Raw genomic sequence first — 114,327 nt, forward strand, 5'->3', positions numbered from 1 at the left:
TGAATTTCTTCACTCCCTGCTGAGCCGCCTGCGTTGCCGCTTTGCCGTCTCAGTGGTGGCGCATTATAGGGAGTTATTCGGAGGTGACAAGGGTTTATTGCAAAAAAATGACTAAGCGCCTCTTTTTTAAACGAACGCGTTAAAAACAGACATATCTCGCCGATTTAACAGTCAAATTCGCCGCTTCATCGACACAAATCAGCGCCATCACCTCAAACACCAATGCTATTCTGTTAAACCAAACGCAATTTACTTTGTTGCAGGCTGACAATTATTCGAGAAGGACTTTCAATGATTCGCTCCGCGCGCAGTATGGCCGGCTTGCCCTGGATCGCCGCCATGGCGTTTTTCATGCAGGCACTCGATGCCACCATCCTTAATACCGCGCTTCCCGCTATTGCCGTCAGTCTCGAACGATCTCCTCTTGCCATGCAATCGACTGTCATCAGTTACACGCTTACGGTAGCGATGCTGATCCCGGTAAGTGGCTGGCTGGCCGATCGCTACGGCACACGCAAAGTTTTTATCATTGCCGTCTCTCTGTTTACGCTGGGTTCACTGGCTTGTGCCTTATCCGGCTCGTTGAGCATGTTGGTGATATCTCGCGTAGTACAGGGGATTGGCGGAGCGATGATGATGCCCGTCGCGCGTTTAGCACTTCTGCGCGCATATCCCCGCAGTGAACTGCTGCCCGTTTTAAACTTCGTCACCATGCCAGGTTTAGTGGGACCGATTCTTGGCCCGATGCTTGGCGGCCTGCTGGTAACTTACGCCAGCTGGCACTGGATATTCCTGATCAACATTCCCATCGGTATCGCGGGCATCTTTTATGCGCGCAAATATATGCCGGACTTTACGACGCCGAAACGCCGCTTTGATTTTTTAGGTTTCCTGCTGTTTGGCTTAGGCCTGGTGCTGATTTCTGTCGGCATTGAACTGTTTGGCGAGCGTGTTGTGCTGCCGTGGCAAGCGTTATTGGTGCTGTTTAGCGGCGTCGCGTTACTTCTTCTTTATATAGTGCATGCACGGCGCCATCCGGCACCGCTGATCAATTTACCGATGTTTAAAACCCGTACCTTTTCGGTCGGCATCATTGGCAACATTGCCTCGCGTCTGGGAACCGGCTGTATTCCGTTCCTGATGCCGTTGATGTTACAGGTAGGCTTTGGTTATCCCGCACTGATTGCCGGTTGTATGATGGGACCGACGGCGATTGGCGCGCTGCTGGCGAAATCGACGGTGACGCAGGTGCTACGCCGCTTCGGCTATCGTCATACGCTGGTTGGTATCACCATTATTATCGGCATGCTGATTGCCACCTTCTCACTGCAATCGCCGGGCGGCAGCGTAGTCATGTTGCTGGCGGCACTGTTGATTCTGGGGATGGCGATGTCGACGCAGTTCACCGCGATGAATACCATCACGCTAGCGGATTTAAATGATGAGAACGCCAGCGGCGGGAACAGTGTGCTGGCGGTAACGCAGCAGCTGTCGATCAGCTTTGGTGTGGCGGTGAGCGCCGCGGTACTGCGTTTCTATCAGGATGTCGAGGCGACAACCGTCGCGCAATTCCACGCCACCTTCCTGACAATGGGCGTCGTCACCGTGTTGTCAGCTTTCACCTTCATGATGTTACGTCCGGGCGATGGCCGAAATCTCATCGCCAACCGCGAGAAAAAGAAGAAAGCCGCTTAAACCGAACCGCGCTCCACCAGCTCCGGCGTCAGCACCAGCGTTTGCTGACTGGCGTCGGGATCGCTCATACGATGAATCAAGGTATCAATCGCCAGTTCGCCGAGCTCATCTTTCGGTTGATGGATGGTGCTAAGCGGCGGCGTCAGGTAACGCGCCAGCTCGATGTTGTCATAGCCCATCACCGCAATATCCTGCGGCACACGCAAGCCGGCCTGGAACAAAGCGTGATAGACGCCAACCGCCATAGCATCGTTACTGGTAAACACCGCTTCAGGCAACGCATCTAACGCCAGCAGCTGGTTCATCGCATTGAAACCGCCCTGAAACTCGAAATCGCCATCGACGACGTAGCCCGGCGGCACCGACAATCCGCTGTTGGCCATCGCTTTATGGAAACCTTCCAGACGCAAACGCGCCGGGGTTTTATCCTGCGGTCCCGCAATACAGGCAATACGCGTGTAGCCGCGATCGATCAGATGCTGAGTGGCCAGCTCGCCGCCCAGCAGCGCGTTATCCTGAATAATGTCACCGCGCCCTTCAAACGGCGCCCAGTCCATCATCACCATTGGCACCGACGGATAACGATTGAGGATCTCCGCCGACGGCAGATGGGTTTCGGTACACATCATCAGCAAACCATCGACACGCTTTTGCATCAACGTTTCGAGGCTGCGATTCATGCGTTCTTCATCGCCTTCGGTATTGCACAGAATCAGGCTATAGCCGCGTTCGTAGCAGCTATTCTCCACGCCACGCACCACTTCGGAATAGAACGGGTTACTGCTGGCGGTCAGCAGCATGCCAATGGTGCGCGTTTGCTTGAGCTTCAGGCTGCGCGCCAGCGCGGACGGCGCATAGTTGAGTTCGCGAATCGCCTGATCCACCTTTTCCCGCACCTGCTCGCTGACAAAGCGATTGTTATTGATGACGTGAGAAACGGTGGAGGTAGAGACGCCCGCCAGGCGAGCGACATCTTTCATGGTAGCCAAGCGCTTAGCCCTGTTGTTGCAGGAAGGCGTCGATCTCAGTGCGCCACGGCACTGAGGGTTGAGCGCCCGGACGCGTCACCGCAATCGCGGCGGCGGCATGGGCGAAACGCACGGCATCATGCATCGCTACGCCTTCCAGACGCGCGGTGATAAACGCACCGTTAAAGGTATCGCCCGCAGCGATGGTATCGATGGCCTGCACGCTGAAGCCCGGAATACGCACGCCGTTTCCTTGTTCACTCAGCCACACGCCGCGACGGCCTAACGTGATTAACACGGTAGCAATACCTTTGGCATGCAATGCCTGCGCGGCACGCGCTGCGTCTTCATCGCTCTTTACCGCGATACCGGTGAGAATTTCTGCCTCAGTTTCATTTGGCGTGATGATGTCAATCAATCCGAGCAGCTCATCAGAGAGTTGTGTGGCCGGCGCGGGATTGAGAATCACCTGGGTATGCTGCTCACGGGCAATTTTCGCCGCTGCCAGTACGCTTTCCAGTGGCGATTCCAGCTGCATCAGCAACGCATCTGCATCGGCAATGACCTGCCGATGATGCGCAACGCGGGCAGGGGTCAGGGCCGCATTGGCGCCGGAATAAATACCGATATTATTTTCGCCTTCGCCATTGACGAAGATCATCGCCACTCCGGTGGCTTCATCCGCGACGATTTCGACCGGCGCAGTATCAATGCGGTCTTGCTGCAGCTGCTGACGAATGCGTGCGCCAATGTCATCGGCACCGACACAGGCAATAAATGCAATGTCAGCCCCTGCACGGCCAGCGGCTACTGCCTGATTGGCCCCTTTGCCGCCAAAGGCAATTTGATACTGTTTACCGATCACCGTTTCGCCCGGACGCGGAAAGTGGGCGAGGTTAAGGATGTGATCGGCATTGATGCTGCCGAGAACGGCCAGTTTTGCGCTTGTGGTCATTGGGATTCATCCAGAAAGATGCGCCACCAGGACGGTGGCGCGTTGCCCTGCTTTTCTTTATTTATTATTTGGTCACCAGCTTCAGGTCAACCGGGTTCACCGACTGCACCTTCTCACCTTTCAATACTTTATCGGCAGTCTGCACGCCAATCACGCCAATCTTATCTGGCATCTGTGCCACAGTGGCGGTCAGCTTACCCGATTCTACCGCCTTCACACCGTCAGCGGTGCCATCGAAGCCCACCACCAGCACGTCAGTTTTCCCGGCAGTTTGCAGCGCACGCAGCGCGCCCAACGCCATTTCGTCGTTCTGAGCAAAAACAGCCTGTACATCCGGATGTCCCTGCAGCAGGTTCTGCATCACGTTCAAACCTTTGGTACGGTCAAAGTCAGCAGGCTGGCTCGCCAGAATATTGAATTTGTGCGCATCAGCCGCCTGTTTGAAGCCTTCGCCACGCTCGCGCGCTGCAGAAGTACCGGCAATACCCTGCAGTTCAATGATTTTCGCGCCTTCGCCCAGCTTTTTGGCGATGAAGTCACCGGCCATTTTGCCGCCGAAGCGGTTGTCAGAAGCAACGTGACTCACCACGGTACCTTGTGCAGCAACACGGTCCAGGGTGATCACCGGAATGTTCGCCTGGTTCGCCATCTTAACGGCGTTGCCCACTGCATCAGAATCGGTTGGGTTGATCAGCAGCAGCTTGGTGCCGCGTACGGTCAGATCCTGCACGTTCGCCAGCTCTTTCGCCGGGTTGTTCTGCGAATCCAGCACTACAAGGTTATAACCCAGTTGATCAGCTTCTTTCTGTGCGCCGTCTTTCAGTGACACAAAGAACGGATTATTCAGGGTTGAAACCACCAGAGCAATGGTGTCCTTAGCCATCGCGCCAGCACTGAGGGTGGCGCCAAGAATGACGGCCAATGCAGTTAACTTTTTCATTTTTAAATCCTGTGTGAAGGTCAGAGTTATTTACTGCTTTTGTTATCCACCAGCACCGCTAGCAGAATGACAACGGCTTTAACAATCATTTGGTAGTAAGACGATACGCCCATCAGATTCAGGCCGTTATTCAGGAAACCGAGGATTAACGCACCAATCAGCGTGCCCATAATGCGACCTTTACCGCCCGCCAGGCTGGTACCGCCCAGCACCACCGCAGCAATGGCATCCAGTTCATAACCGGTACCTGCCGTGGGTTGTGCAGAAGAAAGGCGCGCCACTTCGATGGTGCCCGCCAATGCCGCCAGCAGGCCGCACAGCGAATAGACGATGATTTTGACGCGGTTAACGCTGATACCGGATAAACGTGTAGCCGCTTCGTTACCGCCCAGCGCATAGATGTAACGTCCGAGGCGCGTGTGATGCAGCATGTACCACGCCAGTGCGAACACCACCGCCATCAGCCATACCGGTGTAGGAATGCCCAATGGACGGCCGATGCCGAACCAGCCGAACAGATCGGCGTTATCGTTAAAACCGGTGTTGATTGGGCTACCGTTGGTATAAACCATGGTGACACCGCGCAGTAGCAGCATCATTACCAGCGTAGCGATAAAAGCCTGCACCTTGCCGCGTGCGACAATCACGCCGGTAATAGCGCCAATTGCCGCGCCCAGCGCCAGCGAAGCCGCAACGGCTACCAGCGCATTCACTTCTAATCCGACGATTGACGCCGCGACGGCACCCGTCAGCGCCAGTAGCGATCCCACCGACAAATCAATGCCCGAGGTCAGAATCACCAGCGTCATCCCCACCGCCATAATGGCGTTGACCGATGTCTGCTGCAGGATATTGAACATGTTTGGCAGCGTGAAGAAATTCGGGCTCTGGCTGGCAACCACGGCGATCAGCACAATCAGCGCAATCAGGGATTTCTGCTCCAGCAGCCAGGCTTTGCTGAACCAACGACGGCTGGCGGGTAAGGTTTGGGTGCTCATACTACTAACTCCTCGCTGTGTTGCTTACCGACTGCCGCCGCCATCAGGGATTCCTGGGTAGCCTGCTCACGGGAAAATTCGCCACTCAGATGGCCTTCATGCATCACCACGATGCGATCGCTCATGCCCAGCACTTCCGGCATTTCTGACGACACCAAAATGATGCTCAGCCCTTCGGCTTTAAACTGGTTAATTAACTGATAGATCTCTTTTTTCGCCCCGACATCGACGCCGCGTGTCGGCTCATCAAGAATCAGCACATCGGGGCGCGTCATCAGACCGCGCGCAATCGCTACTTTTTGCTGATTACCACCAGACAGCAGGCCAATCGGCTGCTCCATTGAGGGGGTTTTGACGTTGAACAGGCGGATAAAATCGCCCACCGCCAGCTGCTCGTCACTGTGTCGGAGATTGCCCGCGCCGGTGCTGAAATAGCGCAGCGCGGTCAGCGACATGTTCTCTTTCACCGACATACCGAGCACCAGGCCATCGCGCTTGCGGTCTTCAGAGATATAAACGATGCCGTTTGCTAAGCCATCCTGCGGTGAGCGGGTCATAATCTCGCGGCCATTCAGCGTCACTTTGCCTTTGCTGCGCGGAAGAGCGCCATACAGCACTTTCATCAATTCGGTCCGGCCCGCACCCATCAGGCCGGACACGCCAAGGATTTCCCCTTTGCGCAGCGTAAAGCTGACATCATCGACGCCCGGCCCGCTCAGGTTTTCTACTTTTAAGCGGATCTCACCCGGCTGTTGATCGATGCGCGGATATTGATCTTCCAGCTTGCGGCCGACCATCATCTCGATCAGGCTCTCTTCACTCAGATCGCTGACCGCACGCTCGGCGATAAACTGCCCATCACGGAACACGGTGACGTCATCGCAAATCTCGAAGATCTCTTTCATGCGGTGCGAGATATAGACGATGCCGCAGCCCTGCGCTTTCAGTTCATTAATCACGCGGAACAACGACAGCGTTTCGGTATCGGTAAGCGCATCGGTCGGTTCATCCATAATGATGACTTTCGACTCGAAGCTGAGCACTTTGGCGATCTCGACCATCTGCTGATCGCCAATCGACAAATCGCCCACCAGCTTGTGGCTGCTGAAACGCAGATTGAGGCGCTTTAACAGCGCATCCGCCGCGGCGTACATCTTTTTCCATTCGATACGGCCAAAGCGGTTAACAAATTCACGGCCAAGGAAAATATTCTCGGCAACAGTCAGTTGTGGAATCAGGTTCAGTTCCTGATGGATGATGCCAATGCCCGCTTCCTGAGACGCTTTTGGGCCAGAGAACGCCACATCCTTACCTAGCCACTGCATGGAACCGGCGTCCATGCTGTAAATGCCGGTCAGCACTTTCATCATGGTGGATTTACCGGCACCGTTTTCACCCACCAGCGCCATGACGCGGCCAGGATAGACGGCAAGCGAGGCGCCATTCAGCGCTTTCACGCCAGGAAACGACTTTTCAATCCCTTTGAGTTGCAATAGCGGTTGCATAACGGCCTCAGAAGGTCACGCCAGCGCTCAGGATGACATTCGCATACGGAGAACACTCTCCGCTGCGAATGACCGCCTGACTACGCTGCGTTTGTTGTTTGAATTGTTCATGGCTGGTGTAACGGATGGTGATGACATTCCCCTGGTGCCGTTGCAAGGCTTCGAGCACGGCGAGCAGTGCGCTGTGGAGCTGCGGATTATGCTGCTTAATCTCCTCCGCCATCAGGGCGCTTTCGACCTGCATCTCCTGCGTGATAACGTCGACCACCTGTAAAAATTCGGGCGTACCCGGCGTTAACGCCAGATCGATGCGCTGTGGACCGGCCGGAATCGGCAAGCCTGCATCTGCAATCGTCAGCGTATCGGTGTGCCCCAGGCGGGCAATCACATGAGAGACTTCAGCGTTTAACAAGCGACCTTTTTTCATTTCTTCCACTCCACAGCGAAACGTTTCGCTGATCGGGAGTGTATAAAATGCGCGCGGCAACTCAATGACGGCATCACGGAAATGTGATCGCCATCGAAACGTTTCGCTTGTACCAGAGAGAATTTGAGTTTGGTGGGATTGCGGAGCCGCTTACACGGCCCCGGGGAGGAAATTATGGCAGTTTACGCACCTGTTTCACGTCCAGTTCGATGGAGTTGAAATCTTTATCCAGTTCACCGGTCAGTTCTACCTGATCCTTCGGTGAGATGGTTAAACCGTTCCAGCGCTTATGATCGATTTCGACCTTCATGGTGCCAGTGGCATCACGGAACTGATAATCCTCATCACCAATTTGCTTCTCTAGCGTACCGCGCACGGTAATCCAGCTATCGTCTTTCATCTCTTCGGCCTGTTTCACCGTAACAACACTGGTGTTATCAGCTTTGAAACCACCAGACTTAACCTGCGCCGTTGGTGCATTCGGATCAACAAAGCCACCTTGCTGGGCGGCAAGTACCGGCGTAGCGGCCAGCGCGATAACGGCTAATAGAGCTGCAGACTTTTTCATAAATGACCTCTTTTTCATCAATGTGTCGGATTACGGGAGCTATTTCACCACAAGGTTCTTAACAGGATCTTAAGAAAACGCATTGCGCGTACATTCATGAAAAATAGTCTATTTGCCGCGATTTTCGCTGTACAAGAGCGATTGTGCTTCGTATAACTCCGTTTAACAGAAGGAGACGTAATGCGCATTTTACTGATTGAAGATGACACGCTGATTGGTGACGGATTAAAAGTCGGGCTCACCAAACTCGGCTTCAGCGTGGACTGGTTTGTCTCCGGCGAAAGCGGGTTTCAGGCGTTAACAGCGGCCCCCTGGGATGCAGTGGTGCTGGATTTGTCGCTGCCCGAGCGCGACGGTCTGGATATCCTGCGCCAATGGCGCCAGCAAGGACACGATGTGCCAGTTCTGATCCTTACCGCGCGTGATGCGCTCGATCAGCGTGTGCAGGGATTGCAGCTCGGCGCCGACGATTACCTGTGCAAGCCGTTTGCGCTGACAGAAGTGGCGGCGCGCTTGCAGGCGCTGATCCGTCGTCGTCATGGGCAACTGCAGCCCGAACTCAAACACGGCAAGGTGGTGATGGCGCCCGGCAGCCACAGCGTAATGTGCGATGGCGAAGCCGTCAGCCTGAAGAGCCGTGAACTGGCGCTGCTGGAGCTGTTTCTGCGCAACCCAGGCCGCGTGCTGACGCGCAGTCAGCTGGAAGAAAAACTGTATAGCTGGGATGAGGATATCTCCAGCAATGCGGTGGAAGTGCACATTCATCATCTGCGTAAAAAACTCGGCAGCCAGTTTATTCGCACCGTGCATGGCGTGGGCTATACGCTGGGAGCGGCGGAATGAGTCTGTTTCTGCGCCTCGCCATCGGCTTTGTGCTGCTGATTCTGTTATGCGGCGGACTTGCCGGCCTCAGCGCATGGCATCAAACCCGCGATACGGTGAATGAGCTGTTTGATACCCAGCAGATGCTATTTGCTAAACGCCTGATAGCGCTCGATCCCACCTCGCTGCAGGACGTTACGCTGCCCAAAACCAAAGCGATATTGCGCCATCATCGTGGCGATCAGGATGATGATGCCCTGGCGTTTGCCATTTTCAGCGCCGAGGGACAACCGCTCTTAAACGATGGTGAAAACGGTCGCGATCTGCAGTTTGATCATCAGCGCGATGGCTTTGTCGATGGCCGCCTGCGCGGCGATAAAGACAGCTGGCGCTTAGTGTGGCTCACCTCTGCCGATAAACGTTATCGCGTGGTGGTTGGTCAGGAGTGGGAGTATCGCGAGGATATGACGCGCGATCTAGCGCTGAGTAGCTTGTTGCCATGGCTGATTGCCATGCCCTTTATGCTGCTGTTTTTGCTGGCGCTGGTGTGGTTTGAACTGCGTCCGTTGAAACGTCTGACGGTTTCACTGCATCAACGTGCGCCGGATGACGCCACGCCATTGCCGGAAGCCCGCTTGCCTAAAGAGGTAAAACCGCTGGTGGTGGCGCTCAACGGATTGTTTAGTCGCATGGCACATCTGGTGCAGCGCGAACGTCGCTTCACCTCCGATGCCGCCCATGAACTGCGTAGTCCGCTGGCGGCGCTGCGCGTACAGAGCGAAGTGATTCAGCTGGCCGATGATGATGAAGCGATGCGCAAACGCGCCATTCAGCAGTTGGATAGCGGTATTGTGCGCGCCACCCGGCTGGTGGATCAGCTGCTGACACTTTCACGCGTGGAAGCAGACGATCTGCGCAGCGAATTTCAACCGGTCGCGCTGGCGCCGCTGCTGCAAAATCTATTGGCGGAACATTTCCCACAGGCGGAACAGCAGCATACCGATTTAGCATTTACCAGCCATGCTGAACCGGTGATGAACGGTCATCCGCTGCTGCTGGGTTTGATGGTGCGCAACCTGCTGGATAACGCGCTGCGCTATTCACCGGCGGGAAGTACCATCGATGTGCAGCTCAATGCTCGCGCCATTACCGTTGATGATAACGGACCTGGCGTCAGCGAAGAGCAACTGGCAAGGCTAGGGGAACGCTTTTGGCGACCGCCAGGGCAGACACAAACCGGGAGCGGATTGGGGCTTTCCATCGTGAAGAATATTGCCCAGCTGCACGGCATTCGATTGCAGTTCAGCCAGCGCGCCAGCGGAGGATTGCGCGTCACCTTAAGCTGGTGACGCGCACAGCGTTAAATCTCGACTTGGGTTCCCAGTTCGATCACGCGATTGGGTGGGATTTCAAACTGATCCGGCGCGCGCAGCGCATTGCGTTGCAGCGCCAGGAACAACTTGCCACGCAGCCGCAGATACCACGGACGATCGCCGATAATCAGCGATTCATGCGACATGAAGAATGACGTCTCCATCATGCGGCAATTCAGCCCTTCAAGGCCGCAGCGATGGAAAATCTCCTCAACGTTCGGCGTTTCACGCCAGCCGTAGCTCGCTACCACGCGCCAGAACGTCGGCGACAGCTGCTCAATCGTCACACGACGTACGTTGTGCACGTAAGGTGCATCTTCAGTACGCAGCGTCAGTAGCACCACGCGCTCATGCAACACTTTGTTGTGTTTAAGGTTATGCAACATGGCAAACGGAATCACGTTAAGCGCACGCGACATATATACCGCGGTACCGGGTACGCGCACCGGCGGCGATTTCTCCAGCGAAGCAATCATCGCTTCCAGAGAGTTACCGTGCTCATGCATACGACGCAGCAGGCGGAAACGCTCGCTTTTCCAGGTGGTCATAATGATGAACATCATCAATGCCAGCGTTAGCGGCAGCCAACCGCCAGAGAATACTTTGATCAGGTTGGCGGAGAACAGCGACACATCGATACACAACATGGCGATCAGAATCAGCACCACCAGATAGCGGTTCCAGTGCCAGTTTTGAATCGCCACCGTAGAGCAAAGAATCGCGGTCAGCACCATGGTGCCCGTTACCGCAATGCCGTAAGCCGCGGCCAGATTGCTGGAGTGCTCGAAGCCGACAATCACAATCACCACCGAGAAGTAGAGCAGCCAGTTGATCACCGGGATATAAATCTGCCCTGACTCTTCCTCAGAGGTGTGCACAATACGCATCGGCGGCAAATAGCCAAGGCGCACGGCCTGACGCGTTAACGAGAACACACCGGAAATCACCGCCTGCGAGGCTATCACCGTGGCTAAGGTCGCCAGAATTAACATCGGGATCAGCATCCAGTCCGGCGCGAGCAGGAAGAACGGATTTTTAATCGCTTCCGGATGTTTGAGCAGCAGCGCACCCTGACCGAAGTAGTTGAGCACCAGCGATGGCAGCACCACGATGAACCAGGCGAGTCGAATCGGAAATTTGCCGAAGTGGCCCATGTCAGCATACAGCGCTTCTACGCCAGTAATCGCCAGCACCACCGCGCCCAGCGCGAAGAAAGAGACCGTTTTATATTCGATAAAGAAGTGCAGCGCCCAGTACGGATTCATCGCGTGCAGCACGTCGGGATTACTGATGATACTGCGCGCGCCTAATACCGCCAGAACCAGAAACCACAGCAGCATCACCGGTGCGAACAGTTTTCCGACAATGCCAGTACCGTGCTTCTGGATAACAAACAGCAGGGTCAAAACGGCGATCGCCAATGGCACGATATAGGCATCCAGACTTGGGGCTGCAATTTCCAGCCCCTCAATCGCCGAAAGCACCGAGACTGCTGGGGTAATCACCACTTCGCCATAGAAGAAGCTGCCGCCAATCAGGCCCATGATCACCAGTATCGCGGTGGCTCTGGCGCCGGTATGGCGGCCAGCCAGCGACATCAGCGTCAAAATCCCGCCTTCACCCGCGTTATCGGCGCGCATCACGTAGCTGATGTATTTAAGCGACACCACCAGAATCAGCAGCCAGAAGATCAGCGACAGGAAGCCAAAAACCGCTTCACGCTCAACGCCAAAACCAAACTGACCAGAGAGACATTCACGCAGTGTATAGAGCGGGCTGGTGCCGATATCGCCATACACCACGCCAATGGCCGCCAGTGTGACTGCCCCAAGGGACTGTTTCTTATCCGAGCTCATAAGTTGTCTTTTGTTGGAGCCGATGAGGCACTTGCCCACCGCTCAAGCCATCAAAAAGCGCACAGTATGCACATATTCCCAAAAAAACCTACTCTTACAAAGTGTCACCATCGCGTCGGTGACGCGGTTTTTCGCCGAAAATCGGGTAAAAAAAGCGTTGGAAGCGGCGAGTTATCTCGCATCAACCTTCTGAAACAAAAAAGCTGACGGCTATCAACGCAATCGCGCATGATAATCAGTAGAGTATTGCGCTCGCCAGACTATGACGGCACCAGGATCAAAAGGATAATGATGTGATTATGGCTCAACCCCATCTTTTGGCAGAAAGAATTTCTCGCCTGAGCAACGCGCTGGAAAAAGGGCTGTATGAACGCCATCACGCGATCCGCCTCTGTCTGCTGGCTGCGCTGAGCGGCGAAAGCGTGTTTTTGCTCGGGCCGCCCGGCATCGCTAAGAGCCTGATAGCCCGCCGCCTGAAATACGCCTTCCAACACGCCCGCGCTTTTGAATACCTGATGACCCGTTTTTCCACCCCCGAAGAGGTGTTTGGCCCGCTGTCGATTCAGGCGCTGAAAGATGAAGGGCGTTATCAACGTCTCACCAAAGGCTACCTGCCGGATGCCGAAATTGTTTTCCTCGACGAAATCTGGAAAGCCGGCCCGGCGATTCTGAATACCTTGCTCACCGCCATCAACGAACGCCGCTTCCGTAACGGCGACAGTGAAGAAAAAATCCCGATGCGTCTGCTGGTTACCGCCTCCAACGAACTGCCGGAAGCCGATAGCGGACTGGAAGCGCTGTACGATCGCATGTTGATTCGTCTGTGGCTGGATAACGTGCATGAAAAGCAGAATTTCCGCAGCATGCTCACCCACCAGCAGGACGAAAACGACAACCCAGTCGCAGAAGCGTTGCGCATCAGCGATGAAGAGTATGAGCAGTGGCAGAAAGGCATCAGTCAGGTCAGCCTGCCCGACCACGTTTTCGAACTGATTTATCAGCTGCGTCAGCAGTTAGAAACGCTGCCGGATGCGCCGTACATCTCCGATCGCCGCTGGAAGAAAGCCATTCATCTGTTGCAGGCCAGCGCGTTCTATAGCGGCCGCGTGACCATCGCCCCTATCGACTTAATTCTGCTGAAAGATTGCCTGTGGCATGACGTGGCTTCGATGAAGCTGCTGGATCGCGAAATCGATACGCTAATGTCGCAACATGCATGGCAGCAGCAGGCGCTGCTACACAAGCTGCAACAGATCAAAAGCCGTCGCATGGCGCTGCAACAGCAGCAAAGCGTGGCGCAAGCGCTGACGCTAGAGAAACACAGCGGCATGTTCAGCCGCAAACCGCATTATGAATTACCCGCAGCCATTACTGATGAGCAACTGACATTGATGCTGCAACAGCCGCTAATGCTGCACGATATGCAGGTGACGCATATCCTGATTGGTCGCGAAGCGCTGGAGCAGTGGCTGCTGAAAGGCGGCGAGATCCGCGGCAAGCTGAACGGTATTGGCTTTGGTCAGACGCTCGATCTGCTGGTGGATACACATCACTGTCTGACGCTGCGCGATGTCAGCCTGCAATCCACGCGACTGACGCTGCCGGGCGCCAGCAGCAGCAGCGAGATGCCGCAGGAGATCGTGGATGAATACGAAGCGCTCGAGACACAGCTGCGTGCGCAGCGCACGCTGTTTAGCCAGCATCAGCGCTGCCTGTTTATCAGTGACGATTGGCTAGCCCGCATTGAAACCAGCCTGCAGGATGTCGCGGAACAGCTGAAACAGGCGCGAAAATGATCTCACTGGAGACGCTGAGCACGCTGTTATCGATTGGCGAAACCGAGTTAATCGAAGAGCTGATTTTAGCGCTGCTCGCCTCGCCGCAACTGGCACTGTTCTTTGAGAAATTCCCGCGTTTGAAGCAAGCCATGATGCGCGATCTACCGCGCTGGCGCTCAGAGATCGCCGAGCAGATCAAAGTCACACCGGTGCCAGAAGCGCTGGCGCAGGAGTTTCAGCTGTTTCAACAGATGCAGCTGCTCAGCTCACACCATTTTACCCAACAGTTACCTCACATCATGACGCAGCTGAAAAGCCTGCCGTCGCCGTTCATCGAAGAAGCCAGCAAACTGCTGCTCAACGCCGAAAGCACCGAGCTCAGCAACGCACAACACACGTTGTTTCTGCAACGCTGGCGCCTCAGTCTGACGCTGCAAACGCTGACGCTGAATGAAACCATCCTGGAAGAACAACGCGAACGTTTAATGGCCGAGTTGCAGCAGCGCATGGCGATCAGCGGTCAACTGGCACCCATTCTCACCGATGATGATGAAGCCGCCGCCGGACGCCTGTGGGATTTGAGCAAAGCGCCGCTGCAGCACGGCGATTACGAACTGATTGTGCAGTACGGCGACTTCCTTGCTCAGCAGCCGGAGCTGATGAAGCTGGCACAGCAGCTGGGGCGCAGTAGCGAAGCCAAATCGGTACCTTCGCAGGATGCGCCGCTGGAGGCGTTTCACCAACTGGTGCGTGAACCGGATAACGTGCCGGAAGAGGTCAGCGGCATTCATCAGAGCGATGATGTGCTGCGGCTGTTGCCACCTGAGCTGGCGGCACTGAGCATCAGCGAGTTAGAGCTGGAGTTTTATCGGCGCTTAGTGGAAAAACGCTTGCTGACCTACCGTTTGCAGGGCGATGCGTGGCATGAAAAAGTCACCATGAGTCCGGTCAGCCACCAACAGCACGAAGAGCAGCCGCGCGGCCCGTTTATCGTCTGCGTGGATACCTCCGGTTCGATGGGCGGTTTCAACGAACGCTGTGCCAAAGCCTTTTGCCTGGCGCTGCTGAAAGTGGCACTGGCGGATAAGCGCCGCTGCTACATCATGCTGTTCGCCCATGAAGTCATCGGCTATGAACTCACTTCTGATAACGGTATTGAGCAGGCGATACGTTTCCTCAGCCAGCGTTTTCGCGGTGGCACCGATCTGGCGGCCTGTCTTGCGGCAGTCGTAAAACGGATGGAAGGCAGTGCGTGGCAGGAAGCGGATGCGGTGATCGTGTCAGATTTTATAGCCCAGCGTTTACCCGACGATATCGTCAACACCATTAAGCAGCGTCAGCGCCAATATCAACAGCGCTTCCATGCGGTAGCCATGTCGCTGCACGGTAAGCCCGGCATTCTTCGCATCTTTGATCACATCTGGCGCTTCGATACCGGGTTGAAAAGTCGCCTGTTGCGCCGCTGGCAGCGCTAAGTCATCTGGCAGAAATGCTAATTTGCTATAGTGATAAGTTCGCACACTAAGCAAATGGAGCACCTTGTGACCACCGCCCAACTTCCCGCACCGACCCGCACGCTGCGACTCTCCGGCAAAAATAGCGAACAAAAAAGAGCCGAACTGCTGACGTACTTCACCCAAACCTGGGAACTGTATGAAAGCCTGTTTGATTGCCTGGCCGACGAGCGCGCCTGGTTTAACAAAGCCATTTCGCTGCGCCATCCGCTGATCTTCTACTTTGGCCATACCGCCACCTTCTACATCAATAAACTCATGGCCGGCCGCTATCTCGACCAACGCGTTGACGATCGTATTGAAGCGATGATGGCGATCGGCGTGGATGAGATGAGCTGGGACGATCTCAACGATAGCCATTACGACTGGCCGACCATCAATGAAGTACGCGACTATCGCGGCAAAGTAAAAAGCCTGGTCAGCGAGTTCATTCGCACCATGCCGCTGGAGCTGCCCATCGATTGGCAAAGCCCAGCGTGGGTGGTTTTGATGGGGATCGAGCACGAACGTATTCATCTGGAAACCTCCAGCGTGCTGATGCGCCAGTTGCCAATTGAATGGGTAAAAGCGCAGCCGCACTGGCCAGTTTGCCCGCAGGCGCGTCACGATCGTCAATCTGTGCCAGCCAATTCGCTAATCGCTATGCCCGGTGGCCGTGTGCAGCAGGGTAAAACTGACGACACTTACGGTTGGGATAACGAATATGGTAGCCAGCAGACGGAACTGAAGCCGTTTAAGGCCAGCAAAATGCTGGTGAGCAATGCCGAGTTTTATCGCTTTATCGCGGCGGGTGGTTATAACGACCCGCGCTGGTGGGATGATGAAGGTTGGGGCTGGCGCGAATTTTCCGGCGCGCAGATGCCGACGTTTTGGGTTGGTAATGAAAAGCTGCCCGATCAGCTTAAACTGCGTTTGCTGGCTGAAGAAGTCGCGATGCCGTGGGATTGGCCTGCGGAGGTGAACCAGCTGGAAGCCGCCGCGTTCTGCCGCTGGCTGGCTGAAGAGACAGGTAAATCCGTTCAGTTGCCGTGCGAAGCTGAGTGGGCGCAGCTGCGTGAGCAGGTAAGCGGCGATCAGCCGGATTGGACGGAGGCGCCAGGCAATATCAATCTGGCATATTGGGCTTCATCCAGCCCGGTTGACCGTTTTGCGCAGGGGGAGTTTTACGACATCGTCGGTAATGTCTGGCAGTGGACCACCACGCCGACCAACGGTTTCGAAGGCTTTAAAGTGCACCCGCTGTATGACGATTTCTCCACGCCGACCTTTGATGGCAAACATGCGCTGATCAAAGGCGGCAGCTGGATTTCCACCGGCAATGAAGCACTCAAATCCGCACGCTACGCTTTCCGCCGTCACTTCTTCCAGCATGCCGGTTTCCGCTATGTGGTCTCATCTCATGAAGAAACCATGGCGCTCAATCCCTATGAAACGGACAGCATGGTGTCGCAGTATCTGGATTTCCAGTACGGACCGAACTACTACGATGTCCCCAATTACGCTGCTGCGCTGGTGGAAAAATTGCTGCCGCACTGCAGTGCGCGCGGTGAAGCGCTGGATATCGGCTGTGCCACCGGACGCGCCAGTTTTGAACTGGCGCGCTATTTCGATGCGGTCACCGGCATGGATTACTCGGCGCGCTTTATTGATGTGGCGCTGCAGCTGACCTCCGGTGAAGATTTCCGCTATGTGGTACCTGAAGAAGGCGAGCTGGTGGAGTATCGCCAGGTGCGACTGAAAGAGTTTGGCCTTGAGGCCGAGCAGGCGCAGCGCATTCAATTTATTCAGGGCGATGCCTGTAACCTGAAGCCGCAGCCGGAACGTTACGATCTGGTACTGGCTTCCAACCTGATTGACCGTTTGCGTCAGCCAAAGCGTTTCCTACAGGATATAACGCCGATGATCCGTTCCGGCGGTCTGCTGGTGCTGTCATCGCCCTATACCTGGCTGGAAGATTTCACCCCGAAGGAGAACTGGCTGGGCGGTATTCGCGAAAATGGCGAAGCGTTAACCACCTATCAGGCACTGCAGCGCGAACTGCGTGGCGCGTTTGAAGAAGTGGCACCGCCGCAGGATGTGCCGTTCGTCATACGCGAGACGGCACGCAAGTTTCAGCATACTCAGGCACAAGTGACCTTCTGGCGTAAGCGCTAAAAAGCATGCAGACAACGGGATACCCGTTGTCTGCACCTTGCCTGCACCGCTAATTTGCTGCACATTCTCCTTTATTCATAGAAGAAGAACTCAACGAGGATGGACAATGGCGGAACACCTTCAGCTGGATAACCTGGACCGCGGCATTCTGAATGCGCTGCTGCAAAATGCGCGCACCGCCTACGCCGAGCTCGCCAAACAGTTCAATGTGAGCCCGGGCACCATTCATGTTCGCGTGGAGAAGATGCGGCAGGCGGGCATTATTTTAGGCACGCGCGTGGAGATCGATCCCCGTCAACTCGGCTTCGATGTGTGCTGTTTTATCGGCATTATCCTGAAAAGCGCGCGTGACTATCCTGCGGCACTCAGCAAACTGGAAGCGCTGGATGAAGTTGTAGAAGCCTGGTATACCACCGGTCATTACAGCATCTTTATCAAAGTGATGTGCCGATCGATCGATGCCTTGCAACAGGTGTTGATCAACAAGATCCAGACTATTGATGAAATTCAGTCCACCGAAACCCTGATCTCACTGCAAAACCCGATCATGCGCACCATCAAGCCGTAATTCCTTCCTACTCTGTGCACAACCTTATCCCGGGCAGATCGCGCGTCTAGCGCGACTTGCCGCCTGATGCTTTCTACTATTAACCCTGTTTTCCACAGGTGGATCACCGCTTGATCACAGCGTACAATGCTCGCCTTTAGTGCGGGAGAGCATCATGGCCGATATTACGTTAATCAGTGGAAGTACCCTTGGCAGCGCCGAATATGTTGCTGAACATCTGGAAGAAAAACTGCAGGAAGCGGGCTTCTCAACCGAGGTGCTGCATGGCCCTGAGCTGGACGAGCTGCCACAGCAGGGTATCTGGCTGATCGTTACCTCTACGCACGGCGCTGGCGAACTGCCTGACAACTTGCTTCCTTTATATGAAGCATTGCAGGAGACGCAACCTGACCTTTCCGGCCTACGTTATGGCGCTGTGGGCATCGGCAACCATGAATACGATCTTTTCTGCGGCGCGATTAAGCTGCTAGAAGAGCAGTTGAACCAGTTGGGTGCCAAACGCATTGGCGATCGCCTTGAGATCGACGTTTTAGAGCATGAGATCCCGGAAGACGCGGCTGAAGTGTGGGTCGCCACATGGAAAACACAGATTTAAAACGATCTTAGCCGGCTGGGGATCGGGAAAAAGAGACGATCCCCAGTTTATTACGCTGTTTTTTCGCGTTTATCGTGCGATCACTTGTGGATAACATAGCCTGTTTCATGCGTATAACCAGTAGTTATCCAAAGAACAACCATTGATTCATTTTTAGCCTGTGCATAAGTCGCCATTTTGATCCCAGCTTATACGGATCAGGATCACCGATCATTCACAGCAAACGATCCTCTCTAATCACTTGTTTAATCTTTGCTTTTCGGGGTTATCAACAGCCTGGTGCGATCCTAATAGTAGATCTAACAGAGAGATCATATAAAAGATCTAAAGATCCTTTATTTAAAACCTCAGGATCCCGCGACTTTCGCAGCCGACATAATTTCAGTAGAATCCACCGCCCAGGGCAACAATCCCTGTCCGAACACTAACGAGGACCACTTCATGTTTTATCCAGATCCTTTTGACGTCATCGTAATCGGTGGTGGTCATGCGGGCACAGAGGCCGCGATGGCCGCCGCCCGAATGGGTCAGCAAACCCTGTTACTCACCCATAACATTGATACGCTTGGACAAATGTCCTGTAATCCGGCGATCGGTGGCATCGGGAAAGGACATCTGGTGAAGGAAGTGGATGCCTTAGGCGGTTTGATGGCCACGGCAATTGACCAGGCTGGCATTCAGTTTAGGATACTAAACGCCAGCAAAGGCCCAGCCGTTCGCGCTACTCGTGCTCAGGCTGACCGCGTGCTGTATCGCCAGGCGGTACGCACTGCGCTGGAGAACCAGCCCAACCTGATGATCTTCCAGCAGGCAGTTGACGATCTGATTGTGGAAAACGATCGCGTCGTCGGTGCTGTGACGCAGATGGGCTTGAAATTCCGCGCCAAAACCGTGGTACTAACCGTCGGGACGTTCCTTGATGGCAAAATCCATATTGGCCTGGATAACTACAGCGGTGGTCGAGCGGGCGATCCGCCATCAATTCCATTGGCGAAGCGTCTGCGTGCACTGCCGTTGCGTGTAAATCGCTTGAAAACCGGTACGCCACCGCGTATCGATGCTCGCTCGATTGATTTTTCAGTACTGACTCCGCAGCACGGTGATACTCCGATGCCGGTGTTCTCGTTCATGGGTAAGGCTTCACAGCATCCGCAACAGGTGCCGTGCTGGATCACCTACACCAACGAGCAGACGCATGACGTGATCCGTAACAACCTCGATCGTAGTCCGATGTACGCCGGGATCATCGAAGGGATTGGTCCACGTTACTGTCCTTCGATTGAAGATAAAGTTATGCGCTTTGCCGATCGTAACGCGCATCAGATCTTCCTGGAGCCGGAAGGCCTTACCAGCAACGAGATCTACCCGAATGGCATCTCCACCAGCCTGCCGTTTGACGTACAGATGCAGATCGTGCGTTCCATGAAAGGATTGGAAAACGCGAAGATCATCCGTCCGGGTTATGCCATTGAGTATGATTTCTTCGATCCTCGCGATCTGAAGCCGACGCTGGAAAGCAAATTTATCCACGGCCTGTTCTTTGCCGGTCAGATCAACGGCACCACCGGCTACGAAGAAGCGGCGGCGCAAGGTTTGCTGGCAGGGCTGAATGCAGCACGTTCCTCTGCAGACAAAGAGGGCTGGGCACCACGTCGCGATCAGGCCTATCTCGGTGTGTTGGTTGACGATCTCTGTACCTTAGGTACCAAAGAGCCATACCGCATGTTCACATCGCGCGCGGAATACCGCTTGATGCTGCGTGAAGATAACGCCGATCTGCGTCTGACTGAAGCGGGTCGTGAACTCGGCCTGGTTGATGATGATCGCTGGGCGCGCTACAACCAGAAACTGGAAGCGATTGAGCAAGAGCGTCAACGCCTGCGCGATCTGTGGGTGCATCCGAAATCGGATAACGTGGCTGAAGTCAACGCCGTGATCAGCGCCCCGCTGACTAAAGAAGCCAGCGGCGAAGATCTGCTGCGTCGTCCAGAGATGACTTACCCACTGCTGACGTCGCTCGCCAGCTACGGTCCGGCACTGCTTGATGAGCAAGCCGCTGAGCAGGTGGAGATTCAGGTGAAGTACGAAGGTTACATCGCGCGCCAGCAAGAAGAGATTGATCGCCAGCAGCGCAATGAAAATACCTTGTTGCCTGTGGAGCTCGATTATCGTCAGGTGAATGGCCTGTCGAATGAAGTGATCGCTAAGCTTAACGATCACAAACCCACCTCCATCGGCCAGGCTTCACGTATTTCGGGTATCACACCGGCGGCAATTTCAATTCTGCTGATTTACCTGAAGAAACAGGGCCTGCTGCGTAAAAGCGCCTGATAGACTTTGGGGCGAGGCAACTCGCCCCCGTTAATGGAATTCTCGTTGTGATCAACAAACTCTCCTCGCTGCTGAAAGCGGCAAACATTTCCCTTACCGATCAACAAAAACAGCAGTTGGTAGGCTATGTTGAATTGCTGCATAAGTGGAATAAAGCCTACAACCTGACTTCGGTGCGCGATCCACAGCAGATGCTGGTGCGTCATATTCTCGATAGCGTGGTGGTTGAGCCGCATCTGCAGGGCGAACGCTTTATTGATGTTGGCACAGGGCCGGGTCTGCCGGGTATTCCGCTGGCCATCGTGCGTCCTCAGTCGCATTTCACCTTGCTGGATAGCCTCGGCAAACGCGTGCGTTTTCTGCGCCAGGTACAGCATGAGTTAGGACTTACTAACGTCACGCCGGTGCAGAGCCGCGTTGAAGAGTTCCCATCTGAACCACCGTTTGACGGCGTTATCAGCCGTGCATTTGCTTCGCTGGAAGACATGTTGAACTGGTGTCATCATTTGCCGGGCCGCGAAGGCCGCTTTTATGCCTTAAAAGGTGTGCGTCCGGATGATGAGATTTCCGCGTTGCCTGCTGGCTTTGTGGTAGAAAAAATTCAGCCGTTACGGGTACCCGAATTAGATGGTGAACGTCATCTGGTGGTGATTTCCCGGCAATAGCCTTTAAAACGGTATGGATATAAGCCCGTTCATGCCGTTTGTCTTAGCGAATGTGCTGAATGAAAAAGCAGCGATTGAACACTTTAAGATAATGGGTTTTATTTAGCAGGGCAGGGTGAGCGAGTTAACATCCTCGCCGGAAATTATCCGAAAAGTTCTGTTACATTTAACGATTAATTCACATTTCATTATCACTTAGATCACTTTATTGCGTGTATTTACCTGGCCGAATAATCACTGTTGAAAATATAACTCTGCAATAAATTGGCGTGCGTAATATCAATTTTACGTTTTTATTGCAGCACATGATGTCAATAGAGTGTTTTTATCGGAAATCCTGATTCAACACGTAAGTAATAATTTTAACCAAATGATAAGTAAGTGTTTTAACCCGTTTTTGAATCGAATGATTCTTGTCATAAACAAATTTTCTTAGTTATTCCTTGTTTATTATGTGATCTAAAGCACGCTTTAAAAGCAAGTTGAATGGGCGATTTCAGACTTTCAGCGAAGCATTGTCGGAAGTCGATGTTTTGAAAAAGAGTCCTTCAGAAAGAAATTTAAATAATTGTTCACCTTTTCGCTACTTACCGATTGAAATCGCAGGTGGCGCCCGTATAATTTGCACGGCTTTTGCTGCTTGACTCAAATGAGTAAAGGCAGTCTTATACGACACGCGACATACCCCGTTCGGGGCAGGAGAGTTCAGCGTCATGTCAGTGTCTCTTTACAGTGTGAAATTAGCCCGGGCCGTGCTGATCATTCAGCTGGTGACCTTTGTCATCATCGGTGCGCTCTTTACCCTGAAAGAGGTCACCTGGGGCGCCTCCGCTATCGCCGGTGGAGTGGCAGCCTGGCTGCCGAACGTGTTGTTTATGTTTTTAGCCTGGCGCCTGCAGGATCAAACGCCTGCGAAAGGCCGTGTTGCCTGGAGCTTCGCCCTCGGGGAAGTGTTTAAGGTGTTTACAACGGTCATTTTTCTCGCGGTGGCGTTGGGTGTGTTTGGAGCGGTCTTCTGGCCACTCGCAATCACGTGGTTATCGGTGCTGGTGGTGCAGATCGTCGCTCCGGCTGTAATTAACAACAAAGGGTAAGAGGCATCATGGCTGCTGGAGAAATCTCTACTCCGCAAGAATACATAGGTCACCATCTGAATAATCTTCAGTTGGACCTGCGTACTTTCGAGTTGGTGAATCCGCACGACGCTCCTGCGACGTTCTGGGTATTAAATATCGATTCCATGTTTTTCTCTGTGGTGCTGGGACTTATTTTCCTGGTGTTGTTCCGCAAAGTGGCCAAAAGCGCTACCAGCGGTGTTCCAGGGAAATTACAAGCGGCTATCGAACTGGTTGTCGGCTTCGTTGATAACAACGTGCGCGACATGTACCACGGTAAAAGCAAACTTATCGCCCCGCTGGCTCTGACGATTTTCGTCTGGGTCTTCCTGATGAACTTCATGGATCTGCTGCCTATCGATTTGCTGCCGTTTATCGGCGAGCACTATTTAGGCCTGCCGGCGCTGCGCGTCGTGCCGTCTGCAGACGTGAACATCACGCTGTCTATGGCGCTGGGCGTATTTATTTTGATTCTGTTCTACAGCATCAAAATGAAAGGCATTGGCGGCTTCACCAAAGAGTTGACGCTGCAGCCTTTTAATCACCCGATCTTCATCCCCATTAACCTGATTCTTGAAGGTGTTAGCCTGCTGTCCAAGCCTGTTTCACTGGGTCTGCGACTGTTCGGTAACATGTATGCGGGTGAGCTGATCTTTATCCTGATTGCCGGCTTGCTGCCGTGGTGGTCGCAGTGGTTGTTGAATGTGCCTTGGGCCATTTTCCACATCCTGATCATTTCGCTGCAGGCTTTCATTTTCATGGTCCTCACGATCGTCTATCTGTCGATGGCATCTGAAGAACATTGATTTTTTATCTCAACACTTAAGCTTTTAACTGAAACAAACTGGAGACTGTCATGGAAAACCTGAATATGGATCTGCTGTACATGGCTGCCGCTGTGATGATGGGCCTGGCGGCAATCGGTGCTGCGATCGGTATCGGCATCCTCGGAGGTAAATTCCTGGAAGGCGCCGCGCGTCAACCGGATCTGATCCCTCTGCTGCGTACGCAGTTCTTTGTTGTAATGGGTCTGGTGGATGCTATCCCGATGATCGCTGTAGGTCTGGGTCTCTACGTGATGTTTGCTGTCGCTTAAACCTGGTAGCCTTGTTCACTCATGGCACCTGGTGTGATGAGGGACGGATTCTGCCGTTTATCTCTGATAGCGGCAGAGCAAGTTAACTTAATAAGAGGCATTGTGCTGTGAACATTAATGCAACAATCCTCGGCCAGGCCATCGCGTTCATTCTGTTTGTCGCGTTCTGCATGAAGTACGTATGGCCGCCGATTATGGCTGCCATCGAGAAGCGCCAGAAAGAAATTGCTGAAGGCCTTGCTTCTGCTGAGCGCGCGAAGAAAGATTTAGATCTCGCGCAGGCCAATGCGACCGACCAGCTGAAAAAAGCCAAAGAAGACGCTCAGGTCATTATCGAGCAGGCGAACAAACGCCGTGCCCAGATTCTGGACGAAGCCAAAACTGAAGCTGAGACTGAACGTAACCGCATCGTGGCACAGGCGCAGGCAGAAATTGATGCCGAGCGTTCGCGTGCCCGTGAAGAGCTGCGTAAGCAAGTCGCGTTGCTGGCATTAGCTGGCGCCGAGAAAATCATCGAACGTTCCGTGGATGAAGCTGCTAACAGCGACATCGTTGATAAACTGGTCGCTGAACTGTAAGGAGGGAGGGGCTGATGTCTGATCTTATTACTGTAGCTCGCCCCTACGCCAAAGCAGCTTTTGACTTTGCTGTTGAGCATCAAAGCATCGATCGCTGGCAATCAATGCTGGCGTTTGCCGCAGAAGTGGCTCGCAACGAACAGATCGCAGATCTTCTTTCCGGTGCGCTTGCACCGGAAGCGTTATCTGCTTCTTTCATTGCAGTTTGTGGCGATCAACTTGATGAAAACGCCCAGAACCTGATTAAGGTGATGGCCGAAAACGGACGTTTGACAGCGCTTCCAGCGGTACTGGCTCAGTACATTCAACTGCGTGACGCTCATGAAGCGACAGCGGAAGTTGATGTGATTTCTGCCAGCACGCTGAGTGACAGTCAGCTGACTAAAATCAGCGCCGCGATGGAAAAACGTCTGTCACGTAAAGTTAAGCTGAATTGCAAAATTGATAAGTCTGTAATGGCAGGTGTGGTTATCCGTGCGGGTGACCTGGTCATTGATGGCAGCGTACGCGGCCGTCTTGATCGTCTGGCAGACGTCTTGCAGTCTTAAGGGGACTGGAGCATATGCAACTGAATTCCACCGAAATCAGCGAACTGATCAAGCAGCGCATTGCTCAGTTCAATGTCGTGAGTGAAGCTCACAACGAAGGTACTATTGTTTCTGTAAGTGACGGTATCATCCGCGTACACGGCCTGGCCGATGTTATGCAGGGTGAGATGATTGCCCTGCCGGGCAACCGTTACGCTATCGCACTGAACCTCGAGCGTGACTCGGTTGGTGCAGTAGTGATGGGCCCGTATGCTGACCTCGCGGAAGGCATGAAAGTTAAATGTACGGGTCGTATTTTAGAAGTTCCAGTTGGCCGCGGCCTGCTGGGTCGTGTGGTGAACACCCTGGGTGCACCGATCGACGGTAAAGGCGCAATCGAAAACGACGGCTTCTCGCCTGTTGAAGTGATTGCACCGGGCGTTATCGACCGTCAGTCAGTAGACCAGCCTGTTCAGACCGGTTACAAATCTGTCGATGCGATGATTCCAATCGGCCGTGGCCAGCGTGAGCTGATCATCGGTGACCGTCAGACCGGTAAAACCGCAATGGCAATCGACGCCATCATCAACCAGCGTGATTCAGGCATCAAGTGTGTCTATGTTGCGATTGGCCAGAAAGCGTCAACCATTTCTAACGTCGTACGCAAACTGGAAGAGCACGGCGCGCTGGCTAACACCATCGTCGTTGTCGCTTCTGCTTCTGAATCTGCAGCACTGCAGTACCTGTCACCGTACGCTGGTTGTGCGATGGGTGAGTACTTCCGTGACCGCGGTGAAGATGCACTGATCGTATACGATGACCTGTCTAAGCAGGCTGTTGCTTACCGTCAGATTTCTCTGCTGCTGCGCCGTCCACCAGGTCGTGAAGCTTTCCCTGGCGACGTGTTCTATCTCCACTCTCGTCTGCTGGAGCGTGCATCACGCGTTAGCGCTGACTACGTTGAGCGCTTCACCAACGGTGAAGTGAAAGGCCAGACCGGTTCATTGACCGCACTGCCAATCATCGAAACTCAGGCGGGTGACGTTTCCGCGTTCGTTCCGACCAACGTAATCTCGATTACCGATGGTCAGATCTTCCTGGAATCGAACCTGTTTAACTCCGGTATTCGTCCAGCCGTTAACCCGGGTATCTCTGTATCCCGTGTTGGTGGTGCTGCACAGACCAAGATCATCAAGAAACTGTCCGGTGGTATCCGTACCGCGCTGGCACAGTATCGTGAACTGGCTGCGTTCTCTCAGTTCGCTTCCGATCTGGACGATGCAACACGTAAACAGCTGAGCCACGGTCAGAAAGTGACCGAGCTGCTGAAACAGAAACAGTATGCGCCGATGTCAGTCGCGCAGCAGGGTCTGGTGCTGTTTGCTGCTGAGCGCGGCTATCTGAACGATGTTGACCTGGCGAAAGTCGGCAGCTTCGAAGCCGCTCTGCTGGCGTTCGCGGATCGCGATCACGCTGAGCTGATGGCTGAAATCAACCAAGCGGGTAACTTCAATAACGAAATCGAAGAGAAGCTGAAAGGCCTCCTCGAAACGTTTAAAGCAACCCAGTCCTGGTAATGTCTGGCGGCTTGTCTGAAAAGGCAGGCCGCAAGGCTTTGAGGAGAAGCTAATGGCCGGCGCAAAAGAAATACGTAGTAAGATCGGAAGCGTAAAAAATACGCAGAAGATCACCAAAGCGATGGAAATGGTCGCCGCCTCCAAAATGCGTAAAACGCAGGAACGCATGGCGGCCAGCCGTCCGTATGCAGATACCATGCGCAAAGTGATTGGTCACCTTGCTCTGGGTAATCTGGAATACAAGCACCCTTACCTGGATGAGCGTGACGTTAAGCGCGTCGGCTACCTGGTCGTTTCGACTGACCGCGGGCTTTGTGGTGGTTTGAACATTAACCTGTTCAAAAAATTGCTGGCAGATATGAAGGGCTGGGCTGATAAAGGTGTGCAGAGCGATCTGGCCGTTATTGGTTCTAAAGGCAATTCATTCTTCGGCTCTGTAGGTGGCAACATCGTGGCACAAGTCACCGGTATGGGCGATAAGCCTGCACTGTCTGATTTGATCGGCCCGGTAAAAGTGATGTTGCAGGCCTATGATGAAGGTCGCATCGACAAGCTGTATATCGTTGCCAACAAGTTTAATAACACCATGTCTCAGACTCCGACCATTACCCAACTGCTGCCGTTACCGCCAGCGGAAGGTGAAGAAGAGATGAAGGCGAAGACCTGGGATTACCTGTACGAACCCGATCCGAAAGCGCTGCTGGATACCCTGCTGCGCCGTTATGTCGAATCGCAGGTTTATCAGGGTGTGGTGGAAAACCTGGCCAGTGAGCAGGCCGCACGTATGGTTGCGATGAAAGCTGCAACCGATAACGGCGGAAACCTGATCAAAGAGCTGCAGTTGGTTTACAACAAAGCTCGTCAGGCCAGCATCACCCAGGAACTTACCGAGATCGTCTCGGGAGCCTCCGCGGTTTAACCAGGCATATATCCTGTCGCGCGAGCGCGGCTGGGTATTTTCGTATTAGGTAGAGGATTCAAGATGGCAGCTGGAAAGATTGTCCAGATTATCGGCGCCGTAGTTGACGTCGAATTCCCTCAGGACGCGGTACCGCAGGTATACAGCGCTCTCGAGGTGAAAAATGGTGATGCTCGTCTGGTGCTGGAAGTTCAGCAGCAGCTGGGTGGTGGCGTGGTTCGTACCATTGCCATGGGTACTTCTGACGGCCTGAAGCGCGGTCTGGAAGTTACCGACCTGAAAAAACCTATCCAGGTTCCGGTTGGTAAAGCAACCCTCGGCCGTATCATGAACGTATTGGGTGAGCCAATCGACATGAAAGGCGACCTGCAGAATGACGATGGCAGCGCATTAGAGGTTTCCTCTATTCACCGCGCAGCACCTTCATATGAAGATCAGTCTAACTCGCAGGAACTGCTGGAAACCGGCATCAAGGTTATCGACCTGATGTGTCCGTTCGCTAAGGGCGGTAAAGTCGGTCTGTTCGGTGGTGCGGGTGTAGGTAAAACCGTAAACATGATGGAGCTGATCCGTAACATCGCGGCTGAGCACTCAGGTTATTCGGTCTTTGCTGGTGTGGGTGAGCGTACTCGTGAGGGTAACGACTTCTACCACGAAATGACTGACTCCAACGTTATTGATAAAGTAGCGCTGGTGTATGGCCAGATGAACGAGCCGCCGGGTAACCGTCTGCGCGTAGCACTGACCGGTTTGACCATGGCGGAAAAATTCCGTGATGAAGGCCGTGACGTTCTGCTGTTCATCGACAACATCTATCGTTACACCCTGGCCGGTACTGAAGTATCAGCACTGTTGGGTCGTATGCCATCTGCGGTAGGTTATCAGCCGACGCTGGCAGAAGAGATGGGTGTGTTGCAGGAGCGTATTACCTCCACCAAGACCGGTTCAATCACCTCTGTACAGGCCGTTTACGTTCCTGCGGATGACTTGACTGACCCGTCACCAGCAACCACCTTTGCTCACTTAGACTCAACCGTTACGCTGAGCCGTCAGATCGCCTCTCTGGGTATCTACCCAGCCGTTGACCCGCTGGATTCTACCAGCCGTCAGCTGGATCCACTGATCGTGGGTCAGGAGCACTATGACGTTGCGCGTGGCGTGCAGTCTCTGCTGCAGCGTTACCAGGAACTGAAAGACATCATCGCCATCCTCGGTATGGACGAGCTGTCTGAAGAAGACAAACTGTTGGTGGCACGTGCGCGTAAGATTCAGCGCTTCCTGTCTCAGCCGTTCTTCGTTGCTGAAGTCTTCACCGGTTCTCCAGGTAAATACGTTACCCTGAAAGACACCATCCGTGGCTTCAAAGGCATCATGGAAGGCGAATTCGACCACCTGCCAGAGCAGGCGTTCTACATGGTCGGCGCTATCGAAGAAGCCGTAGAAAAAGCGAAGAAACTGTAATTTCGGTTTCCCAGGAGGAATGGTATGGCTATGACTTATCATCTGGACGTGGTCAGCGCGGAGCAACAAATGTTCTCCGGTCTGGTTCAGCGCATCCAGGTGTCAGGTAGCGAAGGTGAGCTGGGTATTCGTCCTGGCCACGCCCCGCTGCTGACAGCCATCAAGCCTGGTATGATTCACATCGTGAAACAGCACGGCGAAGAGGAGTATATCTACCTCTCTGGCGGCGTGCTGGAAGTACAACCTGGCAGCACCACCGTTCTGGCTGACACCGCGATTCGCGGTGAAGACCTTGACGAAGCGCGCGCGCAGGAAGCGAAACGTAAAGCGGAAGAGCACATGAACAGCAGCCACGGCGACGTGGACTATGCTCAGGCTTCTGCGGAGCTGGCGAAAGCCATCGCGAAACTGCGTGTTATCGAGCTGACCAAAAAAGCGATGTAATCAGGCTTTATGCGTCACGAAATGCCAGCCCTTTGGGCTGGCATTTTTTTTTGCCTGGCGTTTGCTGCAGCGCGATGACACCCGCTAATTTCGACCTGAGAAAAATGTAGTAATCTCAGGGTTAAACCTTACACTTTCGAAAGTTGAAGAGAATCAGGATAGTTATGTCTACGAACGCGATGAGTGTGGTGATCCTGGCCGCTGGCAAAGGCACCCGAATGTATTCCGACCTGCCTAAAGTTCTGCACACCCTTGCAGGAAAACCGATGGTCCAGCACGTGATTGATGCCGCAACAGGTTTGGGCGCACAGCAGATCCATCTGGTTTATGGCCATGGCGGTGATTTACTGCAATCAACATTGGCGGAGAACGCACTTAATTGGGTGTTGCAGGCAGAACAGCTCGGCACCGGCCATGCGATGCAGCAGGCGGCCCCTTTCTTTGCTGATGACGAAGATATCCTGATGTTGTACGGCGATGTGCCACTGATCTCGCAGGCCAGCTTGCAACGTCTGCGTGACGCTAAACCGGCTGGTGGCATTGGTTTACTCACCGTCGTTTTGGATAACCCCACCGGTTACGGCCGCATCGTGCGTGAAAACGGCACGGTGACTGGCATTATCGAGCAGAAAGACGCGTCGGCCGAACAGCTAAAAATCCAGGAAATCAACACTGGCATCCTGATTGCCAACGGCGGCGATCTCAAGCGCTGGCTGACGCAGCTCAACAACAACAATGCGCAGGGCGAATTCTATATCACCGATATCATCGCCATGGCGCATCGTGAAGGCCGGGTGATCAATGCGGTGCACCCGGCGCGTATCAGTGAAACCGATGGGGTAAATAATCGCCTGCAGCTGGCAACACTTGAGCGCGTTTATCAAAGCGAGCAGGCAGAAAGGCTGCTGCTGGCGGGTGTGATGCTGCGCGATCCGGCACGTTTCGATCTGCGCGGCTCGCTGCAGCATGGACGTGATGTTGAGATCGATACCAACGTGATCATCGAAGGCGAGGTCACGCTTGGCAACCGCGTCAAAATTGGCGCAGGCTGCATCATCAAAAACAGCGTGATTGCGGACGACTGTGAAATCAGCCCCTATTCGGTACTCGAAGATGCCACCTTAGCCGCTGCCTGTACGGTTGGACCTTTCGCGCGTCTGCGTCCGGGCAGCGAGTTGGCTGAAGCAGCCCACGTCGGCAACTTCGTTGAAATGAAGAAAGCCACGCTGGGTAAAGGCTCCAAAGCCGGTCATCTCTCCTACCTTGGCGATGCGGAAATTGGCGCGGGCGTGAATATCGGCGCCGGCACCATTACCTGCAATTACGATGGCGCCAACAAATCCAAAACCATCATCGGCGACAACGTGTTTATCGGTTCAGATACACAGCTGGTGGCACCTGTCAGCGTGGCGAGCGGCGCGACTATTGCCGCCGGCACCACCATAATGAAAGATGTGACAGCCGCTGACCTTGTCTATAACCGTAAAGAGCAGAATCAGAAGTCTGGCTGGCAGCGCCCGGTAAAGAAAAAATAAATTTTAAGGGCCGACAATGATCGGCCCATTAGCAGTGCCATAACTATATCCCCTTCTCTACAAGGCTCGGGGAACCGGCAACGCCGGAAATCAGGTCGTATGACAACGCAATGGCCAAAAGCCATGAAGTCAGGAAATTACTATGTGTGGAATTGTTGGTGCAGTAGCGCAGCGTGACATCGCAGAAATTCTGCTGGAAGGTTTGCGTCGTCTTGAGTATCGCGGTTATGACTCTGCCGGTCTGGCAGTGGTTGATCGACAGGGGCACATGACGCGCCTGCGTCGTCTGGGCAAAGTGCAAAATCTGGCGGAAGCGGCAGAACAACAGCCGCTGATTGGTGGCACCGGCATCGCGCACACGCGCTGGGCGACCCACGGTGAGCCGTCAGAGGCCAATGCGCATCCGCATGTTTCTGAGCACATCATCATCGTGCACAACGGCATCATTGAGAACCATGAGCCGCTGCGCGCCCAGTTGCTTGAGCGCGGCTATCACTTTGCCTCAGAAACCGACACTGAAGTGGTGGCGCATCTGGTGCATTGGGAGCAGAAGCAGGGCGGCACGTTGCGTGAAGTGGTATTGCGCGTGATCCCGCAACTGCGTGGCGCTTATGGCATGGTGATCATGGACAGCCGCGATCCATCGCTGCTGGTGGCGGCGCGTTCCGGTAGCCCGCTGGTGATTGGCCGTGGCGTGGGTGAAAACTTTATCGCTTCCGATCAACTGGCCTTACTGCCGGTGACGCGCCGCTTCGTTTATCTGGAAGAGGGCGATATCGCGGAGATCACCCGCCGCGAAATCACTATCATCGATCGTGAAGGCAAGCCCGCTAAGCGTGCTGAAATCGAATCGACCGCACAGTACGATGCCGGTGATAAAGGCATCTATCGTCACTACATGCAGAAAGAGATTTACGAGCAGCCAAATGCGATTAAAAACACCTTAACCGGGCGTTTTAATCACGGTGAAGTCGATCTCAGCGAGCTGGGCGCGGATGCCGAGAAGCTGCTGAGCCAGGTCGAACACATTCAGATCATTGCCTGCGGCACCTCATACAACTCCGGCATGGTGTCGCGCTACTGGTTTGAATCGCTGGCCAACCTGCCTTGTGATGTGGAGATCGCCTCCGAATTCCGCTATCGCAAATCCGCGGTACGCAAAAATAGCCTGCTGATCACGCTGTCACAATCGGGCGAAACCGCCGATACGCTGGCCGCGCTGCGTCTGTCGAAAGAGCTGGGTTATCTCGGTTCGCTGGCGATCTGTAACGTAGCTGGTTCATCGCTGGTGCGTGAGTCAGATTTGGCGCTGATGACCAAAGCCGGTACCGAAATTGGCGTTGCTTCGACCAAAGCCTTCACCACGCAGCTGGCGGTGTTGCTGATGTTGGTGGCGAAACTCGGTCGTCTGCACGGCATGAAAGCCGAAACCGAGCACGAAATTGTGCATGCGCTGCAGGCATTGCCAAGCCGTATCGAGCAGATGCTGGCGCAGGATAAAGTGATTGAAAGCCTGGCGGAGGGTTTCTCGGATAAACATCACGCGCTGTTCCTTGGGCGTGGCGATCAGTATCCCATCGCCATGGAAGGTGCGCTGAAGCTAAAAGAGATCTCCTATATCCACGCCGAAGCCTATGCGGCAGGCGAGCTGAAGCATGGCCCGCTGGCGTTGATTGATGCGGATATGCCGGTAATCGTGGTGGCGCCAAACAACGAACTGCTGGAAAAGCTGAAATCCAACATTGAAGAGGTACGCGCGCGCGGCGGTTTGCTGTATGTGTTTGCCGATCAGGATGCCGGTTTCAGCGACAGCGAGGGCATGAAAATCATCTCACTGCCACACGTAGAAGAGGTGATTGCACCGATCTTCTACACCGTGCCGTTACAGCTGCTTTCCTATCACGTAGCGCTAATTAAAGGCACCGATGTAGACCAGCCGCGTAACCTGGCAAAATCGGTTACCGTAGAGTAATCAGTCATCAGAGTGGGCCCGCAACGGGCCCGCTTCATCTCCGCGTACTGTCATATAACTGTCACATTTCGTACATTTCACTGTCATCAAACTGTCCTATTTTCCCTCCAGCAGCAATCACTAACTCCTACTAAAAAGGCATTGAGCCTGATTTTTTTAAATCCCCTGGAGGGAACATGACACTGATGCGTAGCACCGTAGCCCGAATCCTCGCCGCCACCTTCGCAGTAAGCGCGGTCTCTGCTTTTGCAGCAACCGATCTGACGGGCGCAGGCGGGACATTCCCGGCACCGGTTTATGCCAAGTGGGCAGCCGAGTATCAGCAAGCCACCGGTAGCAAAATCAACTATCAGGGTATTGGTTCTTCAGGCGGCGTGAAGCAAATCATCGCGAAAACCGTCGATTTCGGTGCGTCAGATGCGCCAATGAAAGAAGAAGATCTGCAGAAAAATGGCCTGTTCCAGTTCCCTACCGTCATCGGTGGTGTGGTGCTGGCGGTTAACATCCCAGGTGTGAAATCAGGTGAATTGACTCTCGACGGTAAAACCGTGGGTGATATCTACCTCGGCACCATCAAAAAGTGGAACGACCCGGCGATCACTAAACTGAACCCAGGCGTGAAACTGCCAGATTCCAACATTAACGTGGTCCGCCGCGCTGACGGTTCCGGTACTTCATTCGTCTTCACCAGCTACCTGGCGAAAGTGAACGAAGAGTGGAACAGCAAAATTGGTAAAGGTAACACCGTTAACTGGCCAACCGGTCTGGGCGGCAAGGGTAACGACGGCGTAGCCGCTTTCGTACAGCGTCTGCCGGGTTCGATTGGCTACGTAGAGTACGCTTACGCCAAGCAGAACAACCTGACCTACACCAAACTGGTTGATGCCGACGGTAAAGCGGTAGCACCAAGCGAAGAGAGCTTTGCTAACGCGGCGAAAGGCGCAGACTGGAGCAAAACCTTTGCTCAGGATCTGACCTTCCAGAAAGGCAACGATGCATGGCCAATCACCTCAACCACCTTCATCCTGATTTATAAAGATCAGGCTAACGCTGAGAAAGGTAGCGAAGTGCTGAAGTTCTTCGACTGGGCTTACAAAGGTGGCAGCAAAACCGCAACCGACCTGGATTATGCAGCGCTGCCAGAAAGCGTCGCTAACCAGATTCGTGCAGCGTGGAAAGCCAACATTAAAGATAGCTCCGGTAAAGCGCTGTACCAGTAACCGATTTACCTGGCCAGCCGAGACGGTTGGCCAACCCCAATGGGCGGCATGCGTGCTGCCCTGACATCCTCCTGAGAACAGAGAATTCTATGGCTGCCACTAAGCCGACGTTCAAAGCCCCCGGTAAACAAGGCGACATGATTTTCGGCGCGCTGGTTAAGCTGTCCGCGCTTATCGTGTTGCTGTTGATGGGTGGCATTATCGTCTCCCTGATTTTCTCCTCCTGGCCTAGCATCCAAAAATTTGGTTTCTCCTTCCTGTGGAATAAAACCTGGGATGCGCCGAACGAACAATTTGGTGCGCTGGTACCGATTTACGGCACCCTCGTCACCTCGATTATTGCCCTGATCATTGCCGTGCCGGTGAGCTTCGGCATTGCGCTGTTCCTGACGGAACTGGCGCCGGGCTGGCTGCGTCGCCCGCTGGGCACCGCCATTGAGCTGCTGGCAGCGATCCCGAGCATTGTTTACGGCATGTGGGGCCTGTTTGTTTTTGCCCCGCTGTTCGCCGAATATTTCCAGACGCCGGTTGGCAATGTGATGTCGAATATCCCGATTGTCGGCACGCTGTTCTCTGGCCCGGCTTTTGGTATCGGTATCCTGGCGGCGGGCGTGATTCTCGCCATCATGATCATTCCGTACATCGCCTCGGTGATGCGTGACGTGTTTGAGCAGACGCCGGTAATGATGAAAGAGTCGGCTTACGGTATCGGCTGCACCACGTGGGAAGTGATCTGGCGCATCGTACTGCCGTTCACCAAAAACGGTGTGATCGGCGGCGTTATGCTCGGCCTGGGGCGCGCTTTGGGTGAAACCATGGCGGTAACCTTCATCATCGGCAACACCTACCAGCTCGACAGCCCATCGCTGTTTATGCCGGGCAACAGTATTACCTCCGCGCTGGCCAACGAATTTGCTGAAGCGGAATCCGGCGTGCACGTAGCGGCACTGATGGAGCTGGGTCTGATTCTGTTCGTGATTACCTTTATCGTGCTGGCGATCTCCAAACTGATGATCCTGCGACTGGCGAAGAGTGAAGGAGCCCGTTCATGACCGTTATTGAAGTGCAGGCTCGCGCTGAGCTGGAAGCATCGCGCCGCAAAATGCAGGCGTGGCGCAGTACCAAAAACAAAATTGCCCTGACGCTGTCGCTGCTGACCATGGCTTTCGGGCTGTTTTGGCTGGTGTGGATTCTGTTCACCACCGTAACGCGCGGTGTCGATGGTTTGAGCTGGTCGCTGTTTACCGAATCGACTCCGCCACCCAATACTGCCGGTGGTGGTTTGGCCAACGCCTTAGTCGGCAGTGGCTTACTGATTTTCTGGTCGACGATCATCGGAACGCCGCTCGGCATCATGGCCGGGATTTATCTGGCGGAATATGGCCGTAAACACTGGCTGGCAGAAGTGATTCGCTTCATCAACGATATCTTGCTGTCCGCACCCTCGATTGTGGTGGGTCTGTTCGTCTACACCATCGTGGTGGCGCAGATGCAGCACTTCTCCGGCTGGGCCGGCGTGGTGGCGCTGGCGCTGTTGCAGATACCGATTGTGATTCGTATCTCCGAGAACATGCTGCGTCTGGTGCCAGACAGCATGCGTGAAGCGGCTTATGCGCTGGGTACGCCGAAGTGGAAGATGATTTCAGCCATTACGCTGAAAGCCTCTGTTTCCGGCATCATCACCGGTGTGCTGTTGGCTGTAGCGCGTATCGCCGGTGAAACCGCTCCGCTGCTGTTCACTGCGCTGTCGAACCAGTTCTGGAGCACCGACATGATGCAGCCGATCGCGAACCTGCCGGTCACCATCTTTAAATTCGCCATGAGCCCGTTTGCCGAATGGCAAAGCCTGGCGTGGGCGGGTGTGCTGATTATTACAGTGTGCGTGCTGCTGCTGAACATTGCGGCGCGTGTGATTTTCGCCAAAGGCAAACACTAATTTCCCGGCGCGGCTTCGGCGGCGCTGCTTATGAGAGACGAGAATGAGTAACGTGACTTCATCAGCCGGTAAAATTCAGGTCCGTAATCTGAACTTCTATTACGGTAAGTTTCACGCGCTGAAAAACATCAACCTGGATATCACTAAAAACCAGGTCACCGCGTTTATCGGCCCATCAGGCTGCGGTAAATCCACGCTGCTGCGCACCTTCAACAAAATGTACTCGCTCTATCCCGAGCAGCGTGCAGAAGGTGACATCCTGCTGGATGGCGATAACATTCTGGCATCTAATCAGGATATCGCCCTGCTGCGCGCGCGTGTTGGCATGGTATTCCAGAAGCCGACGCCGTTCCCGATGTCGATTTACGACAACATCGCCTTCGGCGTACGTCTGTTTGAAAAGCTGTCGCGCGCCGATATGGACGAGCGCGTGCAGTGGGCGCTGACCAAAGCGGCGCTATGGAATGAAACCAAAGACAAGCTGCATCAGAGCGGTTACAGTCTTTCCGGCGGTCAGCAGCAGCGTTTGTGTATCGCTCGCGGTATCGCGATTCGTCCGGAAGTCCTGTTACTGGATGAGCCGTGTTCAGCGCTCGATCCCATCTCAACCGGCCGTATCGAAGAGCTGATCACCGAGCTGAAGCAGGATTACACCGTGGTAATCGTGACCCACAACATGCAGCAGGCCGCGCGTTGTTCTGATCACACCGCTTTTATGTATCTGGGCGAGCTGATTGAGTTTAGCGATACCGATACTTTGTTCACTAAGCCCGCACAGAAGCAGACCGAAGATTACATCACCGGTCGTTACGGCTGATTCAGGAGACGCACATGGATAATTTAAATCTGAACAAACACATCTCCGGTCAGTTTAATGCGGAGCTGGAGCACATTCGCACGCAAGTGATGATTATGGGCGGCATGGTTGAGAAGCAGCTGATGGATGCCATCACCGCGATGCATAACCAGGATGGCGAGCTGGCGCGTCACGTGATCGACGGCGACCAGAAGGTCAACATGATGGAAGTGGAGATTGATGAAGCCTGCGTGCGCATCATCGCCAAACGTCAGCCTACCGCCAGCGACTTGCGCCTGGTGATGGCGATCATCAAAACCATTTCAGAGCTGGAACGCATTGGCGATGTGGCGGAGAAAATCAGCCGCACCGCGCTGGAGAAATTCAGCCAGCAGCATCTGCCGCTGCTGGTAAGCCTCGAAGCGCTCGGTCATCACACCGTGCAGATGCTGCATGACGTGCTGGATGCGTTTGCGCGCATGGATCTCAACGAAGCCATCAAAATCTACCGTGAAGACAAGAAGGTAGATAAAGAGTATGAAGGCATCGTGCGTCAGCTGATGACCTATATGATGGAAGATCCGCGTACCATTCCCAGCGTGCTGACCGCGCTGTTCTGCGCGCGCGCCATCGAGCGTATCGGTGACCGCTGCCAGAACATCTGCGAAATTATTTTCTATTTCGTCAAAGGTCAGGATTTCCGTCATGTGGGCGGCGACAAGCTGGATGAACTGCTGTCGGGTGACGACGGTAGCAATAAACCCTCTTGATTATCGCTTCGGCGACCCGTTGCCACTGTGGCTAACGGGCCGCCTGCTTAAATTCTGCCTGTTCTCAACGATTCCCTCTCTTTATACTTGGCGCACTTTTTTCTGCAAGGTGCTGCCGCATGTCCTCCCCAACTCCTACAAAACAAGCCATAACGCCGGCGAAAGCCATGGTGGCTGCCATCAGCGGCTACGCGATGGACGGATTCGATCTGCTGATACTCGGCTTTATGCTGCCGGCGATCAGCGTCTCGCTGGCGCTCGACCCTTCTCAGGCGGGTTCCCTGGTGACCTGGACACTGATCGGTGCGGTGATCGGCGGCATTGTATTTGGTCATCTGAGCGATCGTTATGGCCGCATCCGTATTCTCACCATAACCATTTTGATGTTCTCGGTATTCACCGGTCTGTGCGCCGTGGCGCAGGGTTATTGGGACTTGCTGGCGTACCGTACGTTGGCAGGCGTGGGGTTGGGCGGCGAGTTCGGCATCGGCATGGCGCTGATTGCCGAAGCCTGGCCGAAAGAGAAGCGCAACCGCGCCTCGGCATGGGTTGGCATTGGCTGGCAGCTTGGTGTGCTGCTGGCGGCCTTTATCACGCCGCCGCTGCTGGGCGTGATTGGCTGGCGCGGCATGTTCCTCGTCGGGTTGCTGCCGGCGCTGGTCTCGTTTGTTATTCGTCGCAGCATGGGCGAGCCGGAAGGCTTTACCCGCCACGTTGAGAAAACGCCGCAGCTCTCTTTCGCTGCGCGTATTAAATTGCTGTTCGCCGATCGCGCGACCAGCAAAGCCAGTCTGGGGATATTCATCCTTTGCTCAGTGCAAAACTTTGGTTATTACGGGCTGATGATCTGGATGCCAAGCTATCTCTCCTCCAACTTCGGTTTCAGCCTGACCAAATCTGGCTTGTGGACCGCGGTGACGGTGGTGGGCATGACGTTCGGTATCTGGCTGTTTGGCGTACTGGCCGATCGCTTCGCGCGCTGGAAAATCTTCCTGCTGTACCAGTTCGGCGCGGTGGTGATGGTGGTGGTGTACGCACAGCTGCGCGATCCAACGGTGATGCTGTTTACTGGCGCGCTGATGGGGATGTTTGTGAACGGTATGATTGGCGGCTACGGCGCGCTGATTTCAGATACCTTCCCGCCGCAGGCACGTGCGACAGCACAAAACGTGTTGTTTAACCTTGGGCGTGGCGTGGGTGGTTTTGGTCCGCTGGTGATTGGTTTGCTGGCCACCAACATCTCTTTCACCGCCGCGATTACGCTGCTGGCGCTGATTTATCTGCTAGATATCGTTGCCACGCTGTTCCTGCTGCCGAAGAAGCAGAGCAACGAGGATTCGCTGGGGGCGATTGGCTGATTTGGATTGTGCTGGCTGTCCTTTCTTCGGTGCGTGCTGGCTGCCCCCCACCTCAGTCCTCCCCCACGAGTGGGGGAGGATGATGCTGCTATAGGGTAGTTGGGGAGTTGCATGTGGCAGCGTCTCCTTCCCCCACTCGTGGGGGAAGGCCGGGATGGGGGATAGCCAGCACCTATCCCACCAAATCCCAGCCGCGTGCGCGCCACAGATCCGGCAACTGCGCCATATCATCAAAGCGCGTCACCAGCGGATGATCTAACTCGGGATTGTGCGCATCGGCGCAGTAGTAAAACACCGGAATCCCGGCGGCGATTCCCGCACGTGCGCCCGCCTCTGAATCATCTACCAGAATGCATTGCTCAATCGGCACCTGCATCTGCTCGGCCGCGTGATACATCAGCTCCGGATCGGGCTTCCAGTGGTTAATGTCATAACCGCTGTACAATTTCCCCTCCAGATACGGCAGCATGCCGGTTAATCCCAGCGAATGTTGCATCTTCTTTACCGTGCCGTTCGAAACCACGCACATTGGCACTTTTACGCGCTCCACCAGCGCTTTGGCACCGTCAATCGGCTTTAAATCGAGATCGAACAGTCGCGCCACTTCGGCGCGATAGGCGGTTTCCACCTCTTCAAGCGGCAACTCAACCTGATGTTCTGCCGCCACGTCGCGGATGATGTCGTAGAGCTTCACCCCTTTATATTGCTCAAACATCTGCTGCAGCGAGAGCTCAATACCGTAGCGGGCAAAGGTGTTGACGTAAGATTGCGTACAGATTACTTCGCTGTCGACCAGCGTGCCGTCGCAATCAAAAAAAATACATTCAACCGACATCGCACATCATCCTTTTGTTAAACAATAAGCTGACACTCTAGCGTACTGAGCGCAGAAAGCGACCCTGAGCAACCGGTTGCGAATAATCAGTGTTTTGCCGCGCCAAACTCTATACGATACGCGGCGATAAATTTTTTCATCGGAATAGTGAAATGAATAATCAGGGTCTTTTGCAGCGCATCTTCAAACTGCAGGAACACGGCACCACCGTGCGTACAGAAGTGATCGCCGGGTGCACCACTTTCCTGACGATGGTCTACATCGTCTTTGTTAACCCGCAAATTCTTGGCGTGGCGGGCATGGATACCCAGGCTGTCTTTGTGACTACCTGCTTAATTGCCGCGTTCGGTAGCATCCTGATGGGGCTGGTGGCGAACCTGCCGGTGGCATTGGCGCCGGCGATGGGCCTCAATGCCTTCTTCGCCTTTGTGGTGGTCGGTGCAATGGGCTACTCGTGGCAGATTGGCATGGGTGCGATTTTCTGGGGCGCATTGGGTCTACTGATCCTCACGCTGCTGCGCGTGCGTTACTGGATGATTGCGAATATTCCGCTGAGCCTGCGCGTGGGCATCACCGCCGGTATTGGCCTGTTTATCGCCATGATGGGGCTTAAAAATGCCGGCATCATCGTGCCGAACGCCGATACTATCGTTGCCGTCGGCAATCTGACCTCACACAGCGTGCTGCTCGGTGCGCTTGGCTTCTTTATCATCGCTATTCTGGCTTCGCGTAACATTCATGCGGCGGTGCTGGTGTCGATTGTGGTGACCACCGCGCTAGGCCTGATAATTGGCGATGTGAAATTCAGCGGCGTGTTTGCGGCGCCGCCTGCTATCACCTCCGTAGTGGGCCAGGTCGATATCAAAGGCGCGTTCAACATTGGTATGGCCGGTGTGATCTTCTCCTTTATGTTGGTTAACCTGTTCGACTCATCCGGCACGTTGATTGGCGTGACGGATAAAGCCGGACTGACCGATGAGAAAGGCACTTTCCCGCGCATGAAGCAGGCGCTGTATGTCGATAGCTTTAGTTCCGTCACCGGTTCACTGATCGGCACCTCTTCAGTTACCGCTTATATTGAAAGTTCGTCCGGCGTGGCGATCGGCGGACGTACTGGCTTGATGGCGGTGATTACCGGGATTCTTTTCCTGCTGGTGATGTTCCTGTCACCGCTGGCCGCGATGGTGCCATCCTATGCGGCGGCGGGTGCGCTGATTTACGTTGGCGTGCTGATGACGGCATCGCTATCTCGCGTGCAGTGGGACGACCTCACCGAAGCGGTTCCGGCGTTTGTCACTGCCGCAATGATGCCTTTTAGCTTCTCGATCACCGAAGGCATCGCGCTGGGCTTTATCTCTTACTGCGTGATGAAGGTAGGTACCGGCCGCTGGCGTGAAATCAGCCCATGCGTGGTGGTGGTTGCTCTGCTGTTCGTGCTGAAAATCGTCTTTATCGACGCCCACTAAACCAATAAAGGCCGCGACTGCGGCCTTTAATACTATGGATGCCCCATCTCATGCGGTGTGACCAAGCTGGTCAGGCGCAAGGTGCGCGGCCCCATGTTGGGTTTGCTCATCTCGACATCGCGCAGCGATTGCCATTGCTGCGCGCCATCAATCTCCCACAGGCGTAAGCGTTCGGTGCCTGGCGACAGCGCACACGACCACACCAGTGTAGGTTCGGCATCACATACCGCCTGAATATCGGGAAACACGGTAGAGCGCAGTCGGCCAGCTGCGGGATGCAAACGCAGGGAATCAATGCCGCTATCAGATTCGCCGGTGAGCTTAAGAATGCTTTGGCGCAGCGTCCAGATTTGCGTCAGCGCTTCCATGAAATCCTGCTGCGCGTTGATCCAGGCTTTTTCGCCGGAGGAGAGATCCTGCGTCAGCATCTCCTGAGTTTGACGGCTGTGGGCGCGCACAATTTCCATATCCAGCCCAGCGCGTCCGCCTTCTTCCGCCAGCAGCACGCCAATGGTATTGCCGGCGTAGGAAATACTGAAATCCGGTAGCGTGGGATCAGCAAAACGGGGACGTCCGCTGCTGGTGGTGATCAGCTGCGGAAGTTCATGAATGCCATAGACGCGCAGCATTAACTGCGCCAGCAGTTCGCGCGCCGCTAAAAAGCGTCCGCGCCGCTTGTCAGCGAAGCGGTCGGCACTGTTGATCACATCCTGTGGAACCCGCATGTTCTCTGAAGAGAAGGGCGGATTACCTATCCAACGAACAAAATGACTAGCCATCTGTCGCTCCGTGAAAATGGTCGAATAATCATCAGTGCTATTGTAAGAATTTTCTCATGGGTTTGCATCCGGCTTAAGAGGGATACGACGATATTTCAGATAAGGACGAAGCCGAGCGACAATCCCATTTGGCAACTTTGCATAGAACGCTTTTGCAGATTCATCGCTGAACGGGTGCCGAACGGTCTGATGTGGTGTAGGATTTGGGCAGTAAAAAAGGCACATTGAAGTGCGCTAACCCATTTATTCATCTGCCAATCGTGCGCATCTTAGAAGCATGCACGTCGGAGTTTTCTATGTCAGTTACCGCTATTACTCGCCAGGAATCGATCTCTCTTGATGAGTTTCGTCACGGCATGCGTCGCTTAACGGCGGGCGTTTCTCTGGTTACCACCGAATTTCAGGGCGAAAAGCTGGGGCTGATTGCTACATCAGTCAGCTCGCTGGCTGCTGAGCCGCCAAGTCTGCTGGTGTGCGTCAATCGCAGTGCATCCAGTCATGATGCCTTTATCGAAGCCGGCCATTTTGCCGTTAACGTGCTGCGTGAACAGCATGATGACCTGTGTGCCCAGTTCAGCCAATCTTCTCGCCGGTCCGAGCGTTTTCAAAATGGCGCCTGGCAGACGCTGAATACCGGCTCGCCGATCCTGGCTGATGCGCTGGTGAGCTTTGATTGTCAGCTGGAGAAAGTGGTGGAGTGGAACACGCACAGCGTGCTGCTGGCACGGATTGTTGGCATCGCTCTGCCTGGTGAAGCGGCAGAGCCGATGATCTACTTCAATAGCGGTTTCCATTCACTGGGCTAACCGCGCAGGAATCGGCGTCATGGGCTAAGCCCGACGCCTTTTCTCACTCAGGCAAAGGTGCTGGCTTCATCAAAGCCAAGACGCGGCAGACGCGCGTGCAGTTTGCTGGCCTCGCCGTAGCCCAGATTAATCAGTAAATTCACCTGCCATTTGCTCTCACTGAAGAACGCGTCGTTCACTTTTGACGGATCGAAACCGGACATCGGGCCCGCATCCAATCCCAGCGAACGCGCTGCCAGAATCAAATATCCCGCCTGCAAGCTGCTGTTACGGAATGCTGTCTCTTTCGCCAGGTCTGGGCTGCTGGTGAACCAGCTGCGTGCATCGCCATGTGGAAACAGCTTTGGCAACGCTTCGTAGAATTCCGGATCCCACGCCACAATCACCGTTACCGGCGCCGCCATGGTTTTGTCGACATTGCCAGACGAGAGCGCAGGTTTCAGCTTCTCTTTGCCTTCCTGCGACGTCACAAATACAAAACGACCCGGCGAGCAGTTAGCAGAAGTTGGCCCCAGCGCCGTCAGGTTATAGAGCTGCTTCAGCACCTCCTGAGAAATTGGTTTGTCCTGCCAGTAACTGTGGGTGCGGGCTTCATTAAACAGCGCGTTCAGCGCCACGCTGTCGAGCGTTGTACTCATGTTTCTCTCCTGTTCGGGCGGCAATGTGCGCCCAATATTTAGCATGAATAGTGAATGTACCCGGCAGGACCGGTTAGCCGGGCAGTGATCGTTATACTGCAAAGCGCAAGGGGAGCCAAATAACAAAGACGCATGGAAGGTTCTGGGCGGGAGAATTGCAGGTAGCTCAGAAAGCTACCTGTTGAAAGCCAGGGAAGTCTTACTTACCAATACAGAAACTGGAGAAGATTCGTCCCAGCAGATCATCGGAGGTGAATTCACCGGTGATTTCGCTTAGCGCCTGTTGCGCTAAACGTAACTCTTCCGCCAGTAATTCGCCGGCCCACGCGCCTAACAGCTGATGTTTACCCTGTTCTAAGTGCGTTGCGGCTAACTCCAGCGCTTGCAGATGACGGCGACGGGCGAGGAAGCCGCCTTCCATGTTGCCAGCAAAGCCCATGCTCTGTTTCAGGTGATCGCGCAGTGCTTCCACACCTTCACCGGTTCGCGCCGAGAGACGAATCAGTGAGTGACCATTCACTTCAGTGAGACCCAGCACTTCGCCAGTCATATCCGCTTTGTTGCGTACCACGGTAATTGGCAGCGCATCCGGCAAGCGCGCGACAAAATCGGGCCAAATAGCGGCGGCTTCGGTCGCATCCGTTGTGGTGCCGTCGACCATAAACAGCACGCGGTCGGCCTGCTCGATCTCCTGCCAGGCGCGTTCGATACCAATTCGCTCCACTTCATCGCTGGCTTCGCGCAAACCGGCGGTATCGATGATGTGCAGCGGCATGCCGTCGATATGGATATGCTCACGCAGCACGTCGCGCGTGGTGCCAGCGATATCGGTGACAATCGCCGCTTCGCGCCCGGCTAAGGCATTCAGCAGGCTCGATTTACCGGCATTCGGACGACCGGCAATGACCACTTTCATCCCTTCGCGCAGCAGGCTGCCCTGACGCGCTTCGGCACGCACGCCGTTGAGATCGCCGATCACCACATTGAGCTGTGCTTCAATTTTGCCGTCGGAAAGGAAATCGATCTCTTCATCCGGGAAGTCGATGGCCGCTTCCACATAGATGCGCAGGTGAGTAAGTGCTTCCACAAGCGCGTTGATGCGCAGGGAAAATGCGCCCTGCAGCGAGTTTACTGCGGAACGGGCTGCTTGCTCTGAGCTGGCATCGATCAGATCGGCAATCGCTTCGGCCTGTGCCAAATCGAGTTTGTCGTTGAGGAAGGCACGTTCCGAGAATTCGCCCGGCTGAGCAATACGCAAGTCGGGCAGCGCCACTATGCGTTTGAGCAGCAGGTCGAGAATTACCGGACCGCCGTGGCCTTGCAGCTCCAATACATCTTCGCCGGTAAAGGAGTTCGGGCCAGGAAACCACAGCGCAATGCCCTGATCGAGCACGCTGCCATCGACATCGCTAAAAGGCAGATAGTCGGCGTAGCGCGGTTTCGGCAGCTTGCCTAACACGGCTTGCGCCACGTCAGCGGCTTTGGCACCGGAAATACGCAGAATGCCGACGCCGCCACGGCCGGGAGGCGTCGCCTGGGCAACAATGGTGTCGCTGTGGCTCATGATTCCACCTTAAACTTTTAGGGTATTAATAAATAAAAATAGGGCGACATAAATGTCGCCCTTTGATTATACGCTGCTGCTGATGGCAGTCAGACGTTACGCTTTCTTCTTGTCGCGGCTATGCAGGCCACGTTTTTCCAGGCCGCGATAAATCAGCTGCTGCTGGAGAATGGTTACCAGGTTGCTGACGATGTAGTACAGCACCAGACCTGAAGGGAACCACAGGAAGAACACGGTAAAGATAACCGGCATGTAGGTCATGATCTTCTGCTGCATCGGATCGGTCACGGTGGTCGGTGACATCTTCTGAATGAAGAACATGGTGATACCCATGATGATCGGCAGAATGTAGTACGGATCCTGCGCGGACAAATCATGAATCCACAGAATAAACGGTGCATGACGCAGTTCAACCGAGCCTGACAGCATGTAGTACAAGGCAAGGAAGATCGGCATCTGGATAACCAGAGGCAAGCAGCCGCCCAGCGGGTTCACTTTCTCCGCCTTATACAGCGCCATCATCTCCTGGCTCTGCTTCTGCTTATCATCACCCAAACGTTCACGCATCGCCTGAATTTTCGGCTGCAGCATACGCATCTTCGCCATCGAGGTGTACTGCGCTTTGGTCAGCGGGTACATGATGCCACGAACGATGAAGGTGATAACGATAATGGAGAAGCCCCAGTTACCGATAAAGCTGTGGATGAACTTCAGCAGCTTAAACAGCGGCTGAGAGATAAACCACAACCAGCCGTAATCTACGGTCAGATCGAGGTGAGGCGCGATAGCCGCCATCTGGTCCTGAATTTCCGGGCCAACCCACAGCGTTGCGCCAAGATCTTGCTGTGCGCCTGCACCAACGGTAACCGGTGCAGATTTGTAGCCAATTGCCGCTACGCCATTACCGAGGTTGGTGGTGTACAGCGTGTTGTTACCCTGTGTGCGTGGCACCCAAGCGGTAGCAAAGTACTGTTGCAGCATCGCCACCCAGCCATTGCTGGTGGTGGTGTTCAGGTTCTCGTTATCCGCGATGGTGTCGAATTTATATTTTTCGTATTTCGCATCGCTGGTTGAGTACGCTGCACCACGGAAGGTGTGCAAAGCAAAGTTGTTGCTGCCGGTATCGCGGTGCTTAGGCACATCGATGGTCTGCTTCAGCTGACCAAACATCGACACTTCCAGCGGCTGCTGGGTAGTGTTGTTAATGTTGTAGTCAACGTTAACCGCATACTCACCGCGCTTGAAGACAAAGGTCTTGGTGTAAACCACGCCGTTTTCACCGGTCCAGGTCAACGGCACGCGCAGCTCGCTCTGACCATCGGCCATCACGAAGCTATCTTGTGAAGTGGTATACAGCGGACGTGCGCCATTGTTTGGATTATCCGGACCGTTACGGCCCGTTAAGCCGCTCTGCGCCTGATAAACGAATGCTGGAGTGGTCTCAAGCAGCTGGAACGGTGCATCTGAACCCAGTTTGTCCGGGTAAGTCAGCAGCTGAGCCTGCTCAATATCGCCACCGCGCGTGTTGATGTTGAGTGACAGGACATCTGTCTTAACGGTGATCGTTTTGCCCTGTCCGCTAGCCGGCACGCCGGAAGTGGCGGCATCACCCGCTGCGCTGCTTGTGTTTTGTGTGGTCTGAGTTTGCTGTGGCTGCGGAGCGTGGTCCGTCTGCCAGGCTTGCCAGATCATAAAAGACACGAACAGAAAAGCGATGAGAAAGAGATTGCGTTGCGAATCCATCGTTAATGTTCTCTGGTATCAAAGGTTTTTGGCGGCACAGGATCGTCACCACCCGGGTTCAAAGGGTGGCATTTTAATACGCGTTTTATCGTCAACCAACTGCCTTTTACAACACCAAAACGGCGTAAGGCCTCAATCCCATACTGCGAGCAGGTGGGATGGAACCGGCAATGAGGTCCCAGCAGTGGGCTGATGGCGCGTTGATAAACGCGTATCAGGGCAATCAGGAGCCGCGAGCCAGGCGACAGTGACGACGCCATAATTTCTCCAACGCTTCCGTCAGCGCACGGTTATCCAGGTCAGCAATCCCTTTTTTCGCCACGATCACAAAATCCATTGCAGGCAGCTCATGTTGACGCAGACGAAAGCTTTCGCGGGTCAATCGCTTGATCCGGTTGCGTTCATGGGCACGTTTGACATGTTTTTTTGCGACGGTGAGACCGATGCGGGGATGCCCCAGCGAATTAAGTCGGCCGAGTATGGTGATCTGCGGCGTACCGGCTCTTTGTGGCTGCTGGAAGACGAAAGTGAAATGAGTGGGAGTTAACAAACGTAACTCCCTGGGAAATGCGAGCTTAACCACGAGGGTTAGCTTTATTACTTAGAAACGGTCAGACGAGAACGGCCTTTAGCACGACGACGTGCCAGAACCTGACGACCATTTTTTGTTGCCATACGAGCACGGAAACCGTGTGAACGGTTGCGCTTCAGTACGGACGGTTGAAAAGTGCGTTTCATGGCGATTTCTACCTAAACTTGAAAATTTTCACTGGGTGACGCGTTTTCGGGCCAGTAAATCGACCAACGCCTCAATGTGTCTTTAATAAAGAGGCGGGATTGTAATAATTGTACAGTCCAGAGTCAATTTACTTCGCTGGTCGCGGCACCTGGAAACCCAGATACAGCCCGCTGATTCCGGGCATCAAGGCTTCACGCAATAATGCCGGGTGGGGAATTATACGGGCTGTGGGTTAAAGCGCAAGGATCGCGCAGGATCTTCTTGCGATCAATTTGCAGGTTTGTTGCGCGGAAATGCGAGCCAGCCAGAAAAAATAACGGTTTCAGCCAGATTAACGCTGGCTTTTTTGCTAGAAAGCGTAAACTCATTTTCGCTACCGGTGCCTGTGGATAAATTGGATCAAAACTGTGTAGAAAGGGAAGATCTCTCGGCGGCTTTACGTTATGATCCGCCCTTCCGCTGGCGATCCTCACTGCGATCGCCGGGGAAGACTACCGCGAATAGCGGTCGCAGGCGCTTTCCAACCGCCTGTGTCTAAAAATTACGTTTCTATTTATTAGCGCCTAAAATTCTTATCGATTTTGTACGAGTGGAGTCCGCCGTGTCACTTACGCTTTGGCAACAGTGTCTTGCCCGTTTGCAGGATGAGCTTCCTGCCACCGAATTCAGCATGTGGATTCGTCCGCTGCAGGCTGAATTGAACGACAATACGCTGACCTTGTATGCACCAAATCGGTTTGTACTCGACTGGGTTAGAGATAAATATCTCAATAGTATCAATGGGCTGCTGAACGAGTTCTGCGGTGCGAATGTGCCATTACTGCGTTTTGAAGTCGGCACTCGCCCTACCGCTCAGGTGACAACCAGCCAACCGGAGATGGCCACTTCCAATTACAGCGCGCCTGCACCGATTGAAAATCGTCCTGCGCCAACGCAAATTCTGCGTCCAAGCTGGGATTCGGTGCCCGCGCCGGCCGATGTCACTTACCGCTCCAACGTGAATAACCGTCATAACTTCGACAACTTCGTTGAAGGTAAATCGAACCAGCTGGCGCGCGCGGCGGCACGTCAGGTGGCGGATAATCCTGGCGGCGCGTATAACCCGCTGTTCCTTTATGGCGGCACCGGTTTGGGTAAAACTCACCTACTGCACGCGGTGGGAAATGGCATTATTGCGCGTAAGCCGAATGCCAAAGTGGTGTACATGCACTCCGAGCGTTTTGTACAGGACATGGTCAAAGCCCTGCAGAACAACGCTATCGAAGAGTTTAAGCGTTATTACCGTTCGGTTGATGCGCTGCTGATCGATGACATCCAATTCTTTGCCAATAAAGAGCGCTCGCAGGAAGAGTTTTTCCACACCTTCAACGCGCTGCTGGAAGGCAATCAACAGATCATCCTGACTTCGGATCGCTATCCAAAAGAGATCAACGGCGTAGAAGATCGCCTGAAATCGCGTTTTGGCTGGGGATTAACCGTGGCGATCGAGCCGCCTGAGCTGGAAACGCGTGTCGCGATCCTGATGAAGAAGGCCGATGAAAACGACATCCGTCTGCCGGGCGAAGTGGCGTTCTTTATTGCTAAGCGTCTGCGTTCCAATGTGCGAGAGCTGGAAGGCGCGCTGAACCGCGTGATCGCCAACGCAAACTTTACCGGCCGCGCCATCACCATCGATTTCGTGCGCGAAGCGCTGCGCGATCTGCTGGCGCTGCAGGAAAAACTGGTCACCATTGATAACATCCAGAAAACGGTGGCCGAGTATTACAAAATTAAAGTGGCGGATTTGCTGTCGAAACGCCGTTCGCGTTCGGTAGCGCGTCCGCGCCAGATGGCGATGGCGATGGCGAAAGAGCTCACCAACCACAGTTTGCCGGAAATTGGCGATGCGTTTGGTGGCCGCGACCATACCACCGTGCTTCACGCCTGCCGTAAAATCGAGCAACTGCGTGAAGAGAGCCACGACATCAAAGAAGATTTCTCTAACCTCATTCGAACACTATCTTCCTGACGCATATGAAATTTATTGTAGAACGTGAGCAGTTACTGAAGCCCCTGCAACAGGTCAGCGGTCCGCTTGGCGGACGCCCAACGCTGCCGATTCTTGGAAATTTACTGCTGCAGGTCAGCGAAGGTTCGCTGCGGCTGACCGGCACCGATCTGGAAATGGAAATGGTGGCGCGTGTGGCGCTGACGCAGCCCCACGAACCGGGCGCTACCACGGTACCGGCGCGTAAATTCCTCGATATTTGCCGCGGTTTGCCGGAAGGCGCTGAAATCAGCCTGACGCTGGAAGGCGACAGAATGCTGGTGCGTTCAGGCCGCAGCCGTTTCTCGCTATCTACGTTGCCGGCCAGCGACTTCCCGAATCTGGATGACTGGCAGAGTGAGGTGGAATTCACCTTGCCGCAGGCGACGTTAAAACGCCTGATTGAAGCCACGCAGTTCTCAATGGCGCATCAGGATGTGCGTTATTACCTTAACGGCATGCTGTTCGAAACCGAAGGTGAAGAGTTGCGTACCGTCGCTACCGATGGTCACCGCCTTGCGGTGTGCTCAATGCCGATTGGTCAAGCGCTGCCGAATCATTCGGTGATCGTGCCGCGTAAAGGTGTGATTGAGCTGATGCGTTTGCTCGACGGGGGCGAAACGCCGCTGCAGGTGCAAATTGGCAGCAGCAACATCCGCGCACACGTCGGTGACTTTATCTTCACTTCGAAGCTGGTTGATGGTCGTTTCCCGGATTATCGCCGCGTATTGCCGAAGAATCCGGATAAAGCATTAGAAGCCGGCTGCGATATTCTGAAGCAGGCATTTGCGCGTGCGGCGATTCTCTCAAATGAGAAATTCCGCGGCGTTCGCATCTACATCACCGAAAATCAGCTGAAAATTACTGCTAACAATCCTGAACAGGAAGAGGCGGAAGAGATGCTGGATGTCTCTTACAATGGCACCGATCTGGAGATCGGATTCAACGTCAGCTATGTGCTGGATGTGCTGAATGCGCTGAAGTGCGAGAACGTGCGTTTGCTTTTAACTGACTCTGTTTCCAGCGTACAAATTGAAGATGTTGCTAGTCCAGCCGCAGCGTATGTCGTTATGCCAATGCGCTTGTAAGGTCGGCATTTATGCCGACCTGGCGAATGTTCGCACCATCCTGGGAGCCATTAATGGCTCCCCTACAAGATCCCGAATAGCTTCATCCCGGAACACTTCATGGCTTTAACCCGCCTCCTGATTAAAGATTTCCGTAATATCGAGCAGGCCGATCTCACGCTGGCGCCGGGCTTCAATTTCCTTGTGGGCGCTAACGGCAGCGGCAAGACCAGCGTGCTGGAGGCGATCTACACCCTCGGACACGGTCGCGCGTTTCGCAGTTTGCAGGCTGGCCGCGTTATTCGCCACGATCAGGATGCCTTTGTGCTGCACGGCCGTATTGAAGGCAGTGAACGCGAACTGTCGGTGGGTCTCACCAAAAATCGTGCCGGTGACAGCAAAGTCCGCATCGATGGCAGCGACGGTCACAAAGTCGCCGAGTTAGCGCAACTGTTACCCATGCAGTTGATTACGCCGGAAGGTTTTACGCTGCTGAATGGCGGCCCCAAATACCGTCGCGCCTATATCGATTGGGGATGTTTTCACGCCGCGCCCGGCTTTTTCCATGCCTGGAGCAATCTGCGTCGTCTGCTGAAACAGCGCAATGCGGCGCTGCGTCAGGTATCGCGTTATAGCCAGATTCGTCCGTGGGATCAGGAGCTGGTGCCGCTGGCTGAGCAAATCAGCGCATGGCGCGCCGAATACAGCGCGGCGATTTCCCGCGAGATCATCGCCACCTGTGGCCAATTTTTACCGGAGTTCGAGTTAGCGTTCTCTTTCCAGCGTGGCTGGGACAAAGAGAGCGACTACGCCGAACTGCTGGAACGCAATTTCGAGCGCGATCGCGCGCTCACCTACACCGCCAGCGGCCCACATAAAGCCGATTTTCGTATTCGTGCTGAAGGGACGCCGGTGGAAGATTTACTCTCACGCGGTCAGTTAAAGCTGCTGATGTGTGCGCTGCGCTTAGCGCAGGGCGAATATCTGACGCGCAGCAGCGGACGACGCTGTTTGTATCTGATTGATGACTTTGCCTCAGAGCTGGATGACACCCGTCGTCGGCTGTTAGCTGAACGCCTAAAAGCCACGCAGGCTCAAGTATTTGTCAGCGCCATTGGTGTCGAGCATGTAATCGACATGAGTGATGAAAAGGGCAAGATGTTCCGCGTGGAACAGGGTAAAATAGTGGTTCAACCTGAAGATTAAATGAGCGAGAAACGTTGATGTCGAATTCTTATGACTCCTCAAGTATCAAAGTCCTGAAAGGGCTTGATGCGGTACGCAAACGCCCGGGTATGTACATCGGCGATACGGATGACGGCACCGGTCTGCATCACATGGTATTCGAAGTCGTGGATAACGCTATCGACGAAGCGCTCGCCGGTCACTGTAGTGACATTACCGTTACAATTCATGCCGATAACTCGGTCTCAGTGCAAGATGATGGCCGTGGTATTCCGACCGGCATTCACCCGGAAGAGGGCGTCTCTGCGGCGGAAGTGATCATGACCGTCCTGCACGCCGGCGGTAAATTTGATGATAACTCCTACAAAGTGTCTGGCGGTCTGCACGGCGTCGGCGTTTCCGTGGTTAACGCCTTGTCACAGAAGCTGGAGCTGACTATTCGTCGCGAAGGCAAAGTGCATCATCAGATTTATCAGCACGGCGTACCGCAGGCACCGCTGGCGGTATCAGGCGATACCGATGCAACCGGTACGCGCGTGCGTTTCTGGCCGAGCTATGAAACCTTCACCAACGTGATTGAGTTTGAGTACGAGATCCTGGCGAAACGCCTGCGTGAGCTGTCGTTCCTTAACTCTGGCGTCTCGATTCGGCTGGAAGATAAACGCGACGGCAAGAACGATCACTTCCACTACGAAGGCGGCATCAAGGCGTTTGTTGAGTACCTCAATAAGAACAAAACGCCAATCCATCCAACGGTGTTCTATTTCTCTACCGAGAAAGATGGCATTGGCGTGGAAGTGGCGCTGCAGTGGAACGATGGTTTCCAGGAAAACATCTACTGCTTCACCAACAACATTCCACAGCGCGACGGCGGTACGCACCTGGCCGGTTTCCGTGCGGCCATGACGCGTACCCTGAACGCCTACATGGATAAAGAAGGCTACAGCAAAAAAGCCAAAGTCAGCGCCACCGGTGATGATGCGCGTGAAGGCCTGATTGCGGTGGTTTCCGTGAAAGTGCCGGATCCGAAATTCTCTTCTCAGACCAAAGACAAACTGGTCTCTTCAGAGGTGAAATCGGCGGTTGAGCAGCAGATGAATGAACTGCTGGCGGAATACCTGCTGGAAAACCCGTCTGACGCCAAAATCGTGGTCGGTAAAATTATCGATGCAGCGCGCGCGCGTGAAGCGGCGCGTCGTGCACGTGAAATGACCCGCCGTAAAGGCGCGCTGGATTTAGCCGGTCTGCCGGGCAAACTGGCTGACTGTCAGGAGCGCGATCCGGCGCTGTCTGAAATCTACCTGGTGGAGGGTGACTCCGCAGGCGGTTCAGCCAAACAGGGTCGTAACCGTAAAAACCAGGCGATTCTGCCGCTGAAAGGTAAAATCCTGAACGTGGAGAAAGCGCGTTTCGACAAGATGCTGGCTTCGCAGGAAGTCGCGACGCTGATCACCGCGTTAGGTTGTGGTATCGGTCGTGACGAATACAATCCGGATAAACTGCGTTATCACAGCATCATCATCATGACCGATGCTGACGTCGATGGTTCGCACATCCGTACGCTGCTGTTGACCTTCTTCTATCGTCAGATGCCGGAAATTGTTGAGCGTGGTCACGTCTATATCGCTCAGCCGCCGCTGTACAAAGTGAAGAAAGGTAAGCAAGAACAGTATATTAAAGACGACGAAGCGATGGATCAGTATCAAATTTCCATCGCGCTCGACGGCGCTACGCTGCACACCAACGCCAGCGCACCTGCGTTAGGCGGTCAGCCGCTGGAAACGCTGGTGGCGGATTTCAACAGCACACAGCGCATGATCAAACGTATGGAGCGCCGCTTCCCATCGGCTCTGCTGCGTGGCCTGATCTACCATCCAACCTTAAGCGACCTCAGTAATGAAGCCGCCGTACAAGGCTGGATCGATGGCTTAGTGGCGTATCTGACCGAGCGTGAAGCGCACGGCAGCAGCTACCTGGCGCAGGTTCGTGCCGATAACGAACAGAACCTGTTCGAACCGGTGCTGCGTGTCCGCACGCACGGCGTTGATACCGATTATCCACTGGATAGCGAGTTTATCGATGGGCCGGAATACCGCAAAATCTGTGCGCTGGGCGAGCAGCTGCGCGGCCTGATTGAAGAAGATGCCTATATTGAACGTGGCGAGCGTCGCCAGCCGGTGACCAGCTTCGAGCAGGCGATTGAGTGGCTGGTGAAAGAGTCGCGTCGTGGTCTGTCAGTACAGCGTTATAAAGGTTTGGGTGAGATGAATCCAGAGCAGCTGTGGGAAACCACCATGGATCCAGATAGTCGCCGCATGCTGCGCGTGACGATTAAGGATGCGATTGCTGCCGATCAGCTGTTCACTACCTTGATGGGCGATGCGGTTGAACCACGCCGTGCCTTCATCGAAGAGAACGCGTTGAAAGCCGCCAACATCGATATCTAATCGAGCGGGTAACACGAAAAAACCCTTCCACTTAGGAAGGGTTTTTTGTTTTTAGCGCGGGATGGAGAAGCGGAAGCAGGCGCCCGATGTTTCTTCATCCAGACGAATATCACGCTCATGCAGCTGCAGAATACGGCGCACCACCATCAACCCCAGACCACCGCTGTTTTTCCGCGTGCTGGCGTGCGTTAACGCAGACGGACGCTCAAACAGTGTGGCACGTAACGCATCAGGAATGCCGGGTCCCGAATCTTTCAGACTGACTTCAACCTCGCGTTCGGCGCTACGCAGCGTGACCTCAATGGTTCCGGCCTCCGGCGTGTATTTGATAGCATTATCAAAGAGATTGGTCAGCACGCGATCGATCATCGAAACATCGGCATTTACCTGCGGCAGCTGTTCGGGCATATCCACCACAAATCGGATATTGCGCGTGCTGGCCATTAACTCAAATTTTTGCACCACGTCGTAAGTCAGCTCTGAAAGGCTGAACATTTCACGATTGGGCTTTATCACGCCATATTCCAGCTGCGCCAGTTCAAATAGCTGCTGCGCCAGCATGCTGACTTTTTGGCTTTGCGAAAGCGCAATGTGCAGGTAACGCTGGCTTTCGGTCGATTTCAGGCTGTCCGATTTATACAGCAAGGTTTCGAGATAACCGTGCAGCGTGGTCAGAGGCGTGCGCAAATCGTGTGAAATATTGGCCACGAAATCACGCCGCAATTGGTCCTGATAAGCCAGCTTCTCCCACTGAAAGGCGACGCGTCGCGCCATACCCACAAACGCGCCCTGTAATACACTGACCTCATCTTTCTCATGCGGCTGTGGCAACGGTAATTCCGCCAGCTGCTTGATTGCCGTCATGTCTTCCCGGTTGAGTTCACGAACGCGTTGCGTCAACTGGCGCATAGGGCGCGTGATTAAACTGAACGCCACCGCGCCCGCCGTCAGACCAAATAACACCACCAGCAAAGATGACCAAAATGATGTGTGCATCAGAATATCGATCTGCGCTTCCTGCGCCAGTTGGTGATAGTTCTCGCCCTGCAAAATCACATACAGATAACCCACCGTTTGGCCATGCAGGGCAAGCGGTGCAACGCTAAACACTTTATTTTCCAGCAAATTACGTGGGTCATCGCCGTATACTGGCGAAGCGGTGCCATTAAGCTGCGCATGGATTGGAGCCAGGCTCACGCGGCTGCGTTTGACATGATTAGGCGGTGCCGCATCAGCCAGAATATAGCCCTGTAAATCGAGCAAATAGACTTCCACACTGGGATTGAGCACCATCAAATCACTGAACAGCGCCTTCATCAGCGGCAGATTCACGCCCTGCTCGCCAATCATATTGGGGTTGAGGCTGGCGATACTGCGCGCCAGTCCGTCGGACAAACGTTGCACCACGGCGCTACCGTACTGCGCGTTGATGCGAATCTGCATCCAGCCTGACAGCAGTGTGCAAAGTAACAGCAAGGAAGCAAAAACCAGCGCCAGGCGCTGGCTGAGTGTCAGGCGTTTCATCATTAAACCTACTTCGCCGGCAGCGAAAATTTATAGCCTTTGCCCCACACCGTCAGGATGTAGTGCGGTTCGGCGGGATTATCTTCAATTTTCAACCGTAAGCGGTTGATATGTGTATTAACCGTGTGTTCATAACCATCGTGCTGATAGCCCCAAACTTGATTGAGCAGATTGAGGCGGGAAAACACTTTTCCAGGATGTTTAGCGAAGTGGTAAAGCAGATCAAACTCGCGCGGCGTTAAGGTTATCGGCTTATTCTCCAGCCACACTTCACGGGCTACCGGATCGATCATTAATGCATCGTGATGCAGCGTGCCCGCTTCCAGGCGCGAATTTAAATTCATCGCTTCCTGGCGGCGAAACAGTGCCTTAAGCCGGGCGACGAGTTCCACCACGGAAAAGGGTTTGGGCAGATAATCATCTGCGCCTAACTCAAGGCCCAATACGCGATGCACTTCACTGGAGCGTGCACTGATCATAATGATCGGCGTATAGCGTTTCATTGCGCGGGCGCGGCGACAGATCTCTAAACCATCAATGCCGGGCAACATCAGATCAAGAATCAAAGCATCCCATTGCTGGGTTCCCAATAAATGGACGGCGAGGTGTCCATCAGCCGCATGGGTTACATCATAACCTTCATCCTGAAAGTTTAAGCGCAGAACGTCGGCTATTCCGCTGTCATCTTCGACAATAAGCACTCTCTTTGCGTCGATCATCATCCCTTCCTGTTGCGCCACTTCAATCAATGTTAACGCTTAAATCGCCTCAAAGTGTTCACGTTTTGTTTAACTCCTCGTGAGGCTTCGGTGAACAACAATTCGGCACCATAGCACTCAGACGTTAAACAGCAGGGTCAGAAACGGATGGAAATGCAGAGGGATGAAAAGCCTGAACGCTCACTTGTGGTTCATCCAGCATGGTTGCGGTTGTATCACTGGGTGAATGCGGCGGCCATGGTGATCATGACGTTGAGCGGATGGCGCATTTATAACGCCTCGCCACTTTTTAGCTTTTATTTTCCGGGTGAAATTACCCTCGGTGGCTGGCTAGGCGGCGCCCTGCAATGGCACTTCGCCGCGATGTGGATTTTTGCCGGGAATGGCGTGCTGTACCTCACGATGAATGTCGTTACTGGACGCTTCAGAAAGAAATTTCTACCGCTAAGTCTGCGGGGATTGCTGCACGATGCCAGCTGCGCGCTGAAAGGCAAGCTGGCGCATGCGGATCTGCGTCACTACAACCACATCCAGCGTGCGGCTTATCTGTTTGTGATGCTGGATTGCCTGCTGTTGGTGCTGTCAGGGCTGGTGTTGTGGAAATCGGTGCAGTTTGGCGTGTTACGCGATCTCCTCGGCGGCTATGAAGCGGCACGTTACATCCACTTTTACGCGATGGCCGCGCTGGTGGGCTTTGTCATGGTGCATCTGCTGATGGTCGCGCTGGTGCCAAAAACCCTGCTTGCCATGTTGCGTGGACGCTAAGGAGAGCGAGATGAAAAAATTAAAGGTCGATATTGCTCCCGGTGATGCGGATGCCCTGGTTAAAGAAGCGCAGCAACTACTGGCGCGAAAGCTGGATTCCGCCTCACGCCGCCGATTTTTACGCCAGGGCTTAACGCTCGGCGGCGTGGTAATGCTGACGGGTTGCGATCTCAGTGATAAACCCGACATCGATAGCGTGCTGAACAGGTTTTCCCGCTTTAACGATCGTGTGCAGAGCTGGCTGTTTAATCCAGCCCATCTCTCTCCGGAATACAGCGCCGATCGCATCGCGCCCTCATTTCCGTTTAACGCCTTTTACGGCGAAGAAGATATTCCCCAGGTCAACGGCGATCGGTGGCGTCTGGAGATTGCCGGGCTAGTGAGTGATAAATGCAGTTGGTCGCTAGCTGAGCTCTACAACATGCAACAGGTTGATCAGATTACGCGCCATATCTGTGTGGAAGGCTGGAGTGAAATTGGCCGCTGGGGCGGCGTGCGTTTCGGCGACTTTCTCAGGCTGATTGGTGCCGATACGTCGGCCAAATATGTCAGCTTCAAATGTGCGGACGATTACTACACCAGCATCGATATGGCCTCGGCGCTGCATCCACAAACCCTGATGGCATTGAGCTGGGATGGGCGAATACTCCCGCCCAAATATGGTTATCCGATGAAAATCCGTATTCCCACCAAGCTGGGATATAAAAATCCGAAGCATATTCAGGTGATTGAAATAACCAATCGTTATTCCGGTGGTTACTGGGAAGACGAAGGCTACAACTGGTTCGGCGGAAGCTGATCCCTTAATCCGGTGCCTTATTGCGCCAACACCATTGATACTCGTAAAACTATAAGGAAACACCCTATGAAAAACGCAATCGTAGCAACCTTTATCGCTTCAATGATGACTCTGTCTACCGCCTATGCTGCGGATACCATGGGCAAAGATGCGATGAAAAAAGATGAAATGGGCATGAAGAAAGACAGCATGCACAAAGATGCAATGGGCATGAAGAAAGACGGCATGCATAAAGACGCAATGGGCATGAAGAAAGATGGCATGCACAAAGACGCAATGGGCATGAAGAAAGATGCCATGAAGAAAGAGGAAATGGGCATGAAAAAGGATGCGATGAGCCACTAAGGTCATCCTTTAACGCCCTGTATTCAAGGCCATCACAGGAGTGATGGCTTTTTTATTTGCGTGGGCAAAAATCTGAAGTCGGGCGCGAAACTGGTCAATGTGAGCTGAATCGCGCTAGCATTGATCAAAACCCTGACTCAACGAGGATGTTATGGCAATAAAACTGGTTGCAATCGATATGGACGGCACGCTGCTCAATCCGCAGCACGAGATTACGCCCGCCGTTAAATCGGCGATTGAACGCGCACATAAAAAAGGCGTAATGGTGGTACTTACCACCGGTCGTCCGTACGTCGGCATTCAGCGCTATCTGATGGAACTGAATCTGGTTGATGAAGGCCAATACTGCATCAGTTATAACGGTGCGCTGGTACATCGTGCTAACGATGGCGAATGTGTTGCCGAAATTACCCTGGGTTTCGACGATTATCTTTATATCGAACAGCTGGCGCGCGACCTTGGCGTTCACTTCCAGGCTTTCGATAAATCCTTCCTCTATACGCCGAATAAAGATCTCAGTGAATTCACCATCCATGAAGCGAGCCTGACCGGTATTCCGGTGCGCTATCGTTCTGTGGAAGAGATGGATCGCGCCACGCGCTTCCCTAAGCTAATGATGATCGATAAGCCGGATCTGCTGGATTCCGCCATTCAGCGCTTGCCGCAACAGGCGCGTGACAACTACACCATTCTCAAAAGCGCACCTTATTACCTCGAAATCCTCGATTCACGCGTGAATAAAGGACAAGGGGTAAAAATGCTGGCGGATAAGCTGGGTCTGGCGCGTGAAGAAGTGATGGCGATTGGCGATCAGGAAAATGATTTAGCCATGATTGAGTACGCCGGTACCGGCGTTGCAATGGGAAATGCCATTGATTCGGTGAAGAAAATCGCGCAGTTCATTACCAAAACCAACATGGAAGATGGCGTCGCGCACGCTATTGAAGAGCTGGTGCTGTAAATCTCCTTTGCGGGCAGCGCTCTGCTGTCCGCTGCTATTTCCCCTGATTCTCCCCTCGCACCTCGGTGCATGGATTGTCTATTTTGTGATCCAGATTGTAGTACAACTTTACTCAATGGTACTACAATCGGCGGCACGGACTCAGGCGGCCGTTGGGCTTCGCTGAGCGAAAGCAGTAATCTGATGCGTTATCGCCTTTCACTGAATGGAACATCATGACGCAAGAACAATTAAGCAAAACAGAGCGCATCATCCTGACGCTGGGTGAAGAGATTGTGGCCGGCAAGTTTGTGCCTGGCGCGGCGCTGCCCGCCGAAGCTGAACTGTGCGAACGCTTTGGCACCTCACGCAACATTATCCGTGAAGTGTTTCGCTCACTGATGGCCAAACGCTTGATGGAGATGAAGCGCTATCGCGGTGCCTTCGTCACGCCACGTAACCAGTGGAACTATTTGGATAGCGATGTGTTGCAGTGGGCGCTGGCGCACGATCAGGACCCGCGTCTGATTGCGGCGATGAACGAAGTGCGTGTGCTGGTGGAGCCGCAGATTGCGCGCTGGTCAGCCGAGCGCGCGACTTCAACCGATCTGGCGGCGATTGAGTTGGCCTATAACGAAATGGTGGCCAATCACCTCGATCGTGAAGCCTTTAACGAAGCGGATATCCGCTATCACGAAGCGGTACTGGATTCGGTGCATAACCCGGTGCTGCAACAGCTCAACGTGGCGATCAGCCAGCTGCAAAAAGCGGTGTTCGCGCAAACCTATATGGCCGATGAAGGCAACATGCCGCGCACCTTAGCCGAACATAAAGCGTTATTCGATGCCATTCGTCATCAGGATGGCGATGCGGCTGAACAGGCCGCCAAAGCGATGATTGCCAGCTCAACGGCGCGACTCAAGGAGATTATGTGACCAGCTATATTGCGATTGATTGGGGCTCAACCAATCTGCGCGCCTGGCATTATCAGGGCGCTACCTGCGTAGATGAGCGCCGTTCGGAAGCCGGTGTCACGCGCCTTGGCGATCGCACGCCAGCTGAGGTGTTTGCCAGCGTCACCGACGGCTGGCCCGTCAACGAGGTGCCGGTGGTGATGGCGGGCATGGTGGGCAGCAATGCGGGCTGGCTGTCGGTGCCCTATCTTTCCTGCCCGGTGGCGCTGGGCGAGCTGGCGGGTCGCCTAACGCGCGTTGAAGATAAAGCGTGGATTGTGCCGGGATTGAGCATCGAACGTGACGACAACTACAACGTTATGCGCGGTGAAGAGACGCAGCTGCTTGGTGCGCTGGCATTGCAGCCCGCACCGCTCTACGTGATGCCCGGCACGCACGCCAAATGGGTGCAGGTAGAGCAGGATCGCGTGCTGGATTTCCGTACCGTGATGACCGGCGAACTGCATCATCTGCTGCTCAAGCAATCGCTGATTGGTGCCGGTTTACCTCAACAGGAAGAGAACGCCGCCGCTTTCCACGCCGGTTTGCAGGTGGGATGCAACGATACCTCGATTCTGTCGCGCCTGTTTGAAGTACGCGCTTCACACGTGCTCGGCGCGCGCGATCGCCGTCATATCAGCGACTTCCTTTCAGGCTTATTGATTGGTCACGAAGTGGCACTGATGACGCAACGGGCCGACGTCACAAGCCAACCGATCACCATTATTTCCGGTAGCGCGCTGGCGCAACGTTATCAACAGGCGCTGCACTTTATCGGCCTGGATTCAGTCACGCTGGCAGGCGATAGCGCTTTCCAGCACGGAATAAGGAGTATTGCGAATGACCTGGCAAACTAAAATCCCGCTGATCGCCATTCTGCGCGGTATCACGCCGGACGAAGCAGAAGCGCACGTTGGCGCACTGATCGACGCGGGTTTCGATGCGATTGAGATCCCGCTTAACTCGCCGGAATGGGCGAAAAGTATTGGCGCGATGGTGAAAACCTTCGGCGATAAAGCACTGATTGGCGCCGGCACCGTGCTCAATCCGGCGCAGGTCGATGAGCTGGCGACGCTGAACAGCAAATTAGTCGTCACGCCCAACACCGATGCTGCAGTGATTCGCCAGGCGGTTTCCAAAGGCATGATCGTCGCCGCGGGTTGCGCCACCGCCACCGAAGCGTTCACCGCCTTACAGGCCGGCGCGCAGGCGCTGAAAATTTTCCCATCGTCGGCCTTTGGTCCGGGCTATATCAAAGCATTGAAAGCGGTGCTGCCGCCGGAGGTGCCGGTGTTTGCTGTGGGCGGCGTGACGCCGGAAAACCTGCACGAATTTATGGCCGCAGGCTGCATCGGCGCCGGTTTGGGCAGCGATCTCTATCGCGCCGGACAACCGCTGTCGCGCACTGTGGAACAGGCTCGCGCATTTATTGCTGCTTATAAGGATGCTGTACAATGAAAATTACCAAACTGACCACTTACCGCCTGCCGCCGCGCTGGATGTTCCTGAAAATCGAAACCGACGAAGGCATCGTTGGCTGGGGCGAACCGGTGATTGAAGGCCGCGCCCGCAGCGTGGAAGCGGCGGTGCATGAGCTGTCTGAATATCTGATTGGTCAGGATCCGGCGCGCATCAACGACTTATGGCAGGTGATGTATCGCGGTGGCTTCTATCGCGGTGGCCCGATTCTGATGAGCGCTATCGCCGGTATCGATCAAGCATTGTGGGATATTAAAGGCAAAGCGTTGGGCGTACCGGTTTATCAACTGCTGGGTGGTTTAGTGCGCGACAGCATTAAAGCTTACAGCTGGGTAGGCGGCGATCGTCCGGCCGACGTCATTGATGGCATCAAGAAGTTGCGCACCATCGGTTTTGATACCTTTAAACTCAACGGCTGCGAAGAGATGGGCATTATTGATAACGCCCGCAAAGTCGACGATGCGGTGAATACCGTGGCGCAGATTCGCGAAGCCTTCGGCAAAGAGATTGAGTTTGGCCTTGATTTCCACGGCCGCGTCAGCGCGCCAATGGCGAAAGTGCTGATTAAAGAGCTGGAGCCGTATCGCCCGCTGTTTATTGAAGAGCCGGTGCTGGCGGAGCAAGCGGAATATTATCCGCGCCTGGCCGCGCAAACCCACATTCCGATTGCCGCTGGCGAACGCATGTTCTCGCGCTTTGAGTTTAAACGCGTGCTGGAAGCGGGCGGTTTAGCGATTCTGCAGCCGGATCTGTCGCATGCCGGCGGTATCACCGAGTGCTACAAGATTGCGGCGATGGCCGAATCCTATGATGTCGCGCTGGCACCGCACTGTCCGCTCGGCCCGATCGCATTGGCGGCTTGCCTGCACGTTGACTTCGTGTCGCGCAACGCGGTGTTCCAGGAACAGAGCATGGGCATTCACTACAATCAGGGCGCCGAACTGCTCGATTACGTGATTAATAAAGACGATTTCAAAATGGATGACGGTCATTTCTATCCGTTAAATAAACCGGGCCTCGGCGTGGAAATTAACGAAGAGCTGGTGATCGAGCGTAGTAAAAATGCACCTGACTGGCGCAATCCGCTTTGGCGTTTTCCTGATGGCAGCGTTGCTGAGTGGTAAATACCCGTCATACTTCAAGCTGCAGATGCGTTGGCTGCGTTCATTCATCCCAGTCATGGTGTAAGCTCCCGGGGATTTATTCGCTTGCCGCCTTTATGTAGCTCGAATTATTTAGGGTATTAAATTTAATTAAATTAAATCTAAATGATTATATGCCGGTGAAATAGGGCATAGGGCTTCACTCAGCCTTTTTCCCGGCACAGCTTATTTACCGCCTCGGCGGAATTACCTTTGTTACCACTACCCTGAGTTTGTCGGGGCGTGCTTTGTCACGCCTTTATGGCAAACCCGATGACGGAGAAACACCATGGATCTCTCTGCTGTGCAAGCCAAACCGACGCGCCGTCGTTATATCACGCTGCTGATGATATTTATTACGGTGGTGATTTGTTATGTTGACCGCGCAAATTTAGCCGTCGCTTCTGCCCATATTCAGGAGGAGTTCGGTATTACTAAAGCGCAAATGGGCTATGTATTTTCTGCCTTTGCCTGGCTATATACGTTATGTCAGATTCCCGGCGGCTGGTTCCTTGATCGCGTCGGTTCTCGCGTAACCTATTTTATTGCCATCTTTGGCTGGTCGGTCGCAACGCTATTTCAGGGTTTCGCGACGGGCTTATTATCCTTAATTGGCCTGCGTGCCATTACCGGTATATTCGAAGCGCCCGCGTTCCCCACCAATAACCGCCTGGTGACCAGCTGGTTCCCGGAGCAGGAACGCGCTTCTGCGGTTGGTTTCTATACCTCCGGCCAGTTTGTCGGCCTGGCTTTCCTGACGCCGCTGCTGATCTGGATTCAGGAACTGCTGAGCTGGCACTGGGTCTTCATCATCACCGGCGGTATCGGCATCATCTGGTCGCTGATCTGGATTAAGTTCTATCAGGCACCGAGCCAGAGCAAAGGCATCAATAAAGCCGAGCTGGATTACATCCGCGAAGGCGGTGCGATGGTCGATGGTGATGCGCCGAGCGAGAAGAAAACCCGCACCAAACTCACCGCCGCCGACTGGAAACTGGTTTTCCATCGCAAGCTGTGCGGCGTCTATCTCGGCCAGTTCGCCGTGACCTCCACGCTATGGTTCTTCCTGACCTGGTTCCCGAACTATCTGACGCAGGAAAAACACATCGCGGCGCTGACCGCCGGCTTTATGACCACCGTGCCATTCCTCGCGGCGTTTGTGGGCGTGATTCTGTCGGGCATCGTCGCCGATCGTCTGGTGCGCAGCGGTCGTTCGCTTGGCTTTGCCCGTAAAACGCCGATCATCTGTGGATTGCTGATCTCCACCTGCATCATGGGTGCTAACTACACGAACGACCCTATTTGGATCATGACGTTGATGGCCATCGCCTTCTTCGGCAACGGTTTCGCCTCGATCACCTGGTCGCTGGTGTCATCGCTGGCGCCGGTGCGCCTAATCGGTTTGACCGGCGGCATGTTCAACTTTGTCGGTGGCCTGGGCGGCATTACCGTGCCGCTGGTCGTCGGCTATCTGGCGCAGGATTACGGCTTTGCCCCTGCGCTGGTGTACATCTCGGCGGTGGCGCTGATCGGTGCGCTGTCGTATATCCTGCTGGTCGGTGATGTAAAACGCGTGGGTTGATCCAACCAGGTGCGCATGAATGCGCACCCTACAAAACCTTGCTGTAGGGTCGCCATTTATGGCGACCTGGCTAATAACCGCACGATAATGACGACCGGGTTTATTCGCATCCCACTAGCAAATCACGTAATTTATCCGGCAACTGTCAGATGTAAGGTTGCCTCATGTCAGAAAAACAACTCACCTTTGCCCAGCGCCATCATCAGCTGACCAATATCAACGTCTGGACCGGCGATAGCCAATGGCTGGCGTTTGATGTGCGGCCGTCTGGCGCCTCCTTTACCAGCCTGACCATTGAGCGCGTTAACGTGACAAGCGGCGCTGTTGAAGTGCTGTATCAGGCGCGTGATGGCGCACACGTTGGCGTGGTCACCGTTAGCCCGGATCTGCCGTCGCGTTACGTCTGCATTCACGGGCCGGAACATCCGGACGCGCATTGGCGCTACGATTTTCATCATCGTCGAGGCGTGATTGTGCAGCAGGGCATTGCCGAAAATCTCGACGCCTGTGATATCACCGCGCCTTATACGCCCGGCGCGCTGCGCGGGGGATCGCATGTGCACGTCTTCAGTCCGGATGGTTCGCGCCTGAGTTTTACCTATAACGATCACGTAATGCATGAAAAGGATGCGCGTGATGACCTGCGCAATGTCGGCGTGGCGGTGCCGCTGCATCCGGTGTGTCCGCCCAAACAGCATCCGCGTGAATATGAGGGCAGCCACTATTGCGTGCTGGTCAGCCAGACGCAGCGCGATCCGCAGCCGGGCAGTGACCAGATTGACCGCGCCTATGAAGAGTGCTGGATAGGTAATCAAGGCTACCAGAGAGCCGACGGCAGCTGGCAGCGCTGGGCTATGGCCTTTATTGGCGATACGCGCGATGCGAACGGCGAAAAAGTACCTGAGGTGTTTGTCGTGGATCTGCCAGCAGCGCTCGCAGATTACGCGAAGGCGGGTGCATCACCATTGCAGGGCACGCCCGATAAACTGCCTGCGCCACCAGCCGGCGTGCAGCAGCGGCGCGTCACGCACACCAAAGGGCTGGCGCTGCAGCCGCGCCATTGGCTGCGTGCCTCAGCGGATGGCAGCGCCATCGCCTTTTTGCTGGCGGATGAGCACGGCATCGTTCAGTTGTGGACGGTTTCACCCAATGGCGGTCAGCCGCGTCAGATAACTCAGCTGGCAAGCAGCATCCAGTCTGCTTTTAGCTGGCAGCCGGATGGCAGCGCCATCGCTTTTATCTGCGATAACAGTGTGATGCGTTGTGAGGTGACGACGGGACACTGTACGCGCTTGACGCCACGCAGCGATCGCGCGCCATCCGGTGATGCGGTGGTGTGGTCGCCGGATGGTGAGCAGATCGCTTATATGCGGGAGGTTGACGGTTGGCGCCAGCTGTTTTGCGTCAGTGCGATGTTACCGGAGTAGAGGCTGCGGTCGCCAGGCTGGCTTGGGTGCCGGCCAATCTTTCGCTCTGCATCACACGCTCGTGGATGGAATCCTTGCTCTTGTCGTCATCGGAACGGAAATAGTCCCACGGCAGCAGCACGGTATCCATCACCGCTGAAAAGGGTAAATCGATCAGGGCCAGCGGCTTAATTGCCCAACTGGTTTTGTCATCCGTTAGCATCTCTGCACTGGCGCGCGTACCGGGATAGTAGCCCTGACTGGCGCCCGTATGAGACATCACGCTGGAGCAGCCCGAAGAAGCAAAGGCGCTGCAAATCAGCACAGCTGTGAGTGGAAAGCGTTTCATCATCTTCATTATCATCATCCCTTCAGTCATGGCATGGCCCTGGCTGGAGTGTGTCACCTGACGTTTCGCAAAGCTCTATGACCTTGTCTTGGATCTCAGGAGAATGGTTCCCTGAGTGTATGCCATATCGTCAGAATTGCTGTAAAAAATACGCATTGGCCCTTGAAAGCGACCAGGCTGCACCCACTTTTAAGGAACGGTCACGCTGCTGTTGCCGGAAGGGACAGCAGCGGGTTGAACAACCTGTCCATGGTGGAAGGTTGCCTAAACTTGCTGATTATCAGGAGTCTTATTATGCGTAATTTTGATCTCTCTCCACTTTATCGTTCTGCCATCGGTTTTGATCGCTTGATTAACCTGCTTGAGACCAATCAGAACCAGGCTAATGGGGGCTATCCTCCGTATAACGTTGAGCTGGTGGATGAGAACTTCTACCGCATCACGATTGCCGTCGCGGGCTTTGCCCAGAGCGAATTAGATATCACCTCACACGATAACGTGCTGGTGGTACGTGGTGCGCACCCGGAAGAGCAGCCGGAGCGCAAGTACCTGTATCAGGGCATTGCCGAGCGCAACTTTGAGCGTAAATTCCAGCTGGCCGATCACATCACCGTGCGCGATGCGCGTCTGGAAAATGGTCTGCTGAGCATCGATCTGGTACGCATCGTCCCGGAAGAGGCGAAACCGCGCCGTATCGAAATCCTGTAATCAGGTTGCTGAGTTGACGAAAAACGCCGCATAACGCGGCGTTTTTTTATGTGTGCGATAAACGTCAGGTACGCACCAATAAGCGCTGACTGACCATGCCACCAAACACATTCACCAGCAGACCCAGAATGATCACCGCCACACCGATCATCTGCTGGATCGACAAGGTCTCGCCGAGAATCAACGCTGCGCTGAGAATGCCCACCACCGGTACCAGCAGCGACAGCGGTGCCACGCGCCAGGTTTCGTAGCGACTGAGCAAATTGCCCCAGATCGCGTAGCCCACAATGGTGGCGATAAAGGCGAGATAGATCAGCGCCAGCACCGTTTGCAGCGAGATGTTCAGCAGGCTGGTAACAATCGATGCTTCGCCATCAAATAGCCATGAGCAGGCAAAGAACGGCACTACCGGCACCAGCGCACTCCACACCACCAGCGACATCACCGGCACCTTGCGGTTACGCAAAATGATTTTATTGGTGATGTTGCCAAGCCCCCATGACAGCGCCGCAGCCAGCGTCAGCATCATGGTGGTCAGCGTTATGCCCGCCGTGGTTTGCCCTTCCATGCCGGCGGTCGCCAGCATAAACATGCCGAGCGTCGCCACTAAAATGCCGACGATGTGATTCCAGCGCAGCTTCTCCGCCAGGAACAGCGCGCCAAGCAGCAGGGTGAAAAATGCCTGCGCCTGCAGCACCAGCGACGCCAGTCCCGCCGGCATGCCGAGTTTGATGGCAAGGAACAGAAAGGCGAACTGCCCGAAGCTGATGGTCATGCCGTAGACCACCAGCCAGCGCAGCGGAATTGCTGGACGTTTCACAAACAAGATCGCCGGAAACGCCACCAGGCTAAAACGCAGCCCCGCCAGCAAGAAAGGCGGCATGTCCTGCAAACCCAGCTTGATCACCACGAAATTTACGCCCCACGCCACCACAACCAGCAGGGCTAACAACATATCTTTGACTGACATACAGATTCCTTACTGCCGCGATCAGGCGGTTGCCGTCACCGGTGTCGCGATCTCGGCACAACATTCATCACCGACAACCTGAAAAAAATCATCCACCTGCAACGCAACGGAGCGATCTAAGGCGCCGGCGTTGAACCACAGCGTGCCGACATCGCGCAGCCGTGTATCGACACGCAGCGCCAGCCGATCATCAAAACTAAACGGCGGCACCGCCCCCATCACGCACTGCGTTAACTCCTGCGCTTTCTCGGGCGGTGCAAAGCTCGACTTCTTGCCGCCAATAGCGCGCGCGGCGCTTTTGAAGTTGATCTTGCAGTCGCCTGGTACAATCGCCAGCAGGTAACGCGCATCGGCACCATCCGGCATCGTCACTTCCAGCACCATCGCCTTGGCCGCCTGATTGAGATCGTTGCCGCGAATTTCGCTGATCAGGTCGGTTTGGCCGATAGCTTCATGTTCCACCACGCGATAGCGCGCCTGATGCTGATCCAGCAGCGCAATAATTTTTTCGTAGGTATTCATGCTCGTCTCCTCGTCTAAAAACCTGGCGTTAGCTCCAGGCGATGGCGTGTTTCATTTTTTTGTCGGTCAGGCCAAAGAAGAAGCCCATGGTGATGCGCGTGTCGCCTTCCACGCGATCGATTTCGTGATAAAAAGCGGGGTTAAACAGATAGATATCGCCACTGCGCGGTGAGAACTCACACACCTCGCTGTGCGCGATGACGCCGCTTTGATAACCCAGTTCGCCCGGCGTTTTGAAACGTTCATCTACCGGCTGCCACTGCTTATTGAAGATGCGCAGCTCGCCACCTGCATTGCACTCCTGCAAACACACCACGCAGCTCAGCTGATGCAAGATGTTAGTCACCGCCAATCCGCTGCCGGCGGCATCGCGCACGATGTTGTCGTTATGCAGGGGATTGGCGACCCCGTTGGCGTGGAAGCGCACAATCGAACCGGCGTAATCGCCCAGATCGGGTTCGCTGGCGGTTTGCAGACTCTCCAGGCGCAGCGCGTGCTTCACCCAGTTATAGATTTGATCGCGCAGGCAGTGCAGCGACGGCGGCAGCGCCGACTGAATATCGCGCAGTTCGGTGAAGTAGTTTTCGGGGGCGGCAGTATGCTTTGCCAGATAGGGGCCGAGCGTGGTCAACGCACCGTTTGGATAGTGCGATACGCGGACCTGTTCGCGGCACTGCTGCAAATCGCCGACCACGGCTTCCCGCACCTGTGGCGTCAGAAAGTTGCGTAAAACCAGCAGCGGCACGCGCGCCGTCACGATGTCATCCAGCCAGGTGCTTTCCACAAACATGTCAGGATTGATAATGCGTATCTGATTGAAAATAGCCATGTTGATCACTCCCCTAAAGGAAATTCATGAAGTTCATGGTTGCTCATGCGACGCCATTCAGACGTCGTGCCTAGTGTTGAAATGGGTTCAGAAGAGATAAACGTCGTGTTGTCATTCTGGAAACGGTGCAGCGTGAAATAGGTGGGATAGGGCGTATCGTCGGGATACCATTGCCATGCCCAGGCTTTATCGCGGGTGACAAAAATCGCGTTGGCAGAGCTGCCGCCCGGCGCCACCTGCGCCATCTTGTTGCGCAGATAATCGCGGGTAAAATCCGCGGGCGTGGCGCGATCTACCATGTATTCGAGGTATTCGGCAGAATCAAAGTGCGACTCCGCCATGCCCAGCTGCTGGTAGACGGTGGGCAAAAACCCGTTATGCATCATGTACCACTGGGTTGCGCCGCTGGTGCGCCACAGCGGGTGGGAAAATTCGATACCGTGATTTTTGCTCAGCGTAGCGTGGCGCACATGTACCGCCAGAAAGCGGCCACGCAGGCGGTCAACATCGATGGTCGGCAGCGCATCGGCGAAGGTGCCGGTGCCGTGCAGCGTGCGAATGTGTCCTTGCTCCAGCCACAAACAACCCCAGCCGTTAGGATGCTGTTTGATCGGCCCTTCATGGGTGGCGGTTTCTCCACAGCTCATGGCGCGGGCTGCATCCAGCACTGCGGCGGCGTCAAATTGGCCGTGCGCCACAATCATTCTGCACATAGTAAATCCCTCCTGGTGGTGAGCGATGAGACCTCAAGAATCTGATGGAACACCGCCAGAATCTCATCGCGGTTCGCGGCCGCAAGGCGTAAGGTCGCCAGAATTCCGGCGTGACGGGTTAAATCTGCATAGAGAGAAGAGCGCGGTGAAACGGCCAGCGTCGGCAGATTGAGCGGCGGCAACAGCTGACCGCGCTGATGCTGCGCGATCCAGCGTTCTGCCGCGTCATACTGCAGGCGCTGGCGCAGGCGTACCCGGCCCACCGCGAGCGGCTGCGGCGGGAAATGCAGCGGCGGCATGCCGTGACCGGCTTCGATGTGAAACGCCACTTCAGCCCAGTTGATGCCGGTCACTTCCTGCACCAGATTCACCACGCCCATGCCCGAAAGACGGAAGCCCATTTCGAGAAAGTGCGGTTCGCCATTCACTACAATAAAGTCGATGTGAAATGCGCCCTGACGATAGCCAAAGGTTTCGCAGCAGAAACTCATCAGGCTGGAGAAGCTGGCAGGCAGCTGCTGCGCCGCGACCGCCACGTGGCCGGACTCGTAAAAACTGACGCAGCCGTCGGCATCGGTGTGATGTTCGATCACCTTTTGGCAGCAGGTCAGCGCCAGCGCATGGCTGTCCGCCACCACGCCTTGCAGCGAATACTCATCGCCGGCCAGCCAACTCTCGACGATAAAGCCGCTGAAGCCGCGCCCGCCGTAGTTCATGGTATCGACCAGCTTGCCAATCACCGCATCCAGCTGGCGGGCTTCTTTGACCAGCCAGATACCCAGACCGCCGCCGCCGTCAACCGGCTTGATCACGCAGGGATAAAGCAAGGCATCACGCGCGTCGCGGATGCTGAGCGGCGAAGCGAAGAAACGAAACTCCGGCTGTGGAAAGCGTTGCCAGGCTTTGCGCAACGCCATGCGCTGTGCGTACTTATCCGGTGGAATAAAGCTCGCCCCGGCATCGGGCCCCGCCAGCAGCTCGCGCACGCGACCGGCGCTGGCGTTGTAAGCTTCAAAACCCGCCAGCACCACATGAGGATGTTCCATCAGCCCGGCATGCAAACAGGCTTGCAGCACATCCCACGGATTTTCCGGGCGATCGAGCCGCACAATCAGATCGAACGGCAACGCAATGCTTAGCGATTGGTAATCGACGAAATCGCCCATTTCCGCCAGCACGGTAAAATAGCCGTCCCGTTTGGCCACCGCACAGTACGGATTTTGTCCGTCGCGGGTGGCGCCGATCTGCAGGAAAATCTTTCTCATCGCGTTGCCTTACCGGGTTAACGCCCGGAGATCACTTCAGTGACGACGTCGTGCATCACGCCGTTGTTCACCTGAATCACTGCTTTGTGCGGATCAAAACGCAGCACGCGTGAGAGCGCATCGCCGCGCCGATCGTCCAGCAGTGAACTCACCTGTGCGCTGCGCCAGCAGTGGCGCATCTGCGCGACGGTCAAACCAGAAAGTTGCTCAAGCTGCTGTGCCAGTAACCGATCGTCGCTTTCACCGCGCAACAGCGCGCGCACCGCAGCTTCATCCGGCGCATCGACCAACTGCTGCAGCCAGTTTTTCAGCTGCTGTCCTTCGGCGATAAACGGCGAATAGATCATGCAAATCAGCTGGGTTTCATTCAGACCAAATGCCTGCTCGGCGAACTGCGCCGCGCGTTGGCGGGCGCGCTTAATCGCCTCATCGTCCTGATAACGTGCCGCCATCTCATCGATCAGCTGCGGCGGGAAATCCTTTTTCACCATCAGCCCAAGCGCAAAGCGCACATATTCGCGAATGCCTTCGGCGTAGTTACGCTGCAGCAGCGTCTCCGCACGCAGACCGCGAATATGTGCCATTAACGTTGGGTTACCGCAGTCCGATTCGGAAAAGCTGAACATCAGCTCATCAAAGCGGAAATGCATAAATTCAGTCAGCAGCGCCCAGTGCGCACCGGCTTCATAGGCGGTGTCCTGATAGATGTTGAAGAACAGTGGATCGCGTGCCAGTTGCCAGGTAATGCGGTGCGCGGGCGTCACCTGATCGGCGCCGTAAATATCGGCGAAGTAGCGCTCGGCCACGCCATCCAGCGTCTGCAAAAAGCCGCTAAAGCCGCGCGATTTATCCGCCACCGGCGCGTCAAACAGACGCGAAAGATGCCGCGCCCAGGCGAGATAAGCGGTTTGTTCCTGCGGCGAATCGCCGGTGATGATCACATCAACGCCGCCGTCGTAATGCGCCGCCAGGCCAAACGAGTTCACCATGCTGAGGTTACAGGCATTACAAAAGGTGGAGCGGGCATCGGCGCGGAAGCGGTGGCCATTCATCAGCACATCGTTGCGATTCTGCTGGCGCACGCTGTCCGGCATGGGTAGATGGCGATCGAAGTGGCGGATTTGCAGGCCATCGGTCACCAGACATTCGGTGAAATCATCTGCAAAGATATGCAACGCGCGATACACGCGATCGATATTCTCCATCACGCTGTCGTTCATCGCCGCATGGCGGTTAGTGCTGATGCGCAGTTGAAAGGTGCTGCCGTGCTGTTGCCAGATCAGTCCCTGAATGTAGCGGACATATGCCACCATGTAGCTGCTGTCTTTGCCGCCGCCGTAGGCCAGCAGCACGCGGTTATTTTCCGGCTGTGCGGCATCGGGGAGGGCGGCAAGTAAACGGCGTGCGCAGTGCTGAGCTGAATCGATAATCGTGGGAGTGAGATATCCTTCAATGTCTCTCATCATGGTGGACAGATTATTCATTTTTCACTTCATCCTTTGGCTAATAAAATCGCTATTGCCGTGCTGACGGTAACAGTCGGGAAATGGGCCACGAAGGTGCTACGGAATGAATTTTTCACTGGGAAGCGCAACGGCAACGCCTGCGCTGAGCTAACAATTAACTGATGCAGCCTAAAGTACTTTGAATGTAATCTGGTGAAAACGCACAGATCAGCACGAAATAGGGTGGAACAGATGGCGGGTGAAACGGAACAGGGCAGTCGTTACCGTCAAATCGCAGAGCAGATAAAACAAGCCATTCACAGCGGTTCGCTGCCGCCCGACAGTCGTCTACCTTCGGTGCGCACGCTGGCGACGCAGTACAGTGTCAGCATGACCACCGCGCTCAAAACATTACGCACGCTTGAGGATGAGCACTACGCGGTGGCGCGTCCCAAGTCCGGCTTTTTTGTCGCGCCGCGTAAGGCGGATAACGTTTTTCCCGTGGCGATCGCTGAGCAAGCGCGCGAAGTCGCGCCGCTCGACGAGCAAACTGAGCTGCATCTGGCGATGCTTGGTTCGGATTGCCGCGTCAGGCTCGATCTGGCCAACGGTGATATTTCGCTTTATCCGGTGAAGAAGATCGGCTTGCTGATGCGCCAGATGGGCTATAGCAAACCGGCGCTGCTGGGCAACACCGTTAAAGGCACCGGCTATATGCCGCTGAAAACGGAAATTGCCCGCCGGGCGGTGGATTATGGCTGCAATATCAATGCCGATGACATCCTGATCACTAACGGCTGCATCGAGGCGATTTCGCTGGCGCTGCGTGCGACCACGCGGCCCGGCGACATCGTGGCGGTGGAATCACCCTGCTATTTTGTGCTGCTGCAGATGCTGCATAACCTCAATCTGCGGGTGATTGAAGTGGAGGCGGGCCCGGCGGGCTACGTCAACGTGGAGAAGCTGACGGCGCTGTTTCAGCGCAAAGCAGTGCAGGCCTATCTGACCATCAACAACATCAACAACCCGCTTGGCAAAAGCATTCCCAACGAACAGAAAGCCTATATCGCGCGACAGGCCGATGAGAATGATGTGGTGATCATCGAGGATGATATCTTCGGCGATACCGCGTTTGGCGAGCGCCGCCCGTTCCCGATGCGCGCCTTTAGCCCCAATGCCATTTTGTGCAGCGGCTTTTCAAAAACGGTCGCGCCCGGCATACGTATCGGCTGGGTGCACAGCAGCAACTACATGCGCAAAATCGCCTCGCTGAAATACACCACCAGCATGGGGACGTCCGTGCTATCGCAGGCGGCAATAGCCGAACTGCTGCGCAGCGGCGGCTACGACGCCCATTTGCGCAAGCTGCGGCGCGAGCTGAAGAATCAAATCCAGCATATGCGCCAGGCGGTGCTGCGCTACTTCCCGCCGGGCACGCGCGTGTCCGATCCCGAAGGGGGATATGTGTTATGGGTGGAAATGCCATTGGGCGCGTTGAATGTACGCGCGCTGTTTCTCAAAGCGCGCAACGCCGGCATCGGTATCGCGCCGGGACACATCTTCGCCACCGATCACCGTTACGATCACTGTTTCCGACTGAATGCCGGTTTTGGCTGGAATGCTGAAGTGGAGCAGGCGATTCAGCAGCTGGCGCAGTGGTGCCAGCTGTCGTTGCCAGCGACGTGATGCAGCAGTCGCCATAAATGGCGCCCCTACTAAACAACCGTAGGGGTGCCATTCATGGCACCCTGGTTAATTCGTAAACGCGCTTTCCAGCTCTTCCGCCAATATCTGCACCGCGCGCTCAATTTTTTCGGCATCCGGCACGTAGTTCATGCGCATGCATTGATGGGTGTGCGGCCATTCATGTTCCAGGCCGGGGAAGAAGAAGTGGCCCGGCACCATTAACACGCCGCGCGCTTTCAGGCGCTGATAAAGCGTTTCGGTGCTGATCGGCAGATCGCGGAACCACAGCCAGAGGAAAATCGCCCCTTCGGGTTTGTGAATCAGGCAGCGATCTTCCGGTAAATAGCGGCGAAGAATCGCAATCGTCTCGCTCACTTTGGCCTGATAGAACGGCTTGATCACCTCTTCTGACAGACGCAATAAATCGCCGCGCCCGATCATCTCATTAGCCATCGCTGGGCCAATGCTGCCTGGCGCAAGACTGATTATGCCATTCATGTTGCCAATAGCCGTAATTGTGCTCTCATCGGCGACGATAATGCCACAACGTGCGCCAGGCAAACCGAGTTTCGACAGGCTCATACACAGAATGGTATTCGGTTTCCACAGCGGCCGCGCTTCGCTAAAGATAATGCCCGGGAATGGGACACCGTAAGCGTTATCGATCAGCAGAGGTACGCCGTGCTGCTGTGCCAGCGCATCGAGCTGCAGCAGTTCGTCATCGGTGATCACGTTACCAGTCGGGTTGGTGGGGCGCGACACGCAGATCAGGCCGATATCATCATTCAGCGGCAGATGATCGAAATCGACGTGATATTTGAACTGGCCTTCAGGCAGCAGCTCAATGTTGGGCTTCGCGGAGACAAACAGATCTTCTTCCAGTCCGGCATCCGCGTAGCCAAGATATTCTGGCGCCAGCGGGAACAGCACGCGCTTTTTGCTGCCATCGGCGCGACGTCCAGCAAACAGGTTGAACAGATAGAAAAACGCGCTCTGGCTGCCGTTGGTCAGCGCGATGTTTTGTGCGGTCAATGGCCAGCCAAGTTCCTCACGCAGCATCTTTGCCAGTGCATCCAGCAGCAGCGCCTTGCCGCGTGGACCGTCGTAATTGCACAGCGCTTCGCTGAGTTTTCCATCCTGATGCATCTGCAGCAGCAGTTGGTGGAAATAGTCGTTCATTGCCGGGATTTGCGCCGGATTGCCGCCACCCAGCATGATGGTGCCAGGCGTGCGCAGGCCTTCACCCATGTCTTCCATCAGACGTGAGATGCCGGAATTTTGAGTAAATTTGTCGCCGAACTGAGAAAAGGACATAGGAAGTTAAAACGTTGTGAAATCGAATGGGGAACCACCATAGCGCCCGCCGCTGGCAGGCGCAATGGCTAAAACAGCAAGCTTAACCCTGGATTTGCGGGTTGACGCAGTTTTTCTCGACGTTGCCGCTCAGCGCCGCGATCAGGTTATCCACCGCGTCGCGCGCCATGCCATAACGGGTTTCATGCGTGGCAGAACCGATATGCGGCAGAGCCACCACGTTTGGCAGCGTCAAAATCTCGGCATCGGCGGGAACCGGCTCAACTTCGAATACATCAAGCCCTGCGGCGTGGATGGTGCCGTCTTTCAGTGCGGCCGTCAGCGCCTGCTCATCAACAACCGGACCGCGGCCCGCGTTAATCAGAATCGCGCTTGGCTTCATCAGCTTGAGCTGCGCTGCGCCAATCATATGGTGCGTCTGTTCGGTCAGCGGCAGACTGATGCAGACAAAATCACTCTCTTTCAGCAGGGTTTCGAGATCGCAGGCGCGCGCGCCGAAGCGGGTTTCCGCCTCTTCATGCTGACGACGTGCATTGTAGAGAATGTTCATGCCGAAGCCGAAATGCGCACGTTGCGCCAGCGCCAGACCGATGCGGCCCATGCCGAGAATACCGAGAGTTTTGTGGTGCACATCAATGCCGAAATGATCCGGGCCGATACTCGCTTGCCACTCGCCGGCTTTTACCCACTTATCCAGCTCGGTTACGCGCCGCGCGGTACTCAGCACCAGCGCCATCATGGTGTCGGCAACGGTTTCGGTCAGCACGGTTGGCGTATGCATCAGCAACACCTTACGTTGATTCAGTGCCTCGACATCGAAGTTATCGTAACCCACCGAAACGGTGGAGCAGGCGCGCAGCGCGGGCATTTTTGCCAGCAAATCGCCATTCACTTTGCCGCCTGAGCCAAGCAAACCTTGCGCCTGTTCGAATTGGGCCTTGTGCTGCTGGATAGTTTCCGCAGAAATATCATTGACTTCAGTGACGGTAAAATGGGCATCCAGCTTGGTGCGCAGGTCATCTGGCAGGCTCTTATACAGAATCACAGCAGGTTTCATCTTTTGCTCCCTGTAGAACGAGTTGTGGGCGACCGCAGTCGCCCCGAAAATTCATCTTTTACGCTTTCAGGCGTGCTTCGCCCCGTGCACGGGCGGCGGCGTTTTGTTCTGCGCCGGTTTGACAATCAACGTCAGCCAAACCGAGGCCAGCAGCGCAGCACCCATGAAAATGTAGGAGGCGGCAGGCGAACCGGTCGCGCCATTAAGATAGCCTACAATCCACGATCCGATGAAGGATCCGAGTGCGCCCATGCTGTTAATCAGTGCCATCGCACCCCCGGCGACGTTGCGTGGCAACATCTCAGGAATGATGGCGAAGAACGGGCCGTACGGCGCATACATCGCACCACCGGCAATCACCAGCAGCGTATACGACAGCCAGAAATTGCTGGAACCGACCAGATACGAACCGAGGAATGCCAGCGCGCCAATCAGCAGCAGCGGCCAGACAAACAGTTTGCGGTTCTGGGTCTTATCGGACGCCCACGACACCACGATCATCGCGATGGTCGCCACCAGATACGGCACCGCTGACAGCCAGCCCGCTTCCACCATGCCCATCTGCGAACCGTTGCGTAGAATGGACGGCAGCCACAGCACAAAGCCGTACACGCCGATGCTCCAGGCAAAATATTGCAGGCACAGCAGGATGACGTTGCGATTACGGAACGCTTCACCGTAGTTACGTACCGCTTTGATGCCTTCCTGCTCTTTTTGCAGCTGCGCTTGCAGCGCCGCTTTCTCGCTTTCGCTCATCCATTTGGCCTGCGCAGGTTTGTCCTGCACCAGGAACCACCAGGCCACCGCCCAGATGACTGCTGGGATGCCTTCAATGATAAACATCTCGCGCCAGCCAAAGGATTCAATCAGATAGCCGGAAACCACCGACATCCACAGCACCGTGACCGGATTACCGAGGATTAAGAAAGTATTGGCGCGCGAACGCTCCGATTTGGTAAACCAGTTACTGATATAAATCAGCATCGCTGGCATCACCGCCGCTTCCACCACGCCAAGTACAAAGCGGATCGCCGCCAGCATTGGGATGTTACTCACCACGCCGGTCAGCGAGGCGCAGCCGCCCCATAAAATCAGGCACCAGAAAATTAACTTCTTAACGCTACGACGCTCGGCATACAGCGCGCCGGGGATCTGGAAGAAGAAGTAGCCGAGGAAGAACAGGGCGCCCAGCAGCGATGACATGCCTTTGGTGATACCCAGATCTTCGTTAATCCCTGCGGCAGAGGCGAAACTGAAGTTCGCCCGGTCCAGATACGCCAGACTGTAGGTGATAAACACGATGGGCATGATAAACCACCAGCGTTTTGGCGCGATTGTCTGCGATTTCATGGGTGACTCCTCTGGTTGAGGTGGGCGCATTCTGTGGATGCGCCTCGCAATATCGTTGTTGTAGGTACAGACTGTTTGGTTTCGTACGGACCCGTAGCGGCGCAATTTATTGCGCTTCTGGCCGCGAAGCCGTCGCGCAAAGCGCGCGATGAATCGCGCCGCTACGGGATTGTGCAGTTATTAGTAATCGCCCAGCGCCGCGCGCGTAGGCAGTCCTTCGCTGTCGCCGGCAACCTGAATCGCCAGCGAACCGATTTTGTTGCCGCGCAGAATCGCCTGCGGCAGCGTTTTTCCTTCCAGCAGGGCGCTGATAAGACCAACGGCAAAGCCATCGCCCGCACCCACGGTATCGACCACGTTTGCCACATGAATCGGCGCCACCTGGCCCTGCTCACCGTCGGCGGTTTTGTACCAGGCGCCATCGCCGCCGGTTTTAATCACCACCGCTTTCACCCCCTTATCGAGGTAGAAATCGGCAATCGCTTCTGGCTGACGATAGCCGGTGAGAATCAAACCCTCTTTCTCACCAGGCAGCACCCAGTCGGCATATTCCGCTAAATGATTCAGCTGTTTACGCATCTCCTCTTCGCTGCGCCACAGCACTGGGCGCAGATTGGGATCAAAGGAGATGCTTTTGCCACGCGCGCGCATCTCTTTCGCCGCGTGCTGTGCCAGCTGCAGCGAGCTGTCAGAGATCGCTGCAGCCACGCCGCTCAGATGCAGGTGGCGCGCGCTGCCAAAGTAATCGTCGTTAAAGTCGGCCGGCGACAAGTGGCTGGCGGCTGAGCCTTTACGGAAATACTCCACTTCTGGATCGGAGCCGTCATCAACGCGTGATTTGAGCTGGAAGCCGGTGCGATATTGGGCATCGGTGGTCACACAGCGGTGATCGACACCCTCTTTTTCCAGCTGTTGTAGCGTGAAGCGGCCAAAGCTGTCGTCACCGACGCGGCTGACCCAACCTACATTCAAGCCGAGACGCGCCAGGCCAATCGCCACGTTGAGCTCGGCACCGGCAATGCGCTTGACGAAACCTTCAGCCGCGGCGAGATCGCCGGTTTGCTGGGCGATAAACATCGCCATCGCTTCACCAATCGTCACCACATCCAGCGTTTTTTGCATCATTTTCGGCTCCTTACGCTGCACGCAGCAGGTCAACGTAATGGCGAGTGACCGCCAGCAAATCGGCGCCTTCCAGTGGGAATTCGATACCGCGTGGCGCATCGACGGGCAGCGCCTTGAGCAGCGAACGCCAGCTCTCGTCGGCCTGATCCAGCGCGATAGCGCGGAAAGTGTTGCCGTGCGGCACTGCGGTTTTAACGTGAATATAGCTGACGTAGCGGCTGAGCTGAGCGGCGGCCTGTAAAGCGTCTTCGCCGGTCCACTGCCAGTTACCCATATCGAAGGTCATATCCAGCGGCAGCGCGGCATCGCAGGCTTGATGGAAGAAGCGCAGCATCGGTGCCAGTTTGCTATCCGGCGTTTGATCGTTTTCCACCACCAGCGTGACGTTTGACGTGTTCAACACCTCGACCAGCGGACTGGCATCCAGTTCAACAAAATGCCCCAGCGCCAGCTTCAGCCGTTTGGCTCCGATATGTTCAGCTTCCTGCAGGAACTGCGCCAGACGCGGATTCAGTGCGCCATCATCCAGCCACAGCGCTTCCGGCACGGAATAGCTGGCGCTCAGCTGATGCTGGGAAATCGCATTGCCCAGCGCATGCAGCAGGCAGAGCTCATTTTCACTGAACAGCTCGCGGCGAATTTCCACGCCATCCGCACCCGCCTGTTTAATCAGCGGCAGCAGTGCGGCCTGGCCACCCAGCTCCGCCACTTTCTGCGCGCCGTATGCGGCAGTTACAACAATAATTTCTGGTTTCATCACTTTTCTCCGGGCAAGACCACATCCCATTCGTAATAAAAAAGCTAAATGGAACCGGTTCCAAAGGAAAGGTGCAGACCGCGGAATTATGATCAGGCTCACGAAGTGAGCCAAAGAAAGGGGGTTAGCGCAGCGGCTGGCTGGAGCCGCGCACGATCAATTCGCCGGAGAACAGCTGCTCGCTGATGATTTGTTCGCTGCCTTCAATGCGCGCGATGACCTGCTCCAGCGCGGCATAGCCAATCTGCCAGGTGGGCTGCTTCAGGGTGGTGATGCCGACGCCCGCCAGCGCGGCCCACTCCAGCTCATCGAAACCGAGCAGGCCGATGGATTCGCCCCAGCGCAGGTCAAGGCGCTGTAAGGCGCGCGCCACCTGCAACGTTAGCGCGCCGTTGGCGGCAATCACCGCAGCGCGTTTGCCCGGGTGGCGTTGATGGAAATCGTGCAGCAACTGTTCCAGCGCTGCGGGTTGATGCAGCGCCACTTCGGCATTCTCGGCCACGACCTGCGGGGCGTTTTGCACCGTGGCGTAGAAGGCGCGCAGACGTTCGCGCCGCGTGTTGACGCTGCCCAGTGGCTCGCTGACAAACAGCAGCGCCTGATAGCCATTATCCAGCAGATGCTGGGTGGCAATGTTTGAGGCTTCAAGGTTGTTGAGGCCAACTACATCGCAGGCAAAATCGGGGATTTTACGGTCGATCAACACCATCGGCAGCATCGACTGTTGCAGCCGATTCAGCACCTCTTCATGCATGCCAACGGCGTTCACCACAATGCCTTCAACCTGATAGCTGCTCAGCAATTGCAGATAGTGCTGTTCGAGATCGACTTCATTGTTGGTGTTACACATCAGCAGCGTAAAGCCCTGCGCACGGCAGGCCGCTTCAATGCCGCTCAGCACGTCAACCGAGTAGGGATTGGTGATATCGGCAATAATCAGGCCAATCAAACGCGTGCGGCCACGTTTCAGACCGCGCGCCATCTGGCTGGGACGATAATTGAGTTCGGCGATGGCTTGTTCGATTCGGGCTTTGAGATCGGGCGAGAGCAGATTCACTTCGCCATTCAGATAGCGGGAAACGCTGGTTTTACCGGTTTTTGCCGTACGGGCAACGTCACTAATTGTGGCTCGTGGCGGCCTGGTTTTCATTGCTTACACCTGCTGAAAAGAAACAGGCGAAGACTAACACAGCTCGGGCCTGGCGCAATCATTGTGCGTCAGAAGTGAGGCGCAGCACCGGCTGCCACAGCGTCTGAAGTTGGTTAAGTGGCTTATCATCCAGCAGTTGTAACACCATTTCCGCAATGCGCTCACCGATGCGCTGCTGTGAGAGCTGCAGAATGGCATTAACTGGCTGATCGATAATGGAGTCTGGCGGTAGGCCATCATAGACATACAGCGGAATAGCCTGCGCGCCCTTCAAACGGGCGGCTTGCTGCAGGGCAATTGCGGCACCTTCACCCAGCGTACTGCAATCGGTAATGATCGCCTGCGGCGCATCACCTTGTGCCAGCCAGGCATTGGTTTGCTGATAGCCAGAGCGGCGCGTGGCGGGCAAAGCTGCCATCAATGACTGATCGACCGGCGCCTGATGCTGGATCAGCGCATCAATAAACCCCTGGCGGCGATCGAGGGTGAAGGTTGAGAACTCATTACTGCCGAGATAGGCGAGGCGCGGCAAGCCTTGTTGCAGGCAGTGTTCTGCCGCCAGAAAGGTACCGGCATGATTATCGTAATCAATCCACGCATAAGGCTGTGGCAGTTCGCTGCGTCCCAGCGTCAAAAAGCGAAAGCCCTTCTGCTGCAAGCGTTGCAGGCGCGCATCCTGCGGCAGGGTATGGGTCAAAATCAGTGCATCCATCGCGCCGCTGCGCATCATACGCATCAGCTTACGGTGTTGATCGGGCGATTTAGCGGGCAGCAGCAGCAAATCAATATCGTGCTGAGCGAGGCGTTGATCCAGCGTCAGCAGCATTTGGCTGTAGTAGCTGTCATTGAGCGAAGCATGGCTGATGGGAAACACCAAACCGACCGCATTGGCGCGTCCGGTTTTCAGGCGACGAGCGGCATCGTTGGGGCGATAACCGCGCGAATGCGCTTCCTCTTCAATGCGTTTGCGGGTGGCGGCGGCGACATCGTCATAGCCATTTAGCGCCCGGCTCACGGTGGTAACAGAGAGGCCAAGGGTAGCGGCGATGGCTTTCAGTGACATGATAGCGTTCCGTTGATCAATTTTTGATCACGCTAGCATAAAGGAAAAGGCGGCTCTATCTGTTGCGAATTTTTTAGCTTTTTCTGACAAAGATGGCGCTAAAAGTAGCGTAAAAGTGCGATAAAAGCCGATCTGTTGTGGCAGAACGGCTCTTTACTTTTAGCCCAGTGGGCTGAGGGTGATCTCAACGCGACGGTTTTGCGCTTTACCGTCTTCGGTGCTGTTGCTGGCAACCGGATTGTCCGGGCCTAAGCCCTGGGTACGCAGACGGTTCTGCGCCACGCCTTGCAGAATCAGGCCGCTGGCAACGCTGTCAGCACGCTGCTGTGACAGACGCATATTTAACGCACGGGTGCCAGTGCTGTCGGTATAGCCGACCACGTTCACCGCGGTTTTTGGATACTCTTTCAGTACCATCGCCACGCCGGTCAGCGTATTGGCTCCCGCCGGTTTCAGATTGCTGCTGTTAGAGTCGAAGGTGACGTTATTCGGCATGTTGAGCACGATGTTATCGCCCTGACGCGTGACGCTAACGCCGGTACCGCGCATTTTGTCGCGCAGCTTCGCTTCCTGCACGTCCATGTAATAACCTGCACCGCCGCCCAGCGCTGCGCCGGATGCCGCGCCAATCAGCGCGCCTTTGCCGCGATCTTTCTTCGATGACGACAGCACGCCAACCCCTGCGCCCAGCATCGCACCCAAACCGGCGCCGATGCCCGATTTTCCAGCCTGAGATTCACCGGTGTAAGGGTTAGTGGTACAGCCCGACAGCGCGACGCTGCCGCTTAATAACAAGGTCAGCGCCAAAATACGCTTATTCATACAAAGTCCCTCAAAGATTCGCACGGGGAAAAGCCCCAAAACGGCACTATTATGCCGTTCAATTATGGGGAAATGCGTGAGGGTCAGTCTTAATTTGTAAACTTTTGCGTTAAAGATTATTGGGATGGCAGAAACAACTGGTTTGATGATCGTTAATCAAGCCGCAAGCCTGTAGAAATGAGTGGCAGGTTGTGGGACCGACGAATTTAAAACCACGCTTCTTCAGCGCCTTCGACAGCGCAATCGCAGGCTCGGAGGTGGTGGGCGCCAGTTTATAATCGGCGTAATGATGCAAAATCGGCGTGTTGTCGACAAATGACCAGATAAAGCGGGAAAAGTCCTCTCCGCTCGCTTCCAGTGCTAATAATGCGCGCGCATTGTTGATGATAGCTTCCAGCTTGCCACGATGGCGGATCAGGCCGGCATCCTGCATCAGGCGCGCCATATCGTCTTCATCCATCAGGGCCACAGCATTGGCATCAAATTCATGGAAAGCGCGGCGGTAATTTTCGCGCTTTTTAAGCACCGTAATCCATGAAAGCCCAGCCTGCTGGCCTTCGAGGCAGACCATTTCGAATAAGACTCGCTTATCGGTTTGCGGTACGCCCCACTCTTTATCGTGGTACGCGAGGTAGAGCGGATCCTGAGTTACCCAGCCACAACGTTGCATTGCTTCACTCCCTTAGCAGATGAAAAAGTGGTAGTTCCCTTGACGTTTTACAAAATCGATTAATAGTTAAACAAATAGTGTCGATAAAGATCTCATAAAAAGATAACGCCTAATCTCTTCCCGGCTCGTCAGGAGTCTTTCATGTTGCAGAAAAGTCAGCGGACAGGCCAGCACAAAATTGCGCTGGCTTTTGGCGGTTTGTGGCTATTTTTTCTGGCCGGGAATGCCTATGCCTTTGATCAGTCAGGCCAGAATAGTGCGCCAGATTACAATGCGATACTTGCCGAAAAGATTTCCAGTAATCATCTGATGTTGACAGAAAACGCGGATGCCAATTTGTTTGATGCGGCCCTTAATTCTCCCAACGACTATGCCATAGTGATGCACAGCGAAAGCGCCAGCGTCGGGGCCGCGCCGTTTGTAAATCGCTACTCGGCCGGTTGGTCGATGCCGATGAGTGCAGCGGTGAGCACCGGGCCAGTGGCACAGTTCGCGGTGGATGATTCAACGTTGAGCTGTCCTAAATGTGAACGGGTTGATAGCAATAATGCCGAGCATATTGCGTCATTAGGCTGGCGCGTGGATTCCAGCCTGGGCTGGATATCGCCGTGGGCGCAGGTGAGTTATAGCCATCTGGTGAATGAAGAATTCCCATCACCCAGCCGCGAGCGTGCAGAGGATATCAACGGTCGTGACAACAATTGGGTGGATGTCAGCGTCGGTGCCAATCTGCCGCTGGGGCAAAATATGGCCGCCTTCGCGTCGTTCGCGCAAACCGGTGCGGTCAGTAACGGCGAGCAGTTTATTTATAGCCTTGGCGTCAGCGCCAGCTTCTAATCGGCATAAAAAGAGAAGTGTTAAAAAGTGAGGTCAATATACTAAGCGCGCTAATCATTACTTTGGTCACAATATGCGCAACAATATTATTCTTATTAGCCGTGAAATTACGGCATTTATCATCAGTGGATTGGTGCTGGTTTTCTGTATGGCGATGGTCTATATCGACGTCAACTGGATGAACGATGCACTGCACGAAACCTCTTTCACCGAAATCACGCAGGAGGTAATGCTGCTGCTGATCGCATCCTGCTATTTCCTCTGCGCCTGGCAACGGCCGCAGCAGCGCAGCGTGCTGATCCTGGTCGGCGGTTTTTATAGCTGTATGCTGATTCGCGAGATGGACTTCCTGTTCGATTTCATTAGACACGGATCGTGGCTGTGGTTTGCGCTGGCGACAACGGCTGCCAGTCTGGCCATGGCATTGCGCCAGCCGCGTCAGATTCTGCCCGGTCTGGTATCGCTGGTTCAGCATCGCAGCTGGCAGATGATGGCCGCAGGATTACTGGCTGTGCTGGTGTTTTCGCGCTTATTTGGCATGCATCAGCTGTGGGAACATCTGATGATGGACGGTTATAACCGCGTGGTGAAAAACATGGCGGAAGAAGGCAGCGAGATGTTCGGCTACAGCCTGTGCCTGATCGCCTCTGCACGCTATTTGTGGCAAACCCGACCACAGCCTGTCTCGGTTCAGGCACCGCAGGTTTCACGCCATGTGAAACACGCTGAACCGCTGTCTGCATCACGCTAATACCTGCGACCTTTTTGGCGATCCCTTGCCCTAAAACAGGTACACTTACCGCATAACGTCGGGCTGAATATGCCGCCCGACGCATCATGCTGGTTAACGTCAGGTTTCTTCATGTCAGTCAAAATCTTATCTTCAACGTTGGTGGGGCTGGATGGCTTTTGCCATGACCCGCTCGCGGTGCTGCAGCAGGCCGATAATGGCACGCTGGCGGTGCTGCATAACAATGCACCGGCGTTTTATGCGCTGACGCCACAACGTCTGGCGCAGCTGCTGGCGCTGGAATCCGCCGCGCAGCAGCCTAATGATGTCACGCTGGATGAAAGTCTGTTTCAAACGGATAGCGCGCCCATCGCCACGCCGGTTGGCAAGTTCGCGATGTATGAAGGCTGGCAACCGGATAGCGATTTTCAGCGGCAGGCAGCCATCTGGGGTGTGACGCTGAGTGAACCTGTTACCGCTGCTGAGCTGGCGACGTTTATCGCTTACTGGCAGGCGGAAGGCCGTTTGTTCCATCACGTGCAGTGGCAGCAGAAGTTAGCACGCAGCGTGCAGATGAATCGCGCCGCCAATGGTGGACAGCCAAAGCGCGATCTCACGCAAATCAGTAATACTGATTATGATATTCCCGATGGATTCCGAGGTGAGTAATGAAAACGCCGAACGATCTCTTTAGCCGCCTGAAAAAAATGATGCCGTCCGAAGTGCAGCCGAAATTCAAAAACGGCGCGGAGCTGCTGGCCTGGAATCAGGAGCAGGGCCGCTTGCGCTCGGAGGCGATTGTGCGTGAAAACCGCGCGATGAAAATGCAGCGCATTATGGGGCGCTCTGGCATTCGTGAGCTGCACATGAACTGCTCGTTCGACAACTATCGCGTGGAAAATGATGGGCAGCGCAAAGCGCTGGCCATGGCGCGCGAATATGCCGCCGGATTTGAAAATAGCATCTCCAGCTTTGTTTTTTCCGGTCGTCCCGGCACCGGAAAAAACCACCTGGCGGCGGCGATTGGTAACGATCTGATTATCCGCGGCAAAAGCGTGCTGATTGTTACCGTTGCGGATTTGATGTCGAGCATGAAAGGCACGTTCAGCGGCGGTAGCGATTTAACCGAAGAGCGTCTGCTGCACGATCTTAGCCATGTCGATCTGCTGGTGATCGATGAGATCGGCATGCAGAGTGAATCGCGCTATGAAAAAGTGATCATTAATCAGATTGTCGATCGCCGCTCATCGTCGAAACGTCCAACCGGCATGTTATCGAACCTCGATCCCGCCGGGATGAATTCACTGCTGGGTGAACGTGTGATGGACCGTATGCGCCTCGGCAACAGTTTATGGGTGCGCTTTGACTGGGAAAGTTATCGCAGCCGTGTGCGCGGTGACGAGTATTGAGGGGTGCTATGAAAGCAGCCGGTAAAGGTCCAGCATTACTTCGCCTGAATAACCTGAAGCGGGTGATGACGCAACTGCGTACCACCCGCATCACCTCCCGCCAGGATCTGGCATTAGCGCTCGAACTGAGCAAAAACACCGTTTCGTTGATTGTCGATGATTTGCTCGAGCAGGGGCTAATCAATGAGCTTGGCCCGGTGAGCGTCGCCACCGCCGGTCGACCCAAAATCGAAATTTCGCTGCGCGCAGAAAAGTTGAAAAGCGCGGGCATTATGGTGGAGCGCCAGGCGATTCACTGGCGCGTCTGCGACTATTTCTCGCAGGTGATTGCCGAACAAACCTGGCGTACGGAAACCCGCGATCCCGAACATCTGCTGCATGAGCTGGTGGAAGTGTGTCAAACCCTGCACGCCGCGCATCCTGAATTACTGGGCGTCGCGATTGGCTTCCCCGGTATCATCGATCCGCTGCGCGGCTGGGTGCATTTCTCCGCCCATCTCGGTTGGCAGGATGTTGATATCATCACCCTGCTGCGCCGCGAAATTCCGCTGCCGCTGCGCATTATGAACAACGTGAAAGCGGCAGCGCTGCTCTCGGTACAGCAGCTCGAACTGGACAAGTCGCAAAGCCATTTCTATTTGCGTATCTCAGAAGGGCTGGGCGGTGCGCTGGTGGAGCAGGGTGAAGTGTTCACCGGCAGCAGCTGGACGGCGGGCGAAATCGGCCATCTTACAGTGCAGCCCAACGGCGAGCGCTGCAGCTGTGGACGTCTCGGTTGTCTGGAAACGCTGGTCAGCAAGCCGGCGATTCAGCAGCAGCTGGCTAAGCGCAAACCTGGCCTGCGCTGGCAGAACGGTGAAAGTGAGCCGGAAATCTTGCAGGAAGTGATGACGCAGGCGGGCACCTATTTGGGCACCGCGCTGAGCCAGGTGATGCAGCTGGTCAATCCGGCCAGCATTATTATTGATGGGCCGTGGAATGCGCAGCCGGCATTTGTGCAGGCGGTGCAGCAGGCGGCGCAGTCCGGAACGCTGGCCTTTACCTTCGCCCACACCGCGCTGCATTTCCTGCCAATGCGTATCGATCCCGCTAACGGCTTAGCGCTGGCGGTGATTGAGCAGTACGAACGCCTGAGTTAAAAAGGGCGCCATAAATGGCGCCCCTTCAGGTCTGTTGCCGCATGCTTAACAATTAATGTCTTGGAATATCAAACGACTCGCTCGGCTTGCCAGTTGCGGTGCTCTCCGGCAGGTCCGCTTCGACGTTAAATTTGCGCAGTACCAAAGCGTGGATCTTCTCGAGTGACACGCCCGCCGTTTCTGGCAAATAGCGGAAGGTAAAGAAGTACATTCCTAGCGAGAAGATGGCGAACAGCAGCAGCGGGAAGCCACCGTGGAACATATCCAGCAGCATCGGGCTGCTGTTCATGATCGGGAAGGTGCTGCTGATAACAAAGTTGGCCATCGACATCGCACAGATGGAAATCCCGACGCAAATTGAACGAATCTCAGTCGGGAACACTTCGCCCAACACCGTCCACACAATCTGGCCCCACGTCATACCGAAGAAAATCATATAGGCGAACAAGCCCACCACCGCCAGCATGCCCGGTAAATGGTAATAGAAGGCGATGAAGGAGTAGGTCAGGCACACGCAAGAGGTGATGGCGCCCAGCAGCAGCAGCTTACGACGACCCACTTTATCGATCAGCATCATGCCCACCAGTACGCCGATAAACTGACAAATCGACAGCCAGAAAGTTTGCAGCAGCGCTGAATCGGTGCTGCCCGCGACGTTTTTCAGCAAGGTTGGCCCAAAGTACTGAATTACGTTGATGCCGCTAATCTGGTTACCTACCGCCAAACCGATACCGACAATCAGCAATGGAATGGTGGTCTTATCCAGACGCAAACGCGATTTGTGTTGCTGCGCGGTTTTATCAGAAAACGAATGTTTGATTTCATTGAACACGCTCTCGGCATGCTCGCGGTTTGAGATCTTGGTCAGCGTATCCAGCGCTTCATCATATTTGCCTTTCAGCACGTTCCAGCGCGGTGACTCCGGGATAAAGGCGATGAACAACATAAACAGCGCACACGGCACCAGCGCCGTCGCGAGGATGTAGCGCCAGCCCATGTTGATCATCACATCCGGCAAGGTGGATTTGGTGATGAAGTAGTTAGTCAGCAACACCACCGATTGACCACCGACGCAGCACACGGCATACAGCGCGGTGGTACGGCCACGAAACTTAGAAGGCGACAGCTCAGCCAGATAGATCGGCGAAATCACCGACGCCAGGCCAATCGCCAGGCCGCCGATCATGCGGAAGATGACGAAGACGGTGAAGTTATGGGCGATTGCCGTGCCGACCACCGAAAGGGTAAACAGCAGAGCGGTGATGGCGAGGGATTTTTTGCGTCCCAGCTTGTCGCTGAGGCGCGGTGCCATAAAGCAGCCGACCAAACTGCCGAGCAGAATGTTGGAAACCGCCCAGCCTGTTTCGGCAGGCGTTAGCTGGAAATATTCACTTAAGGGTTCGATTGCCCCGGAGATAATGGAAGAGTCATAACCCATTAGCAGACCGCCAAATGCCGCGACGGTACAGCAGAGAATGACATACTTCATGTTGTAGCGTTTTTGCCTGGTATCCATTGTTATAGCCCCTTGTCTCTACGGCCTGAACATTACTTGTTCAGAAAGAGGTGTTATGTAGGTTTCGATGTTCAACTTTTATGCACGCGAGGTCTTCGCTATGGAATATATGTTCTAAATGATGGTTTTTGGATCATTTTTTCCGAAAAGTGTGAAGGGGGTTGCGAAAATTGCTGATTAACTGGTCAAGGGAAGTTATATAGCTCAATGAATTGATAGGTTTTTCATCAACTCACTTTGTAAGGAGATTGCAAAAGTTGCGATAGAATAGAATTTTCATTCTGTTGGATGCGAAAATTTCCCTTTTTATTTCACCCGGCTGACCGCATTGGTGCGTTTCATTTTTTAGCCATCAACGGGCATAATACGTTGATTCTCAGCCCCTCTTTGCGGACGCCGTAATGAAAACGCAGCGCATCACTCTGGACGATATTGCTACTCTGGCGGGCGTCACCAAAATGACGGTCAGCCGTTATTTACGCACGCCAGAAAAGGTCAAAACGGAAACGGCGGAGAAAATCGCGAGCGTAATCGCTGAGATCGGCTACGTCGCCGATACCGACAATGTGGCAGCGACCAAACAAAATCCGCCGCGTATCGGCGTGTTGATCCCTTCATTTAATAATCAAATCTTTGCCGATCTGCTGGCCGGAATCGAATCGGTTACCAGCGCGCACGGCTATCAAACGCTGGTGGTCAATTACGACTACAATGCGCAGCGTGAAGAGGAGCAGATCGCCACGGTGCTGGCTTTTAATATCAAAGGGTTAATTCTGACCGAATCGGTACACACCGTGCGGGCGGAGAAGTACCTTAATGCCGCGAATATTCCGGTAGCGGAGGTGATGGGAATAACGGAAGCGAATGGCCGCATCAACGTTGGCTTCGATAACTATCGCGCCGGCTACGATATGACGGCGATGCTGCTGGCCAGCGGCAAACAGCGCATTATCTATTTTGGTTCGATGTCCGATCGTCGCGACGAGCAGCGCTATGCCGGCTATCGCGATGCGGTGGAAGCGGCCGGTTTGCCTGCCGGCCGTATTGTGCCGAATAAGGTCTCTTCGGTATCGATTGGTACCGGCATGATGACGCTGGCGCGCCAGCTCTATCCAGAGATGGACGCGATTTTGTGCACTAATGATGATTTGGCCGTTGGCGTGCTGCAGGAGTGTCAGGCAGTAGGAATTGCCGTGCCGCAGACGATGGCGATTGCCGGTTTCCACGGGCTGGATATTGGTCAGGCGACGACGCCCCGACTAGCCAGCGTGATCACACCACGTTTTGAGATGGGCAAGGTGGCGACGGAAATCATCCTGAAAAAGATTAATCAGCAGCCGACTATTGAGCAGGTGAATTTGCACTACCGGCTCTCAATGGGCGCGACCATCTGAAAAAACAAAACCCGCTTCAGGCTGCACCGGAAGCGGGTTTTTTTACAGCCTGACGAACTCAGTCGCGCGCTGTGGTGGTTGGAACAATCGGTGGCGGCGTATGATGCGCGCGCTTCAGGAAGCGACTCTCCAGCACATTCCACGAGGTGTAAGCCAGCGCCAGCGTAATCACAATGGTTAGCAACAATCCGACAAAGGCGTTGGAATCGTACACGCCAAAGTGCTGCAGCACCTGAATAATCGGCCAGTGATAGAGATACATACCGTATGACAAATCACCGTATTGGCTGATCTTCACCTCTTTGCACAGATTGGTGCAGAACAGGATCACCACCGATGAGAACGCCACCGGCTCGATGATGAACGCATAATCGGTGCTCTTAAACAGCAGGAACAGCACCAGCGAAACAATCGTAATCTCTTTCAGGCGCTCAAAAATGGGCTGGTGGATCGCCAGCAGGCTGCCAAAGAAGAAATAAGACGACAGCGAGATAAATTGTTTAGCCAGCGTATCGGCTTTCGCGCCGGTATACACCGAAGTGAAGTAGAAGAACCAGGCGCAAGAGATAACAAAAATCACGCCCCACACTTTCAGCGGATTTTTCTTCATCAGCGGCACGATAAACGGCAGCAGCACATACAGCGTCAGTTCGGCCTTAATGGTCCACAGCGAGCCATCCATCGGCTGGTTGGGATTACTGGTGAACACGCCCGGTAACGAAGCCTGAATGAAGTTCAGGAACGAGAAGTTAGCGATCAGATACTTGATGGTCTCTTTGTTCTTCAGGAAATCCATCAGTGGCAGCGTGGTTAGGCACATACCGATGACAAAACACAGAATAATAACGAATATATACGCCGGTAAAATTCGTTGCGCGCGTTTAATAAAATAGGATTTGAGCGATTTACTTCTTAAGTAACTTTTCGCAATAAGAAAGCCACTTATTGCGAAAAACCCTTTTACTGCAAAGTCACTATTTAGAAAATGAGCAAGAAAACGAATGTCAGTATTCCGTGTCACCTCGGCGGCATGCACCAGCATGACGATAAAGGCGAGAGAGAATCGTACTATATCAAAGTTGTTTTTTTCGTTCATGTCTGCATTCTTACATTGAGTGACGAAGCGCCAGTAAAGTCATTAAGACTTCGCGTGAATAGATAGTTAGGAATATTCCGACCTCTGCTGGCACAGATGTAACCTATTAGAGATTCAAACAAAGCAAAATGCAACTGCTGCCAGAAAGAGGCAAAATATTCAGAATTTCGCCATGCGTCTATAAGTCTTATCTTATAAATGTGGAAACGCTAACTGTCATCAGTTAGCGTTTTCTGGATCTAGCGGAAAATTTTGAAGCTTTGTGAAACCTGATAACCGGTAATCGACTGCTTGCTGGAAACAGTATTGTAATAAAGGTAATACAACACCATTAATATCGTAATTGCCACGGCAGCGATTTTCTTTAACTTTTTACATTCCCAAATACACAGGGAGATCAGTACCGGTTCAACTTGTAATAGATAGTTTGCCAAACGCCCACCAGAAGCGTAATCCTGCAGCGCCATCCTCAGACCACTACCAATTGCGAAAGTAATCACCAGAATGTAGTAGGTGTTAAACTTCTCAGCATCAACGTTCTTAATTTTGTCGCTCAGCAGAACAAAACTAAAAATAAACACAAAGCCGATGTTTTTCAGGTTGGAGAGGGTAAGAATCCCCTGATCCTGGGTTGAATCCTGGTTGGCATAGCCCATTGCCCTGTCGCCTAAACCGCCAAGATGGCTGGAGAGCAAGGCAATCAGCGCCGAACTGCCCATAAAGGCAAGCGGTAGGCTGGCCAGCACGATAAAAATAGGAATGTATTTATTTTTTCGAACAATCATCGCCAGCGGAATAAGGATGGCAACAATCGCGGTCGCATGGCTAATAAAGGAAAGAATAAAAGTGGTAAACATCCCGGATTTACTGCGGCGGGACATATGATAAACAAAGCCCATCAGGAAGGCTGAACATAAACCGAAGCGAATCTGGTTCATGTCTTTGTTGATAAATAAGTGTGCGGAATACACGGCCAGCGCTACCAGCGGCAGCGGTGTGAGCTTGCGGAAATAGTGGGCGTTAACGCCAACCGAAATCACGGCAAAGACAAAGATGAAGATATCGGGATTCGCCGTAAACAGACGGGTGATGCCCGCAATGGCGTAGATAGCGGGTTCGTAGCGGAACTCCTCTACGGTGCGCCAAAAGCCTTCGATAACAATTTTATCAACAAACTGAACAAAGAAGTCACGATACTGGAAGTCATCCAGGCCGGTTCCCAGGCCACGAATACCGCCGAAAGTAAAAAGTACTACAACGGCGACAAAATAAAGATAGGTCCTGATTTGTGCTGTGTTTTCATTTTTACTTAACATGGTTTCGACAATAGCGACGAAACTCAGGCTAAGACTTATGATCCAGTAAATTCCCATGGTCACATATTCTTATAGTTTAAAATTTACTTATAACATATGGCCTTGGTAACGTAAACATGAGAAAAGTCTAATTTTTACTGGCCCGGTATTATATTGGTGCCACGAAGTAATATTATTTGCTAACGTTCCAGGATAAATCTTTTCCCCCGGTTTTATTTTCGATATCTCATGGGTAAGTGTAATGTAACAAAGTGCGCGGCCCGTGGTTGCGAACTGTTTTTTGTCACTGTTTTTACTCAGGATTTGGAGCCAGCGCAATGAAGTTTCCACGATTATCAGTTCTGCTTTTTATGCTTTATCTTCCTGCATCGTTTGCCAATAAGGAAATTCCTATCTGGCCAAAGGAAATGTCAGGGAATAATAAATTTATTAATTTTAGTAAAAACCCAGCCAGTAATAATCGCGCTGTCACAAATGTCGAATCTCCAGAAATGATTTATGTTCCCCCCACCGGAAAGAATAATCATTCGGCGGTGCTAATCATTCCCGGTGGCGGTTTTTCTTATATTATGAAAGATCTTGAAGGTTTGGATGTGGCAAAAATATTGAGCCAGAAGGGATATTCCTCTTTTGTGCTTATTTACCGTATGCCGCACGGCGGTTCTGAGGTTAATCGCAATAACGCTTTTGCTGATGTACAGCGAGCAATGCGGCTGATTCGTAGTAATGCCGCTAATTATCGCATTGCGCCTAATCAAATTGGCGTGATGGGCTTTTCTGCCGGAGCTTTCCTCGCGGCCAACGTCAGTAATAACCCGGATGCAGCTAACTATCCTGCGGCTAATGCGCAGGACCAGGTTTCAGCGCGTCCGGATTTCACCGCGCTGATCTATCCGGTGGTATCGCTCAAAGAGGGAGTCACCCACGTGGGGACGCGCGCGGCGATGTATGGCAAAGATGTCACGCCTGAAGTGATTGAGCAAAACTCACAGGAAGATCGCGTCACCTCCCGTACGCCGCCGACTTTCCTCGCCCAGGCGCTAAACGATGGCACCGCCTCACCACAAAACTCGCTACGCATGTTTGAAGCGCTGCGCAAAAACAAAGTGAATGTGGAGATGCATCTCTTCCAGCAGGGCGGACATGGTTTCGGCACTGGCCAGAAACAGAATATCCCCGCCAAAAACTGGCCGACGCTGTTTAGCGACTGGCAGGCAAGCCTGGTCAAGCCATAGCGATCACGGCTGGTAACGCAGGTGCAGCAGGGGAAAGGGATTTCCCTGGCCATCAAGAGGTGAGCGACCCATAATGACAAATCCCTGACGCTGATAAAATCCTAACGCCTGCGGGTTTTGCTCATTCACATCCAGTTCGTTGACGCCAAGGTGTTGGGTGGCGTAGCGCAACAACTGCGTCCCAACGCCCTGCCCAAACGCCTGCGGCGCGACAAACAGCATCTCCAGTCGGTTTTCCGCTACGCCGAGAAAGCCGACAATGGTGTGCTGCTCATCGCGGTAAACCCGCAGCTCGACCATCGGTAAATAGTGCATGCGCACCTGCGGCCGCAGCGCGAGAATATCGGCTTCCTGTAAGAAATCATGCGTTGCCCGCACCGATGCCTCCCACACCGCAGTTATCGCCTCAAAATCACACTCTTGTGCCTGATAAATTCCCGTCATCTTTTTCTCCCTTTTTTTCTCATAGGCTTTGCACTCAGATGCACAAGCGACAACGTTAGATTGGTGAAGATGCCAGAAGGCGCTTTCACCGTCATCAAACCTTGTACTGGCAGTAGAGTTGTCTGGCGGCATGGCGATGCGTGAAACTTTCACGACCCCGCTGTTTGAAGAGTGCAGCGCTTTTTTTCGCGGATTACCCGAAAAGTCACGGTATCGGTTGGATGGATTAGCATGGCTGGCTCCACTATTCGCAGAAGAAGCAAGGTGACGGAGAGGGGTGGGGAAGTAAAGCGTTGGCGCGTAGAGTTGAGCAGCGCAACGGCTGCATGCGGATCAAGCCACTCGGTTAAACGCGGTGATCATTTTGATTTTTTAGTGTTTGGTTGCCATTGCAGCAGGCTGGCAATGTTCTTTTCTCCTTCTGACTCTTTCAAACGACGCTGTTGTTCAGCGAATTCACCGTATTCAGCCTGGGCTTTTTCATCGGCCATTCTCTTACTGATTGAACCCGCACCTTGCAGCACATCACGATCGTTAAACTGTAGAAATTGATCAAGTTTGCTCTGCCAATCGCGGAGGAAAACGTGCTGGCGACGGCGCGCCTGGTCTTCGGCAAAATCCAACCACATCGTGACCACGCGATTGAGTTCACTCACTTCATCCTTAACCAGATAATTTTTAGCCACGGTCACATCGCTTCTGCGCACCTCTTCACCTTTGAAACTCGTCAAACCCATATGAGGTTGGCTGGCGTTTGCGCGCATATGAATCAGCTCGGCTGCGGTATAGCCGGTGCAAGCAAAGTGCAATTTATTCTGGATAGTTTGGAAAAACAGCGTGGTCTCTTTGAGAGAAGGTTGATAGTCAGCGGCTAAGGCAAAAATTTCGCGAACGCGTAAATACATCCGACGCTCACTGGCGCGAATGTCGCGAATACGCTCCAGCATTTCATCGAAATAGTCAGGTACAGCAGATGAACCCACGGACGGATTTTTCAACCGCTCGTCATCCATCACGAAACCTTTGATCAAATACTCTTGCAGGGTTTGCGTTGCCCACTGGCGGAACTGAGTACCGCGCACCGAACGGACGCGATAACCGATAGCAAGAACCATGGGCAGGCTAAAGTACTGGACCTGGTAGTTTTTCCCGTCATTGGCAGTTGTTCGGTAAAACCGAACAACTGAACTTTCGACCAACTCACCCTCTTCAAATATGTTCTTGATGTGTCCGCTGATGGTTGCTTTGGCTTTGTCATAGAGTTCGCACAACATTGCCTGAGAAAGCCACAAGGTTTCATTTTCAAAGCGACATTCAACGCGTACTTTGCCATCTGCGCTGGCGAACATGACAAACTCGCCAGCCGGTGATGTTGGGTGCTCTTCTGACATATCGCCTCCACGTTGATAGGACTGAAATCAATCTTCGTTGCGTAGTATGCCAGAGACTGAAGGTTAGGCTCATTAGTGAATTGGTGATCACTTAAACGAGAAAATGTGCGGGCTAAAACTGAAGTGGCGGAAGATCACAGGAGTCGAACCTGCCCGGGACCGCTGGCGGCCCCAACCGGATTTGAAATCCGGCCGCCTCACCGGAGACGACGATCTTCCTTTGAAGATGCCGCAGGAGTATAGCGGCAATCCACAGCAAAATCTTGATCTCACCTGTGCTTGAACGCACGTTCCTGCCGAGACTTTGACGCATGCGGTTTAGCAGGATGCTTAAATACCGACTAGAACTCTGTCATCTGAGATTATTAACTCATCAGGAGCGCAGCATGGTGATCGGCATTGATTTGGGCACTTCCGGCGTGAAAGTGGCGCTGCTGGATGCGCACGGCAAGGTGATAGCAGTGGAGAGTGCGCCGCTGGAGGTTTCACGCCCTCAGCCGCTATGGAGCGAGCAAGATCCTGAAAGCTGGTGGCAGGCGACGGATCGCGCCATGCAGGCGCTGGCGCGGCAGCACGATCTCAGCGGTGTAGAGGCGATGGGCCTAAGCGGCCAGATGCACGGTGCCACCTTGCTGGATCGCGATAATCAGGTGCTGCGTCCGGCGATTTTATGGAATGACGGACGCAGCGGCGAGCAGTGCCGCGAGCTTGAGCAGCCCGTGCCGGATGCGCGGCACATCACCGGCAATCTGATGATGCCCGGATTTACCGCGCCCAAGCTGTTGTGGGTGAAACAGCATGAGCCGCAGCTGTTTGCGCAAATCGCGAAAGTCCTGCTGCCGAAAGATTATCTGCGCTGGCGCATGAGCGGCGATTTCGCCAGTGATATGTCGGATGCGGCCGGAACGATGTGGTTGGACGTGGCGCAGCGCGACTGGAGTGATGTGATGCTCAACGCCTGCGATTTGCAGCGCAGCCAGATGCCACAGCTGTTTGAGGGCAATCAAATTACCGGCACTTTGTTGCCGGACGTCGCCGCACGTTGGGGGATGAAAACGGTGCCGCTGGTGGCGGGCGGTGGCGATAACGCGGCGGGCGCGGTGGGCGTCGGCATGGTTGAGCCGGGACAAGGCATGTTGTCGCTCGGTACCTCGGGCGTGTATTTCCTGGTGAGCGATGGTTATCTCAGCAATCCGCAGCGGGCGGTGCACAGCTTCTGTCATGCCCTGCCGCAGCGCTGGCATTTAATGTCGGTGATTTTGAGCGCGGCTTCCTGTCTGGATTGGGCGGCGGCATTGACTGGCTGCGAGGATGTGCCGCAGTTGCTGAGTGAAGCGGAAAAAGCGCGCAACGATGTGCCGCCGGTATGGTTCCTGCCGTATCTCTCCGGGGAGCGCACGCCACACAACAATCCGCAGGCGCAGGGTGCGTTTTTTGGTTTAACGCATCAGCATGGCCGAGCTGAACTGGCGCGCGCGGTGCTGGAAGGTGTCGGATTTGCGTTGGCCGAAGGTATGGATGCGGTGCATGAGTGCGGCGTGCAGCCTAAAACGGTGATGCTGATTGGCGGCGGCGCGCGGAGTGCCTACTGGCGTCAAATGCTGGCGGATATTAGCGGGCTGACGCTGGATTATTGTCACGGCGGTGAAGTTGGCCCGGCGCTGGGTGCGGCGCGATTAGCGCAGCTGGGGATTGATGCAGATAGCCGTTGGCCCGCGCTGGAATTGGCGCAGCGGCATCAGCCGGACGCGGCACGCCATCAAGCCTATCAGCAGCAGCGCGACAAGTTTGCGCGCTTGTATCAGCAATTAAAGCCGTTGATGTCTTGATGATGGCTGGATTTGGCAGGATGTGAGGTTTTTTGTCAGGTATGATGTGCGAGTCATGTCAGATAGTTTGGCCTGATTTGGTCGCCATTCATGCCGCCCTGGCCGAACGACGCACCCATCCCACGGAGCCCACCATGCCACAACACGTCTTCTTCCTTGTCCTTCCCGGCGTGATGGCGCTGGATCTCACCGGCCCGGCGGAAACTCTGCAGCTGGCTGATGGCCACTTCGCGCTGCACTACATCGGTCCGCAGCCCAGCGCGCTGTGCTCCACCGGCATGACCATCGCCGATATCGCGCCGTTGCCCGCGCAGCTGCCCGACAACAGCCTGCTGGTAGTGCCTGGCGTCTACGATTCACGCGTCTGTTTTGACACCGAACCGGCAGCATTAGCGCGTGACTGGCTGCGCCAGCAGCAGGCGGCAATTGATGCCCAGCGCATCACGCTGGTGTGCATCTGTTCCGGCGCACTGCTCTGCGCGCAGGCGGGATTGCTGGATGGCGTGCAGTGCACCACGCACCACGACGTGTTAGCGCGCCTGAAAGCGGCGGCGCCGGCAGCTTTAGTGAAAGATAACCGCGTGTTTGTCGAAGATAGCGGCATCTGGACCAGCGCAGGCATTACCGCCGGCATCGACTTGGCGCTGCATTTGATCAATCGGCTGTGCGGGGCGCCGCAGGCACTGAAAGTGGCGCGTGAAATGGTGGTGTGGTTCCGCCGTTCTGGTGACGATCCCCAGCTGTCGCCGTGGCTGCGCTATCGCAACCATATGCATCCGGCAATTCACCGCGCGCAGGATGTGATGATTGCTCATCCCGAACATGACTGGTCGCTTAGCGCGTTAGCCGAGCGGGCACACGTTAGCGAACGTCATCTTACGCGGCTGTTTCGCCAGCATCTGGGCATTAGCGTGCGCGAATATCATGAACAGCTGCGTTTAGTGATTGCTCGTCAGCGTCAGCAGCAGGGCGAAGCGGCGGAAAAAGCGGCGCTGGCGGCCGGATTCTCCTCGGCGCGCCAGCTGCGTCGCGCGCATCAACGCTGGGACGATCAACTCACCAGATGACGTTTATCCACGCGTTTTAACCCCATCGCCAGCAGCAGACTGCCTATTAATGTAACGCCGATCACCCACGGCAAATCGAGCCACGGCCGCGACATGTCGTCGTAATGATGGGTGCGCAGAAAGTGGATAAATAGCGCGTGAAAGCCATAAATTGGCAGCGAATAGCGCGAAATGGTGGCGAGTCCCGGCAGCGCGCGCTGATTCAGCGTGTTTTTGAACAGTATTAACAGGCTAATGGCGGCAATAAACACCAGCGGGCCGCAGTAGAGGTACCAGGTATCGTTGAACGCGCCGTTGATTTTCAGCATCTGTTTGGTGCCAAGCGCAATGCCTATCACGCAGGCGATAAAGCCCAATCCCGCCAGCCAGCTCACGCTACGTTTATCCGTTTCCATGCAGCCAATCGCGCGTCCGAGCAGCGCATACAGCAGGTAGTAAATGCTGTCGCCGCTGACATACAGATTCACCGGCAGCCAGTGGAACGGCCCCAGCGACTGACTCACGGTATTCGGATTAGCCAGCACCGCCAGCACAATCACCAACATTGCCACATAGCGCGGCGCCACGCTTTTCACCTGAATCAGCGGTGACAACAGATAGATGCCGATGATGGCGAAGAAGAACCACAGGTGATAAAACACCGGTTTTTGCAGCAGCTTAAGCAGCGATCGCCCTTCGCTAATCGGCGTTAGCCAGGTGATATATGCCAGCGCCACCGCACTGTAAAACAGCAGGCACAGCACGATGCGCAGCAAATGTCGCCCCTGCGCGCTACGTTCACCGAAAAACAGATAGCCCGAGATCATAAAGAACAGCGGAACGCAGACGCGTGACGCCGAGTTGAGCAGATTCGCCACATCCCAGGTTGTGCCGGTTACCGCCATCGGTCCGGTGATGTACCAGGTGGTGGTGTGGATGACGATCACCATCAGGCAGGCAACCGCGCGTAAGTTGTCGATCCAGTAGATTTTTTGCTGCATGGCGTCCTCTTGCATTCACTGCGAAGAAGGGTAGCCAGTGAGCTGCGCGCCAACAACCTTTTGCGATGTAATTCAGATCACTCTGTTAGCAGGTGCGCATTAATGCGCACCCTACGAAGGATTCAGCGTAGGGTCGCTATTCATGGCGACCAGGTTAATTTAATCGCGCACGAGGAACTTCTCGATCACCGCTTCATCGGGTTCAACGCCAAGGCCCGGCTCGCTTGGCAGCCACGCGTAGCCATCGGCGATGCGCACCGGGTTTTTCGCCAGCGAGCGGCTGATTTCGCCCGGTTCAACGCAGTACTCCATCACCAGCGCATTCTCAATCGCACAGAGGAAATGCAGCGAGGCGGCGGTATTGATGTCGGTGGTGAAATTGTGATTACACACATTGCGGCCACGGCTGTGCGCGTAGCTGGCGATCTCCATCGCTTGGGTGAAACCGGTGCGCGTTAGATCGATCTGCACGATATCGATGCCGCCTTCATCAATCAGGCGCTGGAAACCGACGACGGAACACTCTTGCTCACCGGCGGCGATATGCTGCTGGCAGGCGGCGGAAACCTGGCCGTAACCGGCGTAGTTATCCGGATGCAGCGGCTCCTCGATCCAAAACAGATTGAGATGCTCGTAGCGCTGGCTGCGACGGATAGTGGTTTTGGCATCCCACACGTGACCGACATCCAGCATCAGATCCACGTTATCGCCCATCGCGTTACGCAGCGCGTCGAGATAGCGCAGGTCCAGTGCTTCGTCGGTGCCGAACGGCTCCCAGCCAAACTTCACGCCGCTATGGCCGGTATCAATGGCGTGCTGGGCGCGGGTAACGGTCTCTTCCACGCTGAACTGGAACATGTTGGAGGAGTAAACGCGCATCTTGTCGCGCAGCGCGCCGCCCAGCAGTTCGACGATCGGCTTACCGAGCGCTTTACCTTTGATGTCCCACAACGCGATGTCGATGCCGGCCATCGCCTGTAGCACCGCGCCGCTGCGTCCGTAGTAGATGGTGGCGCGGTGCATTTTCTTCCACAAACGGCCAGTTTCCAGTGGGTTTTCGCCAATCAGCAGCGATTTCAGGCCGGTCACCATGGTGTGCGAATAGGGCGCTTCGATGATGGCTTTGGTGACATACGGGCTGCCATCCACTTCGCCCCAGCCGGTGATGCCGGCGTCGGTGGTAATTTTGATCAGCAGCGCATCCTGAGAACTGTCGGTACGCTGCTCAATCACCGGCAGGCGCAGGTAAAACGCCTCAACGTTAATGATTTTCATGGTGTTTTCCCTGGTGTAAAGGCACTTCAAAATTAGCCGAGAGCGGAACGGTGCTGTCGGCGCTGTGTTATCAGGGTTTCGTAATCCACGTCCAGCGCCTGAATGCGGATGTGGTTCTCAACCTCGTCGGTCATTTTGGCGATGTCGCCATCGGCAAAGACATTGATCAATCGTTGGTGCTCCTCAATGATGTCGCTCATCGATTTGCCCATGGTGGAGAGACCGAAAATCACCGTCAGCTGACGGGCAATTGACTCCCACAAGTTGCTCAGCACCGGGTTGTGCGCAAAGCTGCACAGCGTGCGGTGGAAATCGGTATCGGCCGAGGCAAAACCGTAAACGTCATCGTTTTGCATCATCGCCTGCATCTGCGCCACGCCCTGATACAGCTGGTTAAGCTGCTCGGCGCTGTTGCGTCCAGCCTCAATGGCGCGGCGACAGGCCAGCGTCTCCAGCGGGATGCGCACATCGATAATCTGCTCCAGCCGCTGATGCGAAATCTCCATCAGGCGGATGCCTTTGTACGGCTCGCTGGTGACGATGCCCTGGCTCTCGAGAATGCGCAGCGCTTCACGAATCGGCACGCGGCTCATGCCCAGCTTGGCCACCAGTTCCGGTTCGGCGATGCGGTCGCCGGGCAAAATCAGGCCGCGCGATGCGGCGCTGAGAATCGCATCCACGGCGTGATCGACCAGCGTGCGCGGACGTGCCGCATTCCAGCTGTTATCGGTTGCAGCTTCCTGCGCCAGCGGGGCGCTATTTTTACGACTAGCGGTAGACGGTTTTCCTGCCATGTTATTTTCCTGTTTCAACCTGTCGGGTCACGAACTGACCGAAGCCGGGCTCAACCTGCATCTGGTCATCCTCGAATACCGTGACGCCACGAATCATGGTGCGCACCACTTTACCCTGACAGCGCATCCCTTCAAATGCGCTCCACTTGCCGAGTCCCTGGAAATTCGCCCCTTTTACCGTCCAGCTCTGGCTGGCGTCGTAGAACACCAAATCAGCGTCAAACCCGGGTGCGATCGCCCCTTTCTTACCCCATAGCTGGAAGGCTTTGGCCGGTCCGCTGGCGGTCATACGCGCGAACTCGCTGAGCGCTACGCCGCGATCGCCATGTGCCGCGCTAAAGAACATCGGACTGAGCGTTTCCACGCCGGTCAGGCCCATGCCCGCCTCCCAGATGCTGGCTTCACCGGCCTGTTTTTGCGCGGGTGTATACGGGCAATGGTCGGAGGCGATCATGTCGACGTCGCCGCGCAGCAGCACCTGCCACAGCGCATCCACCACCGGACGCGGGCGGATCGGCGGGCCGCAGCGCGCATTGGGGCCGATGCGCACCAAATCATCTTCGTCGAGCAGTAAATAGTGCGGACAGGTTTCGAAGCTGGCGCGTACGCGGCCTTTGGCGGCAACGATGGTTTCTGCGGCGCGCGCCGAGCTGACGTGCACGATATGGCAGCGCGCGCCGGTCTCTTCGGCGATGGCCAAGACGCGGCCCACCGCTTCAATCTCCGCAATTTCCGGACCGGCCTGCGCATGGGCGCGCGTATCTTTGCGTCCGGCGCGGCGCAGTTCGTTGCCGGCCCCGATGAGAATCTCGTGGTTCTCGGCGTGCACGCCAATCAGCCCGTCGAAGGTTGCCAGCTCGCGCATAGCGCGCAGCAGGCCATCGTCGTCGAGACGCGGCAAACCTTTCTCGTCGGTGGCTTCACCGCCGGGCGCGCCGCTGCACAGGAAAGCTTTGAACGCCAGCGCACCGGCCTGATCCAGCGCCGCCAGTTCGTGCACGTTGCGGCCATCAAGGCCGGCCCACATGGCGTAATCCACCGAACAGTTGTCAGCCAGCCAGCTTTTTTTGGCGCTGAAGTTAGCCAAAGATGTCGCGGGCGGCAGCGAGTGCGGCATCTCAACGATGGTGGTCACGCCGTGCGCCGCCGCGCCGCGCGTGCCTTCGCGCAGCTCCTGCTCGGGAAAGTCGTGCGAACCGGTGAAGTGGGTATGCACATCGATGGCGCCAGGCACGATGATCAGGCCACGTGCATCGATCACCGCGTCAACGCCGTCCGTCATCGCACCAGGCGTTAACAACCCGCTGATTTTGCCGTCTTCGATTAACAGATCGGCGAGTGCGGTAGCGTGTTCGCTCACCACCAAGCCGTTAATAATTAACTGTTTCATTGCTCTGCTCCTGCCTGCGTCACCAGCGCCGCATAGGGCACCGGTTGTGAAGGATCCAGCCAGCCAATCGCGCCTAATAGCTGGCTGAAATGCGCAAACTCAGCGCGCGGAATGATGCTGCCTGGCGCAAAAACGCGGGCCTGTTGATAGGCGGCCAGGCCGCGTTCCAGCGCATCACGCGGATAATCGGCATAAAACGGCTGCACTTTTTCTGCCAGTTCTGCGGCATCATGCGTAGCCATCCACGCCAGCGCCTGGGTTATCGCCCGGGAAAAGGCGGCGAAGGCGGGCGCTTTCTCGCGCAACACATCGGCGCGCGCAATGTAAGCACTCCACGGCACGTGACCACATAAGCTGGCGAGGCTGCTGATGCTGCAGAGCTGTTCGGCGACGATGGCGGGCGCCAGCATGTGCATGGCGTGCAGCGCATAATCGACCTCTCCGTGCGCCACCGCTGCGAAATCGCGCGCTTGATCGCCGCTGCCGGCAACCAGCTCAACCTCACCCTGCAAACCGTGGCGCGCCAGTAACCAGCGGAAGGTCAGCGTGGCGGTGCCGACATTGCCGACATCCAGCACGCGCTTGCCGCGCAGGTCGCTGAGCTGAAAATCCGGCTGCGGCTGTGCGGCGGCGAGAAACCACGGATTGGCGGCCACCGAGGCGCAGAAACACTGCAGCTCAGCGCCGTGCTGCTGGAAATGCTTCATCACCACCATCGGACCGCCGAGCGTCAGATCGGCGGCGCGGCTTAACACCGCGGGCACCTGTCCGCCCTGCACGGTGTGTCCGCCTGATTCGCTGGTAGTGAAATGCACCTGCAGCTGCTGTGCGGCAAACAGGCCGAGGCTGTGCGCCAGATAGTGGGCGCAGTAATAGATGCGTGATTCGCTGGCATCGCCCTGATTGAAAATTAACGTCTGCATCAGTTGCGTACCTCGGTGAGAAAACTGCCGTTAAGTGCCGCCATGTCGCTGACGCCGCACCAGTGGCTGATGGCGGTAATTTCATTGATCCAACCGGAGAGCAGCTCGAATACTGCGCTCTCGCCACCGGCGACTAAGGCACTGATGATCGGTCGCACGCTGAGAGACAGCGACGCGCCGAGACAGCGTGCCACCACCGCATCGCTGCCGCAGCGTACGCCGCCATCCAGCAACAGCGGCAGCCGCGTCACCGCTTGCAAATCGGGCAACTGATCGACCGGCGTGGCCCAGCGCGCGCTCTGGCGCAGACCGATATTCGAAGCAATCAGGCCGCTGACGCCGTGTTGTGCCGCCTGCGCGGCATCGTCATGATGCAGAACGCCTTTCAGCCACAGCGGTAAGTGATGATTGGCGCAGTGCGCCGCCACCTCGTCAATCTCCTGCCAGCGCCACACCGGAAATGCTGGCAGCGGCTCAACACCCGGCTGCGTGCCGCCGATGGTGTGCCAGCCGCGCTGTTTTAATGCGTCGCCAATCGAGAAGCCGCCGGGCTGTAATCCGGCCACCGGATGCACCGGTGCCAGCACCGTAAGTACGATGTTTTGAAATCCGGCCTGCGCCGCTTGATCGATTAACGCTTTGATGCGGCCGACATCGCCTGCTGCACGCAGTTGCAGCCAGCAGCGATGGTACTCCGCGCCAATCTGCTCCAGCGGCGTGACGGTCTCCTCGGAGATCACCAGCGGCAGCTGCAGGCGTTTGCAGGCGCGGGCAATCGGCAGCACACCCTCTTGGTGGAAAATGCGGTCACCGGCAAAGGCGCCGACGCCAATCGGTGCGGCCCAGCGTTGTTCATGCAGCGAAATCTGCGTGTCGATGCTGTCATTGCCTTGCAGCACGCGCGGCAGCAGACGATAGCGGCGCAAAGCCTGCTGATTGGCATCCGCTTCGTTACCGCGCGCATCGGCAGGCTGGCCTTGCATATAGCGGAACAACGCATCGCCGAGGCGCTCGCGCGCGGTCAGTTCAAACGGCAGTTCAGGCGTTGGCATGCTGCACCTCCGCGGCATTTTCATGTTCAAGGAAGGTGGCGAAAGCCGGCGTTTGCGGATTTTGCAGAATTTCTGGTGGGCCTTCTTCAATCAGCGCGCCGTTTTGCAGAAACACCACGCGATCGGCAACGCCTGCCGCAAAGGCGATGTCATGGGTGCTGATGATCATGGTGATGCCGGTTTGCGCCAGGCTGCGCATGGTTTGGTTCACTTCGCGCACCAGTTCCGGATCGAGCGCCGAGGTTGGCTCATCAAACAGCAGGATTTGCGGTTCGGCCGCTAGCGCACGCGCAATGCCAACGCGCTGTTTCTGTCCGCCGGAGAGCTCATGCGGCAGCGAGGCGGCAAAATCACCGAGTCCTACCATCTTCAGCGCGCGCATCGCTTTGGCTCGGGCGATTTCCGGCTGTGCACCTTGCACGCGCAGCAGAATGCTCATCACGTTTTCCAGCGCGGTGAGGTGATCGAATAACGCGAAGTGCTGAAATACGATGCCGATACCTGATTTAGCGCGGTTCACCGGCAGATGACGCTGCGCCAGCGCGCGACCTTTTTCGTCGCTGCCCATGAAATGGCCTTCGGTTTGAATGGTGCCGCTGCTGCGTGGCGTCAGCGCCAGAATGGATTTCAGCAGCGTACTTTTGCCCGAACCGGAGCGACCGAGCAGCACCACCACTTCGCCACGGCGCACGGTCAACGACAGCGATTTCAGCACCGCTTTGCCGGCATACTCGACGCACAGCTGATCCACTTCCAGCACCGGCGCGGCGGTTTGGGTATCCCAGCGCCGTTTCGGTAGTTGCATCGGCATCACGTCTGCTTCCGGCGGTAGTTTCGCCAGGCGTGCGCGTGCCCGACGTGCACGTTCATCCAGGTTGTAGAACTTCTCCAGCCACCATTGGCCGCCCGCCAGCAAGGTGGAAAGAATCAGGTAGATGCCGCCTGACGCGACCAGCACCGGAATAAACAGGAAGTTTTGCGACACAATTGCCTGACCGCGCATCGTCAACTCATTGACGCCCACCACCGACGCCAGCGAAGTGGATTTCAGCAGCCCAACGGTTTCATTACCCATGGTGGGCAGAATGGCGCGCAACGCCTGCGGAATCACCACGTGGATCATCTCTTTGCTGCGCGAATAACCGAACGCCTGCGCCGCCATGCTCTGATCGCGATCGGTCGCCATAATGCCACCGCGAATAATTTCAGCGCAGAAGGCGGTTTCGTTGATCATCAGGGCGACCAGCGCGCTGGTGAACGGGCTTAAACGCAGGCCGAATTCCGGCAGCACGTTGTACAGCAGAATCAGCTGCAGCAACACCGGCGTGCCGCGCAGCGTATAGATGTAGATTTTCACCGGCACGCGGATAAACCAGTGCTTTGAGCTGCTGGCTAACGCCAGGAAAAAGCCAATCAAAATGCCGCCCGCCAGCGCACCAACCAACAGCTGCACGGCAATTACGGCACCTTCCCAGAGGTAGGGGAAAGTCAGGTACTTAAGAAAATCATCCAAGGCGTTATCCTCCTCAACGCCTCGTTTGCGGGGTTTACCCAAACGAGGCAGCTGAGTTTATGCATTAACCACGCGCAACCACTGGGCGTTCGGCAGCGCTGCCCTGGCCCCAGTAATCCAGCAGTTTTTTCTGTGCGCCGCTCTCCTGAATCACCTTCATCGCGTCCAGCACCGCAGCGCGCAGCGTGGCGTTATCTTTGGCAATCGGGAAGCCGACCATGATTGGCAGGTCCACGGTGAAGCCGCTCTGCAGCGTTTTGTCCGCTTTGGCGATGGCGATGGCTGAACCGGCTTCGGTTAGATACACATCGGCGCGACCACTTTTCACCGCCTGAATGCTGTTGTCGGTGTTCTGCACCATCAGCATGCTCACTTCCGGTTTACCGGCGGCGCTGCATTTGGCGCTCTGCTCTGGCACCAGCTTGTTGGCTTCGTAGGAACCCGCAGCAGCGGCGACGGTTTTGCCGCACAGGTCATCAACACTGTTGATTTTCTTCGGGTTGCCCTGGGCCAGAATCGAACCGTCCTGCACCTGCATGGAAGCCACGAAAGCGATCTGTTTCATGCGCTCTTCAGTGACGTACAGCATCGGGCCGATGTCGGCGCGTCCACTGGAGATCGAGGTGAGCAGCACGTTGAACGAGCCGCTTTGATAACTGTGTTTCGCACCAAGGCAGCTGCTGATGCGCTCGAACAGGGAGGGATCGAGACCTTCAATGATGCTGGGATCTTTTTCCGAGGGCGCTTCAAAGCCTTTGGTGTAGCCGCCGAGGCCAACTACCAGATCTTTGCCTTTCAGCGCGGGATACTTGGTTTGCAGCGCTTTACACTGCGCCATGGCGGCGAAGTCGCTGGCGGTGGGCGTAATGGGATCGGTGCTGGCGGCGTGAGCGCTGGAGATGCCCGCCAGTAAGCTGCCGGTGAGACCAGAGATTAACAAAGCAGTGCGTGCAAATTTCATAAGAATGTTCCCCTGATGCTGGTAAATGAAAAAGCGATGACCTTGTGATTTATGAACGTCTTTGGTGTGTGTGGGTGCTGCTTGTCCCTCACCCCAGCCCTCTCCCGCAAGCGGGAGAGGGGGCCGATAGTGCGGGCTGGAAATCTGTTTATCCCCTCTCCCATTTATGGGAGAGGGTTAGGGTGAGGGGAAAAGCGCACCCTTAATAACCTCTTGCCGCATCAACCTGGTTGCGCAGCGGTTGTCCGTGGCGGTAACGCGCCAGATTATCGAGAAACACCTCAAGACAACCGGCGAGGTAAGCGCTGTGATCGTCGAGACTGCAGTGCGGCGTCATCACCACGCCGGGCGTGTGCCACAGCGGATCGTCGGCCGGTAATGGCTCTTGCGGATACACATCCAGCACCGCGCCCGCCAGTTCACCTGCCTGCAGTTTTTCGCGCAGCGCGGAGTAATCGAACACATCGGCGCGACCGACAATCACGATACCGGCGCGTGTGGGCAGCCGGTCCAGACGCTGGCGATCGAACAGGTTGTGCGTTTGTGGCGTCAGCGGCAGGGTGGAAACCACTACATCAACCTGCGGCAGCACTTCATCAACGGCATCAATGCGGATGCAGCGCGCCACGTTGGCATCGCACTGGCCGCTGCGCGTCACGCCAATCACGCGGTACCCTTGCGCGCTCAGCAAATTCGCCGCTGCCGTACCAATCCCGCCCACGCCCAGCAGCAGCACGGTTTTACCGCGTGCGCAGCCGCCAAACGTCGGACGCCACAGACGCTGCGCCTGATCCTGAAGAAAACCGGGAATGCCAAAGTTAAACATCAGCGCCGCCATCAAAATGAACTCGGCCCCTTTATCGCCGTGCACGCCAGAAGCATTGGTGAGCGTTACGCCTTGCGGCCAGTGCGCCAGCCACTGCTCAACGCCAGCGGACATCACCTGCACCCAGCCGAGGTGCGGCGTGCTGAACTCATCGAGCGCCAGCTTGCGGCCGCTCCACAGAATGTCGCAGCGGGCAAGGAAGCTGGCGGTCTGCGCCGCATCGCTGTTTTCGCTCAACGTGAAGTGATTACGCAGTTGCGCATGCGCATTCAGCTGCTGTTGCAACTGCTCGAGCGAAAGATGGAGCGCGTGTGGGGCGCTGGCGTCGTTCTCGATATGGATATGCATCAGCGCATCGCCGTCACTTCCATCTCGACCAGCAGGTCAGGATGGTTGAGCTGAATACCCACGGTGGCGCGTGCCGGGAAGGGGAACTGAAAGAATTCACTGTAAGCAGCATTCATCTCGCTGAAGGTGCTGAGGTCAGTGAGGTAGATCGTTACGCGTACCACGTTGTCGAAGGTCATTTGCGCTTCGCTCAGCAGGTCGCCGACGTTTTTCAGCACCTGGCGCGTCTGACTGGCGATGTCATGGCCAACAATCTCGCCGCTGTAGGGATCTATCGCCACCTGGCCGGAAATAAACAGCATCGGTTCGTGCAGCACGGCGGCGGAGAGCGGCGCGGGCCCCATTGGGCGGTCGCTGGCGTTCATTCCGGGGTAACTAAGCGCAATCTTCATGGTGAAATCTCAGGTAAAACTGTTTCACCGCAATTTCGTATACGATTATACAAGTGTCAATGTGCGATTTTTAACCATTGGGTCAAAAAGGTGATGTGCATCACGTAATAGGATTTAGTGATATATCGATCAAGACATTGAATTTAATAATTTTATTGAATTTATGATAGCGAGAGTTGAGGGGGTGAATGAATCGTATACGATTTTCTTATTGCTCTGTGTTAACCCGGTTAACATGGTCGTTAACGCCTCATCGCTGGCCAGGATTTCCGGCTGCACAATTCGCGGTCAAAGGGTATACTGGCGCACTCTTTTTTTAACCGATCCGTATCGCGTGCGAATTCAACATGCAAAAGTTTGATACCAAGACCTTTCAGGGCCTGATCCTGACCTTGCAGGATTACTGGGCGCGTCAAGGCTGCACCATTGTCCAACCGTTGGACATGGAAGTGGGCGCCGGCACCTCTCACCCGATGACTTGCCTGCGCGCCTTAGGCCCAGAGCCGATGGCGACCGCCTATGTGCAGCCATCTCGTCGCCCGACTGACGGACGTTACGGTGAAAACCCGAACCGTTTGCAGCACTATTACCAGTTCCAGGTGGTGATTAAGCCCAACCCGGACAATCTTCAGGAGCTGTACCTTGGGTCGCTGAAAGAGCTGGGTATGGATCCCACCATCCACGACATTCGCTTTGTCGAAGACAACTGGGAAAACCCTACGCTTGGCGCATGGGGACTCGGTTGGGAAGTGTGGCTAAACGGCATGGAAGTGACGCAGTTCACTTACTTCCAGCAGGTGGGCGGCCTTGAGTGTAAGCCGGTGACCGGCGAGATCACTTACGGCTTAGAGCGCCTGGCGATGTACATCCAGGGCGTAGACAGCGTTTACGATCTGGTGTGGAGCGACGGTCCGTTTGGTAAAACCACCTATGGCGAAGTGTTCCATCAGAACGAAGTGGAACAGTCGACCTACAACTTTGAATACGCTGACGTCGACTTCCTTTTCACCTGCTTCGAGCAGTATGAGAAAGAAGCACAGCAGCTGCTGGCGCTGGAAAAACCGCTGCCGCTGCCGGCTTATGAGCGCATTTTGAAAGCGGCGCACAGCTTTAACCTGCTGGACGCACGCAAGGCGATTTCGGTTACCGAACGCCAGCGCTATATCCTGCGTATCCGCACCCTGACGAAAGCCGTGGCGGAAGCCTATTATGCGTCCCGTGAGGCGCTTGGCTTCCCGTTGTGCAATAAAAACAAGTAAGAGGCAGCCATGACCGATAAAACTTTCCTGGTGGAAATTGGCACCGAAGAGTTGCCTCCGAAAGCGCTGCGCAGCCTGGCAGAAGCCTTTGCTGCGCACTTCACCGCTGAACTCGATAGCGCCGGTTTGACGCACGGCGAAGTCAGCTGGTTTGCTGCTCCGCGCCGTCTGGCGCTGAAAGTGGCTACCCTGGCAGCTGCGCAGCCGGATCGCGAAGTTGAAAAACGTGGCCCGGCGATTGCCGCTGCGTTTGATGCCGACGGCAATGCGACCAAAGCGGCCGAAGGCTGGGCGCGTGGCAACGGCATCACCGTTGCTCAGGCTGAACGTCTGAGCACCGATAAAGGCGAATGGCTGGTGCATCGTGCCGCGATCACCGGCGAAAGCGCGCAGGCGCTGCTGCCCGCGATGGTTGCGACTGCACTGAGCAAGCTGCCGATTCCTAAGCTGATGCGCTGGGGCGCAAGCGACGTGCAGTTTGTGCGTCCGGTGCACACCGTTACGCTGCTGCTGGGTGACGAGCTGATTCCCGCGAAGATTCTCGGTATTGAGTCCGATCGTGTGATTCGCGGCCATCGCTTTATGGGCGAGCCAGAGTTCACCATCGACAACGCCGATCAATATCCGCAGCTGTTGCTGGAACGTGGCAAAGTGGTGGCGGATTACGCCGCGCGTAAAGCCAAAATCAAAGCGGATGCGGAAGCAGCGGCACAGAAGATTGGCGGCATCGCCGATCTGAGCGAAAGCCTGCTGGAAGAAGTGACCTCGCTGGTGGAATTCCCGGTGGTGCTGACGGCGAAATTCGAAGAGAAGTTCCTCGCGGTGCCAGCTGAAGCGCTGGTTTACACCATGAAAGGTGACCAGAAGTACTTCCCGGTGTACGACGCGGCGGGCAAGCTGCTGCCGAATTTCATCTTCGTCACCAACATCGAATCCAAAGATCCTCAGCAGATCATCTCCGGTAACGAGAAGGTCGTGCGCCCGCGTCTGGCGGATGCGGAGTTCTTCTTTAACTCTGACCGCAAAAAGCGTCTGGAAGATAATCTGCCGCGTCTGGAAACCGTACTGTTCCAGAAAGAGCTGGGTACGCTGCGTGACAAAACGGATCGTATTCAGGCGCTGGCCGGCTGGATTGCGGCGCAGATTGGCGCCGATGTGAATCACGCGACCCGCGCTGGCTTGCTGTCGAAATGTGACCTGATGACCAACATGGTCTTCGAATTCACCGACACGCAGGGCGTGATGGGCATGCACTACGCGCGCCACGATGGCGAAGCGGAAGATGTGGCCGTTGCGCTGAACGAGCAGTATCAGCCGCGCTTTGCCGGTGACGATCTGCCGTCTAACCCTGTGGCCTGTGCCGTGGCGATTGCCGACAAGATGGACACCCTCGCGGGCATCTTCGGTATCGGTCAGCATCCGAAAGGCGATAAAGACCCGTTCGCACTGCGTCGCGCGGCGCTGGGCGTGCTGCGCATCATCGTTGAGAAAAACCTGCCGCTCGATCTGCAAACGCTGACCGAAGAAGCGGTGCGTCTGTACGGTAGCAAGCTGAGCAACGCTAAAGTGGTCGATGAAGTGATCGACTTTATGCTGGGCCGTTTCCGTACCTGGTATCAGGAAGAGGGCCACAGTGTTGACACCATTCAGGCGGTGTTGGCGCGTCGTCCAACTCGTCCGGCAGACTTCGATGCGCGCATGAAGGCGGTTTCGCACTTCCGTACGCTCGAAGCCGCAGCCACACTGGCCGCTGCTAACAAACGCGTGTCGAATATCCTGGCGAAATCGACCGAAACCCTGAATGACAGCGTGCAGGCTTCCTTGCTGAAAGAGAACGAAGAGATCCAACTGGCGACCTTCGTGACCGCGCTGGGCGATAAGCTGCAGCCGTACTTTGCAGAAGGTCGCTATCAGGATGCGCTGGTGGAACTGGCGCAACTGCGTGAAGCGGTGGACAATTTCTTCGATAAGGTGATGGTTAACGCTGACGATCAGGCGGTGCGTATTAACCGTCTGACGCTGCTGGCACAGCTGCGCCAGCTGTTCCTGCAGGTTGCGGACATTTCGCTGCTGCAGTAATTGGCCCGGTCGCCATGAATGGCGACCCTACGTTGTAGGCGGGCCGGATAAATCAAAAGGGACGATAAATCGTCCCTTTTTTTATTCAGAACCATATAGGAATCGATATCTGTGATAATGCATCCTGTGAATGATGGAGGACGCGCATAATAAATACGTTTTCAGACTCTACAAGATAATAAATTACATGCTCACGATGTGGCATGGAGAATATTGCGTTGCCCAAATCTACGCGTTTCCGACCTAACTCATTTTCTTCCAGATGATAAAACCGTTGATATAGCTTCCTTGCATAATCTTCGGCTTTGTTGATGCCAAAATTCCAATATCCGTAAAACCAAATCGACTTTAAATCTGCATCAGCTTCCTGCATTACCTGTATCGTTCTCTTCATCGATGCCTACCCTGGCTCTCATTTTTTTAAGAAAAGTTTCTCCATCCCAATCTTCTGCCACCCCGCTATCCAATCCTTGTTGAATCAGTTTTTTCAAATTCTCCAGTTTCGATTCCGCCTGCTTCTCTCGTAGCAAGCGCAGCGAGTCGCGCACCACTTCGCTTTGCGTACGGTAGTCGCCGGACTCAACCAGAGATTCAACAAACTCGCGCAGTTCATCGCCTAAATCGATCGTCATGGTACGTGCCATCATCGTTATCCAATGTAAGAGTATTTCTTACATTCTGGCACTTTTTTGCACAACTGGGAATGCGCGTTGCAGCGCAGTTACAGCGAGAACTGCGAGGCAACGCGAGAGATTTTAAGCAGAAGAGGCGGGGAACAGGCGCGCGTCGCGCAGCAGATGATCGTTGCCACGACGCCGGGTGAAGCCGCTGCGGTCAAAGAATTCGAGAATTTGTACAGCCACTTTACGCCCGGTACCGAGCTGGTTGCGGAAATCGGCGGCGCTGGTGCTGCCACCTTGCGTGGCACGCTGACGAATCAGATCGGCAAAGATCTGGATCTGGTCGCTGCGATAGTAGCGATCGCGCACGATCGCCGTAATGTGCCCGAGGCGGGCAGCGGTCAGCAGCAGCGAGCGGATTACCTGTTCATCCTGCTGTAACGTCAGCGCGATATCGCGCACCCACAACGGCTGGTCGCTAAACAGCGGGCCAACCTGCTGCCACACTATTTCTTCCTGCGGGTTAAAGCGCGGTTCGAAATCGGGCAGATGCAGCCAACCCTGGCGCTGTTGCAGGTCTCCTTTTGTCAGCAGCTGATCAATCAGCGCTAGCACCCATTCAGCAGGCTGGTGCGGCAGTGCCACGCGGCGCAGGCGATCGTGCCCGATGCCCGGCACTTCCGGATGCTGCTGATGAAAATGCGCCAGCGAGGCGAGCAGCGTCTGCTGCCATGCTGCGGCCTGTTCGGCAC

Annotated in this window: 109 protein-coding genes and 1 tRNA gene (1 of these 110 only partly in view); 56 read left to right on the forward strand and 54 right to left on the reverse strand. The window is 55.1% G+C overall.

Going from position 1 to position 114,327, the window contains the following annotated elements; all coding sequences use genetic code 11:
• The first annotated feature begins 291 nt into the window (after positions 1–291).
• Positions 292–1,695: a multidrug transporter subunit MdtD gene (mdtD, locus tag WFL93_RS15690; RefSeq protein ID WP_180822730.1), complete on the forward strand. Its 1,404-nt coding sequence runs from the start codon at positions 292–294 to the stop codon at positions 1,693–1,695.
• On the opposite strand, the gene rbsR is transcribed toward mdtD, so the two are convergent.
• From rbsR to WFL93_RS15725, 7 genes are all read right to left on the reverse strand, one after another.
• A complete protein-coding gene (gene rbsR, locus WFL93_RS15695; protein WP_049852418.1) occupies positions 1,692–2,675 on the reverse strand; it encodes a ribose operon transcriptional repressor RbsR in 984 nt (327 codons plus the stop codon). The genes mdtD and rbsR overlap by 4 nt on opposite strands.
• 13 nt (positions 2,676–2,688) lie before the next feature.
• On the reverse strand, positions 2,689–3,618 hold the full coding sequence (rbsK, locus tag WFL93_RS15700; protein ID WP_336778527.1) for a ribokinase: 930 nt from the start codon (positions 3,616–3,618) through the stop codon (positions 2,689–2,691).
• Positions 3,619–3,682: 64 nt separating this feature from the next.
• Positions 3,683–4,558, reverse strand: coding sequence for a ribose ABC transporter substrate-binding protein RbsB (gene rbsB, locus WFL93_RS15705; protein ID WP_007893644.1), 876 nt, complete (start codon positions 4,556–4,558; stop codon positions 3,683–3,685).
• Between the two features lie 26 nt (positions 4,559–4,584).
• Positions 4,585–5,556 carry a ribose ABC transporter permease gene (gene rbsC / locus WFL93_RS15710; protein WP_007893642.1) on the reverse strand — a complete coding sequence of 324 codons (972 nt, stop codon included), beginning with the start codon at positions 5,554–5,556 and terminating at the stop codon, positions 4,585–4,587.
• A complete protein-coding gene (gene rbsA, locus WFL93_RS15715; RefSeq protein ID WP_007893638.1) occupies positions 5,553–7,061 on the reverse strand; it encodes a ribose ABC transporter ATP-binding protein RbsA in 1,509 nt (502 codons plus the stop codon). The genes rbsC and rbsA overlap by 4 nt, the downstream gene beginning before the upstream one ends.
• Before the next feature lie 7 nt (positions 7,062–7,068).
• Positions 7,069–7,488, reverse strand: a complete 420-nt coding sequence (rbsD, locus tag WFL93_RS15720; RefSeq protein WP_007893635.1) for a D-ribose pyranase — start codon at positions 7,486–7,488, stop codon at positions 7,069–7,071.
• 172 nt (positions 7,489–7,660) lie between these two features.
• On the reverse strand, positions 7,661–8,056 hold the full coding sequence (locus tag WFL93_RS15725; RefSeq protein ID WP_007893632.1) for a YgiW/YdeI family stress tolerance OB fold protein: 396 nt from the start codon (positions 8,054–8,056) through the stop codon (positions 7,661–7,663).
• A 180-nt stretch (positions 8,057–8,236) separates the two neighbouring features.
• Between WFL93_RS15725 and qseB the strand changes: the two genes are divergently transcribed.
• Entirely contained in the window at positions 8,237–8,899 is a 663-nt protein-coding gene (qseB, locus tag WFL93_RS15730; RefSeq protein WP_336778528.1) for a quorum sensing response regulator transcription factor QseB, read from the forward strand.
• The gene (gene qseC, locus WFL93_RS15735; protein WP_336778529.1) at positions 8,896–10,227 is read left to right on the forward strand and encodes a quorum sensing histidine kinase QseC; all 1,332 of its coding nucleotides are present in this window, start codon (positions 8,896–8,898) and stop codon (positions 10,225–10,227) included. The genes qseB and qseC overlap by 4 nt, the downstream gene beginning before the upstream one ends.
• An 11-nt stretch (positions 10,228–10,238) precedes the next feature.
• Here the strand turns inward: qseC and kup are convergent, their stop codons facing one another.
• A complete protein-coding gene (kup, locus tag WFL93_RS15740; RefSeq protein ID WP_049852414.1) occupies positions 10,239–12,107 on the reverse strand; it encodes a low affinity potassium transporter Kup in 1,869 nt (622 codons plus the stop codon).
• Positions 12,108–12,406: 299 nt separating this feature from the next.
• On the opposite strand from kup, the gene ravA reads away from it, so the two are divergent.
• The 24 genes from ravA to WFL93_RS15860 all read left to right on the forward strand — a co-directional run bounded on the left by ravA (position 12,407) and on the right by WFL93_RS15860 (position 39,016).
• Positions 12,407–13,903, forward strand: a complete 1,497-nt coding sequence (gene ravA, locus WFL93_RS15745; RefSeq protein WP_036622171.1) for an ATPase RavA — start codon at positions 12,407–12,409, stop codon at positions 13,901–13,903.
• Positions 13,900–15,360 carry an ATPase RavA stimulator ViaA gene (gene viaA, locus WFL93_RS15750; RefSeq protein ID WP_336778530.1) on the forward strand — a complete coding sequence of 487 codons (1,461 nt, stop codon included), beginning with the start codon at positions 13,900–13,902 and terminating at the stop codon, positions 15,358–15,360. Before ravA ends, viaA begins: the two co-directional genes overlap by 4 nt.
• Positions 15,361–15,414: 54 nt before the next feature.
• Positions 15,415–17,553 (forward strand): 5-histidylcysteine sulfoxide synthase, encoded by a 2,139-nt coding sequence (gene ovoA, locus WFL93_RS15755; RefSeq protein ID WP_336778531.1) that lies wholly within the window; start codon positions 15,415–15,417, stop codon positions 17,551–17,553.
• Positions 17,554–17,659: 106 nt separating this feature from the next.
• Positions 17,660–18,121 (forward strand): transcriptional regulator AsnC, encoded by a 462-nt coding sequence (gene asnC / locus WFL93_RS15760; protein WP_007893613.1) that lies wholly within the window; start codon positions 17,660–17,662, stop codon positions 18,119–18,121.
• A gap of 154 nt (positions 18,122–18,275) precedes the next feature.
• Positions 18,276–18,716 carry an FMN-binding protein MioC gene (gene mioC / locus WFL93_RS15765; protein WP_007893612.1) on the forward strand — a complete coding sequence of 147 codons (441 nt, stop codon included), beginning with the start codon at positions 18,276–18,278 and terminating at the stop codon, positions 18,714–18,716.
• Positions 18,717–19,157: 441 nt separating this feature from the next.
• Positions 19,158–21,047 carry a tRNA uridine-5-carboxymethylaminomethyl(34) synthesis enzyme MnmG gene (mnmG, locus tag WFL93_RS15770; protein ID WP_049852411.1) on the forward strand — a complete coding sequence of 630 codons (1,890 nt, stop codon included), beginning with the start codon at positions 19,158–19,160 and terminating at the stop codon, positions 21,045–21,047.
• A 47-nt stretch (positions 21,048–21,094) separates the two neighbouring features.
• Entirely contained in the window at positions 21,095–21,712 is a 618-nt protein-coding gene (gene rsmG, locus WFL93_RS15775) for a 16S rRNA (guanine(527)-N(7))-methyltransferase RsmG (RefSeq protein ID WP_007893610.1), read from the forward strand.
• A gap of 713 nt (positions 21,713–22,425) precedes the next feature.
• Positions 22,426–22,806: a F0F1 ATP synthase subunit I gene (gene atpI, locus WFL93_RS15780; RefSeq protein WP_007893609.1), complete on the forward strand. Its 381-nt coding sequence runs from the start codon at positions 22,426–22,428 to the stop codon at positions 22,804–22,806.
• Positions 22,807–22,814: 8 nt separating this feature from the next.
• Positions 22,815–23,633 (forward strand): F0F1 ATP synthase subunit A, encoded by an 819-nt coding sequence (gene atpB / locus WFL93_RS15785; RefSeq protein WP_007893608.1) that lies wholly within the window; start codon positions 22,815–22,817, stop codon positions 23,631–23,633.
• A 50-nt stretch (positions 23,634–23,683) separates the two neighbouring features.
• The gene (atpE, locus tag WFL93_RS15790) at positions 23,684–23,923 is read left to right on the forward strand and encodes a F0F1 ATP synthase subunit C (protein WP_003849523.1); all 240 of its coding nucleotides are present in this window, start codon (positions 23,684–23,686) and stop codon (positions 23,921–23,923) included.
• A gap of 107 nt (positions 23,924–24,030) precedes the next feature.
• Positions 24,031–24,501 carry a F0F1 ATP synthase subunit B gene (gene atpF, locus WFL93_RS15795; protein WP_007893603.1) on the forward strand — a complete coding sequence of 157 codons (471 nt, stop codon included), beginning with the start codon at positions 24,031–24,033 and terminating at the stop codon, positions 24,499–24,501.
• Positions 24,502–24,515: 14 nt separating this feature from the next.
• Positions 24,516–25,049: a F0F1 ATP synthase subunit delta gene (gene atpH, locus WFL93_RS15800; RefSeq protein ID WP_007893600.1), complete on the forward strand. Its 534-nt coding sequence runs from the start codon at positions 24,516–24,518 to the stop codon at positions 25,047–25,049.
• Positions 25,050–25,063: 14 nt separating this feature from the next.
• The gene (gene atpA, locus WFL93_RS15805; RefSeq protein WP_007893598.1) at positions 25,064–26,605 is read left to right on the forward strand and encodes a F0F1 ATP synthase subunit alpha; all 1,542 of its coding nucleotides are present in this window, start codon (positions 25,064–25,066) and stop codon (positions 26,603–26,605) included.
• A 52-nt stretch (positions 26,606–26,657) separates the two neighbouring features.
• A complete protein-coding gene (gene atpG, locus WFL93_RS15810; RefSeq protein WP_007893596.1) occupies positions 26,658–27,524 on the forward strand; it encodes a F0F1 ATP synthase subunit gamma in 867 nt (288 codons plus the stop codon).
• A gap of 63 nt (positions 27,525–27,587) precedes the next feature.
• Complete coding sequence (atpD, locus tag WFL93_RS15815) at positions 27,588–28,985, forward strand: F0F1 ATP synthase subunit beta (RefSeq protein ID WP_007893594.1); 1,398 nt, start codon at positions 27,588–27,590, stop codon at positions 28,983–28,985.
• A 24-nt stretch (positions 28,986–29,009) separates the two neighbouring features.
• Positions 29,010–29,429, forward strand: coding sequence for a F0F1 ATP synthase subunit epsilon (locus tag WFL93_RS15820; RefSeq protein ID WP_007893591.1), 420 nt, complete (start codon positions 29,010–29,012; stop codon positions 29,427–29,429).
• Positions 29,430–29,593: 164 nt separating this feature from the next.
• Positions 29,594–30,964 carry a bifunctional UDP-N-acetylglucosamine diphosphorylase/glucosamine-1-phosphate N-acetyltransferase GlmU gene (gene glmU, locus WFL93_RS15825; RefSeq protein ID WP_336778532.1) on the forward strand — a complete coding sequence of 457 codons (1,371 nt, stop codon included), beginning with the start codon at positions 29,594–29,596 and terminating at the stop codon, positions 30,962–30,964.
• A gap of 142 nt (positions 30,965–31,106) precedes the next feature.
• The gene (glmS, locus tag WFL93_RS15830; protein ID WP_007893588.1) at positions 31,107–32,936 is read left to right on the forward strand and encodes a glutamine--fructose-6-phosphate transaminase (isomerizing); all 1,830 of its coding nucleotides are present in this window, start codon (positions 31,107–31,109) and stop codon (positions 32,934–32,936) included.
• Positions 32,937–33,112: 176 nt separating this feature from the next.
• Positions 33,113–34,156 (forward strand): phosphate ABC transporter substrate-binding protein PstS, encoded by a 1,044-nt coding sequence (gene pstS / locus WFL93_RS15835; protein ID WP_049852409.1) that lies wholly within the window; start codon positions 33,113–33,115, stop codon positions 34,154–34,156.
• A gap of 89 nt (positions 34,157–34,245) precedes the next feature.
• A complete protein-coding gene (gene pstC, locus WFL93_RS15840; protein WP_049852408.1) occupies positions 34,246–35,208 on the forward strand; it encodes a phosphate ABC transporter permease PstC in 963 nt (320 codons plus the stop codon).
• Positions 35,205–36,092, forward strand: coding sequence for a phosphate ABC transporter permease PstA (gene pstA, locus WFL93_RS15845; RefSeq protein ID WP_336778533.1), 888 nt, complete (start codon positions 35,205–35,207; stop codon positions 36,090–36,092). Before pstC ends, pstA begins: the two co-directional genes overlap by 4 nt.
• A gap of 43 nt (positions 36,093–36,135) precedes the next feature.
• A complete protein-coding gene (pstB, locus tag WFL93_RS15850) occupies positions 36,136–36,909 on the forward strand; it encodes a phosphate ABC transporter ATP-binding protein PstB (protein ID WP_007893584.1) in 774 nt (257 codons plus the stop codon).
• Between the two features lie 14 nt (positions 36,910–36,923).
• Positions 36,924–37,658: a phosphate signaling complex protein PhoU gene (phoU, locus tag WFL93_RS15855; protein WP_007893583.1), complete on the forward strand. Its 735-nt coding sequence runs from the start codon at positions 36,924–36,926 to the stop codon at positions 37,656–37,658.
• Between the two features lie 119 nt (positions 37,659–37,777).
• Positions 37,778–39,016 (forward strand): MFS transporter, encoded by a 1,239-nt coding sequence (locus WFL93_RS15860; RefSeq protein ID WP_336778534.1) that lies wholly within the window; start codon positions 37,778–37,780, stop codon positions 39,014–39,016.
• 172 nt (positions 39,017–39,188) lie between these two features.
• Here the strand turns inward: WFL93_RS15860 and yieH are convergent, their stop codons facing one another.
• Positions 39,189–39,851, reverse strand: a complete 663-nt coding sequence (gene yieH / locus WFL93_RS15865) for a 6-phosphogluconate phosphatase (RefSeq protein WP_049852406.1) — start codon at positions 39,849–39,851, stop codon at positions 39,189–39,191.
• Between the two features lie 152 nt (positions 39,852–40,003).
• On the opposite strand from yieH, the gene WFL93_RS15870 reads away from it, so the two are divergent.
• Complete coding sequence (locus WFL93_RS15870) at positions 40,004–41,317, forward strand: NCS2 family permease (RefSeq protein ID WP_336778535.1); 1,314 nt, start codon at positions 40,004–40,006, stop codon at positions 41,315–41,317.
• 32 nt (positions 41,318–41,349) lie between these two features.
• On the opposite strand, the gene WFL93_RS15875 is transcribed toward WFL93_RS15870, so the two are convergent.
• Positions 41,350–42,096 (reverse strand): 4'-phosphopantetheinyl transferase family protein, encoded by a 747-nt coding sequence (locus WFL93_RS15875; protein ID WP_049852404.1) that lies wholly within the window; start codon positions 42,094–42,096, stop codon positions 41,350–41,352.
• 296 nt (positions 42,097–42,392) lie between these two features.
• Here WFL93_RS15875 and WFL93_RS15880 point away from each other — a divergent pair, with 296 nt between their 5' ends.
• Positions 42,393–42,902 (forward strand): flavin reductase family protein, encoded by a 510-nt coding sequence (locus WFL93_RS15880; protein WP_180822740.1) that lies wholly within the window; start codon positions 42,393–42,395, stop codon positions 42,900–42,902.
• A gap of 47 nt (positions 42,903–42,949) precedes the next feature.
• On the opposite strand, the gene WFL93_RS15885 is transcribed toward WFL93_RS15880, so the two are convergent.
• The 7 genes from WFL93_RS15885 to WFL93_RS15915 form a co-directional block, all read right to left on the reverse strand.
• Positions 42,950–43,540: a malonic semialdehyde reductase gene (locus tag WFL93_RS15885; RefSeq protein ID WP_336778536.1), complete on the reverse strand. Its 591-nt coding sequence runs from the start codon at positions 43,538–43,540 to the stop codon at positions 42,950–42,952.
• Between the two features lie 199 nt (positions 43,541–43,739).
• Positions 43,740–45,104, reverse strand: coding sequence for a tRNA uridine-5-carboxymethylaminomethyl(34) synthesis GTPase MnmE (gene mnmE / locus WFL93_RS15890; RefSeq protein WP_336778537.1), 1,365 nt, complete (start codon positions 45,102–45,104; stop codon positions 43,740–43,742).
• A 96-nt stretch (positions 45,105–45,200) separates the two neighbouring features.
• Positions 45,201–46,847 (reverse strand): membrane protein insertase YidC, encoded by a 1,647-nt coding sequence (gene yidC, locus WFL93_RS15895; protein ID WP_176973331.1) that lies wholly within the window; start codon positions 46,845–46,847, stop codon positions 45,201–45,203.
• Positions 46,848–46,849: 2 nt separating this feature from the next.
• Entirely contained in the window at positions 46,850–47,107 is a 258-nt protein-coding gene (gene yidD, locus WFL93_RS15900; protein ID WP_007893564.1) for a membrane protein insertion efficiency factor YidD, read from the reverse strand.
• Positions 47,071–47,430 carry a ribonuclease P protein component gene (gene rnpA / locus WFL93_RS15905; protein WP_034830013.1) on the reverse strand — a complete coding sequence of 120 codons (360 nt, stop codon included), beginning with the start codon at positions 47,428–47,430 and terminating at the stop codon, positions 47,071–47,073. Before rnpA ends, yidD begins: the two co-directional genes overlap by 37 nt.
• A gap of 14 nt (positions 47,431–47,444) precedes the next feature.
• Entirely contained in the window at positions 47,445–47,585 is a 141-nt protein-coding gene (gene rpmH / locus WFL93_RS15910; RefSeq protein ID WP_003849659.1) for a 50S ribosomal protein L34, read from the reverse strand.
• A 192-nt stretch (positions 47,586–47,777) separates the two neighbouring features.
• Complete coding sequence (locus tag WFL93_RS15915; RefSeq protein ID WP_162531771.1) at positions 47,778–47,954, reverse strand: hypothetical protein; 177 nt, start codon at positions 47,952–47,954, stop codon at positions 47,778–47,780.
• Positions 47,955–48,187: 233 nt separating this feature from the next.
• Here WFL93_RS15915 and dnaA point away from each other — a divergent pair, with 233 nt between their 5' ends.
• The 4 genes from dnaA (at position 48,188) to gyrB (ending at position 54,311) form a co-directional block, all read left to right on the forward strand.
• The gene (gene dnaA / locus WFL93_RS15920) at positions 48,188–49,594 is read left to right on the forward strand and encodes a chromosomal replication initiator protein DnaA (RefSeq protein WP_336778538.1); all 1,407 of its coding nucleotides are present in this window, start codon (positions 48,188–48,190) and stop codon (positions 49,592–49,594) included.
• A 5-nt stretch (positions 49,595–49,599) separates the two neighbouring features.
• Entirely contained in the window at positions 49,600–50,700 is a 1,101-nt protein-coding gene (dnaN, locus tag WFL93_RS15925; RefSeq protein WP_049852401.1) for a DNA polymerase III subunit beta, read from the forward strand.
• Positions 50,701–50,799: 99 nt separating this feature from the next.
• Positions 50,800–51,885, forward strand: coding sequence for a DNA replication/repair protein RecF (gene recF, locus WFL93_RS15930; protein ID WP_007893554.1), 1,086 nt, complete (start codon positions 50,800–50,802; stop codon positions 51,883–51,885).
• A 17-nt stretch (positions 51,886–51,902) separates the two neighbouring features.
• Positions 51,903–54,311 (forward strand): DNA topoisomerase (ATP-hydrolyzing) subunit B, encoded by a 2,409-nt coding sequence (gene gyrB, locus WFL93_RS15935; RefSeq protein WP_007893552.1) that lies wholly within the window; start codon positions 51,903–51,905, stop codon positions 54,309–54,311.
• Between the two features lie 51 nt (positions 54,312–54,362).
• Here the strand turns inward: gyrB and WFL93_RS15940 are convergent, their stop codons facing one another.
• The gene (locus WFL93_RS15940) at positions 54,363–55,835 is read right to left on the reverse strand and encodes a sensor histidine kinase (RefSeq protein ID WP_336778616.1); all 1,473 of its coding nucleotides are present in this window, start codon (positions 55,833–55,835) and stop codon (positions 54,363–54,365) included.
• A gap of 8 nt (positions 55,836–55,843) precedes the next feature.
• A complete protein-coding gene (locus WFL93_RS15945; protein WP_007893548.1) occupies positions 55,844–56,554 on the reverse strand; it encodes a response regulator transcription factor in 711 nt (236 codons plus the stop codon).
• A gap of 153 nt (positions 56,555–56,707) precedes the next feature.
• Here WFL93_RS15945 and WFL93_RS15950 point away from each other — a divergent pair, with 153 nt between their 5' ends.
• From WFL93_RS15950 to WFL93_RS15995, 10 genes are all read left to right on the forward strand, one after another.
• Entirely contained in the window at positions 56,708–57,319 is a 612-nt protein-coding gene (locus tag WFL93_RS15950; protein WP_336778539.1) for a cytochrome b/b6 domain-containing protein, read from the forward strand.
• Between the two features lie 10 nt (positions 57,320–57,329).
• Positions 57,330–58,118, forward strand: a complete 789-nt coding sequence (locus WFL93_RS15955) for a molybdopterin-dependent oxidoreductase (RefSeq protein WP_336778540.1) — start codon at positions 57,330–57,332, stop codon at positions 58,116–58,118.
• Between the two features lie 66 nt (positions 58,119–58,184).
• The gene (locus WFL93_RS15960) at positions 58,185–58,463 is read left to right on the forward strand and encodes a pentapeptide MXKDX repeat protein (RefSeq protein ID WP_049852398.1); all 279 of its coding nucleotides are present in this window, start codon (positions 58,185–58,187) and stop codon (positions 58,461–58,463) included.
• Positions 58,464–58,614: 151 nt separating this feature from the next.
• The gene (yidA, locus tag WFL93_RS15965; RefSeq protein WP_336778541.1) at positions 58,615–59,424 is read left to right on the forward strand and encodes a sugar-phosphatase; all 810 of its coding nucleotides are present in this window, start codon (positions 58,615–58,617) and stop codon (positions 59,422–59,424) included.
• 215 nt (positions 59,425–59,639) lie between these two features.
• Entirely contained in the window at positions 59,640–60,338 is a 699-nt protein-coding gene (locus WFL93_RS15970; RefSeq protein ID WP_007893539.1) for a FadR/GntR family transcriptional regulator, read from the forward strand.
• Positions 60,335–61,213: a 2-dehydro-3-deoxygalactonokinase gene (locus tag WFL93_RS15975; RefSeq protein ID WP_336778542.1), complete on the forward strand. Its 879-nt coding sequence runs from the start codon at positions 60,335–60,337 to the stop codon at positions 61,211–61,213. Before WFL93_RS15970 ends, WFL93_RS15975 begins: the two co-directional genes overlap by 4 nt.
• A complete protein-coding gene (locus tag WFL93_RS15980) occupies positions 61,197–61,814 on the forward strand; it encodes a 2-dehydro-3-deoxy-6-phosphogalactonate aldolase (protein ID WP_336778543.1) in 618 nt (205 codons plus the stop codon). Before WFL93_RS15975 ends, WFL93_RS15980 begins: the two co-directional genes overlap by 17 nt.
• The gene (gene dgoD, locus WFL93_RS15985; protein WP_007893527.1) at positions 61,811–62,959 is read left to right on the forward strand and encodes a galactonate dehydratase; all 1,149 of its coding nucleotides are present in this window, start codon (positions 61,811–61,813) and stop codon (positions 62,957–62,959) included. The genes WFL93_RS15980 and dgoD overlap by 4 nt, the downstream gene beginning before the upstream one ends.
• A gap of 307 nt (positions 62,960–63,266) precedes the next feature.
• Positions 63,267–64,559 (forward strand): MFS transporter, encoded by a 1,293-nt coding sequence (locus WFL93_RS15990; protein WP_007893525.1) that lies wholly within the window; start codon positions 63,267–63,269, stop codon positions 64,557–64,559.
• 164 nt (positions 64,560–64,723) lie between these two features.
• Positions 64,724–65,986 (forward strand): DUF3748 domain-containing protein, encoded by a 1,263-nt coding sequence (locus tag WFL93_RS15995; RefSeq protein ID WP_336778544.1) that lies wholly within the window; start codon positions 64,724–64,726, stop codon positions 65,984–65,986.
• Here the strand turns inward: WFL93_RS15995 and WFL93_RS16000 are convergent.
• Complete coding sequence (locus WFL93_RS16000) at positions 65,964–66,323, reverse strand: YceK/YidQ family lipoprotein (RefSeq protein WP_336778545.1); 360 nt, start codon at positions 66,321–66,323, stop codon at positions 65,964–65,966. The genes WFL93_RS15995 and WFL93_RS16000 overlap by 23 nt on opposite strands.
• A 285-nt stretch (positions 66,324–66,608) precedes the next feature.
• On the opposite strand from WFL93_RS16000, the gene ibpA reads away from it, so the two are divergent.
• Entirely contained in the window at positions 66,609–67,022 is a 414-nt protein-coding gene (gene ibpA, locus WFL93_RS16005) for a small heat shock chaperone IbpA (RefSeq protein WP_049852393.1), read from the forward strand.
• 64 nt (positions 67,023–67,086) lie between these two features.
• On the opposite strand, the gene WFL93_RS16010 is transcribed toward ibpA, so the two are convergent.
• The 6 genes from WFL93_RS16010 to WFL93_RS16035 are packed head-to-tail and all read right to left on the reverse strand — an operon-like array spanning position 67,087 to position 72,805.
• The gene (locus WFL93_RS16010; protein ID WP_007893510.1) at positions 67,087–67,992 is read right to left on the reverse strand and encodes an O-acetylserine/cysteine exporter; all 906 of its coding nucleotides are present in this window, start codon (positions 67,990–67,992) and stop codon (positions 67,087–67,089) included.
• A gap of 21 nt (positions 67,993–68,013) precedes the next feature.
• A complete protein-coding gene (locus WFL93_RS16015) occupies positions 68,014–68,514 on the reverse strand; it encodes a YbaK/EbsC family protein (RefSeq protein ID WP_336778546.1) in 501 nt (166 codons plus the stop codon).
• Between the two features lie 28 nt (positions 68,515–68,542).
• Positions 68,543–69,343: a 2OG-Fe(II)-dependent halogenase WelO5 family protein gene (locus WFL93_RS16020; protein ID WP_180822751.1), complete on the reverse strand. Its 801-nt coding sequence runs from the start codon at positions 69,341–69,343 to the stop codon at positions 68,543–68,545.
• Positions 69,344–69,348: 5 nt separating this feature from the next.
• On the reverse strand, positions 69,349–70,056 hold the full coding sequence (locus WFL93_RS16025) for a class II glutamine amidotransferase (protein WP_336778547.1): 708 nt from the start codon (positions 70,054–70,056) through the stop codon (positions 69,349–69,351).
• Positions 70,044–71,321 (reverse strand): ATP-grasp domain-containing protein, encoded by a 1,278-nt coding sequence (locus WFL93_RS16030; RefSeq protein WP_336778548.1) that lies wholly within the window; start codon positions 71,319–71,321, stop codon positions 70,044–70,046. Before WFL93_RS16030 ends, WFL93_RS16025 begins: the two co-directional genes overlap by 13 nt.
• A gap of 17 nt (positions 71,322–71,338) precedes the next feature.
• Entirely contained in the window at positions 71,339–72,805 is a 1,467-nt protein-coding gene (locus WFL93_RS16035; protein ID WP_336778549.1) for a hypothetical protein, read from the reverse strand.
• 213 nt (positions 72,806–73,018) lie between these two features.
• On the opposite strand from WFL93_RS16035, the gene WFL93_RS16040 reads away from it, so the two are divergent.
• Positions 73,019–74,452: an aminotransferase-like domain-containing protein gene (locus WFL93_RS16040; RefSeq protein WP_336778550.1), complete on the forward strand. Its 1,434-nt coding sequence runs from the start codon at positions 73,019–73,021 to the stop codon at positions 74,450–74,452.
• A 66-nt stretch (positions 74,453–74,518) separates the two neighbouring features.
• On the opposite strand, the gene WFL93_RS16045 is transcribed toward WFL93_RS16040, so the two are convergent.
• The 9 genes from WFL93_RS16045 to WFL93_RS16085 all read right to left on the reverse strand — a co-directional run bounded on the left by WFL93_RS16045 (position 74,519) and on the right by WFL93_RS16085 (position 83,760).
• Positions 74,519–75,766, reverse strand: coding sequence for a valine--pyruvate transaminase (locus tag WFL93_RS16045; protein ID WP_336778551.1), 1,248 nt, complete (start codon positions 75,764–75,766; stop codon positions 74,519–74,521).
• Positions 75,767–75,848: 82 nt separating this feature from the next.
• Positions 75,849–76,823 (reverse strand): glyoxylate/hydroxypyruvate reductase GhrB, encoded by a 975-nt coding sequence (gene ghrB / locus WFL93_RS16050; protein WP_336778552.1) that lies wholly within the window; start codon positions 76,821–76,823, stop codon positions 75,849–75,851.
• A 66-nt stretch (positions 76,824–76,889) separates the two neighbouring features.
• Positions 76,890–78,173: an MFS transporter gene (locus WFL93_RS16055; protein WP_049852384.1), complete on the reverse strand. Its 1,284-nt coding sequence runs from the start codon at positions 78,171–78,173 to the stop codon at positions 76,890–76,892.
• A gap of 180 nt (positions 78,174–78,353) precedes the next feature.
• Complete coding sequence (locus WFL93_RS16060; RefSeq protein WP_336778553.1) at positions 78,354–79,298, reverse strand: sugar kinase; 945 nt, start codon at positions 79,296–79,298, stop codon at positions 78,354–78,356.
• A gap of 10 nt (positions 79,299–79,308) precedes the next feature.
• Positions 79,309–80,055 carry a sugar phosphate isomerase/epimerase family protein gene (locus tag WFL93_RS16065; protein WP_336778554.1) on the reverse strand — a complete coding sequence of 249 codons (747 nt, stop codon included), beginning with the start codon at positions 80,053–80,055 and terminating at the stop codon, positions 79,309–79,311.
• Positions 80,056–80,179: 124 nt separating this feature from the next.
• Positions 80,180–81,205 carry a LacI family DNA-binding transcriptional regulator gene (locus WFL93_RS16070; protein ID WP_336778555.1) on the reverse strand — a complete coding sequence of 342 codons (1,026 nt, stop codon included), beginning with the start codon at positions 81,203–81,205 and terminating at the stop codon, positions 80,180–80,182.
• Between the two features lie 58 nt (positions 81,206–81,263).
• Positions 81,264–82,268, reverse strand: coding sequence for a LacI family DNA-binding transcriptional regulator (locus WFL93_RS16075; protein WP_007893483.1), 1,005 nt, complete (start codon positions 82,266–82,268; stop codon positions 81,264–81,266).
• Between the two features lie 159 nt (positions 82,269–82,427).
• Positions 82,428–83,090, reverse strand: a complete 663-nt coding sequence (locus WFL93_RS16080; RefSeq protein WP_007893482.1) for an OmpA family lipoprotein — start codon at positions 83,088–83,090, stop codon at positions 82,428–82,430.
• A 109-nt stretch (positions 83,091–83,199) separates the two neighbouring features.
• Positions 83,200–83,760 (reverse strand): DNA-3-methyladenine glycosylase I, encoded by a 561-nt coding sequence (locus WFL93_RS16085; RefSeq protein WP_007893480.1) that lies wholly within the window; start codon positions 83,758–83,760, stop codon positions 83,200–83,202.
• Positions 83,761–83,901: 141 nt separating this feature from the next.
• On the opposite strand from WFL93_RS16085, the gene WFL93_RS16090 reads away from it, so the two are divergent.
• The 5 genes from WFL93_RS16090 to WFL93_RS16110 all read left to right on the forward strand — a co-directional run bounded on the left by WFL93_RS16090 (position 83,902) and on the right by WFL93_RS16110 (position 87,875).
• Positions 83,902–84,597 carry an autotransporter gene (locus WFL93_RS16090; protein ID WP_336778556.1) on the forward strand — a complete coding sequence of 232 codons (696 nt, stop codon included), beginning with the start codon at positions 83,902–83,904 and terminating at the stop codon, positions 84,595–84,597.
• 73 nt (positions 84,598–84,670) lie between these two features.
• Complete coding sequence (locus tag WFL93_RS16095; protein WP_049852377.1) at positions 84,671–85,348, forward strand: hypothetical protein; 678 nt, start codon at positions 84,671–84,673, stop codon at positions 85,346–85,348.
• A gap of 111 nt (positions 85,349–85,459) precedes the next feature.
• The gene (dnaT, locus tag WFL93_RS16100; RefSeq protein WP_336778557.1) at positions 85,460–85,996 is read left to right on the forward strand and encodes a primosomal protein DnaT; all 537 of its coding nucleotides are present in this window, start codon (positions 85,460–85,462) and stop codon (positions 85,994–85,996) included.
• A complete protein-coding gene (gene dnaC, locus WFL93_RS16105; RefSeq protein ID WP_007893471.1) occupies positions 85,996–86,736 on the forward strand; it encodes a DNA replication protein DnaC in 741 nt (246 codons plus the stop codon). Before dnaT ends, dnaC begins: the two co-directional genes overlap by 1 nt.
• 8 nt (positions 86,737–86,744) lie before the next feature.
• Entirely contained in the window at positions 86,745–87,875 is a 1,131-nt protein-coding gene (locus WFL93_RS16110) for an ROK family protein (protein WP_336778558.1), read from the forward strand.
• A 52-nt stretch (positions 87,876–87,927) separates the two neighbouring features.
• Here WFL93_RS16110 and WFL93_RS16115 read toward each other — a convergent pair whose 3' ends face one another.
• On the reverse strand, positions 87,928–89,391 hold the full coding sequence (locus WFL93_RS16115) for a sugar porter family MFS transporter (protein WP_007893467.1): 1,464 nt from the start codon (positions 89,389–89,391) through the stop codon (positions 87,928–87,930).
• Positions 89,392–89,792: 401 nt separating this feature from the next.
• On the opposite strand from WFL93_RS16115, the gene WFL93_RS16120 reads away from it, so the two are divergent.
• Entirely contained in the window at positions 89,793–90,785 is a 993-nt protein-coding gene (locus WFL93_RS16120; RefSeq protein WP_336778559.1) for a LacI family DNA-binding transcriptional regulator, read from the forward strand.
• A 58-nt stretch (positions 90,786–90,843) separates the two neighbouring features.
• On the opposite strand, the gene WFL93_RS16125 is transcribed toward WFL93_RS16120, so the two are convergent.
• Entirely contained in the window at positions 90,844–91,881 is a 1,038-nt protein-coding gene (locus tag WFL93_RS16125) for an acyltransferase family protein (protein ID WP_336778560.1), read from the reverse strand.
• Between the two features lie 239 nt (positions 91,882–92,120).
• Positions 92,121–93,254, reverse strand: coding sequence for an EpsG family protein (locus WFL93_RS16130; protein WP_007893462.1), 1,134 nt, complete (start codon positions 93,252–93,254; stop codon positions 92,121–92,123).
• A gap of 194 nt (positions 93,255–93,448) precedes the next feature.
• Between WFL93_RS16130 and WFL93_RS16135 the strand changes: the two genes are divergently transcribed.
• Entirely contained in the window at positions 93,449–94,432 is a 984-nt protein-coding gene (locus tag WFL93_RS16135; RefSeq protein ID WP_336778561.1) for an alpha/beta hydrolase, read from the forward strand.
• Positions 94,433–94,435: 3 nt separating this feature from the next.
• On the opposite strand, the gene WFL93_RS16140 is transcribed toward WFL93_RS16135, so the two are convergent.
• The 3 genes from WFL93_RS16140 to WFL93_RS16150 all read right to left on the reverse strand — a co-directional run bounded on the left by WFL93_RS16140 (position 94,436) and on the right by WFL93_RS16150 (position 96,486).
• Positions 94,436–94,876 carry a GNAT family N-acetyltransferase gene (locus tag WFL93_RS16140; protein ID WP_336778562.1) on the reverse strand — a complete coding sequence of 147 codons (441 nt, stop codon included), beginning with the start codon at positions 94,874–94,876 and terminating at the stop codon, positions 94,436–94,438.
• Positions 94,877–95,235: 359 nt separating this feature from the next.
• Positions 95,236–96,267, reverse strand: coding sequence for a virulence RhuM family protein (locus WFL93_RS16145; protein WP_336778563.1), 1,032 nt, complete (start codon positions 96,265–96,267; stop codon positions 95,236–95,238).
• A gap of 124 nt (positions 96,268–96,391) precedes the next feature.
• A tRNA-Sec gene (locus WFL93_RS16150) sits at positions 96,392–96,486 on the reverse strand.
• A gap of 167 nt (positions 96,487–96,653) precedes the next feature.
• Here WFL93_RS16150 and xylB point away from each other — a divergent pair.
• Together xylB and WFL93_RS16160 are read left to right on the forward strand one after the other, a co-directional pair.
• Positions 96,654–98,096 (forward strand): xylulokinase, encoded by a 1,443-nt coding sequence (xylB, locus tag WFL93_RS16155; protein ID WP_336778564.1) that lies wholly within the window; start codon positions 96,654–96,656, stop codon positions 98,094–98,096.
• A gap of 134 nt (positions 98,097–98,230) precedes the next feature.
• Entirely contained in the window at positions 98,231–99,163 is a 933-nt protein-coding gene (locus WFL93_RS16160) for a GlxA family transcriptional regulator (RefSeq protein ID WP_049852365.1), read from the forward strand.
• Here the strand turns inward: WFL93_RS16160 and WFL93_RS16165 are convergent.
• The 10 genes from WFL93_RS16165 to WFL93_RS16210 form a co-directional block, all read right to left on the reverse strand.
• The gene (locus tag WFL93_RS16165) at positions 99,148–100,143 is read right to left on the reverse strand and encodes an acyltransferase (RefSeq protein ID WP_007893451.1); all 996 of its coding nucleotides are present in this window, start codon (positions 100,141–100,143) and stop codon (positions 99,148–99,150) included. The two genes, WFL93_RS16160 and WFL93_RS16165, sit on opposite strands and share 16 nt — an antisense overlap.
• Positions 100,144–100,302: 159 nt before the next feature.
• A complete protein-coding gene (locus WFL93_RS16170) occupies positions 100,303–101,418 on the reverse strand; it encodes a mandelate racemase/muconate lactonizing enzyme family protein (protein ID WP_336778565.1) in 1,116 nt (371 codons plus the stop codon).
• 32 nt (positions 101,419–101,450) lie between these two features.
• Positions 101,451–102,212: a GntR family transcriptional regulator gene (locus WFL93_RS16175; protein ID WP_336778566.1), complete on the reverse strand. Its 762-nt coding sequence runs from the start codon at positions 102,210–102,212 to the stop codon at positions 101,451–101,453.
• Between the two features lies 1 nt (position 102,213).
• Positions 102,214–103,602 (reverse strand): dihydroorotase, encoded by a 1,389-nt coding sequence (locus WFL93_RS16180; protein WP_336778567.1) that lies wholly within the window; start codon positions 103,600–103,602, stop codon positions 102,214–102,216.
• The gene (locus tag WFL93_RS16185; protein WP_336778568.1) at positions 103,599–104,525 is read right to left on the reverse strand and encodes an ABC transporter substrate-binding protein; all 927 of its coding nucleotides are present in this window, start codon (positions 104,523–104,525) and stop codon (positions 103,599–103,601) included. Before WFL93_RS16185 ends, WFL93_RS16180 begins: the two co-directional genes overlap by 4 nt.
• Complete coding sequence (locus tag WFL93_RS16190) at positions 104,525–105,577, reverse strand: alpha-hydroxy acid oxidase (RefSeq protein ID WP_336778569.1); 1,053 nt, start codon at positions 105,575–105,577, stop codon at positions 104,525–104,527. The genes WFL93_RS16185 and WFL93_RS16190 overlap by 1 nt, the downstream gene beginning before the upstream one ends.
• The gene (locus WFL93_RS16195; protein WP_049852359.1) at positions 105,564–107,090 is read right to left on the reverse strand and encodes an amino acid ABC transporter permease/ATP-binding protein; all 1,527 of its coding nucleotides are present in this window, start codon (positions 107,088–107,090) and stop codon (positions 105,564–105,566) included. The genes WFL93_RS16190 and WFL93_RS16195 overlap by 14 nt, the downstream gene beginning before the upstream one ends.
• 64 nt (positions 107,091–107,154) lie before the next feature.
• The gene (locus tag WFL93_RS16200; RefSeq protein ID WP_049852358.1) at positions 107,155–108,051 is read right to left on the reverse strand and encodes a transporter substrate-binding domain-containing protein; all 897 of its coding nucleotides are present in this window, start codon (positions 108,049–108,051) and stop codon (positions 107,155–107,157) included.
• 202 nt (positions 108,052–108,253) lie between these two features.
• Positions 108,254–109,225 carry a D-2-hydroxyacid dehydrogenase gene (locus WFL93_RS16205; protein ID WP_336778570.1) on the reverse strand — a complete coding sequence of 324 codons (972 nt, stop codon included), beginning with the start codon at positions 109,223–109,225 and terminating at the stop codon, positions 108,254–108,256.
• Complete coding sequence (locus tag WFL93_RS16210; protein WP_336778571.1) at positions 109,225–109,617, reverse strand: Rid family detoxifying hydrolase; 393 nt, start codon at positions 109,615–109,617, stop codon at positions 109,225–109,227. The genes WFL93_RS16205 and WFL93_RS16210 overlap by 1 nt, the downstream gene beginning before the upstream one ends.
• Positions 109,618–109,964: 347 nt before the next feature.
• Here WFL93_RS16210 and glyQ point away from each other — a divergent pair, with 347 nt between their 5' ends.
• Both glyQ and glyS read left to right on the forward strand, forming a co-directional pair.
• Positions 109,965–110,876 (forward strand): glycine--tRNA ligase subunit alpha, encoded by a 912-nt coding sequence (gene glyQ / locus WFL93_RS16215; protein WP_007893431.1) that lies wholly within the window; start codon positions 109,965–109,967, stop codon positions 110,874–110,876.
• A 9-nt stretch (positions 110,877–110,885) separates the two neighbouring features.
• Positions 110,886–112,955: a glycine--tRNA ligase subunit beta gene (gene glyS, locus WFL93_RS16220; RefSeq protein ID WP_049852355.1), complete on the forward strand. Its 2,070-nt coding sequence runs from the start codon at positions 110,886–110,888 to the stop codon at positions 112,953–112,955.
• A gap of 85 nt (positions 112,956–113,040) precedes the next feature.
• Here glyS and WFL93_RS16225 read toward each other — a convergent pair whose 3' ends face one another.
• The 3 genes from WFL93_RS16225 to selB all read right to left on the reverse strand — a co-directional run.
• Positions 113,041–113,328 (reverse strand): type II toxin-antitoxin system RelE/ParE family toxin, encoded by a 288-nt coding sequence (locus WFL93_RS16225; protein WP_235440742.1) that lies wholly within the window; start codon positions 113,326–113,328, stop codon positions 113,041–113,043.
• Positions 113,315–113,599 carry a type II toxin-antitoxin system ParD family antitoxin gene (locus WFL93_RS16230; protein ID WP_007893423.1) on the reverse strand — a complete coding sequence of 95 codons (285 nt, stop codon included), beginning with the start codon at positions 113,597–113,599 and terminating at the stop codon, positions 113,315–113,317. The genes WFL93_RS16225 and WFL93_RS16230 overlap by 14 nt, the downstream gene beginning before the upstream one ends.
• Before the next feature lie 111 nt (positions 113,600–113,710).
• Positions 113,711–114,327: the final stretch of a selenocysteine-specific translation elongation factor gene (gene selB, locus WFL93_RS16235; protein WP_336778572.1), read on the reverse strand. Its footprint extends 1,237 nt past the window's final position; the window shows 617 of its 1,854 coding nt (coding positions 1,238–1,854); its start codon lies beyond the right edge, outside the window; the stop codon is at positions 113,711–113,713.

Origin of the sequence: Pantoea sp. USHLN256 (assembly GCF_037149875.1) — a bacterium.
Lineage (GTDB): Bacteria > Pseudomonadota > Gammaproteobacteria > Enterobacterales > Enterobacteriaceae > Pantoea > Pantoea nemavictus.

Bases quoted from the DNA above. Each gene is read 5' to 3' on its own strand.
- WFL93_RS15990 (WP_007893525.1), top strand. From the start codon at position 63,267: ATGGATCTCTCTGCTGTGCAAGCCAAACCGACGCGCCGTCGTTATATC.
- WFL93_RS16075 (WP_007893483.1), bottom strand. From the start codon at position 82,268: ATGTCACTGAAAGCCATCGCCGCTACCCTTGGCCTCTCTGTTACCACC.
- xylB (WP_336778564.1), top strand. From the start codon at position 96,654: ATGGTGATCGGCATTGATTTGGGCACTTCCGGCGTGAAAGTGGCGCTG.
- WFL93_RS16145 (WP_336778563.1), bottom strand. From the start codon at position 96,267: ATGTCAGAAGAGCACCCAACATCACCGGCTGGCGAGTTTGTCATGTTC.
- WFL93_RS15915 (WP_162531771.1), bottom strand. From the start codon at position 47,954: ATGAGTTTACGCTTTCTAGCAAAAAAGCCAGCGTTAATCTGGCTGAAA.
- WFL93_RS16000 (WP_336778545.1), bottom strand. From the start codon at position 66,323: ATGAAGATGATGAAACGCTTTCCACTCACAGCTGTGCTGATTTGCAGC.
- WFL93_RS15970 (WP_007893539.1), top strand. From the start codon at position 59,640: ATGACGCAAGAACAATTAAGCAAAACAGAGCGCATCATCCTGACGCTG.
- dgoD (WP_007893527.1), top strand. From the start codon at position 61,811: ATGAAAATTACCAAACTGACCACTTACCGCCTGCCGCCGCGCTGGATG.
- ravA (WP_036622171.1), top strand. From the start codon at position 12,407: ATGGCTCAACCCCATCTTTTGGCAGAAAGAATTTCTCGCCTGAGCAAC.
- WFL93_RS15945 (WP_007893548.1), bottom strand. From the start codon at position 56,554: ATGATCGACGCAAAGAGAGTGCTTATTGTCGAAGATGACAGCGGAATA.
- yidD (WP_007893564.1), bottom strand. From the start codon at position 47,107: ATGGCGTCGTCACTGTCGCCTGGCTCGCGGCTCCTGATTGCCCTGATA.
- WFL93_RS16125 (WP_336778560.1), bottom strand. From the start codon at position 91,881: ATGAACGAAAAAAACAACTTTGATATAGTACGATTCTCTCTCGCCTTT.
- WFL93_RS16035 (WP_336778549.1), bottom strand. From the start codon at position 72,805: ATGAATAATCTGTCCACCATGATGAGAGACATTGAAGGATATCTCACT.
- WFL93_RS16210 (WP_336778571.1), bottom strand. From the start codon at position 109,617: ATGAAGATTGCGCTTAGTTACCCCGGAATGAACGCCAGCGACCGCCCA.
- ibpA (WP_049852393.1), top strand. From the start codon at position 66,609: ATGCGTAATTTTGATCTCTCTCCACTTTATCGTTCTGCCATCGGTTTT.
- WFL93_RS15820 (WP_007893591.1), top strand. From the start codon at position 29,010: ATGGCTATGACTTATCATCTGGACGTGGTCAGCGCGGAGCAACAAATG.
- pstS (WP_049852409.1), top strand. From the start codon at position 33,113: ATGACACTGATGCGTAGCACCGTAGCCCGAATCCTCGCCGCCACCTTC.
- WFL93_RS15870 (WP_336778535.1), top strand. From the start codon at position 40,004: ATGAATAATCAGGGTCTTTTGCAGCGCATCTTCAAACTGCAGGAACAC.
- pstB (WP_007893584.1), top strand. From the start codon at position 36,136: ATGAGTAACGTGACTTCATCAGCCGGTAAAATTCAGGTCCGTAATCTG.
- WFL93_RS16175 (WP_336778566.1), bottom strand. From the start codon at position 102,212: ATGGCAGGAAAACCGTCTACCGCTAGTCGTAAAAATAGCGCCCCGCTG.
- WFL93_RS16010 (WP_007893510.1), bottom strand. From the start codon at position 67,992: ATGTCAGTCAAAGATATGTTGTTAGCCCTGCTGGTTGTGGTGGCGTGG.
- rbsC (WP_007893642.1), bottom strand. From the start codon at position 5,556: ATGAGCACCCAAACCTTACCCGCCAGCCGTCGTTGGTTCAGCAAAGCC.
- WFL93_RS15955 (WP_336778540.1), top strand. From the start codon at position 57,330: ATGAAAAAATTAAAGGTCGATATTGCTCCCGGTGATGCGGATGCCCTG.
- glmS (WP_007893588.1), top strand. From the start codon at position 31,107: ATGTGTGGAATTGTTGGTGCAGTAGCGCAGCGTGACATCGCAGAAATT.
- WFL93_RS16115 (WP_007893467.1), bottom strand. From the start codon at position 89,391: ATGGATACCAGGCAAAAACGCTACAACATGAAGTATGTCATTCTCTGC.
- mnmE (WP_336778537.1), bottom strand. From the start codon at position 45,104: ATGAGCCACAGCGACACCATTGTTGCCCAGGCGACGCCTCCCGGCCGT.
- atpA (WP_007893598.1), top strand. From the start codon at position 25,064: ATGCAACTGAATTCCACCGAAATCAGCGAACTGATCAAGCAGCGCATT.
- recF (WP_007893554.1), top strand. From the start codon at position 50,800: ATGGCTTTAACCCGCCTCCTGATTAAAGATTTCCGTAATATCGAGCAG.
- WFL93_RS15725 (WP_007893632.1), bottom strand. From the start codon at position 8,056: ATGAAAAAGTCTGCAGCTCTATTAGCCGTTATCGCGCTGGCCGCTACG.
- rbsA (WP_007893638.1), bottom strand. From the start codon at position 7,061: ATGCAACCGCTATTGCAACTCAAAGGGATTGAAAAGTCGTTTCCTGGC.
- WFL93_RS15980 (WP_336778543.1), top strand. From the start codon at position 61,197: ATGACCTGGCAAACTAAAATCCCGCTGATCGCCATTCTGCGCGGTATC.
- WFL93_RS16030 (WP_336778548.1), bottom strand. From the start codon at position 71,321: ATGAGAAAGATTTTCCTGCAGATCGGCGCCACCCGCGACGGACAAAAT.
- kup (WP_049852414.1), bottom strand. From the start codon at position 12,107: ATGAGCTCGGATAAGAAACAGTCCCTTGGGGCAGTCACACTGGCGGCC.
- WFL93_RS15960 (WP_049852398.1), top strand. From the start codon at position 58,185: ATGAAAAACGCAATCGTAGCAACCTTTATCGCTTCAATGATGACTCTG.
- glyS (WP_049852355.1), top strand. From the start codon at position 110,886: ATGACCGATAAAACTTTCCTGGTGGAAATTGGCACCGAAGAGTTGCCT.
- mdtD (WP_180822730.1), top strand. From the start codon at position 292: ATGATTCGCTCCGCGCGCAGTATGGCCGGCTTGCCCTGGATCGCCGCC.
- WFL93_RS16130 (WP_007893462.1), bottom strand. From the start codon at position 93,254: ATGGGAATTTACTGGATCATAAGTCTTAGCCTGAGTTTCGTCGCTATT.
- WFL93_RS16185 (WP_336778568.1), bottom strand. From the start codon at position 104,525: ATGCAGACGTTAATTTTCAATCAGGGCGATGCCAGCGAATCACGCATC.
- WFL93_RS16060 (WP_336778553.1), bottom strand. From the start codon at position 79,298: ATGATGCAAAAAACGCTGGATGTGGTGACGATTGGTGAAGCGATGGCG.
- ovoA (WP_336778531.1), top strand. From the start codon at position 15,415: ATGGAGCACCTTGTGACCACCGCCCAACTTCCCGCACCGACCCGCACG.
- WFL93_RS16180 (WP_336778567.1), bottom strand. From the start codon at position 103,602: ATGAAACAGTTAATTATTAACGGCTTGGTGGTGAGCGAACACGCTACC.
- WFL93_RS16085 (WP_007893480.1), bottom strand. From the start codon at position 83,760: ATGCAACGTTGTGGCTGGGTAACTCAGGATCCGCTCTACCTCGCGTAC.
- WFL93_RS16065 (WP_336778554.1), bottom strand. From the start codon at position 80,055: ATGAAACCAGAAATTATTGTTGTAACTGCCGCATACGGCGCGCAGAAA.
- WFL93_RS15875 (WP_049852404.1), bottom strand. From the start codon at position 42,096: ATGGCTAGTCATTTTGTTCGTTGGATAGGTAATCCGCCCTTCTCTTCA.
- WFL93_RS16040 (WP_336778550.1), top strand. From the start codon at position 73,019: ATGGCGGGTGAAACGGAACAGGGCAGTCGTTACCGTCAAATCGCAGAG.
- WFL93_RS16095 (WP_049852377.1), top strand. From the start codon at position 84,671: ATGCGCAACAATATTATTCTTATTAGCCGTGAAATTACGGCATTTATC.
- WFL93_RS16110 (WP_336778558.1), top strand. From the start codon at position 86,745: ATGAAAGCAGCCGGTAAAGGTCCAGCATTACTTCGCCTGAATAACCTG.
- rbsD (WP_007893635.1), bottom strand. From the start codon at position 7,488: ATGAAAAAAGGTCGCTTGTTAAACGCTGAAGTCTCTCATGTGATTGCC.
- rpmH (WP_003849659.1), bottom strand. From the start codon at position 47,585: ATGAAACGCACTTTTCAACCGTCCGTACTGAAGCGCAACCGTTCACAC.
- glyQ (WP_007893431.1), top strand. From the start codon at position 109,965: ATGCAAAAGTTTGATACCAAGACCTTTCAGGGCCTGATCCTGACCTTG.
- phoU (WP_007893583.1), top strand. From the start codon at position 36,924: ATGGATAATTTAAATCTGAACAAACACATCTCCGGTCAGTTTAATGCG.
- WFL93_RS16230 (WP_007893423.1), bottom strand. From the start codon at position 113,599: ATGGCACGTACCATGACGATCGATTTAGGCGATGAACTGCGCGAGTTT.
- dnaN (WP_049852401.1), top strand. From the start codon at position 49,600: ATGAAATTTATTGTAGAACGTGAGCAGTTACTGAAGCCCCTGCAACAG.
- rbsK (WP_336778527.1), bottom strand. From the start codon at position 3,618: ATGACCACAAGCGCAAAACTGGCCGTTCTCGGCAGCATCAATGCCGAT.
- viaA (WP_336778530.1), top strand. From the start codon at position 13,900: ATGATCTCACTGGAGACGCTGAGCACGCTGTTATCGATTGGCGAAACC.
- WFL93_RS16200 (WP_049852358.1), bottom strand. From the start codon at position 108,051: ATGAAATTTGCACGCACTGCTTTGTTAATCTCTGGTCTCACCGGCAGC.
- pstC (WP_049852408.1), top strand. From the start codon at position 34,246: ATGGCTGCCACTAAGCCGACGTTCAAAGCCCCCGGTAAACAAGGCGAC.
- WFL93_RS16160 (WP_049852365.1), top strand. From the start codon at position 98,231: ATGCCACAACACGTCTTCTTCCTTGTCCTTCCCGGCGTGATGGCGCTG.
- WFL93_RS15885 (WP_336778536.1), bottom strand. From the start codon at position 43,540: ATGAGTACAACGCTCGACAGCGTGGCGCTGAACGCGCTGTTTAATGAA.
- qseC (WP_336778529.1), top strand. From the start codon at position 8,896: ATGAGTCTGTTTCTGCGCCTCGCCATCGGCTTTGTGCTGCTGATTCTG.
- WFL93_RS16190 (WP_336778569.1), bottom strand. From the start codon at position 105,577: ATGCCAACGCCTGAACTGCCGTTTGAACTGACCGCGCGCGAGCGCCTC.
- pstA (WP_336778533.1), top strand. From the start codon at position 35,205: ATGACCGTTATTGAAGTGCAGGCTCGCGCTGAGCTGGAAGCATCGCGC.
- WFL93_RS15950 (WP_336778539.1), top strand. From the start codon at position 56,708: ATGCAGAGGGATGAAAAGCCTGAACGCTCACTTGTGGTTCATCCAGCA.
- WFL93_RS15860 (WP_336778534.1), top strand. From the start codon at position 37,778: ATGTCCTCCCCAACTCCTACAAAACAAGCCATAACGCCGGCGAAAGCC.
- atpD (WP_007893594.1), top strand. From the start codon at position 27,588: ATGGCAGCTGGAAAGATTGTCCAGATTATCGGCGCCGTAGTTGACGTC.
- WFL93_RS16055 (WP_049852384.1), bottom strand. From the start codon at position 78,173: ATGAAATCGCAGACAATCGCGCCAAAACGCTGGTGGTTTATCATGCCC.
- yieH (WP_049852406.1), bottom strand. From the start codon at position 39,851: ATGTCGGTTGAATGTATTTTTTTTGATTGCGACGGCACGCTGGTCGAC.
- WFL93_RS16020 (WP_180822751.1), bottom strand. From the start codon at position 69,343: ATGGCTATTTTCAATCAGATACGCATTATCAATCCTGACATGTTTGTG.
- WFL93_RS16120 (WP_336778559.1), top strand. From the start codon at position 89,793: ATGAAAACGCAGCGCATCACTCTGGACGATATTGCTACTCTGGCGGGC.
- rbsR (WP_049852418.1), bottom strand. From the start codon at position 2,675: ATGAAAGATGTCGCTCGCCTGGCGGGCGTCTCTACCTCCACCGTTTCT.
- atpG (WP_007893596.1), top strand. From the start codon at position 26,658: ATGGCCGGCGCAAAAGAAATACGTAGTAAGATCGGAAGCGTAAAAAAT.
- atpH (WP_007893600.1), top strand. From the start codon at position 24,516: ATGTCTGATCTTATTACTGTAGCTCGCCCCTACGCCAAAGCAGCTTTT.
- gyrB (WP_007893552.1), top strand. From the start codon at position 51,903: ATGTCGAATTCTTATGACTCCTCAAGTATCAAAGTCCTGAAAGGGCTT.
- qseB (WP_336778528.1), top strand. From the start codon at position 8,237: ATGCGCATTTTACTGATTGAAGATGACACGCTGATTGGTGACGGATTA.
- WFL93_RS16140 (WP_336778562.1), bottom strand. From the start codon at position 94,876: ATGACGGGAATTTATCAGGCACAAGAGTGTGATTTTGAGGCGATAACT.
- asnC (WP_007893613.1), top strand. From the start codon at position 17,660: ATGGCGGAACACCTTCAGCTGGATAACCTGGACCGCGGCATTCTGAAT.
- WFL93_RS16205 (WP_336778570.1), bottom strand. From the start codon at position 109,225: ATGCATATCCATATCGAGAACGACGCCAGCGCCCCACACGCGCTCCAT.
- WFL93_RS16170 (WP_336778565.1), bottom strand. From the start codon at position 101,418: ATGAAAATCATTAACGTTGAGGCGTTTTACCTGCGCCTGCCGGTGATT.
- atpE (WP_003849523.1), top strand. From the start codon at position 23,684: ATGGAAAACCTGAATATGGATCTGCTGTACATGGCTGCCGCTGTGATG.
- mnmG (WP_049852411.1), top strand. From the start codon at position 19,158: ATGTTTTATCCAGATCCTTTTGACGTCATCGTAATCGGTGGTGGTCAT.
- dnaT (WP_336778557.1), top strand. From the start codon at position 85,460: ATGTCAGTCAAAATCTTATCTTCAACGTTGGTGGGGCTGGATGGCTTT.
- ghrB (WP_336778552.1), bottom strand. From the start codon at position 76,823: ATGAAACCTGCTGTGATTCTGTATAAGAGCCTGCCAGATGACCTGCGC.
- WFL93_RS16080 (WP_007893482.1), bottom strand. From the start codon at position 83,090: ATGAATAAGCGTATTTTGGCGCTGACCTTGTTATTAAGCGGCAGCGTC.
- atpI (WP_007893609.1), top strand. From the start codon at position 22,426: ATGTCAGTGTCTCTTTACAGTGTGAAATTAGCCCGGGCCGTGCTGATC.
- WFL93_RS15880 (WP_180822740.1), top strand. From the start codon at position 42,393: ATGTCAGTTACCGCTATTACTCGCCAGGAATCGATCTCTCTTGATGAG.
- dnaC (WP_007893471.1), top strand. From the start codon at position 85,996: ATGAAAACGCCGAACGATCTCTTTAGCCGCCTGAAAAAAATGATGCCG.
- WFL93_RS15940 (WP_336778616.1), bottom strand. From the start codon at position 55,835: ATGAAACGCCTGACACTCAGCCAGCGCCTGGCGCTGGTTTTTGCTTCC.
- atpB (WP_007893608.1), top strand. From the start codon at position 22,815: ATGGCTGCTGGAGAAATCTCTACTCCGCAAGAATACATAGGTCACCAT.
- WFL93_RS16090 (WP_336778556.1), top strand. From the start codon at position 83,902: ATGTTGCAGAAAAGTCAGCGGACAGGCCAGCACAAAATTGCGCTGGCT.
- WFL93_RS16015 (WP_336778546.1), bottom strand. From the start codon at position 68,514: ATGAATACCTACGAAAAAATTATTGCGCTGCTGGATCAGCATCAGGCG.
- WFL93_RS15995 (WP_336778544.1), top strand. From the start codon at position 64,724: ATGTCAGAAAAACAACTCACCTTTGCCCAGCGCCATCATCAGCTGACC.
- WFL93_RS16165 (WP_007893451.1), bottom strand. From the start codon at position 100,143: ATGCAGCAAAAAATCTACTGGATCGACAACTTACGCGCGGTTGCCTGC.
- yidA (WP_336778541.1), top strand. From the start codon at position 58,615: ATGGCAATAAAACTGGTTGCAATCGATATGGACGGCACGCTGCTCAAT.
- WFL93_RS16045 (WP_336778551.1), bottom strand. From the start codon at position 75,766: ATGTCCTTTTCTCAGTTCGGCGACAAATTTACTCAAAATTCCGGCATC.
- yidC (WP_176973331.1), bottom strand. From the start codon at position 46,847: ATGGATTCGCAACGCAATCTCTTTCTCATCGCTTTTCTGTTCGTGTCT.
- glmU (WP_336778532.1), top strand. From the start codon at position 29,594: ATGTCTACGAACGCGATGAGTGTGGTGATCCTGGCCGCTGGCAAAGGC.
- rbsB (WP_007893644.1), bottom strand. From the start codon at position 4,558: ATGAAAAAGTTAACTGCATTGGCCGTCATTCTTGGCGCCACCCTCAGT.
- mioC (WP_007893612.1), top strand. From the start codon at position 18,276: ATGGCCGATATTACGTTAATCAGTGGAAGTACCCTTGGCAGCGCCGAA.
- WFL93_RS16070 (WP_336778555.1), bottom strand. From the start codon at position 81,205: ATGAAAACCAGGCCGCCACGAGCCACAATTAGTGACGTTGCCCGTACG.
- WFL93_RS16225 (WP_235440742.1), bottom strand. From the start codon at position 113,328: ATGCAGGAAGCTGATGCAGATTTAAAGTCGATTTGGTTTTACGGATAT.
- WFL93_RS16025 (WP_336778547.1), bottom strand. From the start codon at position 70,056: ATGTGCAGAATGATTGTGGCGCACGGCCAATTTGACGCCGCCGCAGTG.